Annotated in this window: 103 protein-coding genes, 2 tRNA genes, 3 rRNA genes and 1 pseudogene (2 of these 109 only partly in view); 45 read left to right on the forward strand and 64 right to left on the reverse strand. The window is 57.5% G+C overall.

What is annotated here, in order from left to right:
* The 7 genes from AC5SEM_RS16090 to AC5SEM_RS16120 form a co-directional block, all read right to left on the reverse strand.
* Positions 1-54 carry the start of a terminase small subunit gene (locus AC5SEM_RS16090; RefSeq protein WP_495470811.1) on the reverse strand. Its footprint begins 549 nt before the window's first position, so only the first 54 of its 603 coding nucleotides appear in the window; it begins with the start codon at positions 52-54; the stop codon falls past the left edge of the window.
* Between the two features lie 166 nt (positions 55-220).
* The gene (locus AC5SEM_RS16095; RefSeq protein WP_495470812.1) at positions 221-565 is read right to left on the reverse strand and encodes a phage holin family protein; all 345 of its coding nucleotides are present in this window, start codon (positions 563-565) and stop codon (positions 221-223) included.
* Positions 566-1,092: 527 nt separating this feature from the next.
* A complete protein-coding gene (locus AC5SEM_RS16100; RefSeq protein WP_495470813.1) occupies positions 1,093-1,452 on the reverse strand; it encodes a PA0613 family protein in 360 nt (119 codons plus the stop codon).
* Positions 1,445-3,661: a virulence-associated E family protein gene (locus AC5SEM_RS16105; RefSeq protein WP_495470814.1), complete on the reverse strand. Its 2,217-nt coding sequence runs from the start codon at positions 3,659-3,661 to the stop codon at positions 1,445-1,447. The genes AC5SEM_RS16100 and AC5SEM_RS16105 overlap by 8 nt, the downstream gene beginning before the upstream one ends.
* Positions 3,651-3,881 carry a TraR/DksA C4-type zinc finger protein gene (locus AC5SEM_RS16110; protein WP_495470815.1) on the reverse strand — a complete coding sequence of 77 codons (231 nt, stop codon included), beginning with the start codon at positions 3,879-3,881 and terminating at the stop codon, positions 3,651-3,653. Before AC5SEM_RS16110 ends, AC5SEM_RS16105 begins: the two co-directional genes overlap by 11 nt.
* A complete protein-coding gene (locus AC5SEM_RS16115) occupies positions 3,874-4,392 on the reverse strand; it encodes a phage regulatory CII family protein (RefSeq protein WP_083366735.1) in 519 nt (172 codons plus the stop codon). Before AC5SEM_RS16115 ends, AC5SEM_RS16110 begins: the two co-directional genes overlap by 8 nt.
* Before the next feature lie 331 nt (positions 4,393-4,723).
* The gene (locus AC5SEM_RS16120; protein WP_495470816.1) at positions 4,724-4,984 is read right to left on the reverse strand and encodes a hypothetical protein; all 261 of its coding nucleotides are present in this window, start codon (positions 4,982-4,984) and stop codon (positions 4,724-4,726) included.
* A 79-nt stretch (positions 4,985-5,063) separates the two neighbouring features.
* Here AC5SEM_RS16120 and AC5SEM_RS16125 point away from each other — a divergent pair, with 79 nt between their 5' ends.
* A complete protein-coding gene (locus tag AC5SEM_RS16125; protein ID WP_495470817.1) occupies positions 5,064-5,795 on the forward strand; it encodes a LexA family protein in 732 nt (243 codons plus the stop codon).
* Between the two features lie 11 nt (positions 5,796-5,806).
* Here AC5SEM_RS16125 and AC5SEM_RS16130 read toward each other — a convergent pair whose 3' ends face one another.
* Both AC5SEM_RS16130 and AC5SEM_RS16135 read right to left on the reverse strand, forming a co-directional pair.
* Complete coding sequence (locus AC5SEM_RS16130) at positions 5,807-6,559, reverse strand: HNH endonuclease family protein (protein WP_495470818.1); 753 nt, start codon at positions 6,557-6,559, stop codon at positions 5,807-5,809.
* Positions 6,556-7,803: an AAA family ATPase gene (locus AC5SEM_RS16135; protein ID WP_495470819.1), complete on the reverse strand. Its 1,248-nt coding sequence runs from the start codon at positions 7,801-7,803 to the stop codon at positions 6,556-6,558. Before AC5SEM_RS16135 ends, AC5SEM_RS16130 begins: the two co-directional genes overlap by 4 nt.
* A 380-nt stretch (positions 7,804-8,183) precedes the next feature.
* Between AC5SEM_RS16135 and AC5SEM_RS16140 the strand changes: the two genes are divergently transcribed.
* The 7 genes from AC5SEM_RS16140 (at position 8,184) to AC5SEM_RS16170 (ending at position 12,882) form a co-directional block, all read left to right on the forward strand.
* Positions 8,184-8,774 carry a hypothetical protein gene (locus AC5SEM_RS16140; RefSeq protein WP_495470820.1) on the forward strand — a complete coding sequence of 197 codons (591 nt, stop codon included), beginning with the start codon at positions 8,184-8,186 and terminating at the stop codon, positions 8,772-8,774.
* A gap of 10 nt (positions 8,775-8,784) precedes the next feature.
* Complete coding sequence (locus tag AC5SEM_RS16145) at positions 8,785-9,069, forward strand: phage antirepressor KilAC domain-containing protein (protein ID WP_495470821.1); 285 nt, start codon at positions 8,785-8,787, stop codon at positions 9,067-9,069.
* A 158-nt stretch (positions 9,070-9,227) separates the two neighbouring features.
* The gene (locus tag AC5SEM_RS16150) at positions 9,228-9,545 is read left to right on the forward strand and encodes a pyocin activator PrtN family protein (protein ID WP_495470822.1); all 318 of its coding nucleotides are present in this window, start codon (positions 9,228-9,230) and stop codon (positions 9,543-9,545) included.
* Between the two features lie 58 nt (positions 9,546-9,603).
* The gene (locus tag AC5SEM_RS16155) at positions 9,604-10,023 is read left to right on the forward strand and encodes a hypothetical protein (RefSeq protein WP_495470823.1); all 420 of its coding nucleotides are present in this window, start codon (positions 9,604-9,606) and stop codon (positions 10,021-10,023) included.
* A complete protein-coding gene (locus tag AC5SEM_RS16160; RefSeq protein WP_495470824.1) occupies positions 10,020-10,628 on the forward strand; it encodes a hypothetical protein in 609 nt (202 codons plus the stop codon). The genes AC5SEM_RS16155 and AC5SEM_RS16160 overlap by 4 nt, the downstream gene beginning before the upstream one ends.
* The gene (locus AC5SEM_RS16165; RefSeq protein ID WP_495470825.1) at positions 10,625-12,616 is read left to right on the forward strand and encodes a DNA cytosine methyltransferase; all 1,992 of its coding nucleotides are present in this window, start codon (positions 10,625-10,627) and stop codon (positions 12,614-12,616) included. The genes AC5SEM_RS16160 and AC5SEM_RS16165 overlap by 4 nt, the downstream gene beginning before the upstream one ends.
* Positions 12,613-12,882 carry a pyocin activator PrtN family protein gene (locus AC5SEM_RS16170; protein WP_471877550.1) on the forward strand — a complete coding sequence of 90 codons (270 nt, stop codon included), beginning with the start codon at positions 12,613-12,615 and terminating at the stop codon, positions 12,880-12,882. The genes AC5SEM_RS16165 and AC5SEM_RS16170 overlap by 4 nt, the downstream gene beginning before the upstream one ends.
* A gap of 27 nt (positions 12,883-12,909) precedes the next feature.
* Here AC5SEM_RS16170 and AC5SEM_RS16175 read toward each other — a convergent pair whose 3' ends face one another.
* Positions 12,910-13,491 carry a hypothetical protein gene (locus AC5SEM_RS16175; RefSeq protein ID WP_495470826.1) on the reverse strand — a complete coding sequence of 194 codons (582 nt, stop codon included), beginning with the start codon at positions 13,489-13,491 and terminating at the stop codon, positions 12,910-12,912.
* A 25-nt stretch (positions 13,492-13,516) separates the two neighbouring features.
* A complete protein-coding gene (locus AC5SEM_RS16180) occupies positions 13,517-14,626 on the reverse strand; it encodes a site-specific integrase (protein ID WP_495470827.1) in 1,110 nt (369 codons plus the stop codon).
* A 102-nt stretch (positions 14,627-14,728) separates the two neighbouring features.
* Here AC5SEM_RS16180 and dusA point away from each other — a divergent pair, with 102 nt between their 5' ends.
* Complete coding sequence (gene dusA, locus AC5SEM_RS16185) at positions 14,729-15,748, forward strand: tRNA dihydrouridine(20/20a) synthase DusA (RefSeq protein ID WP_495470828.1); 1,020 nt, start codon at positions 14,729-14,731, stop codon at positions 15,746-15,748.
* A gap of 27 nt (positions 15,749-15,775) precedes the next feature.
* Entirely contained in the window at positions 15,776-16,195 is a 420-nt protein-coding gene (locus AC5SEM_RS16190; RefSeq protein WP_495470829.1) for a DUF2388 domain-containing protein, read from the forward strand.
* Here the strand turns inward: AC5SEM_RS16190 and AC5SEM_RS16195 are convergent, their stop codons facing one another.
* A complete protein-coding gene (locus AC5SEM_RS16195) occupies positions 16,196-17,029 on the reverse strand; it encodes an undecaprenyl-diphosphate phosphatase (RefSeq protein ID WP_102902269.1) in 834 nt (277 codons plus the stop codon).
* A 505-nt stretch (positions 17,030-17,534) separates the two neighbouring features.
* Here AC5SEM_RS16195 and AC5SEM_RS16200 point away from each other — a divergent pair.
* The 3 genes from AC5SEM_RS16200 to AC5SEM_RS16210 all read left to right on the forward strand — a co-directional run bounded on the left by AC5SEM_RS16200 (position 17,535) and on the right by AC5SEM_RS16210 (position 20,972).
* Entirely contained in the window at positions 17,535-18,275 is a 741-nt protein-coding gene (locus AC5SEM_RS16200; protein WP_150731707.1) for a winged helix-turn-helix domain-containing protein, read from the forward strand.
* 279 nt (positions 18,276-18,554) lie between these two features.
* On the forward strand, positions 18,555-19,187 hold the full coding sequence (locus AC5SEM_RS16205) for a winged helix-turn-helix domain-containing protein (protein ID WP_371042653.1): 633 nt from the start codon (positions 18,555-18,557) through the stop codon (positions 19,185-19,187).
* 390 nt (positions 19,188-19,577) lie between these two features.
* Positions 19,578-20,972, forward strand: a complete 1,395-nt coding sequence (locus AC5SEM_RS16210) for an undecaprenyl-phosphate glucose phosphotransferase (RefSeq protein WP_127929126.1) — start codon at positions 19,578-19,580, stop codon at positions 20,970-20,972.
* A 615-nt stretch (positions 20,973-21,587) separates the two neighbouring features.
* Here the strand turns inward: AC5SEM_RS16210 and AC5SEM_RS16215 are convergent.
* From AC5SEM_RS16215 to galE, 6 genes are all read right to left on the reverse strand, one after another.
* Entirely contained in the window at positions 21,588-23,666 is a 2,079-nt protein-coding gene (locus AC5SEM_RS16215; protein ID WP_495470830.1) for a YjbH domain-containing protein, read from the reverse strand.
* Complete coding sequence (locus tag AC5SEM_RS16220) at positions 23,663-24,421, reverse strand: capsule biosynthesis GfcC family protein (RefSeq protein ID WP_495473474.1); 759 nt, start codon at positions 24,419-24,421, stop codon at positions 23,663-23,665. Before AC5SEM_RS16220 ends, AC5SEM_RS16215 begins: the two co-directional genes overlap by 4 nt.
* Complete coding sequence (locus AC5SEM_RS16225; protein ID WP_405123192.1) at positions 24,421-25,086, reverse strand: YjbF family lipoprotein; 666 nt, start codon at positions 25,084-25,086, stop codon at positions 24,421-24,423. The genes AC5SEM_RS16220 and AC5SEM_RS16225 overlap by 1 nt, the downstream gene beginning before the upstream one ends.
* Before the next feature lie 11 nt (positions 25,087-25,097).
* Entirely contained in the window at positions 25,098-26,213 is a 1,116-nt protein-coding gene (locus AC5SEM_RS16230) for a polysaccharide biosynthesis/export family protein (protein ID WP_016985642.1), read from the reverse strand.
* Positions 26,214-26,303: 90 nt separating this feature from the next.
* Complete coding sequence (locus AC5SEM_RS16235) at positions 26,304-26,540, reverse strand: hypothetical protein (RefSeq protein ID WP_282358727.1); 237 nt, start codon at positions 26,538-26,540, stop codon at positions 26,304-26,306.
* A 230-nt stretch (positions 26,541-26,770) separates the two neighbouring features.
* On the reverse strand, positions 26,771-27,787 hold the full coding sequence (gene galE, locus AC5SEM_RS16240) for a UDP-glucose 4-epimerase GalE (RefSeq protein WP_495470831.1): 1,017 nt from the start codon (positions 27,785-27,787) through the stop codon (positions 26,771-26,773).
* Positions 27,788-28,178: 391 nt separating this feature from the next.
* Here galE and galU point away from each other — a divergent pair, with 391 nt between their 5' ends.
* Together galU and AC5SEM_RS16250 are read left to right on the forward strand one after the other, a co-directional pair.
* Positions 28,179-29,012 carry a UTP--glucose-1-phosphate uridylyltransferase GalU gene (gene galU / locus AC5SEM_RS16245; RefSeq protein WP_007910549.1) on the forward strand — a complete coding sequence of 278 codons (834 nt, stop codon included), beginning with the start codon at positions 28,179-28,181 and terminating at the stop codon, positions 29,010-29,012.
* Positions 29,013-29,041: 29 nt separating this feature from the next.
* Positions 29,042-29,446, forward strand: coding sequence for a phosphohexomutase domain-containing protein (locus tag AC5SEM_RS16250; protein ID WP_463575269.1), 405 nt, complete (start codon positions 29,042-29,044; stop codon positions 29,444-29,446).
* Positions 29,447-29,588: 142 nt separating this feature from the next.
* Here AC5SEM_RS16250 and AC5SEM_RS16255 read toward each other — a convergent pair whose 3' ends face one another.
* The 8 genes from AC5SEM_RS16255 to AC5SEM_RS16290 form a co-directional block, all read right to left on the reverse strand.
* Positions 29,589-30,719: an SGNH/GDSL hydrolase family protein gene (locus tag AC5SEM_RS16255; protein ID WP_495470832.1), complete on the reverse strand. Its 1,131-nt coding sequence runs from the start codon at positions 30,717-30,719 to the stop codon at positions 29,589-29,591.
* A 218-nt stretch (positions 30,720-30,937) separates the two neighbouring features.
* Positions 30,938-31,984, reverse strand: a complete 1,047-nt coding sequence (locus tag AC5SEM_RS16260; protein ID WP_495470833.1) for an acyltransferase family protein — start codon at positions 31,982-31,984, stop codon at positions 30,938-30,940.
* 12 nt (positions 31,985-31,996) lie between these two features.
* Entirely contained in the window at positions 31,997-33,100 is a 1,104-nt protein-coding gene (locus AC5SEM_RS16265) for a hypothetical protein (protein ID WP_016986717.1), read from the reverse strand.
* Positions 33,091-34,323 (reverse strand): MATE family efflux transporter, encoded by a 1,233-nt coding sequence (locus tag AC5SEM_RS16270; RefSeq protein WP_495470834.1) that lies wholly within the window; start codon positions 34,321-34,323, stop codon positions 33,091-33,093. Before AC5SEM_RS16270 ends, AC5SEM_RS16265 begins: the two co-directional genes overlap by 10 nt.
* Positions 34,320-35,432: a polysaccharide pyruvyl transferase family protein gene (locus tag AC5SEM_RS16275; protein ID WP_277758600.1), complete on the reverse strand. Its 1,113-nt coding sequence runs from the start codon at positions 35,430-35,432 to the stop codon at positions 34,320-34,322. The genes AC5SEM_RS16270 and AC5SEM_RS16275 overlap by 4 nt, the downstream gene beginning before the upstream one ends.
* Positions 35,433-35,447: 15 nt before the next feature.
* The gene (locus AC5SEM_RS16280) at positions 35,448-36,530 is read right to left on the reverse strand and encodes a glycosyltransferase family 4 protein (protein WP_095124333.1); all 1,083 of its coding nucleotides are present in this window, start codon (positions 36,528-36,530) and stop codon (positions 35,448-35,450) included.
* Positions 36,531-36,570: 40 nt separating this feature from the next.
* Positions 36,571-38,799, reverse strand: coding sequence for a polysaccharide biosynthesis tyrosine autokinase (locus tag AC5SEM_RS16285; RefSeq protein WP_495470835.1), 2,229 nt, complete (start codon positions 38,797-38,799; stop codon positions 36,571-36,573).
* A 39-nt stretch (positions 38,800-38,838) separates the two neighbouring features.
* Positions 38,839-39,279, reverse strand: a complete 441-nt coding sequence (locus AC5SEM_RS16290; protein ID WP_077573818.1) for a low molecular weight protein-tyrosine-phosphatase — start codon at positions 39,277-39,279, stop codon at positions 38,839-38,841.
* 293 nt (positions 39,280-39,572) lie between these two features.
* On the opposite strand from AC5SEM_RS16290, the gene AC5SEM_RS16295 reads away from it, so the two are divergent.
* Together AC5SEM_RS16295 and tal are read left to right on the forward strand one after the other, a co-directional pair.
* Complete coding sequence (locus AC5SEM_RS16295; RefSeq protein ID WP_495470836.1) at positions 39,573-40,529, forward strand: cellulase family glycosylhydrolase; 957 nt, start codon at positions 39,573-39,575, stop codon at positions 40,527-40,529.
* Between the two features lie 202 nt (positions 40,530-40,731).
* On the forward strand, positions 40,732-41,658 hold the full coding sequence (gene tal, locus AC5SEM_RS16300; RefSeq protein ID WP_495470837.1) for a transaldolase: 927 nt from the start codon (positions 40,732-40,734) through the stop codon (positions 41,656-41,658).
* Positions 41,659-41,857: 199 nt separating this feature from the next.
* Here the strand turns inward: tal and rssC are convergent, their stop codons facing one another.
* Entirely contained in the window at positions 41,858-42,340 is a 483-nt protein-coding gene (rssC, locus tag AC5SEM_RS16305; RefSeq protein WP_003226553.1) for an anti-sigma factor antagonist RssC, read from the reverse strand.
* Complete coding sequence (rssB, locus tag AC5SEM_RS16310; protein WP_016986724.1) at positions 42,340-43,521, reverse strand: two-component system response regulator RssB; 1,182 nt, start codon at positions 43,519-43,521, stop codon at positions 42,340-42,342. The genes rssC and rssB overlap by 1 nt, the downstream gene beginning before the upstream one ends.
* Positions 43,522-43,796: 275 nt before the next feature.
* Here rssB and AC5SEM_RS16315 point away from each other — a divergent pair, with 275 nt between their 5' ends.
* Positions 43,797-44,096 (forward strand): PilZ domain-containing protein, encoded by a 300-nt coding sequence (locus AC5SEM_RS16315; RefSeq protein WP_077573820.1) that lies wholly within the window; start codon positions 43,797-43,799, stop codon positions 44,094-44,096.
* A 52-nt stretch (positions 44,097-44,148) separates the two neighbouring features.
* Here AC5SEM_RS16315 and AC5SEM_RS16320 read toward each other — a convergent pair whose 3' ends face one another.
* Positions 44,149-44,838: an MlaA family lipoprotein gene (locus AC5SEM_RS16320; RefSeq protein ID WP_116030884.1), complete on the reverse strand. Its 690-nt coding sequence runs from the start codon at positions 44,836-44,838 to the stop codon at positions 44,149-44,151.
* A gap of 198 nt (positions 44,839-45,036) precedes the next feature.
* Here AC5SEM_RS16320 and pcrP point away from each other — a divergent pair, with 198 nt between their 5' ends.
* The 3 genes and pseudogenes from pcrP to AC5SEM_RS16335 form a co-directional block, all read left to right on the forward strand.
* Positions 45,037-45,657: an HAD superfamily inactivated hydrolase PcrP gene (pcrP, locus tag AC5SEM_RS16325; RefSeq protein WP_077573822.1), complete on the forward strand. Its 621-nt coding sequence runs from the start codon at positions 45,037-45,039 to the stop codon at positions 45,655-45,657.
* A 108-nt stretch (positions 45,658-45,765) separates the two neighbouring features.
* Positions 45,766-46,029, forward strand: coding sequence for a DUF4404 family protein (locus tag AC5SEM_RS16330; RefSeq protein WP_150730815.1), 264 nt, complete (start codon positions 45,766-45,768; stop codon positions 46,027-46,029).
* A gap of 48 nt (positions 46,030-46,077) precedes the next feature.
* Positions 46,078-46,191, forward strand: a pseudogene (locus AC5SEM_RS16335) (metal ABC transporter ATP-binding protein); the annotation flags it as partial.
* 26 nt (positions 46,192-46,217) lie between these two features.
* Here AC5SEM_RS16335 and queF read toward each other — a convergent pair.
* Both queF and copI read right to left on the reverse strand, forming a co-directional pair.
* Entirely contained in the window at positions 46,218-47,048 is an 831-nt protein-coding gene (gene queF / locus AC5SEM_RS16340) for an NADPH-dependent 7-cyano-7-deazaguanine reductase QueF (protein ID WP_495470838.1), read from the reverse strand.
* A 61-nt stretch (positions 47,049-47,109) separates the two neighbouring features.
* On the reverse strand, positions 47,110-47,637 hold the full coding sequence (gene copI / locus AC5SEM_RS16345; protein ID WP_495470839.1) for a copper-resistant cuproprotein CopI: 528 nt from the start codon (positions 47,635-47,637) through the stop codon (positions 47,110-47,112).
* A gap of 164 nt (positions 47,638-47,801) precedes the next feature.
* Between copI and AC5SEM_RS16350 the strand changes: the two genes are divergently transcribed.
* Complete coding sequence (locus AC5SEM_RS16350) at positions 47,802-48,482, forward strand: heavy metal response regulator transcription factor (RefSeq protein WP_077573826.1); 681 nt, start codon at positions 47,802-47,804, stop codon at positions 48,480-48,482.
* Positions 48,482-49,828 carry a heavy metal sensor histidine kinase gene (locus tag AC5SEM_RS16355; protein WP_495470840.1) on the forward strand — a complete coding sequence of 449 codons (1,347 nt, stop codon included), beginning with the start codon at positions 48,482-48,484 and terminating at the stop codon, positions 49,826-49,828. The genes AC5SEM_RS16350 and AC5SEM_RS16355 overlap by 1 nt, the downstream gene beginning before the upstream one ends.
* Before the next feature lie 119 nt (positions 49,829-49,947).
* Here the strand turns inward: AC5SEM_RS16355 and AC5SEM_RS16360 are convergent, their stop codons facing one another.
* From AC5SEM_RS16360 to AC5SEM_RS16370, 3 genes are all read right to left on the reverse strand, one after another.
* Entirely contained in the window at positions 49,948-51,192 is a 1,245-nt protein-coding gene (locus AC5SEM_RS16360; protein WP_077573828.1) for a lipoprotein-releasing ABC transporter permease subunit, read from the reverse strand.
* 63 nt (positions 51,193-51,255) lie between these two features.
* Positions 51,256-51,954, reverse strand: a complete 699-nt coding sequence (gene lolD, locus AC5SEM_RS16365) for a lipoprotein-releasing ABC transporter ATP-binding protein LolD (protein WP_007910506.1) — start codon at positions 51,952-51,954, stop codon at positions 51,256-51,258.
* Positions 51,947-53,197 (reverse strand): lipoprotein-releasing ABC transporter permease subunit, encoded by a 1,251-nt coding sequence (locus AC5SEM_RS16370; RefSeq protein WP_077573829.1) that lies wholly within the window; start codon positions 53,195-53,197, stop codon positions 51,947-51,949. Before AC5SEM_RS16370 ends, lolD begins: the two co-directional genes overlap by 8 nt.
* Positions 53,198-53,291: 94 nt before the next feature.
* On the opposite strand from AC5SEM_RS16370, the gene AC5SEM_RS16375 reads away from it, so the two are divergent.
* Both AC5SEM_RS16375 and AC5SEM_RS16380 read left to right on the forward strand, forming a co-directional pair.
* Positions 53,292-53,873 (forward strand): PilZ domain-containing protein, encoded by a 582-nt coding sequence (locus AC5SEM_RS16375; protein ID WP_495470841.1) that lies wholly within the window; start codon positions 53,292-53,294, stop codon positions 53,871-53,873.
* A 14-nt stretch (positions 53,874-53,887) separates the two neighbouring features.
* A complete protein-coding gene (locus AC5SEM_RS16380; RefSeq protein ID WP_016986737.1) occupies positions 53,888-54,610 on the forward strand; it encodes a glycerophosphodiester phosphodiesterase in 723 nt (240 codons plus the stop codon).
* 42 nt (positions 54,611-54,652) lie between these two features.
* Here the strand turns inward: AC5SEM_RS16380 and sthA are convergent, their stop codons facing one another.
* On the reverse strand, positions 54,653-56,047 hold the full coding sequence (gene sthA / locus AC5SEM_RS16385) for a Si-specific NAD(P)(+) transhydrogenase (RefSeq protein ID WP_007984277.1): 1,395 nt from the start codon (positions 56,045-56,047) through the stop codon (positions 54,653-54,655).
* 197 nt (positions 56,048-56,244) lie between these two features.
* Positions 56,245-57,189: an FAD:protein FMN transferase gene (locus tag AC5SEM_RS16390; protein WP_495473475.1), complete on the reverse strand. Its 945-nt coding sequence runs from the start codon at positions 57,187-57,189 to the stop codon at positions 56,245-56,247.
* Positions 57,190-57,351: 162 nt separating this feature from the next.
* On the opposite strand from AC5SEM_RS16390, the gene AC5SEM_RS16395 reads away from it, so the two are divergent.
* Complete coding sequence (locus AC5SEM_RS16395; protein ID WP_016986740.1) at positions 57,352-58,653, forward strand: MFS transporter; 1,302 nt, start codon at positions 57,352-57,354, stop codon at positions 58,651-58,653.
* A 170-nt stretch (positions 58,654-58,823) separates the two neighbouring features.
* Here the strand turns inward: AC5SEM_RS16395 and AC5SEM_RS16400 are convergent, their stop codons facing one another.
* Complete coding sequence (locus AC5SEM_RS16400) at positions 58,824-60,287, reverse strand: glyceraldehyde-3-phosphate dehydrogenase (RefSeq protein WP_116030895.1); 1,464 nt, start codon at positions 60,285-60,287, stop codon at positions 58,824-58,826.
* Positions 60,288-60,641: 354 nt separating this feature from the next.
* Here AC5SEM_RS16400 and mfd point away from each other — a divergent pair, with 354 nt between their 5' ends.
* Genes mfd through AC5SEM_RS16415 form a run of 3 tightly spaced genes read left to right on the forward strand, consistent with a single transcriptional unit; the run spans position 60,642 to position 67,370 of the window.
* Positions 60,642-64,091 carry a transcription-repair coupling factor gene (gene mfd / locus AC5SEM_RS16405; RefSeq protein WP_368968777.1) on the forward strand — a complete coding sequence of 1,150 codons (3,450 nt, stop codon included), beginning with the start codon at positions 60,642-60,644 and terminating at the stop codon, positions 64,089-64,091.
* A 10-nt stretch (positions 64,092-64,101) separates the two neighbouring features.
* On the forward strand, positions 64,102-64,668 hold the full coding sequence (locus AC5SEM_RS16410) for a CsiV family protein (protein ID WP_077573833.1): 567 nt from the start codon (positions 64,102-64,104) through the stop codon (positions 64,666-64,668).
* Between the two features lie 11 nt (positions 64,669-64,679).
* Positions 64,680-67,370, forward strand: coding sequence for a DEAD/DEAH box helicase (locus tag AC5SEM_RS16415; RefSeq protein ID WP_495470842.1), 2,691 nt, complete (start codon positions 64,680-64,682; stop codon positions 67,368-67,370).
* 169 nt (positions 67,371-67,539) lie between these two features.
* Here AC5SEM_RS16415 and AC5SEM_RS16420 read toward each other — a convergent pair whose 3' ends face one another.
* The 4 genes from AC5SEM_RS16420 to AC5SEM_RS16435 all read right to left on the reverse strand — a co-directional run bounded on the left by AC5SEM_RS16420 (position 67,540) and on the right by AC5SEM_RS16435 (position 73,469).
* The gene (locus AC5SEM_RS16420; RefSeq protein WP_495470843.1) at positions 67,540-70,833 is read right to left on the reverse strand and encodes a DEAD/DEAH box helicase; all 3,294 of its coding nucleotides are present in this window, start codon (positions 70,831-70,833) and stop codon (positions 67,540-67,542) included.
* Positions 70,834-70,842: 9 nt separating this feature from the next.
* On the reverse strand, positions 70,843-71,580 hold the full coding sequence (locus tag AC5SEM_RS16425; protein WP_016986745.1) for an S-methyl-5'-thioinosine phosphorylase: 738 nt from the start codon (positions 71,578-71,580) through the stop codon (positions 70,843-70,845).
* Between the two features lie 12 nt (positions 71,581-71,592).
* A complete protein-coding gene (gene nagZ / locus AC5SEM_RS16430) occupies positions 71,593-72,603 on the reverse strand; it encodes a beta-N-acetylhexosaminidase (RefSeq protein WP_116030902.1) in 1,011 nt (336 codons plus the stop codon).
* Between the two features lie 158 nt (positions 72,604-72,761).
* Positions 72,762-73,469 (reverse strand): TetR/AcrR family transcriptional regulator, encoded by a 708-nt coding sequence (locus tag AC5SEM_RS16435; protein ID WP_007910473.1) that lies wholly within the window; start codon positions 73,467-73,469, stop codon positions 72,762-72,764.
* Between the two features lie 229 nt (positions 73,470-73,698).
* Between AC5SEM_RS16435 and lexA the strand changes: the two genes are divergently transcribed.
* The gene (lexA, locus tag AC5SEM_RS16440; protein ID WP_003226590.1) at positions 73,699-74,307 is read left to right on the forward strand and encodes a transcriptional repressor LexA; all 609 of its coding nucleotides are present in this window, start codon (positions 73,699-73,701) and stop codon (positions 74,305-74,307) included.
* Positions 74,308-74,317: 10 nt separating this feature from the next.
* Positions 74,318-74,791: an SOS-induced cell division inhibitor SulA gene (gene sulA / locus AC5SEM_RS16445; RefSeq protein ID WP_116030904.1), complete on the forward strand. Its 474-nt coding sequence runs from the start codon at positions 74,318-74,320 to the stop codon at positions 74,789-74,791.
* A 94-nt stretch (positions 74,792-74,885) separates the two neighbouring features.
* On the opposite strand, the gene AC5SEM_RS16450 is transcribed toward sulA, so the two are convergent.
* The 7 genes from AC5SEM_RS16450 to AC5SEM_RS16480 form a co-directional block, all read right to left on the reverse strand.
* On the reverse strand, positions 74,886-75,119 hold the full coding sequence (locus tag AC5SEM_RS16450; RefSeq protein WP_003226592.1) for a hypothetical protein: 234 nt from the start codon (positions 75,117-75,119) through the stop codon (positions 74,886-74,888).
* 106 nt (positions 75,120-75,225) lie between these two features.
* Positions 75,226-75,750, reverse strand: coding sequence for a DUF6586 family protein (locus AC5SEM_RS16455; RefSeq protein WP_007910470.1), 525 nt, complete (start codon positions 75,748-75,750; stop codon positions 75,226-75,228).
* Between the two features lie 143 nt (positions 75,751-75,893).
* On the reverse strand, positions 75,894-78,524 hold the full coding sequence (gene topA, locus AC5SEM_RS16460) for a type I DNA topoisomerase (RefSeq protein WP_077573837.1): 2,631 nt from the start codon (positions 78,522-78,524) through the stop codon (positions 75,894-75,896).
* A gap of 114 nt (positions 78,525-78,638) precedes the next feature.
* Positions 78,639-78,875 (reverse strand): DUF1653 domain-containing protein, encoded by a 237-nt coding sequence (locus AC5SEM_RS16465; protein ID WP_007910467.1) that lies wholly within the window; start codon positions 78,873-78,875, stop codon positions 78,639-78,641.
* A gap of 98 nt (positions 78,876-78,973) precedes the next feature.
* A complete protein-coding gene (gene fadA, locus AC5SEM_RS16470; protein WP_007910465.1) occupies positions 78,974-80,149 on the reverse strand; it encodes an acetyl-CoA C-acyltransferase FadA in 1,176 nt (391 codons plus the stop codon).
* Between the two features lie 32 nt (positions 80,150-80,181).
* Positions 80,182-82,329, reverse strand: a complete 2,148-nt coding sequence (fadB, locus tag AC5SEM_RS16475) for a fatty acid oxidation complex subunit alpha FadB (RefSeq protein ID WP_034156439.1) — start codon at positions 82,327-82,329, stop codon at positions 80,182-80,184.
* Between the two features lie 517 nt (positions 82,330-82,846).
* On the reverse strand, positions 82,847-83,284 hold the full coding sequence (locus AC5SEM_RS16480; RefSeq protein ID WP_495470844.1) for a hypothetical protein: 438 nt from the start codon (positions 83,282-83,284) through the stop codon (positions 82,847-82,849).
* Between the two features lie 103 nt (positions 83,285-83,387).
* Here AC5SEM_RS16480 and AC5SEM_RS16485 point away from each other — a divergent pair, with 103 nt between their 5' ends.
* Entirely contained in the window at positions 83,388-83,825 is a 438-nt protein-coding gene (locus tag AC5SEM_RS16485) for a universal stress protein (RefSeq protein WP_077573839.1), read from the forward strand.
* A 174-nt stretch (positions 83,826-83,999) separates the two neighbouring features.
* On the opposite strand, the gene AC5SEM_RS16490 is transcribed toward AC5SEM_RS16485, so the two are convergent.
* Positions 84,000-85,922: an ATP-binding cassette domain-containing protein gene (locus AC5SEM_RS16490; protein ID WP_495470845.1), complete on the reverse strand. Its 1,923-nt coding sequence runs from the start codon at positions 85,920-85,922 to the stop codon at positions 84,000-84,002.
* A gap of 214 nt (positions 85,923-86,136) precedes the next feature.
* Between AC5SEM_RS16490 and AC5SEM_RS16495 the strand changes: the two genes are divergently transcribed.
* Positions 86,137-88,065, forward strand: coding sequence for a transglycosylase SLT domain-containing protein (locus tag AC5SEM_RS16495; protein WP_123595020.1), 1,929 nt, complete (start codon positions 86,137-86,139; stop codon positions 88,063-88,065).
* A gap of 80 nt (positions 88,066-88,145) precedes the next feature.
* On the opposite strand, the gene AC5SEM_RS16500 is transcribed toward AC5SEM_RS16495, so the two are convergent.
* Together AC5SEM_RS16500 and AC5SEM_RS16505 are read right to left on the reverse strand one after the other, a co-directional pair.
* Positions 88,146-88,448 carry a Fic family protein gene (locus AC5SEM_RS16500; protein WP_123595019.1) on the reverse strand — a complete coding sequence of 101 codons (303 nt, stop codon included), beginning with the start codon at positions 88,446-88,448 and terminating at the stop codon, positions 88,146-88,148.
* Positions 88,448-90,232 (reverse strand): ABC transporter transmembrane domain-containing protein, encoded by a 1,785-nt coding sequence (locus AC5SEM_RS16505; protein ID WP_077573843.1) that lies wholly within the window; start codon positions 90,230-90,232, stop codon positions 88,448-88,450. Before AC5SEM_RS16505 ends, AC5SEM_RS16500 begins: the two co-directional genes overlap by 1 nt.
* Positions 90,233-90,487: 255 nt before the next feature.
* Between AC5SEM_RS16505 and AC5SEM_RS16510 the strand changes: the two genes are divergently transcribed.
* On the forward strand, positions 90,488-90,670 hold the full coding sequence (locus AC5SEM_RS16510) for a PA1571 family protein (RefSeq protein ID WP_495470846.1): 183 nt from the start codon (positions 90,488-90,490) through the stop codon (positions 90,668-90,670).
* A 167-nt stretch (positions 90,671-90,837) separates the two neighbouring features.
* On the opposite strand, the gene pdxB is transcribed toward AC5SEM_RS16510, so the two are convergent.
* Entirely contained in the window at positions 90,838-91,980 is a 1,143-nt protein-coding gene (gene pdxB, locus AC5SEM_RS16515; protein WP_495470847.1) for a 4-phosphoerythronate dehydrogenase PdxB, read from the reverse strand.
* 159 nt (positions 91,981-92,139) lie between these two features.
* Between pdxB and AC5SEM_RS16520 the strand changes: the two genes are divergently transcribed.
* Positions 92,140-93,549, forward strand: coding sequence for an MATE family efflux transporter (locus AC5SEM_RS16520; RefSeq protein ID WP_471894807.1), 1,410 nt, complete (start codon positions 92,140-92,142; stop codon positions 93,547-93,549).
* Positions 93,550-93,685: 136 nt separating this feature from the next.
* On the opposite strand, the gene tusA is transcribed toward AC5SEM_RS16520, so the two are convergent.
* Both tusA and rlmM read right to left on the reverse strand, forming a co-directional pair.
* A complete protein-coding gene (gene tusA, locus AC5SEM_RS16525; protein WP_077573847.1) occupies positions 93,686-93,937 on the reverse strand; it encodes a sulfurtransferase TusA in 252 nt (83 codons plus the stop codon).
* 181 nt (positions 93,938-94,118) lie between these two features.
* Positions 94,119-95,192, reverse strand: coding sequence for a 23S rRNA (cytidine(2498)-2'-O)-methyltransferase RlmM (gene rlmM, locus AC5SEM_RS16530; protein WP_495470848.1), 1,074 nt, complete (start codon positions 95,190-95,192; stop codon positions 94,119-94,121).
* Positions 95,193-95,413: 221 nt separating this feature from the next.
* Between rlmM and acnA the strand changes: the two genes are divergently transcribed.
* The gene (gene acnA, locus AC5SEM_RS16535; protein WP_331691614.1) at positions 95,414-98,155 is read left to right on the forward strand and encodes an aconitate hydratase AcnA; all 2,742 of its coding nucleotides are present in this window, start codon (positions 95,414-95,416) and stop codon (positions 98,153-98,155) included.
* Positions 98,156-98,480: 325 nt separating this feature from the next.
* Here the strand turns inward: acnA and AC5SEM_RS16540 are convergent, their stop codons facing one another.
* Both AC5SEM_RS16540 and AC5SEM_RS16545 read right to left on the reverse strand, forming a co-directional pair.
* Positions 98,481-99,296, reverse strand: coding sequence for an aminoglycoside phosphotransferase family protein (locus AC5SEM_RS16540; RefSeq protein WP_495470849.1), 816 nt, complete (start codon positions 99,294-99,296; stop codon positions 98,481-98,483).
* Positions 99,283-99,771, reverse strand: a complete 489-nt coding sequence (locus tag AC5SEM_RS16545; protein WP_116030927.1) for an SRPBCC family protein — start codon at positions 99,769-99,771, stop codon at positions 99,283-99,285. Before AC5SEM_RS16545 ends, AC5SEM_RS16540 begins: the two co-directional genes overlap by 14 nt.
* A gap of 195 nt (positions 99,772-99,966) precedes the next feature.
* Here AC5SEM_RS16545 and AC5SEM_RS16550 point away from each other — a divergent pair, with 195 nt between their 5' ends.
* Positions 99,967-100,887 (forward strand): ADP-ribosylglycohydrolase family protein, encoded by a 921-nt coding sequence (locus AC5SEM_RS16550; RefSeq protein ID WP_495470850.1) that lies wholly within the window; start codon positions 99,967-99,969, stop codon positions 100,885-100,887.
* 57 nt (positions 100,888-100,944) lie between these two features.
* Positions 100,945-101,349, forward strand: coding sequence for a lysozyme inhibitor LprI family protein (locus AC5SEM_RS16555; protein ID WP_495470851.1), 405 nt, complete (start codon positions 100,945-100,947; stop codon positions 101,347-101,349).
* A 73-nt stretch (positions 101,350-101,422) separates the two neighbouring features.
* Here AC5SEM_RS16555 and AC5SEM_RS16560 read toward each other — a convergent pair whose 3' ends face one another.
* Entirely contained in the window at positions 101,423-101,863 is a 441-nt protein-coding gene (locus AC5SEM_RS16560) for a MerR family transcriptional regulator (protein ID WP_371044245.1), read from the reverse strand.
* 110 nt (positions 101,864-101,973) lie between these two features.
* Between AC5SEM_RS16560 and AC5SEM_RS16565 the strand changes: the two genes are divergently transcribed.
* The 4 genes from AC5SEM_RS16565 to AC5SEM_RS16580 all read left to right on the forward strand — a co-directional run bounded on the left by AC5SEM_RS16565 (position 101,974) and on the right by AC5SEM_RS16580 (position 104,504).
* Entirely contained in the window at positions 101,974-102,615 is a 642-nt protein-coding gene (locus AC5SEM_RS16565) for an NAD(P)H-dependent oxidoreductase (RefSeq protein WP_371044244.1), read from the forward strand.
* A gap of 289 nt (positions 102,616-102,904) precedes the next feature.
* Positions 102,905-103,531, forward strand: a complete 627-nt coding sequence (locus tag AC5SEM_RS16570) for a hypothetical protein (RefSeq protein ID WP_495470852.1) — start codon at positions 102,905-102,907, stop codon at positions 103,529-103,531.
* A 9-nt stretch (positions 103,532-103,540) separates the two neighbouring features.
* Positions 103,541-103,747 carry a helix-turn-helix domain-containing protein gene (locus tag AC5SEM_RS16575; protein WP_003226632.1) on the forward strand — a complete coding sequence of 69 codons (207 nt, stop codon included), beginning with the start codon at positions 103,541-103,543 and terminating at the stop codon, positions 103,745-103,747.
* 85 nt (positions 103,748-103,832) lie between these two features.
* On the forward strand, positions 103,833-104,504 hold the full coding sequence (locus AC5SEM_RS16580) for a hypothetical protein (protein WP_495470853.1): 672 nt from the start codon (positions 103,833-103,835) through the stop codon (positions 104,502-104,504).
* Positions 104,505-104,553: 49 nt separating this feature from the next.
* Here AC5SEM_RS16580 and mrdA read toward each other — a convergent pair whose 3' ends face one another.
* The 6 genes from mrdA to AC5SEM_RS16610 all read right to left on the reverse strand — a co-directional run bounded on the left by mrdA (position 104,554) and on the right by AC5SEM_RS16610 (position 111,957).
* Entirely contained in the window at positions 104,554-106,446 is a 1,893-nt protein-coding gene (gene mrdA / locus AC5SEM_RS16585; RefSeq protein WP_116030939.1) for a penicillin-binding protein 2, read from the reverse strand.
* Positions 106,447-106,668: 222 nt separating this feature from the next.
* Positions 106,669-106,784: ribosomal RNA gene (rrf, locus tag AC5SEM_RS16590) — 5S ribosomal RNA — on the reverse strand.
* A gap of 151 nt (positions 106,785-106,935) precedes the next feature.
* Positions 106,936-109,829 (reverse strand): 23S ribosomal RNA (locus AC5SEM_RS16595).
* Between the two features lie 246 nt (positions 109,830-110,075).
* A tRNA-Ala gene (locus tag AC5SEM_RS16600) sits at positions 110,076-110,151 on the reverse strand.
* 30 nt (positions 110,152-110,181) lie between these two features.
* A tRNA-Ile gene (locus AC5SEM_RS16605) sits at positions 110,182-110,258 on the reverse strand.
* Positions 110,259-110,420: 162 nt separating this feature from the next.
* Positions 110,421-111,957: ribosomal RNA gene (locus tag AC5SEM_RS16610) — 16S ribosomal RNA — on the reverse strand.
* Together the 16S, 23S and 5S rRNA genes with 2 tRNA genes alongside form the textbook arrangement of a ribosomal RNA operon.
* A gap of 612 nt (positions 111,958-112,569) precedes the next feature.
* Here AC5SEM_RS16610 and rhtA point away from each other — a divergent pair.
* The gene (gene rhtA / locus AC5SEM_RS16615; protein WP_110720978.1) at positions 112,570-113,457 is read left to right on the forward strand and encodes a threonine/homoserine exporter RhtA; all 888 of its coding nucleotides are present in this window, start codon (positions 112,570-112,572) and stop codon (positions 113,455-113,457) included.
* A gap of 169 nt (positions 113,458-113,626) precedes the next feature.
* Positions 113,627-113,908 (forward strand): hypothetical protein, encoded by a 282-nt coding sequence (locus tag AC5SEM_RS16620; RefSeq protein ID WP_116030587.1) that lies wholly within the window; start codon positions 113,627-113,629, stop codon positions 113,906-113,908.
* A gap of 1 nt (position 113,909) precedes the next feature.
* Here AC5SEM_RS16620 and AC5SEM_RS16625 read toward each other — a convergent pair whose 3' ends face one another.
* Positions 113,910-114,473: a TetR/AcrR family transcriptional regulator gene (locus AC5SEM_RS16625; protein WP_116030586.1), complete on the reverse strand. Its 564-nt coding sequence runs from the start codon at positions 114,471-114,473 to the stop codon at positions 113,910-113,912.
* Between the two features lie 91 nt (positions 114,474-114,564).
* On the opposite strand from AC5SEM_RS16625, the gene AC5SEM_RS16630 reads away from it, so the two are divergent.
* Positions 114,565-114,983: the 5' portion of an SDR family oxidoreductase gene (locus AC5SEM_RS16630; RefSeq protein ID WP_137217715.1), read on the forward strand. The gene runs 310 nt beyond the window's last position; only the first 419 of its 729 coding nucleotides appear in the window; its start codon is at positions 114,565-114,567; its stop codon lies beyond the right edge, outside the window.

Genomic DNA, 114,983 nt, shown 5'->3' on the forward strand with positions numbered 1-114,983 from the left:
CCTGCCGATCCGCGCCGCGAAGGCGCTTTTTGACAGGTAAGTTGGTTCTGTCATAAGCCCTCCTTTCAACGGCTTTTCAATGCAGACCTTTCAATTTCAATGGATTGAATTTCAGTAAGCTGGAGGCGCTCCCGCTAACAGTTTCCCGCGGGTTTCCGACCCCGTGCCCTTCAGATACCCCTAGGGTCCCCGGCGGTTCTCGGCGCACCAGATCGGTGCATCACCCCTGTTCGCCCCCGGTTGGCGGCACTTCGCAGACGCCCAGCCGTTTCGCGGCCCATCGTTCGTACAACCCGATGGCAACATCCGCGCCCGCCATCGCTGTCAGGCATCCCAACGCGCCCGCCGTCCAAAGCGACATCCCGGCAGCAATCATCAGCATCATCGCCGACACCCCGCAGACAATGCAGGCACCCGACCGAAGCGCGAGCCTGCGCAACAATGCCCAGCCCCGTGCCCCATCCTTGTCCGCACGCCACATTTCCCCCGATACGCCACCGACCAGAGCCAGGACGATCACTAACCAGATCGGCATCTCTGCCAGCGCTTGTTGCTCGTTTGTCATCGCCAACTCCTAAACGCAAAAACCCGGCGCAATGGCCGGGTTTGGTGGTGTGGTGCCTGCCGCTCTCTGCGGTCGCACCTATCGAAGATGACTACTTTTTACAGGTCGATTCCGGTGGCAGCAACCCTGTTTTAATGCCACCCGGTGAATAAGTGGGTAACGCAGGGTGAACGCCTAGCGAATGTCGGCGAATACACCTCCCCGGCATTCTATTGTTGCGGCGGTGTCCCATTCGTCCCACTTTTCAGAATCGAAGTGGGACGCCTGAGAGCGCCTGAATTCGGGGCTTTGCCCCACTGTCCTACTTATCTTTCTACTTTCTCGTGTAAAGGAAGAAATTTAAAGAACACGCGTTCGCGCGTAAGCGCGTAGTGCTCGCCCGCTATGCTCACACGGGCGGGAGGCACTACTAGGCGGGACGGTGGGACAACCCAACAACGACAAGGCCCGCACCTGTCCCACTGCATCCAAACGCAGCGGGACAAGACGGGCCAGTGGGACAGCAACAGTCGGACGAATACCTGGGATCACGCAGCCAGCCCCAACATCACGCTGAAGATCTGCAGATGCGCATCATGCAAACGCTGGTAGTACGTGTCGCGGCCACAACCGCAGTGTGCATACCGCAAACGCATATCCACATCGAGCGTGCAGTAATGCTCACGCACCACCGCCACCAGCTCCGGCGCGAGATGCTTGTTCACGATCAGCTCAATATCTAACGAGCTTTCCATCGGCGCACGAAAGGCGCGCCTCCCCCTGATCAGTTGCCCGTTGCTCTCCATCATCATGGCAACCATATTTCCCCCAGCCAGCCCTCCTTTCGAATGTTCTGAATGCAGCTCCTGCGCCCACAACCGAAGCAGCGAATCGATCTCCTTAATCAAAACACGGCTCCTCGAACGCTTCGCGCTGCAACGCCGAAGCACCGCCCCACCCTGCCGGTTTTTTGTATGCCCAAGGCCGTTGCCCGCTCTTCGCCAGCGCTGGCAACCGCACACGTCGCCAGCCCAACCGATGCATGATCGCCCCGACGCGCATCTGCTCCGGCTTACCCCAATGCCCGAGGTCCAACTTCAGCGCACTGAGCAGCACATCACTGCCGGTTGCGGTCTCGCCGATCTGCGACTCTTCCAGCCAGGTCAGAATCGGCCCTTCCCATTCATCCACAACAAAACGCTCGTCCTGCTCTTCGCCGAACATCGCAGCCTCATCCAGCGTCACCCACCAAAGATCGCCCGCGTCGTAACAGAACACCGCCTCAGCCCACAGCTGATCACGCATCGAACGCAACAGCTCCAGATCTACCTTGGTACACGCGACCGGCCAATAACGCCGGTTGCCGGTGGCATCCTTCAGGTACTCGTCTTGGTTGGTTGTACCCACGAAAACACACTGGCGTGGCACGTCCATCGTTCTGCGGCCGTAGCTCTCGCGGTAAGTGTCGGTGGACGCCGAGAAGAACTGCTTGGCCTTCGTACTCTCAGCTTTGTTGAAGCTGTCCAACTCGCCCAGCTCAACGATCCACTTGCCCCGGATCGCCTGAAAGCCGTCCTTGTCGCCGAGAGCAAACGGCGTGTCCATGAACCACTCACCGCCAAGAATGCTCATCGCCGTCGACTTACCGGCGCCCTGCGCACCTTCCAGAATCATCACCGAGTCGGCCTTGCAGCCGGGCTTCATCACCCGCGCCACCGCCGATAACATCCAACGCTTGCCGACCTTTGCCGAATAATCTGTCGCCTTTACGCCCATGACGTCGGTAAGCCAACTTTCAAGCCGAGGCACCTGATCCCACTGCAGCTTGCGCAGGTACTGGCGCACTGGATGAAACGCATGGTCATGCGCAACCACACTCACCGCCTCGATCACATGCGAGGCCTTGACCCGCAAGTTGTACTGCTGCGCGAGCCACTTCATCACCCGCACATCATCAATGTCCGCCCAATCGCCCGTGCCGCCGCCATAGGGCGCCGCACGCAGCTTGACGATCTTCGAACTGAACGCGCTGTAACTGATGACCCCGGCCCAACGCTCATCATTGGCCAGGATCAACTCGACATTCTGCATGTGCGCAATCAGCGCGCCGCTTTCACTGCGTGCCAGCAGATCCTTCCAACCACCAGCGGCCGGGGGTTTGACCACCGCCAACACCTGACGGCGCACCGCCTCCAAGCCTTCCGCGACATGCAGATCATTGAAGTCAGTCCACTTGGCTTCCCGCTCGCTGGAAAAGATCGGCGCGACCACCTGGCCACCGACAATTAGCGCCGCGTTGTTTGCTTTCTCTTCACCAGGGTTCCACGCATCACCATTAGGCTTGGTTGTCTTCCAGTCATCGTCTCGACAGATGATCAGTGGGCAACCGGCGAAACGCTCGCGCATGGCCTTGCAAACCACCAGCAAGTTGCCCGCATCAAACGCAACGGCCACGGTCAATGACGTGGCCATATGCAGACTTGCGCCGGTCGCGTAGCCCTCACACACCAGCACCGGCTCGCCCGGATCCGGGTGCGGCCCGATCAGATGGAAAGCGCCCTCTTTCGACATGCCATAAGGCCAATAGGACTTGTCCCGCCCGATGTCCTCTTGCTTGGCCGGGAACACCACCTGCAGGCCGACAATCTCGTCGCGAACATTGCTCATCGGCACCAGAAACGCACCAGAGCGCGGCGCGTATCGAACGCCGAAGCCAACAATCTGCTTGCGATCCAGATAGTCGCTACGGCCCTTCTCTGGCATGCGTTTGAACATACCCGCTGCACGCTTCGCCGCACGACGTGCCGCGTTGGCCGAGATCTCAGCCGCGCGGCGTTTGGCCTCCTCCTGTCGAGCGCGCATAACTTCGCGTTCTTCAGGCGACATCCGTCCAGCCTTGACCTTGATCTTCTGAGACTCGCCCGAACGCCAGTCACCGAACGCGCCGAAGATCAGCGTCTCGCCTTTCTCGGTGCGCTGCTCATGAACGACATACCAGCCGTTTTTTTCCTTGCCCTTGTCTTGCGTCGTCTTGCAGCGTGTCAGCTTGCCGAACACCAAAGGCTGCGCAGGCTCAAGGCCGTAATCAGCGAATTGCCCCAACACCTCATCGAGCATGACGAGCCTCCATCATTTCCTCAATGGCAAGGCATCCCACGCACTGCGTACAGCCGGGCTGCGCCAAACGGCGAGCCTCCGGGATAGGGTCATTGCACGTTTCGCAGAAAAGAAACGAATGCGCCGCCAAGGCAGGCTTGGCGGCGAGAAGACGTGCAGCGAGCGCTTGATCAACACGCTCCAGCACCAGGTCATTAGCGAAGTCAGCAATGTCAGCCACGATCAACACCCCGCGTCGTCTGGTTGACATACGTGGCGCGGTTGAACAAACCCAACAGCCCCTGAATCCCACGGAACACCTGCAGGCGAATCGCGGCCAGTTCCTCATCGGAAACAACCCCGTCGCCAATGCTCTTGGCCCAGGTATCCGCCAAATCCGCCACCTGCCGGAAGTACTCGGCAATCCCGGTGGTCAACGTCTCGGGCATGTCGTTGGTGTATGCCTCAGCCAGCTCCTGCCAAGTCGTGTCACCCACCAATGCATGCACCGCGTCCAAAATGCGGCGATCTTTGGTCAGCTCCAGAATCTCGCCGAACTCTTGAATGTTCACCGTGTGGCTTGGGTGGGTTGGGGACAGCTTGTGCTGCAGCGTGGTCGCATTCCGGCCGGTGGTGGCGGCGATGGCTGCGGCTCCGCCGGGGTAGTCCCGGGCAGCATGGTAAAGCGCGAGATCGAGCGGCAAAACTTCCCGCTGCGCCCGCTCAACAGAACTCAGAGCGATACGGCTCATGGCATTAATCCTTGTAAGTTGCCAGTGCCGCGCGACATGCAGTGGTGATACATTTGCCGCGTGGCTTGAAAGGGCCCAAACGCCGGCTAGATCTTCGGGATCGACACCGGCACCGTGCCGGGACGAGCAATCCGTTGCTCACCCCTGGCGCAACAGCTGCCCAATCTGTGGTGGAAAAGGCAGCAACACCAAGGCTTCCGAGCCTTGGAAAAGCGCGATAAAGAGAGGTGGTTGCATGTGGTGTGCCCGCCTAGCTTTACCGCGACCCGACAGCGCTGTGGTGGTGCGTGCCGGGAGGAACTGGGCGACCTTTTGGTCGCCTTTTTTCTGACTAAGCTGCAACTTTTTGTGGAGCCGAAGCGCTCAATAGCCAAGCCGCTTGGAATGCGTTGCCTTTCTGCTTAGCAGCAGCTGCCAACAGCTCGGCGTATTTGGTTTCACCTGTGTAATCCGTTCGCGGTAGACATGCTGCCTGACGCCATTTGTTCAGCGCTTGATAGCTTCTATCGCAAACCTTTGCAGCGGCCCCGATGCCGCCGACGGCTTCAAACGCGAACGCAATCGCGCTCGGAAAAACTGCGGGGTCCAACATGACAACCTCCACTTATCAACTTGCGGTTGATGTTATAGATCAACTGACTATTGCGCAACCTTTATGAGACTCTCAACTCATGGTTGATAAAAATTCTCTCCGCGCAGCTTTCAGCGAGCGCTTACACGAAGCCCTCGACGATGCTGGCGTACGCGCCCGTGGTCGTGGGGTGGATATTCATCGTCAGTTGAAAAGCGTGGGTGTTGATAAAACAACCCAAGCCATCAGCAAGTGGCTGAATGGCGAAGCCATGGCTGAGGCGGATAGCATGTCTGCGCTCTGCTCTTGGCTTGGCGTCAGGCGGGAATGGCTTGAGTACGGGGTTCTGCCGAAGGAGCAGAGTGGCCAAAGCAACGTTCGCACTCTTGCCCCTAATGACTTGAGCAACGTGAGTGAAATCAATCAGCGCTTTGGTAAGGTGCCATTAATCTCGTGGGTTCAAGCTGGGGCTTGGTGCGAGGCGATCTCAAACATTGAGAGTTACGATAGTGACTCTTGGTTGTCGTGCCCGGTTCCGATTAGCAACCACGGCTATGCCTTGAAGGTTCTCGGTGACTCAATGACCAATCCAGGCCCTGGACGCAGTTATCCAACGGGATGCATCATTTTTGTCGATCCAGAAGCAGAAACAAAAACTGGTGACCGTGTAATTGCGAGAGTACCAAGAACAAATGAAGCGACTTTCAAAATTCTGGTTGAGGATGCAGGCCGGCAATTTCTAAGACCTATCAATCCGCAATATCCAATAATCGACATTACGGAAGAAACACATATTTGCGGGAAAGTGGTTGGTTCTTTTATACCTGAATAGACTGTGCAACTTCAGTCTTCAAATCCCCCCTCCAACATCTGTTTTGCTTCAACATACGGAATACATTGCTTTAAAAAACTTTGACAAAAGAAAGAGTATTTTTCTTTTTCGTTAGCCAGTAGCTCTATTTGATCCACAGCCTCGGATATTTTTCTAAACCTATTAACTCGCTTTCTTGTAGTGTCTGCACTTTTGAAATCAGCTAGGGCATCCTCCAAACTCCCGGCAAAGCAATACAAACTCACCAATATATCTGCCCGTGGCCGCCACAAGCGCACCGTATTCAAACCACAAACTTCAATAGTTTTTTGGCCTACAGATTTTTCTACTCCATCAAACACTTTCAACTGCAAACCATCAAAATAAAATAGCAAGCCTGGATCATTATCGTAGGGATTAACAATCGGCTCTAGGCCTGTATCGTGAGAGAGTTTAGTACCATTACACTTTCGACATGACGGCAGCAAATTCAACCATTCAAAAGTTAGGTCTGGATAAATAGACTTTGGCTTAAAATGTTCTACCTCAACGTTACCGCCTTCTGCCGGGACGCATTCACAAAATGCACATTTTCCATGCGAGCTTTCTATCAATGCGTCTTTTATATCGTGTTGCCGATAATTCGCTGTCAGCGTAGCTTTCTCCGCATCTGGTATCCCAGTGTAACCACCATATTTTTTAACCGCAGCAAGCAATGCCGCCGACCATTGGTCTTTATTATTTACTAAAACTGCAGGCTCATCTTTTCTAATAAGTTTAATCATTGCTGAACAGCCATTAAGGACGCCAAACGTGCATTCAGGACTGTAACGATTGAATCACTTGGATGACAAACCTTTGAGAGTTCTGAAATAGCAGCTTTAAGCCCCTCCACTGACTTCTTATCTACCTGCTCTAATGCGTTCGCCACTAACTCCTCATGAAGTTTATTTTCTAAACTTCGCACATCCATAACATCAACGAGAATCTGATCGGTACTCCAACCAGAATAAGTTTCCTGAGTCGGGCTTAAATCACAAGATAACGGAAACGGCCCTGACGGCATAACGATCACTTCATTGCCCCTTGCAGAAGCTAGAAGATGAGGGGAATGAGTTGTCACTATGAACTGCAAGTTTGGAAATATCGCCTTCAAGGCATCACGCACTGTCAATTGCCACTCAGGATGCAAATGAAGATCCAATTCGTCAATTAATACAGTCCCACTCGCCTCTTTAACACTTCGACTACCTGGCTCATTAACGCTCTCAACCCACTCGAATACGTTTGCAATTATTGAAAGCACTGCTTGATAGCCTGAAGAAAGCTCTTCTAAATAGCACTGCCGTCCGTAAATCGAGAACAACGGCTCATGATCCCTACCAATTTCCACAAATGAAAAGCAACTTTCAAACGGGCCTATCACCTTGAGATTATCCAACAAATGATTCCAATTCGTCCTCTCCTCCGAAGCCCACTCCTTGTCAATAATAAAATACCTATTAACCAACCACTGCTTTATATCTGGACTCCAGCTACCCTCAAGCAAATCGGATGATCTAGAAATATATTCTCGCTTGCTTTCGTCCGCACTTTTCTCCCGCGCCATCCCCGCAAGACGCTTATATTTAATATTCCGATACGCACCTATAAATAAAGGGCAATATTCGTTCATATCCCTACTAATGCTTGAGCTATCTATCGACTCCCTTCCTGTTTCCGAAGGCGGCATACTCCAAGATTGCAAACTTGAGCTTCTATAAACGCTTTTTTTGAAAGATCCTTGAGCAAGGCCTACGCGAAACTTCTTTTCTGCTAAAACTATATCCACCCAAAATTCCGACGTTTCATCAAAGCGTGAGACACTGTCGGAGCCTTTGAAACAATGAGAAATACACGTCAAAATTGATGTCTTTCCACAGCCATTCGGTCCAGCGATAAAATTGAATCCTCTATTAAATTCGATATTAAACTGGCCGAATTGACGCACACTACCCACGTGCAATTTTTCAATATAAGCTCCATCCACAATTGAACTCCTAATTTGTTCCGCAACAGCCTTGATCTCGACAGCTCTACTGATTCAAAGCCCCATATCGATTTAATATCACATGCAGGTGACGGTCAGTAAAGATAAGAGAGCCAGCCTTACAGGATGTCAACCTATGGTTGTTGACAAAAATAAACCACTGGTTGATATTGCCATCACTCTTCCACCACAGAGCGAGGCAAGACCATGCACACCACAGCAACCATTCACGTTCACCCGGCCGCTGCTAACCCCTTCCTGATCTTTGAGATCCGCCGTCTGGCCCGTGAGTACGGCTGCGCGTTCGCCATCAGCAAACCTAAGCTGACAGCTTGTACTACTCCTGCCCCAGTCAATCCTAACGGCGGAGGGCATGCAGCATGATCAAGTACAAAATCGACAACCGCACCCTGCAGCTGCTCAATGCTCAGGTCAATCTGACCGAGACCTTCAACCACGTCCTGCGAACTGCGCCTAGGCGCGAGTGCTTGGCGTTTCGCCTCAAGGTTGAACGTGGCATCTCGGAAAGCACCTTCGTCGTGGAGTTGGGCAGCGAACGCCACACTCTGACCCTGCCGAACGAAAAGAAGATGCATCTCAAGCTGGCCGACTTCATCGAAGAGATTGCTAACGGTCCGTTCGACGCGAGCAATACCAGCGACCTACTGCATCGCCCCCACGCCAGCCGCGAATACGGCCGCTTCGAGGTATCGGATAAGCAGCGGGTGTTCGAGCTTGTGCGCACCGGCGGCGTGCTGAACCTCGACATGGGTTTCGACTACCCGCTAATCGTCGCGCTTCATCGCACTCAGTCTCGATCAGGTGTCACCACCATTCTGAGCATCGGCAACAAAAGCCCGCACACCCGTTGCTTCACCGTGTACGGCAGCGATGTCGAGATCTATAGCAAGGTCAGCGAGTCCATTAACCACCTTGCTGCAGCGGCAACTCCAGCTGCACACGCGGCATGAGGGGCACACCATGGAACGCACCCTCGCCCAAGCTGCAACCCAACTCGGTCTGACTCGCCCAAAGCTCATTGCACGCATGCGTGAAAAAAATCTGCTCAACGATCGGAACCTACCGACCTACCCCAACCGTGATCGCGACTACCTGCGAATCAAGGACGGCCAGTGGTACCACGATCAGCTAGGCATGCAGTACAGCCAGTCGACCAAGGTGAAACAACCTGGCATCCGCTGGCTAGCGGAACAGTTGGGTATCGATCCGCCTGCTATCCCGGCAGACAGCCGTGACGTGGCCTAGGGAATACGCCCGCCAGATCATTGCCATGCGGACACGAGAGGAGCGCAACGCCGCGCTCCTCGAAGTGCCCGAACATCTGCGCGAGCTGACCAGAACCCACTGCCTGAACGCCTGGAACCACCCGGCCAGAAAACAACGCAAGGAGGCCCAACAAAGCCATGAGTAACACAGCACAAAACCCGCTGCGCCTGCACCCAGCACCGGAGTCAGCCACTGTCGAATTGCTTTACCGCGTCTTCGGCGACGTCCTGATCCCACTCGACAAAGTCCGCGAGCAGTACTTCCGCAATCTCAACGAGCAATCGTTTGTGGCCGAGATCAGCAGCGGCCGCATCCAGCTCCCCATCACCACGCTGGACACCAGCCGCAAGGCACCGAAGTACGCACACATCAGGCACGTCGCCTCCCTGATCGACATCCGCGCCTACAAAGCTGACGAAGACATGCAACGGCAGCAGGACGACACCAACGAGTAACAACCACAAAGAGAGCGGCTGCCACCACCAGCCAATGACATCACCAGGAGCACACCACATGACCGCAATTCAGATCTGCGCACTCATCGCCCTAATCGCCCTCGCAGCCCTCCTTGTCTGGGCGGGCTACAGAATGGGTTACAGCGACGGCAAATCTACCGGCGTGGAGGAAGGGCAAGAGATCCAGCACGCCGCAAGCGCCAAGAACATTCGCGAATTGAAGGCGTCCCTCCACTTCATCACAGCCGACCGTACTCGCTTGGCGCATTACAGCAAACGTCTGGAGGGAGCGCTGGCATTCGGTGGACCTGAACACCTGGCACTGCTGGAAATCGCCGAAAAACTCAGGATTGCCGCAGAAACATTCAGTGCCTTCCGCACAGGTAAAAAGCTGGAGCGCGACACCCGCGTACTACGTAATAAGGCACTCGAAATGGCTCAGCAATTGGCTCCTTTCAATGCAGGAGACGCAGCATGACCGAGAACCTTACTCAACCCGGCAACCCCCGCTACACGGCACACGCTTTACCAGCGACTGACGAACCAACGCGCAACCAAACCTCAGAGGAAAGCGGGATGCAAAAGGACCGGCACAACACCCAATCCACGACCGCTTTGCTCTGCAAAGAAACCAGCGTCGCCACACTAGAAACAAACAGTCTCTGCTGCGAAGCAGCAGGCATTATTGCCTCTTCCAGCAGCACCACCGAGGCGCTTATACCCCACGAAAGGCTGCGCGAGGCAGCCACACACAATGCAACGCTAATCGCTCAGGATCGCCCGCCCGCGCAGCCTGCTGTGGGGTATACGCACCCCGACAGCAACTTTGAAAGCCCATCACAAACAGCCGTCGAAAAGACGCAGATCGACGAGCGCGCTGAGTTCGAGAAAGAGTTCCCAGTCCCCGAAGGCCTGCAGTACTGCGCCCAGCGAGACACGTACATCACCGCACCAGGTGCGAAGACATCCGACTCGTTCGCCCGTGAGCATTACGCGTACCGGGCAGGCTTCGCAGCATGGAAGCGCAGAGGGTGGAAGCACGCCGCACTCGTTGGCCAGCAAGCCAAAGGAGTTCGCCTATGATCAAGCGTACTTTCAAACACTTCCACATGTGCTGCGGGCTGGGCAGCGGTGCCGCAGGCTTTAGTGATTCCAAGCCAGCCTTGGGTTCGGTGCAAGCCGAATGGCAATGCCTGGGTGGTGTTGACGTTGACCCCGCAGGACTACGTGACTTTCAAATGATGACCGGTGTACCAGGTACGCTGATGGATCTGTTCACCCGCGAGCAATTCACCGCATTCCATGGAAAGGAACCGCCTGCAGGCTGGAAAGAAGCCACCGCTGAAGATCTACGCCGCGCCGCCTGTAATGAAGATCCGGACGCCGTATTCATCAGCAGTCCGTGCAAAGGTGCGTCGGGGTTGCTCTCCGAGACGATGAGCCAAACGCCGAAGTATCAGGCCCTGAACGAACTGACGCTGCGCTGTGTCTGGCTGATGTGCGAGGCATGGAAACACAACCCCGTCTCGCTGATCATCTTCGAGAACGTGCCACGCTTGGCCACTCGCGGCCGTCACCTGCTCGACCAGATCAACAAGCTGCTCAGCTTCTATGGATACGCCGTCGCCGAGACCACCCACGACTGCGGCGAGATCGGCGGCTTGGCGCAGAGTCGCAAGCGATTTCTGTTGGTGGCCAGACACGTCGAGAAAGTGCCAGCGTTCCTCTATGAGCCTGAGAAACGTAGTCTGCGCGCCGTCGGTGACGTGCTGAGCCGCATGCCGCTGGCCGGTGACATCGAACAGGCCGGCCCCATGCACCGGGTGCCAGCGCTGCAGTGGAAAACGTGGGTTCGATTGGCCTTGGTAGAGGCCGGCAAAGACTGGCGCAGCCTCAGCCGATTCGCGATCGAGGAGGGTCATCTTCGCGACTTCCTGATCGTTCCTGAGTATCGCGCTGGATACCTTGGGGTACATGACTGGACGGAGACCACCGGCACCGTCGCCGGTAGATCCACGCCAACCAATGGCAAGTTTTCAGTGGCAGACCCAAGACCTGCAAATAAATTCGAATACACTCAATACGGTGTGCTGCCCTTCGATCGCCACTGTGGCGTTGTCACCGGGCAGCGAAGCCCAGGGCAAGGCACATTCAGCGTTGCAGATCCTCGAATGAACGGCGAACGTCACAACAACGTATTCAGGGTGGTGCACAGCGACCAAGCCGCCGGCACTGTCACCGCTGGCCACGGCCCTAGCTCAGGTGGGCAGGCAGTGGCAGATCCTCGACAACCAACCAAGGGCTTCGGCAAGTACCTGGTGACTGACTACGCCAAACCAGCTGGCACCGTTATCGCAGGCAGCACCACCGGCCAAGGCGCTTTCGCCGTCGCGGATCCTGCTTACAAAAACTGGCACAAGGGCGCCAGTACTCAAAAGCTGCGCATCACGCCGTGGAGTGAATCAGCCAATACCGTGACCGGCTCGCAACAAGTGGCCAGCGGAGCCCTTTCCATCGCAGACCCGCGCCCGGGCATGTCCCGCCGCAAAGGTGACGCTTACCTGACTGGCGGGCATTACGGAGTAGTCGATTGGAAGGACCCGGCCGGCGCCGTATCCGCCAGCGCCTGCCACGACAACGGCCGGTGGTCAGTTGCAGACCAGCGAATGCCGGCAGCCAACGACCGACTGACCTGCATGATCACCAGCCTCGACAATACCTGGCACCGTCCTTTCACCACGCTGGAGCTGGCCGCGCTGCAGTCGCTGTTTGATCCCGAGGAACACTGGTCAAAGGACCCGCAGACAGCTCGTGACATTCGAGTGATGCAGCACGCCCGCCAGATCGAGCATGCGCGATTCTTTCAGTTGGACGGAATCAATGATGGCAGCCACCGCGAGCGTATTGGCAACGCGGTGCCACGCGCGGCAGCGAAAGCCATGGCCGACGTGTTCGGTATGACGCTACTGCTCTCTGAAGCTGGCGAGACCTTCATGCTCAGCAATGTATCGATCTGGGTGCGACCGGTAGCAATTGCTCTGAGCATGTCGACACCAGAGGTGCTGCAATGAATACCTTATTTCTACTCATGGCTCAGTACGATGGACAGGCCGTCATCCCGCTTGATCGGGTTTGCGCGGATTACATGCATCTGACAGTAGAGAAGTTCAAGCGAAAACAACTCGATGGTGAAATAGATATACCAGTCGTTCGTCTAGGTGCAAACTCTCAGAAAGCCGCTCTTGGCATTCATCTCAAAGATTTAGCCGACTACATTGATCGTCAGCGAGAAAAGGCAACAAAAGAGCATAACCGGTTGATGGGTAGAGCGGCATAAGAAAAGGGGCGTCCGCCCCTTTTCCAATTATCGACAATCAATAAAATCTCGACCTCGATGCTTATTTATAAACTCGCTATACCTACCAGTCATGAAGTTTTGCCTAGCCAATGAATTTATCATTGAGAATATTGCTTTCGCGGTATTGTACTTTCTTACACCTTCGGTATTAGAGCACATAGGATTATCGTATAAATTGACCCCCAAATCAGTAAATTGGGCTATCAAACGTTCAATTTTATCTTCAGCATCCTTAGCACGCTGCTCCTTGCTAAGCATCACAGCCTGTTGTTGAAGACCATCGACCGCAATTGCTAAAGCGCTTTCTCTCGATTCGAGGAGAGCAAAACGCTTGTCTGCCTCTTGCTCACGACGCGCCACAACAGCAATGCGTTCTTTTAACTCATATTCCGTCTTAATCTGCTGCACTTTGAACTCCGACTTCTCGGCTTCAAACGCTTGGACACGCTGAGTCAGTTCCTGCCTCTTTTCTGCCAGATCGCGAAAGCCATCTGCCAAATAATAAACCCCACCCGCAAAGGCGATAACCAAAACGACCAAAGCTATTAAATTTTTCGCCAATAATTCGATCAGACCCTTCACATCCATATTACACATCTCTCAATAATGAAAACTACAACACAGCCAAATCTTTCTTAACCAGTTTTTTTAACCACGGCCACTGAGCATATTGATCCCCTCTTCCACGCAGATGCGTATACCTTCGTAAAGAATTCCAATCTCGATGACCAGACACACTCGATACCCTCGGAATATCCCAGTCCATCTCGAAAAGCCGGCTCACACCTTCATGTCGCAGGTCATGAAAATGCAGATCCTCGATACCGAGCATCGGGCACGCCCGAGTGAAAGAGGCCGACACCGACTTCGCGTTGTAAGGGAAGATCTCCCTCTCAACCTTGGGCATGCTCTGCAGAATTGCCCAAGCCTCATCAGGCAGATGACACCACACATCATTACCAATCTTCTGCCCAGGGTTTTTCATATCGCGCACGAGGACAGCCTGTCGCGAATCGTCAAGATCATCCCAGCGAATCCTTGTAATTTCTTCCTGCCGACGTGTCGAAAAGAACGCAAAGGCGATCACCTTCGGCATGTCGATCTGGGCTTTCCGACGCTCCTGCATTTCGAAGAAATGCGCCATGATCTTGTCCAGCTCCTCCAACGTAGGCCGTCGATTTCGTTCCTTGCTCTTGCTGACCATGCCCAGCTTACGCAACACCTTGCGCGCATCGGACATCGCTAGCGGATCCACGTCGTATCCCCATGCCGGTCGCGCCACAGACAAAACTGCACCCAAGTGCGACAAATCATTACCGACCGTCTGGGCCTGAACACCGCCGCCCTCTTCGCTCATTCGCCACTGTGCGAACTCCACAAGTTTCTGACTGGTCAGCGCCGAGTCGTCGAGATCACCTAACCAGGTATCCTTGATCGCATTGAGCGTTGCGTTCTTAGTCTTGCCCAACGGCCGGATCTTCTCGTACTCGTCCAGGTACTGCTCGATCATTTTCCTGATCGTCACGCCCCTGCGGTTCGCACGCTCGATCGCACCAGGCTCGGCCAGCTCCGTCTCGCGGCGCTTGATCCATGCCTGGGCGACCTGCTTGCGGTCGAAGGTTTGGCTTTCCTGATAAACTGTCTTCCCGTCCCGATTGATCCGTATCTGCGCCGTATAGGCCGTCGAGTTGTCCTTGCGCTTGCGTGATGTGATCGTGCCCATTTCCAGTTGCTACATTGCCGAATACGCTTGCTACATTGTAGCAACCGACTTCCAAAAACAAGGAAAAATGGGTAAAAACCGCTGTATAAAAGATCAGTACCAATGAATTTCGAAAAACCTGAAGCGCCTGTAAACCCTAGCGTATCCCGCTCGCAGCCCTCTCGCCGCTTTAGCGTGGCGCCGATGATGGATTGGACCGACCGCCATTGCCGTTTCTTCCTACGCCTCCTATCGAAGAACGCCCTGCTCTACACCGAAATGGTCACCACCGGTGCGCTGCTCAACGGCGATCACGAACGTTTCCTCCGTCACAACGAAGCCGAGCACCCTCTCGCGCTGCAGTTGGGCGGTAGCGTTCCGTTGGATCTGGCTGCCTGCGCGCGCATGGCTCAAGACCACGGCTACGACGAGGTAAACCTGAACGTCGGCTGCCCAAGCGATCGTGTGCAGAACAACATGATCGGCGCGTGCCTGATGGGTCACCCGCAACTGGTGGCGGATTGTGTGAAGGCGATGCAAGACGCGGTGTCGATTCCAGTGACGGTAAAGCACCGCATCGGCATCAACGGTCGGGACAGTTACGCGGAGCTGTGCGATTTCGTCGGCACCGTCCGCGATGCCGGGTGCACGAGTTTTACCGTGCATGCGCGGATTGCGATTCTGGAGGGGTTGTCGCCGAAGGAGAATCGTGACATTCCGCCGTTGCGCTATGACGTGGCGGCGCAGCTGAAGGCGGATTTTCCGGAGTTGGAGATTGTGCTGAATGGCGGGATCAAGACGATGGAGGCTTGCCATGAGCATTTGCAGACGTTTGACGGTGTGATGTTGGGGCGTGAGGCTTATCACAATCCGTATTTGCTGGCGGAGGTGGATCAGCAGTTGTTTGGCAGTTCGGCGCCGGTGATCAGTCGGGCTGAGGCGTTGGCGCAGTTGCGTCCATATATAGCCGAGCATTTGCTGGCCGGTGGGGCGATGCATCACATCACGCGGCATGTGCTGGGCCTGGGCACGGGGTTCCCGGGGGCGCGGAAATTCCGCCAGTTGTTGTCGGTGGATATTCACAAGGCCAAGGATCCGCTGGCGTTGCTGGATCAGGCGGCTGAGTTACTTGAAGGTCGTTGATTGATGGTTTGAGTGTGCGGGCGATGCATGAGCGTCGCCCGTTGTTTTGTTGTACTGACAGGATGTCTTTTGTTTATGCCCGCGTTTACTTTTTCTGCTTTCAAGCGCTTCACCCTCCTCGCCTTATTCAGCTTCACTTGCGACGTTTATGCGCACTGCGATGGCTTTTGTATGGGCCGTACCGATACGCCGTGGGAGGTCACGCAGATTTCCGGGCTCACCTTGGTGTCTTTATTTCTCGCACCTTTTTCGGCTAGCCAGGAAACGACCGACAGTCACAAGCGTGTTTACTCCGCCGAGGAGCAAGAAGACGCGCGACTCTATCTGGCCAGCGACGGCATGCTGCAGGCCGCGTATTTCACCTCGGCCTTGCAGCGCTATCGCCAGGAGTCGCCGGATTCGGCGTTAAACGATCTCGCCGTTGCGGCGTTGATCAGCGCTCAGTGATCAGGCGGCCGCTGCGGCGGTCCAGTTGACCCAGCCAAACAGCCACGTTGCCAGAATCAACAAGCCAAACGCGATCCGATACCAGGCGAACGCGGCGTAGCTGTGGTTGGCAATAAACTTGAGCAAGCCGCGCACGGCGATCATCGCGAAGATGAATGCGGTGACGAAGCCGAGGGCGAAGACTGGCAGGTCGTTGGGCTGGAACAGGTCGCGGTATTTGTAGCCGGAGTAGACGGCGGCACCAACCATGGTTGGCATGGCAAGGAAGAACGAGAACTCGGTGGCGGCTTTGCGCGACAGGCCAAAGAGCAGACCGCCGATGATGGTCGAGCCGGAGCGCGAGGTACCGGGAATCATCGCCAGGCATTGTACGAATCCGACTTTCAGTGCGTGAGACCAGCGCATGTCGTCGACGTGTTCGACGCTGATCACATGGCTGCGCTGTTCGGCCCACAACATGATGATACCGCCGACGACCAGTGCCACGGCGACGGTGATCGGGTTGAACAGGTATTCGTGGATCGCATCGGCGAACAACACGCCCAGGACCACGGCGGGCAGAAAGGCGATCAGCAAATTGAGGGTGAAACGTTGTGCATTACGTTCGGTGGGCAGGCCTTTGATGATTTCAAAGATCTTCGGTCGAAACTCCCAGACGACGGCAAGAATGGCACCCAGTTGAATAATGATGTTGAAGGCCATGGCGCGTTCACCGCCGAATTCCAGCAGGTCGGCGACGATGATCTGGTGGCCGGTACTCGAGATCGGCAAGAACTCGGTCAGGCCTTCTACCGCACCTAATATCAACACCTGGAAAAGGGTCCAGAAATCCATTAATCCTCCGTCAGAGCGCTCTTGGCGAGCGACCGGGTAATAACACTCAGGGGTTGAGTATCTGCAGTGAGACCATTGACATACATAAACGCAAAAGTTCATCAGCCATAAAGATTACGTCTTATTAAAAGACACACTCAAGCCATGTTAGTAATCGTCGGCTGACGAACTACGCAGAAAATATTTAGGCCTTTCTGCAGAAAAAAGTTGCTCGGACAATAAAGTGTGATCAATATCACATTATGCAGAGATGGCCAGACAGTGGCAGATGGACATAGACAAAGCCATCGCAATAAGCTCAAAATAGTGGCACCATTGCATATCGCCACCATCTAAGCAGTAGTTCACCCCTCCGAGAAAATCAACTAAAAGCTTGAAAAGCTTAATTATTGTTAGAAAACTCGGGAGACACGTCTAAAATCCGCGCAAATGTTACCAATTGTCAGTCACAGATGAGAACCGGTGCTTTAACATCCCGATGTCAGCACTTAATTCGAGTCAATGCATGATGCTCTCAGGGAACTTAGCGACTAGAAGTCCGCGCCCGACAAACGACGAACCTGGTGTTCTTACTCTGGGTCGTACCCGTGGCGTGGCTGAACATTTCAAAGCGCTAGTCGCCCAGCATTTACGCACTGATGTGGCGCTCGAAGCCGATGCGTACACTAGTTCATATCAGTTGAATGAACAGTCTGGTTCGTATCGAGCGATATTCCTGGTTATCGACAGCCCACAGGCCCTCGAAGACAATCTTGCGCTGGTCGAGAACCTGCGCAGCGACAACTTGAAGCCGATCATTTGCGCGGTCATCACCGGTCGCGGCGCCTTCAACAAGATCAAATATTATCTGGCTGGCGCGGATGTTTGTATCAAGCTCAATACCCTTTCCGACGATAGCGCCGAGTTGCTGGGCGAGTTCTTCAACAGCGAAGAATGGCAACGCGATATCGATCTGACGCTTGATCCGACCCGTATCTGCCTGATGGGCACCAGCAAGAAACTCGATATCTCGTTTGCCGAAATGAAGATCCTCGAAGCCTTCGCGCAAACCAGCAATCACATTCTGAGCCATGATGAAATCGCCAGCATCATGGGCCTCAACACCAATTTCTACGACCCTCGCGCACTGGAAAAATCAATCAGTCGCTTGCGTGGAAAAATCAAGGACATGTATGGTACAAACGCGATTCAGAGCATTCGCGGCTATGGCTATCGCCTGCTGCGGGGTCTGATATCGACTGCCTGACTCTCGGGCAGCCTTCCCTTTTGCATACGTACGAAGGATCGTCTAATGCAACCATATAGCTCCGTTTCTGCTTCACGCCTGTTTGAAATCAAGCAATTGAATGAGCGCGACAACACGACCCATAACAATAAAACTCCATAACATAGCAGCAGATCGAGTGGAATTTATCGAGGGCCATTCTTGGGCCCAGACCCTGCCTATCGATTACTTCCGAGGAAGTCATTGCTCGCCTGCCGATTTATCTTTTAGCCAATTTTGGTATGTATTTAGGAGAGAGACATGGAAACTAGTACAACCCTCCCAAGGAAATATTTTGTTGTCGTGACTCACAGTACAACGTCGCAACGTGAACTGGAGAGCATGCTGTCCAGTGAACGCTTCAATTCGTTTGAAGGGGTGGATTCGCCCTCTTCCGCTCCAATGGTGATGGAGTTCACATATCCAAACATCAGTCGAAAAAACGCCCCGCGCAGTATCGAACATGATACTCAGCGAATATTGGCCACGCTTGAGTCCGAATGGCGCGCCGCGCAATCGGCCAATCCTTTCCAGCATGTCCCGGCGATAAGCGCGGAAACCCGCAATATGCCACCCGCCATTGAAGGTGATATGCCTGGCAATGAAACCTGGCATCTCAACCCTGATCAGGGTGCACTGGTCAAAGAAGGTGTTGAAATCAGCCTGACTGGCCTGGAAACAGCATTGGTCAGGAAAATGCTCAGCCATGAAGAGCGTGTTGTCAGTCGTGACGAGCTGATTCTCAGCATCGGTCGAGAACCGGAACAATATCGCGGCCTGGAAATGTGCCTGAGTCGTCTGCAAGACAAATTCAAAAGCGCCAGTAATGGTGAGCGACTGTTTCGTGCCGTCAGAAACCGCGGTTATTGCCTGATTCAGGAAGTCGTCGCGTAACCCGCAAGACCTCTACGAACAGAACAAACAGAAAAAGTGCGATTACAAAAACAACAAGAGCACTCTGTTTGGCTTCATTTCCCTCCTTGAATTAAAAACTCCCTGCCTCCACCCCTCCAACAGTAACAAATACAACATCATTTATTCACCCCCTCCTCTGCGACCTTTTCTAACACTGCTCTATTTAATTATTAGAAAGTTGGCACTGTGCCATCTTGTTAGAACTCGTCAGACACCATTTCAGCCAATAACTTAGTCTATTGACTGACGACAGTTCGGCATATCGATGTTGTTACCTCAGGACACTCGTTAGAACAAAAACAATAAGTCTGCATAACAACTCGGATTTCAACTGTTGAAACCTGAATGGACGTCTTTTGGGGATACCGTATGGATCTTTCTTTAAGTATCAATCGAAGCACAGGCCTCAAGGGACTGACCTTTTGGGGCCAATGGGCGCTGGCACAAGGCTTTGTGGTGACGCTGTTGTTCATACTCGCCGAGCAGCACACCGGGACGGTCGCGTTCTACTACCGGATGTGTGCAACGCTGGCGGTACTGGCGTCGGTGCCGGCTTATACGTTTAGCGGTGTGTATCGCAAGCGTGACAATTACCTGACCGGTCTCGGTCGACTGTTCATGGGTTGGTCGATGACCATGGCGGCGTTGGCGTGTATCGCTTTTGTCTGCCAGGCCGATGAGCTGTTTTCGCGGCAGGTGATTCTGAGCTGGGCGGTGTATGGCTTCCTCGGTCAGGCGTTTCTGTACGCTCCGCTGCATGCGTTTTCCAAGTACTACCAGCGCTCGCGTAAAAGCGAGCACAAGACGCTGATCGTCGGCACCGGCGAACTGGCATTGGGTCTGGCGAAGAAGCTCAGCCAACTGGAAAATCTGCCGTTGGTAGGTTTGGTCAGCAATGGCGATGTGTCTGCGCTGGGTTCGGATGCACCGCGCGTGGTCGGCGATCAGGAACAGTTGCTGGAACTGATCGAGGCGCATGACATCCGTCGCTTGTATATCACCCTGCCGTTGTCTGAAGCAGCGAAAATCGAAGCGATTTATGGTGACTTGCTAGGGGCCAACGTTGATGTGGTGTGGGTGCCGGACTTGAACAGTCTGACCCTGCTGAATCACTCGGTGAAGGTTGTGGACGGCTTGCCGGCGATCTACTTGAACGAAAGCCCGCTGACCAGCCGCCCTACCGCTGCTTTGAGCAAGAGTCTGGTCGAGAAAACCGTGGCGTTTCTGGCAATCATCGCGCTGAGTCCGATCCTGCTGATCATTGCGCTGGCGGTGAAGATCAACTCGCCCGGCCCGGTGTTCTTCAAGCAGGATCGACATGGCTGGAACGGCAAGGTGATCAAGGTCTGGAAGTTCCGCTCGATGCGTGTTCACGATGACCGTGACGTGAAGCAGGCCAGCCGTAATGATTCGCGTATTACCGCAGTCGGTCGCTTTATCCGCCGCACTTCGCTGGATGAATTGCCGCAACTGTTCAACGTGCTGCAGGGGCACATGGCCTTGGTCGGCCCGCGCCCGCACGCCGTCGCGCACAACAATTACTACTCGGGGAAAATCCTCGCGTACATGGCGCGTCACCGGATTAAACCGGGGATCACCGGCCTGGCCCAGATCAGCGGCTGCCGCGGTGAGACAGACACCATCGACAAGATGCAGAAACGTGTGGAGATTGACCTGCAGTACATCAACAGTTGGTCGTTGTGGCTGGATCTGAAGATCCTGGTGAAGACGCCGTTTACGTTGCTGTCGAAAGATATTTACTGAGGTTCGAAGCTGGATACCGCAAGGGGACGAAAGTCCCCTTTTTTGTGCGTGGGATTTGGGAGCGGCGCTGGATTGCGGGTGAATGCAAAACTGTGGGAGCGAGCCTGCTCGCGAAAGCGGTGGGTCAGGCAACACGATGCTGACTGTGCTGACGCCTTCGCGAGCAGGCTCGCTCCCACAGGGATTTGGGATGGCATCGGGATTTGTGGTGTGACAGATAACCATTGTAGGAGTGAGCCTGCTCGCGATGGCGGTGGGTCAGGCAACGGGGATGTTGGCTGCTCGGACGCTATCGCGAGCAGGCTCACTCCTACAGGGGAGTTGTGGTTGGCTCGGGATTTGTGGTGTGACAAATAGCCAATGTGGGAGCGAGCTTGCTCGCGATGGCGGTGGGTCAGGCAACGGGGATGTCGACTGGTCTTGCGCTATCGCGAGCAGGCTCACTCCTACAGGGGATTTGTGGTTGGCTGGGGATTTTGGGCGTGACAGATAACCAATGTAGGAGTGAGCCTGCTCGCGATGGCGGTGGGTCAGGCAACGGGGATGTCGACTGGTCGAACGCTATCGCGAGCAGGCTCACTCCTACAGGTTCCAGGGTGTTCGGGAGATCTGCGCTTACTCCGTGATCTTCTCGAAATTACGATAAAACATGTCCCCTTCCCGGCTATCGGTCATCGAGTGCAGTTGGTAGCTGCGACTCAGTCGCGCGCCACCGTCACGGGTCAGCGGGGCCCAGACCAGGTTGGCGCGGCGCATGGTCGACATGCTCATCATTTCGTCGAACGGGATCGACAGGTAGATGCCTTTGTCGAAACTACCTTCGCCATACTCGGCACTGCCCGCCGTGGTGATCGTCGCCCACGCACCAAAACGCACGCCATTGAAAAACTCGCGCGAGATGTCCAGCGTGCCGCCCCAGTCTCCGGCCAGATAACGCCCGACGCTCACCGCCGCCAAGGTATCGAACGGCAAATCGGTATACGCCGTGACATGCCCGGTCACCACCGAGTAATCGCGCAGGGCAAAACCCTGATCGAAATCGCGCTGCCGCACCCAGTTGAGATCCGCGCCCACCGACCAGCGCTCACCGGTCGGGCGGAACAACACTTCACCGCCGACACCGGCAAACATCGATTCCAGATAACCGCCATAGACCATGCCGTACCAGTCTTTATCCAACTGCTCGGCATGGCTGACCTGGAACAACGGCATGGTGGTGTTAGACGTGGTCAGGTACTGACGCAAATCCGTGCGCACACGCGGCAAACCGCTCGGCGCGTCGTAGGTGAATTTGTCGAAGTTGTTGGCCAGGTTGGCGCTAAGCAAACCGCTCCACCAGGTGTTGCGGTTGAAGCGGTATTCGGCGTCGGCATCGGCGCTCAATTGATAGAGCAAGCCATCCGGACCACCAACGTTCTGTTTGAAGCCCAGCCCCACGCCATAACTGAAATGCTGCGGTGCTTCGGTGTAGAGGGTTTTCTCGTTGTGCGGCATCGCCGGGTTGATCTCGGTGGTGCGGTGCAGCGATTCAAGTGGCTCTTGGTTGTTGATCACTTCGCGGAAGGTCTGGCGCGGCAAACTGGTTTCTTCCAGCGGCAAGTCGTAGCGCTTGTTGACCACGGTGAACCAGTCGATGTCGTCGTTAACGCTGTTGTCGAGAATCCGGCTCGCCCGCCCGACAGCCTTGGACGAATGGAAGTAACGCTGCTGCTCGCCATAGACGATCAGCTCGGAATCACGCTGGGTGATGCGCTCGACCTTGTAGCCGGCATTCTGCTGCAAACGCTGCGAAACGTTGGCCCAGTTGACCTGATCCATCGCCGTGTTCGGTACCTTCGCCGGCAGCGCTTCCGGAGTCGGGTCGTAGGTCTTGGCCGGTGCCTTGCGGCTGACGAAATTGGTGTGAAAGGTCACACCGAACATCGCCGTATTACCGCGCTCCCACGCCGCGCTGACATCGACCGAATCGGTGACTTTGAACACCGCGCCGAGGTTGATTGGTGAGTCCTGTTTGATCTCGTTGTCCTTCGGCTCGTGCTTGTAGTCGTTGCCTTCGAATTCGAGTTTCAGGCTGAGGCGATCCCACGGCGTCTGATAGCTCACGCCACCGAAGAACGACGGTCGGCCGCGAAAGTACGAACCCGAGTTAACGTCACCGGTGCCTTCGAGGGCCGGCCGGGTATCGAAGCGATCGCTGACGTAGCCCAACGGGTTGTCGATATCGCCGCGATTACCGAGGTAACCCCAGGCAATCCCGGCACTGAAATCGAAGTTGTCGTAACGCTTGTTGGCGACGAAAAATTCACTGGAGAACAAACCGGTACCACCGATATCTCGGAAACCCAGCGCCACGTCGGGCAGCCAGTGACTTTCCTGCCACAGCCGGACTTTGACGTCGACCGCCTTGTCCTTATAGCTTTGACTACCGCTGAGGGCCTCCGAGCCGTACGGCCGGTTGGTGATCGCGGTGTAACGAAACGAGCCTTCGAGCCAGTCCAGCGGCTGCAACGACACGCTGTAGCGGCTGTACGGGTCGGTGCGGTTGGCGTTGACGCTCAACTCGCCGGCGGGCGCCATGCGCGCGGTCGGCGTCTGCAACAGACCGGTGCCACCGAAGTCATTCTGGGTAATGCGCGGCTCGGCATGGGCCAGACCGCAGGACAATAACAACACAGCTGCAAAACGTAACTTCAACGAACCACCTCGGCCAGCTGCGTGGCAATGAATTCGGCCAACTGCTGATTCAGTTCAGGAAGAGGCGGATCAAGATCATCATTTTTCAACGGCACCAGAATCTTGCTGCCGGCCACGGGAAAGTGCCCGCTCTCGCGATTCCAGTGGGCGATGCCGACACGTTGCGCAGCGCCATTGGGCTGGATCAGCCACAGGTAATCGGCTTCGGCATCGCTCAGAATCGAACAGCCTTGCAGGTATTCACGGGCCTCCTGCAACGGCTGATACGGCAAGTGGCACGGCTCGGCGACGGCACCGAGCACTTGCACTTCATCGACGCGTTTCGGATAAACCAGACGATCGCCGTCATCGAGGCGAATGTTGCGCGCGAAGCCAACCTCCAACGCGACCGGATCGAGATCGGCGATCTGCCGCCCAGTCACCGGCATCTGCCGCACTTCTTCGGCAATGCGCTGCGCCAGCGCCGCCCGACTCGGCAGATCGAACAGCAGCGACATGCGTTGCAGCACGTCGAGATCGAACAGCACGCCGATCTTGAGCCGTGTCTGCTCCTCAATCAGCGACTGCCGCAGCAAGCCGCCCGCCAGCCAATAACCTTCGGCATTCGGCACCGCTTCGCTGATCACATCGAGTAAACGCCCGCCGGGTGGCAACTTGACCGGCCCGGGATTGGCGACATCACCCGACACCGTGACCGCCGCCTGACTCACACTCGCGACCAGCAACAAGCTCGCCGACAACATTTTCAGGCGCATCACGGCAGGTGCCTGCGATCTGGGGTCAGTTGCACAACCTTGACGCGCAACTGCGACGTCAGTTGCTGCTCGCTCTGCAAAATGAAACCGTCACGCGGGTCGACCCAGTAACGATTGGTCGCGCTCAGGCCGATGGCCGGGGCGTCAATGTGTTCATCGACACGCAGCACGGTGTATTCCTTGTCGAGAATCTGCAGGGTCTGTTCGGAGCGGCGGGAGAAGCGGCTGTTGACGATCACGCCGACTTCCTGACCCTTGTAGAGGTCGATCCAGCGCCGCGTGGTGAAACCGTCGGCGACGTGATGCAGGCCTTGTTTGAACGGCGAGTCATCGGCCAGCCGCGTGCCATCGAGATCGCCTTCCAGGCCCAGGCCAATGGTGCGCACGGCGAGGCCATTGCGCAGCAGCAGAACCTGTTTGCCCGAGGCGACCCAGAACTGCAGGTCTTCGCGCTCGCGCACCAGCGCCAGCACCCCGGAGCCGGACGGCGTGGTCAGTTTCATTTGCGGATAATTGACCCCGGCCACTTCGGCCGCCGACACGTCGACTTCATCCGGGCCGACGACCGCCGCTTTAAGGTTATTCAACGAAGCGCTCATCAGCGGGTTACAGCCGCACAGCAATGAGGCCGCCATCAGGCACAGGCCAACTTTCAAAATGTTCAAAGTCGGCGACCTTATTTGCTGTTGTTACTGTATTCGCTCCAGTTCTTCGCAGCGGAAGCGCCGGTGCCGACAATCGATGCCGACGGCACCAATTGGCTGATCAGACGGTTCCAGCGAGTCACGTTGGCAGGTCCGACATACACCACGTCCTGCGGGCGCACTTCGAAGTGCGAAGCGAGCGCCATGGCGGTCGGCGATTCGGCTTCCAACTGGTAGATCTTGGCCGGTTCGACATCGAGGTTTTCCACGCCACGAATGACATACACCGCGTTGCCATTGGAGGTGGTCTGGGCCAGGCCGCCAACCGAACCGAGCACGTCGGTGAGGTTCATCGTCGCGGTCTTGAAACTCAGTGCACGCGGTTGGTTGACCTCGCCCATCACGTAGATGCGCTTGTTGTCGTTGTACGGCAGATACAGCTGATCGCCGCCCTTGAGGTAGACGTTCTGCAACTCGGAATCCTGCTGATTGAGCGAGTCGAGATTGAGCGGATAAGTGCGACCTTTGCGCGTCAGCAGCAGCCCGGACAAATCGGCGTTGTTGGTATCGATGCCGGCCGAACCGAGGGCTTCGACCACGCTCAGCGGATTGGTGGAAATCGCTTGCGGACCGGCCTTGGCCACCGCGCCGGTGACCACGACTTTCTGGCTGGCGAAACGCAACACCGCGACATCGACCTGCGGCTCGGCGATGAACGCCGACAGCCGTTGTTCAATGTCCGAGCGCAGTTGCTGGATAGTCCGGCCGGTGGCCTGGACTTCCTTGATGAACGGGTAATAGAGCGTGCCATCGGAGCGCACCAGACGGCCGTTGGCATCGATCTGTTGTTGCGCGCCGGACGGGGCCGTCAGCTCAGGGTGATCCCATACGGTGATGTACAGAACATCGTTGTTGCCGATGCGGTATTCGGCCGGGGTCGCCAACAGCTCCGGCGGCAGCGACTCACGCTTTTGCGTGGCGCGGTTCATGGCAATCAGCTTGGGCGTGATCGGGATCAGCTCGACCCGGCTGCTTTCGCTGGCACCCTGGCGGGTGATGTCACTGGTGCTGAGGTATTGACCGGGGGAAAACATGCAACCTTGCAAAGCGAGACTTGCCAACATTAAAAGATAAACACTACGAGTCATAATGGCACTACGCTATTCAAGGGCGAATCCAAAAACAAAGTCACCCGACTTGCGTCGGGCGACCCTGTACTGCACTAACAGAACTTCCTGTTAGTTATGCGTGCCGGTTGTACCGGTGGTACCCGTCGTACCGGTGGTACCGCCGTTGGCACTGCCACCGCTGTTAGACGCCGCTACAGCACTGGCAACCATTGCAGTACTGGCAGCGGGCGCTTGAGAAGCCGCCACGTTGCCACCTACATTGGTTACCGCTGTCAGCGGTGCTTCAGCGGCGGCAGCCCAGTTGCTCAACATCATCAACAGGGCAACTGCCATCACTTTTTTCATATCAACTCCTTTCTAACATTCGACCTGTTAAAAAACCGGCCTGAGTTAGCGGTGGTGAGTTCAAGTCCGCAAAAAGCGCGGACAAGATCCGTTGTTCTTTCACAGTCTTACCCAACTGATAAAAGTCGAACGGCAGGTTTATATCTACGGACTTGCAAAAGGCATTGCCAGTGTAATTTCCCGACGTTATCTAACAAGCTGACTGAAAATAACATTGGGTTAAATGGCCATCATCGCAAGTAGCCTTGGGGATGGTTCGATTGCCAGCGCCAAGTGTCGGTGACCATATCCTGCAAGTTGCGCGTGGCTTTCCAGCCAAGTTCCTTCGCAGCCTTGGAAGCATCGGCCCAGCTCTCGGCGATATCCCCGGAACGGCGCGGCATCATCCGATACGGCACCGGTTGCCCGCAGGCCTGTTCGAAGGCGTGGAGCACTTGCAACACGCTGTAGCCATCGCCGGTGCCGAGGTTCCAGGTATGAATGCCGGTGCGTTCGGAAATCGACTGCAGCGCCTTCAAATGGCCGTCCGCCAGATCGACGACGTGGATGTAATCGCGCACCCCGGTACCGTCGATGGTCGGGTAATCGTTGCCGAAGATCGACAACTCCTGAAGGCTGCCGACCGCGACCTGGCTGATGTAAGGCACCAGATTATTCGGGATGCCGTTGGGGTCTTCGCCCATATCGCCACTATGGTGGGCGCCGATCGGGTTGAAGTAACGCAGCAAGGCTATGCTCCAGCGCGGCTCGGCCAAGCTCAGGTCGCGCAGGACGTTCTCGACGATCAGCTTGGACTGGCCGTAGGGATTGGTCGGATTGCCGGTGGGGAAATCCTCGCGGATCGGCATCTGCTCAGGCTCGCCGTAGACCGTGGCCGACGAGCTGAACACTAGGCGAAACACCCCCGCCGCCGCCATTGCCTGGCACAGATTGATGCTGCCGCTGACGTTGGTCTCGTAGTACTCGAGCGGCTTGCGCACGCTCTCGCCGACCGCTTTCAGGCCGGCAAAATGCAGCACCGCTGCGATGTTGTGTTCGCGGAAAATCCGGTCGAGCAGTGCGCGGTCACAGACATCGCCGCGGATCATCCAGGCACTCTTGCCGCAAATGCCCTCAACCGCGTGCAACGCGGCTTCACTGCTGTTGCAAAGATTATCCAGTACAACAACTTCATAACCTGCTTCAAGCAATGCAAGTGTGGTATGCGAGCCGATATAGCCGGCACCACCCGTTACCAGAATCTTCATAGTGCTATCCGTCTTTGGATGAGTGACAAGTAGCGTGTCAAGCCTGATTTATTGAAGATGTGTCACAATCCACACAAATAAGGCGACAACAACCGAAAACAAAACTAGTTCAATGACTGGCAATAAATATTTTTGCAGGTCACACTGTATTGCTTGGTACTTATTAGCACTCCCTGTGCACTCATCACTATCAACAGATACCGACTAAAAATAACCAATAACGCACTTACCGACATCTCATAACATTGTCGTGTTTTACCGTCACTCGCATTTGCCATTAATAACCTGACTCAGGTATTAAAGTAAGCCTTCAATCCAACATTGAACTTGCACGCCCTTTATTAGTGCGCGCATCTGTCGCCTGTGTTCCATGACTGTCCAGGATACTTTTATGATTCGTAAATGTTTGTTTCCCGCTGCCGGCTATGGCACGCGCTTCCTGCCGGCCACTAAAGCCATGCCGAAAGAAATGCTGCCGATCGTCAACAAGCCGTTGATCGAATACGCCGTTGAAGAAGCGCGGGACGCCGGTCTGCAACACATGGCCATCGTTACCGGTCGTGGCAAGCGTGCGCTGGAAGACCATTTCGACATCAGCTACGAACTCGAACACCAGATCCGTGGCACCGAGAAAGAGAAATTCCTCGCCGGCACCCGCGAGCTGATCGACACCTGCACCTTCTCCTACACCCGTCAGGTGGAAATGAAAGGTCTGGGCCACGCGATTCTCAGCGGTCGCCCACTGATCGGCGATGAGCCGTTTGCCGTGGTGCTGGCCGATGACCTGTGCCTGAACCTGGAAGGTGACGGCGTACTCACGCAGATGATTGAGCTGTACAAGAAGTTCCGCTGCTCGATCGTCGCCATCCAGGAAGTCCCGGCCGACCAGACCCACAAGTACGGGGTGATTGCCGGCGAGCTGATGTCCGACGGCATTTACCGGGTCAACAACATGGTGGAAAAACCGGCCCCGCAAGACGCGCCGTCGAACCTGGCGATCATCGGCCGCTACATCCTCACCCCGGACATTTTCGACCTGATCGCCGACACCCAGCCGGGCAAGGGCGGCGAAATCCAGATCACCGACGCACTGATGAAGCAGGCGCAGAACGGTTGCGTGCTGGCCTACAAGTTCAAAGGCCTGCGCTTTGACTGCGGTGACGCCGAGGGTTACTTGCAGGCGACCAATTTCTGCTACGAAAACGTTTACCTCAAGGGCCGCTGAGACGGCTCCCTTCACCCAACGAGGCGACCATGAACATTGCACAACATTCCGTAGAGATTGAACGCGAGGTGGGTAACCTCGGGGTGATGAGCTGGCTGTCCCGCCATCAGCCGTTGCCCAGCGCCAACGAGTCCTGGCTGGGCACGATTCTGCTGGTGGAGCGAATTGGCGTGTTTCCGGCGTCCGGTGATATCCGCCGGCCGTTGCGCGATCCGTATCCGCTGCTCGCGCATTTGAAAAAGCTCTATGGCGAGCAGGCGTTGGAGATGGATGACCGTGATGGTCTGAAAGTGATCTTCAGCGACTGGCGCTTTCGCGTGCGGATTTGCTGCAACGACCCGGCGATCATCATCAACGTTGAGACGCGCTGCGATACGCGGCTGATGCCGCAGAAGATTGCGGAATTGCTCGAGCAAGTCGACGCCTTCGAATAACTCCCCTCACCTGATCGTTCCCACGCTCTGCGTGGGAATGCATCCAGCGACGCTCTGCGTCACCCAGCGAAGGGACGCGGAGCGTCCCGGGCGGCATTCCCACGCGGAGCGTGGGAACGATCACCGCTCTGGGGTTTGCGCGTTATTTAGGGGCGGTGTCGCAACGATCCTTGGCGCCCATGATCCAGCCATAGAAGTAATCAGCAATCACCTTCCCCCCCGTGGCCGGCAGCGGATGAATCTTGTCCGGGCCGATCATCGCCGCCGCGTAGCGTTTGACGTCCGGCCCGAAAGCACATTGCAGATTGGCATACCCCAAATGCTGCTCACGCGCCCAAGGTTCCAGCACCTGCGCGTACGCCGACATCGGGTAAGCGCTGGAACGCGTGGTGTCCTGGCGCATGATCAAGTTAATGCTCGCCTGCGGTTGAATCTCACGCAGCATGCCCACCAGCCCCTGAACGTTCTGCAGATACTGCGCTGGCTTCACGCCGAAACCCTGATCATTGCCACCGAGCATGATCAGGTAAACATCAGCGGGGATCTTCGACACCGCGGCTTTCCACTGCACCTGCCATTGCGGATCCTTGTGATAGAAGTCCGCAGAGGCCGCGCCGGATGCCGCCAGTTTCGAGACCCGCACGCCGTTCTGATCATTGCTCATCCACAGGCCGAACAACGTCGGCGCGCCCTTCACCACTTCCAGTTTGAAGGACCAGTCTTTCGCTGCAGACAGGCCTGCCAATGGCACTTCCTGAACCCCGGCGCCTGTCAGCGTCATCGGCTGCCAATCTTCTGAAGGTGACCAGCGGTAACGGATCTCAGAGGATTCTCCAGTGCCGAGGTAAAGCAATTTCGCTTGAGTGACAGCGGTATCGATGCGCGGCGTCGGACTCGCATCGACTTGCAACCATGCACCGGGCCGGCCTGTCACCGTGCGACTGTCCGGACTCGCCTGGCCCAGGTCTGAAACCTTCCAGTCGCCGCCAAAGTACTTGTCACTGCTGCGGGTGTATTTGAAATGCGTGCCGCCCAGCGCCGCGCCGTGGTTGAAACCGACGTAACCTGGGCCGGCAAAACCCACCTCCCCGGCCACGCGCTGCACCAGTTTGTTCAGGTAGAAATCCTGCCCGGCGCTGTAGCTGTCGCCGATCACCGAGACCGACAACACCGCGCCGGCCTTGCCTTCACGCCACTGCGCAAAACGCTCGCGGGCATCGCCTACCTGAACCACCGACGCTGCGACGGGTTGCGCGTCATCTACTGCCAACATGCAAAATTTCCTTCAGTCTGAAATGGCCCACTGAATACCGGGATGTACACAGATCAACTGTAGGAGTGAGCCTGCTCGCGATAGCGGTCTATCCAATACAAATGCATTGACTGACACAACGCTATCGCGAGCAGGCTCACTCCTACATTTGTCGCGGTCATCCGCTAAATCTGTGTACACCAAAAAAACCTGTGGGAGCGAGCCTGCTCGCGAAGCTCTTAGCTGCTGTGGGTTTGCACCACCGGAGTGATGGGCACCAACGGTTTCTTCTTCGCCGCCCGCTCACCAAGGAACAACACCGAAGTGAAATTAAACCGACTGAAAACCATCGACAACAGCACCGGCCCAAGCAAGCCACAACTCAAGCCACCCAGCACCAGCAAGCTCTCATCCTTCACCCCCAACCGCCCCAGCACAAACCGCGACGTCGCCGCGAACAGCACATGAAACAGGAAAATCGCATACGAATAACCACCGAGCCACGTCAGCGCCTTCGAGCGCATATCACTCGACAGCAAGGCGATGCAGGACACACAACCCACGGTCAAACCAATCAGGCTACGACGATCAACAATCAGCTCGCGATCAATCGCCGCGACATACAACAACGTCAGCGAGATCAACACAAACACCAGCGGCCCGATCACTTTGAACGTCTGCTTCAACCGGTCGACATTCTCCTGGCCAATCATCCCTGCCACGAAAAACGGCAACAGGTAAATCGCGCCGTTAATCCCGAACGCATCGAACTTGAACGGTGGCAGCAAAAACAACAGCGCCGCAAACGCAAACAACCCATACAGCCGCGTCGCCGAACGCAGCATCCCGCGCCACTCCAGCAGCCCGACGAACATGAAAATAATGAACACCGCCTGCAGGAACCAGAAGTGGTTGATCGGCACCCAGAACGACAGCAACGCGTCGATCACCCCGACCTCCTTGTTCACCCCCGGCCCCACCGCTTGCAACACCGAGAACGGCACGCCGACGCAAAACAACGGCACGATCAAGCGCCGCACCTTGCCGCTGAAGAACGCGGAAAAGTCATTGCCACGAATCTTGTAGATCGAATAGATGTACCCGGAAATGAAGGTGAACAGCGGCATACGCACGTACACCATCGAGTCGGCGATTACCCGGAACGGCGAGCCGATGTCGATCTTCAACCCGCCACCCAACGGCCCGATGACGTGATACAGCACCAGCAACAGGCACGCCAGGCCACGCAGGGTTTCAATCTCCAGGGACTTTTTCTTGCTCGACATAAAGCACCTGCCTCAATTCAGAATTCTTGATTCAACCTGCACCGGTTTGTTCGCCCGCAGCATCAAGCCCAGGCCAACGAACAACACCGGCACCACCATCGAGAAGTGCCGGGCGAAGGAGCCGAAGTCCGGCTCGAACAGCCCTTGCACCAGCAGAAACGCCAGCGGGATCGCGATCAGTTCCTTGGGTTTGGTCTGGATCGGCGCGCCTTTGTAATCGGTCGAGGTGATGACTTTGAACAGCAGCAACGCGGTCATGATCATCAACGCCACGAAGATCACTTGCCCAGGCCCGGACAGCAGAATCAGCTCCACAGGGAACGACAGGCGGAAGAAGATGATCATCGAGTCCAGCGCCTGCGAAACGAAGTCGCTGCCGCTGAGCCACGACACGATCAAGGATTTCGAGCCCTCCTCGCCCGCCGTGCGCAGTTCGTTGTTACTGGCGCGAATCGATGACACCGGAAAGCCCAGTGCGAGCTGGATCGACATCGCCACCGCGAGATAAAACAAGAACAGCATCAGGAAGAACGTCGTGCGCGACACGTACTTTTTCATCACACAGACGCCAACCCACGACAGCGAAAACAGAATCCAGTAAGGCCGGATCAACACGCCGTAGATCACTGCCGACAGGAAAAACCCTCCGCGATATTTACGCGTCAGCGAGCTGAGCAAAATGCTCAAAACCGCCACCGACACAATGATTTCCTTGGTCAGGTTCTCCAGGAAAAACGAGCGCACAATCCCCCACAGACACAGCGTGCCGAAGATCGCCAACGGCATGCGCCGAAACACCACCACCGGAATCGCCGTGAGGAAAAAATTACAGAACATGCCGTAGGCCCAGGCATTGGTCAGGTTGATCCCGGTGGGCCGTAGCAGGAACGCCGAACACTCGTAGGACGAGCGATCGGGCGAGAACGGGTTCCAGAAATTGCAGTTGTCGGCACGCGCGTAGGACGACCACAAGGTCATCGCATCCGGCCCCGGATCACGCGGGATCAACAGCGGCATCGCCACCGAGAGAAACAGCCCGGTGAACAGGATCAGGAACGAGACATACGAATCGAGTCGCTTGCCACGAAACTCGATGCACGGCAGCTTCAGGCCCATGACACGGCAGCCTTCTTCGCACCGGTCACGCGGGTCAGTACGGCGATTACACCGAGCTGCACGATGATCGCGAAGACATTGCCCCACGCCGCGCCGTAGATCGAATAATGCTTGATCAGCACCCAGCTCACCGGCACTGAAACCAACAGGCAGATCGCCGCACTGGCGAGCGATACGCGACTGTTTCTCGAGGCAATCAACCCGCCCCAGACGATGTCGCCAATCGCGCGCAAGGCGAAGGAGAAAATCAGTACGCCGAGGATCGCGTTGTCCGGACGCGGAACGCTGGTGGCGACGTAATCGAGCACCACGTTGAAAAACACATAGATCGCCACCGCCACCGCCGCCGACACCACAAGCGAGCGCATCACCCACTTGTTGATGAACAGTTGCTTGACCGTGAATGCCTGCTGATCAGCCTGAAAACGCTTGGCCAGTACCGGAATCCCGACCACCGCCACCACCGCGTACGACAACGCCTGCAAGGTGTTCGCCGCCGACCACGCGTAGACGTATTTACCGAGGCTGGCGTAGGGCTCCAGATCGATGATCAGAAAGCGCTCGGCGTACTGACTCAGCGCGATCAAACCGGTGCCGAGGTAAAACGGCAACCCGGCCTTCCACACGGTGGCCGTGGCCAACGTACCGGCGACCCGTCCCTTGTGCACGTTCACCACGATCAGGTAACCGGCGACGATCACCAGCACGTTGGCGGCGATCCACAGCCACAACACGCTGGCGATTCCCGACACCCAGTCGAGCATCATCCCGCCCACCGCCAACACCGCCCACAGGCCGGTCTTGATGAAGAACAGCAATGCGCCCGCCGTGGCTTTCTGCGCAGAAAACACGAAGGAATTGATCTCGAACGACAGGTGTTCGGTGAGCAACACCAGCGTCACGCAAAGGATCAGCGCGGCGGTCGCTTCAACTGTCTGGAACAGTGAATAAATCAGCACCGTCACCACCGACAGCACCAGCCCCACCGCCAGATACAGCAGCAAAACCTTGTCGACCACGCGGCGCGAACTGCCGCCGACGCTGATCAAGCGATTGATCTCGGAACTGAAACCGACGCTGTAGAACTTCGACGCAATCAGCGACGCTGCGACCACCACGCCGTAAAAACCCAGCGCCTCATACCCGAGGTAATGGGTGATCGCCAACACCAGCAAAAACTTCGCGCCTAACGCGCCGCCGCGAAGCAGCAGCCGAAATATCATCGAATGACACCCTTGATGATGTCGTCCATGGCCACGGTTTTCGCTTCGATTTCACGGCAGGTGTCGGTCAGGCGTTTGCCGAAATTCGACAGCGCATTCGGTGCGTAAACCGTGTCGATGATGGTGTCGACATTGATGTCGCCGCCGTTGATCACCCAGTCTTCGACACCCATGTCCTGATAGGCGCCAAAGCCTTTGCGTTCATAGCTGATGTGGTACGCCGGCACGCCCGAGAGCAGCGATTCGATGGCGCCGTGCAAACGCACGGAAATCACCAGGTCCGGTTGGTATTTGGCAATCGTCGCCTTCAACGACAGCAGATCTTCAGTGATGCCCAGCTCGCGATAGAACGCGCCGTCATCGTTGCCGCGTACCGCGCTCTGTACCGCGCAAACCACTTTGCTTTTGTTCTTCAAACGCTGCAGCAGCAACTTCAGATTGGCCACGTAAGCGACTTTCTTTTCCTTGCTCCACTCCGGCGGCTTGCGCAGTACCACGCACACGGTGGCTGGCGAAGACGCGCAGCGAGTGAATTTCGCTTGCTGGAGGATTTTGCTCGCCAGCGATTGCACGGCCAGATCCGGCGCGCGGTAGACGTTGGCGCAGGCATCGAAAATCGCCGAAGAGCGATTGTCGCGCACGAACACCGCATCGGCGCTGGCGTAGTGCTCGACGATCTTGCTGCTCTCGCCATGGAACGGGCCGATGCTTTGCGGCAGGTACACCGACGGCACTTTGCTGAGAATCGCGGTTTCCAGTTGTTTGGCGTGGCCGAGTTTCAACTTGATGTGTTCGAAGGCACTTTTCGAGCGCATGTAACCGCCGCCGACGCCAACGATCAGGTCGGTTTTCTTCAGCAGATCCGCCAGCCCGGCGTAGGACTGATTGAGAAACACCGCTTGCTTGACCCGGCCCAAACCCTTGGCCGCCATCACCGGTGCGTCAAAACGCGGGTGCGGCAAGTAGCTGAAAGAGTCCGGATCGGAAGCCACCACGCTGATCGCGGTGTCTTCACCAAAGTTGCGCTGCACCAGCGCGATGGCCAGATCGACGAGCAGGCCGTCACCGGAGTTGGACGCACTGTAGCCATGCAAAATCGTTACGTTCATATGCTTGAGTTCTACTTAAAAAGTGGGAGCGCGATACAGGTCGTAGGTCTGGCGAATCATCAACGCGGCGCTGAAACGCTCACGGACAATGCTCCGTCCTTCGTTACCGAGGTCGAGCAGGCGCGGCTTCTGGATGATCGTCAGCACATCGGCCAGCGCCTGGTGATCACCGGACGGGAAGACATAACCGGAGACTTCATTGGTGACCAGTTCAGGCAGCGACGTGCAGTTGCTGGCAATCACCGGCAAGCCCATGGCCATGCCTTCCAGCGGCACCATGGCGAAACCTTCCCAGCGGCTCGGCACAATCAACGCATCGGCTTTCTGGTACAACGCCTGCACCTCGCTCGGCGTGACCCATGGCAGGTATTCAACAGAGTCCATCGGTGGGCACTCCACCGCGTCCTCGTTCACCGCGCTGCCGACCACAGTCAGCTTCAAGTCTTTGCGCTGCACGTTGGCGAAGGCCTTGAGCAGCACGTCGAAGCCTTTCTGATAATCGAGGCGACCGACGAAGAGCAGATGAATCGGCTCGGGACTCGCCGCTTTCGGCGCGTCATCCTTGCGGTGAATGCCGTTATAGATCAGCTTCATGCGCTTGCGCTCGATGCCGAAGCGCGCGGCTTTGTCGAGTTCGTACTGGCTGACGCAAATGATCACGTCGGTGACTTTCTGCAGGACTCGCTCGATCCACGCATAGACTTTCTGCTTGGTCGGCGAGCTTTCCATCAGGAACGAAAACGCGTGTGGGCAGTAGACGATTTTCGGCTTGCGCCACGGTCGCAACAGCACACACACGCATCGGCCGATGACTCCGGAAAAGGTGCTGTGCAAATGCACCACATCGGGTTTTTCCTTGAGCATCACTTGGGTCAGACGCCAAGCAAAACGCAGCAACGACGGCACATTGCGCCCGGTGCGCGGGAAGGTGCGGATCTGTTGCGCGCCGATGCCGTGCAACTCTTTGGCCTGATCATCCGGGACCAGATAGACCAGCTCGTAGTTCGCCGCATCGCCTTCAGGCGAAGCCGAAATCGTCCGGATCACCGTCGCGACGCCACCTTTGATCGTCTCTGCCACGTGCAGTATTTTCTTCACAAATCACCCACTTCAAACAGGAAAAAACAGTCGCTGACAGTCAGGATTTGTCGGACGCGTATTCGTAGTTGTAATAGCCGTAACCACCATTGCCGTAGTAGCTGGCGGCACGCTTCTCGACGCCGTTGAACACCGCGCCTTTGAGCTCGATGCCGTTCTGCGCGAAGCGGCGAATGGTCAGTTCGATCTCCTTGGCCGGGTTCACCCCGAAGCGCGTGACGATCAGGCTGATCCCGGCTTCACGGCCAACAATCGCGGCATCGGTCACCGCCAGCAGCGGCGGCGTATCGATGATCACCAGGTCGTAGCGCTCGCTCAGTTCCGCCAGCAATTCGCGGAAGTTGGCGTGCATCAACAGCTCGGACGGATTCGGTGGCACCTGACCGCGACTGATGAAGTGCAGGTTGTCGACTTCGATTTTGTTGATCGCCTGATCGATGCTGCAACGCTTGACCAGCAGGTCGGACAAACCATTAGTGATCGGTGTGTTGAGGGTTTTGTGCAGATGACCTTTGCGCATGTCGGCATCGATCAGCACCACGCGCTGGCCGCTCAAAGCCATGACCGCGGCGAGGTTGGACGAGACGAAGGTCTTGCCGACTTGCGGGCTCGGCCCGGAAATCATGATGCGGTTGTTGGTCGAATCGAGCCCGGCGAAATGCAGGCAGGTGCGCAGGCTGCGGATCGATTCGATCGACAGATCCGTCGGATTGCGCAGGGCCAACAGATACGCCGGCTTGTCGACACCGTCGCGGGCGCGGCCTTTTTTGTTGTCTTCTTCATCCTGCAAGGCGCTGTACGGAATCGACGCGTACACCGGCAAGCCAAGTTGCTCGATGGCTTCCGGGCCTTCGAGACCCCGGCTCAGGGATTTGCGCAGCAGCACCAGAGCGACGCCGACGAAGGCGCCGAGGAAGGTCGCAATCAGCACAATCAGGGCTTTTTTCGGTTTGACCGGGCTGGTCAGGTCGACATCCGCCGCGTCGACCAGACGCACGTTACCCACGGCACCGGCGCGGACGATGTCCAGCTCCTGGGATTTGTTCAGCAACTGCGTGTAGATCTGCGAAGCCACTTCGACATCGCGGGTCAGGTTGAGCAATTCCTGCTGGGTCGCGGGCAGATCGCCGACCTTGCCTTCCAGCGACTTCTGTTGCTGGGTCAACTCGCCGATCTGGCTCATCAACGCGCGATAGGCCGGGTGCTGTTTAGTGAACTTGCGGTCCATCTCCGCCTGCTGCATTTTCAGCTCGGAGATTCGCGTTTCCAGCGCCACCGACTGACCGAGCACCGACTGGGTTTCCAGCGAGATGTTCACGGTCTTGCCGTGAGTCTGGTAGGCGTTCAGCGCATCGCTGGCCTTGGCCAGATCACGTTTGACCTGCGGCAACTGGCTCTGCAGGAAGGCCAGACTTTGCGCCGCTTCCGCCGAGGTGCGGCGCACGTTCTGATCGACATAAAGCGCGGCGATCTTGTTGAGAATTTTCACCGCTTCAGCGGCGTCGCTGCTGGCCAGCGCCAGTTTGATAATCCCTGATTCCTTGCCCTGCTCGGAGATATCCAGTGCGTCCTGATAACCCTGAATGGTCACGATCCGTGGGTTGCGCACCACTTCGAAACGCGTGCCGGGGTTGGCCAGCAACTGGCTGATCTGCCCTTCTACACCGTCCTGCGCGAACGCTTCGCCGGCGGCGCCTTCGACCAGCAGGTTGTCGTTGTCATCGAGCAACTGGAAGTGCTTCTGTTCGCCGGCGATCAGGGTGAGTTTCTTGCCCAACAGTTCTTTCGGCAGATTGAGCCGGGCGAACTCCAGACGCTCACCGCCCCAGGCGTAACTGTTCAGGCCGAAACGCGGTGCGGCGACGCTGGTTTCGGTCTCGCCGCGATAACGCCGGGCGAGAAAGCCGCCAATCATCGGGAAGGTATTGGGGGTGACATCGATGTCCAGGCGCAAGTCGTCGACAGTTTTGCCGATCACCGCGCGGGATTTGATGATGCCGATTTCGGTCACCGACGGCGATTGCCCACCGAGCATGCTGTTGAGGTCGGAGAACCCGAGCATGTCGTTCTTTTTCGGCTCGACCTGCACCAGCGCATTCGCCAGGTACACGGGCGTGGCCAACACTGCGTAGGCCACACCGGTAACCATAAAGGCGCCGGTGAGCGCGCCGATCAACCATTTCTGGTCGATCAAACTGCCGAATATGCCGAGAAGATCAATACTGTCTTGATCATTGTCGCGGGTGCCGATGACGGACGGTAACTGCATAAGTCTGTTCTTACCATTCATTGATCTGAAGAATATTCATCAACGCGCGAGGCGTTGTGCCCATGAGCTGACAGCATCTTCAATCAATGCATGGGCATGAATAAAAGCGGCCTTGCCTTGACGATACGGATCTTGTATTTCGCGCTCGCTCTGCCACTTGCCGAGCAGAAATACTTTGCCTCTGGCATGAGAGGCAATCTTCAATACTTGATTAACATGCTGTTTTTCCATGACCAGAATCAGGTCTGATTCATTGACGATGTCTGCGGTCAGTTGCCGTGCGATGAAGCCTTCGGCGTTATGGCCATGGTCTTCGAGCACTTGCCGGGCGGACGCTTCGACGCCCTCGCCCACCCGTGCCGACAGGCCTGCGGAGGAGACGGTGATCGCTGAGGGGGCCAGCGCGTTACGCAGCATCAGTTCTGCCGTCGGACTACGGCATATATTGCCCACGCAAACGACAAGGATCTTTCTGAACAAGGTTTTACTTTCCTGTGTAATGTCAAACGGCCAACATCCCGAGAGCAATTTAATGAACCCTCAGATCTTTCTTCACTCGGAAATAGATTCGCCCTGTTAGTACCGAAGCATTAAGTACCACAGCGTTTAAAAGCCCCCCAACCACAATTAGCGGACTAAAAATAACTGTGATTTTCGCGTGATTGTTTTCCGACAAAAAATAACATTCGCGCACTTAGTGCCATCACCTCACTCGAAAATTGAGCAACGAGATCATTTATTCGCAGTTGTCACTTCTCTTCGGGAGAGCAGACATGAAAACAACACATCTCAAAAAACTCGGCGCGTTGGCACTGATGATGGCCGGGGCTGCAACTCAGGTTCACGCCAGCGAACTGTTTCCAAACCTTCCGGCGAAGAACATCGGCGTGCAGGTGAAGATCCAGAACTTCACGGCCGCCGACGCCGCGCAGATCAAATCGGCCGGTTTCGGTTTTGTCCGCTTCGGTGTGTGGAGCGACAGCCTGACGGCCAAGGCTTATCAGAAACAGGTCAGCGATGCCTTTGCGGCGGCGCAATCTGCAGGCCTGCCGGTGTTGCTGACGGTCCGCGCGATCAAGGCGTTGCCCGCCACATCGAGCGCCGAGCTGACCACCGCCGGTGAAGGCTTCGCCAAAGCCGTGACGGGGCTGCAACAGTCGTACAGCGCGCAACTGGTGGCGATCGAGTTATGGAATGAACCGGACCTGGAAACCTACTGGCCGACGCGCAATTTCGACACCACGTTTGTGCCGTTCATGAGCGGCGTGTGCAAGGCGCTGCAAGAACAGCCGCCATCGACGCCGGTGATCGGTTACGGTTTCGCCCGCCCACCTAGCGCAGGTTCTGCTTCAACGGTGGCACTGAGTCGCATCGTCAGCGAATACCCCAAATGCCTGAACGCTGTGTCCTATCACCCCTACGGCATGACGGCTACGCAGATCAGCAACGCGCAGAACTTCATTCAGCAGAACTTTCATGTGCCCGGGATCATCAGTGAGTGGGGTATCTCGGCACTGGCCTCCAACGGCGGGCCTGAAGGCCAGGCGAGCAAGATCAACGCGTTTATCGGCGATGTTAAAAAACTCAACATCCCGCTGACGTCCATCTACGAATGGAAGAACAGTGATTCCGGCAGTAACGATCGCGAGAAGAACTTCGGCCTGCTGACGTCCGACGGGCAACCGAAACCGGCGCGCATGTCGGTCGAAGCCCTGTTGAACGCTCAATAGTGCGTGTACAACCGACCTGTACGCAGGTCGGTTGCTTTGAACCTGTTGGCCGTTTTGGCATCGTATTCATCGATAACCCGCCCCACCTTTCAAACAATCGTTTTCAGGTTGTTGCCGCAGGGGCCATCGATACACGTACCCGCCCTTGAGTGGCTGTCAGCGCTCGGGTAATGTCATCAGACCCATAGGACAGAGCACGCCCATGACTTCCAAGCTGGAACAACTCAAACAATTCACCACCGTTGTTGCCGACACCGGCGACTTCGAAGCGATCTCCCGGGTCAAACCGGTCGACGCCACCACCAACCCTTCCCTGCTGCTCAAAGCGGCGGCCATTCCGGCCTACGCCGAGCTGCTGAACGCCTGCGTCAGCGACTGCAAGGGCGATGTCGGCCTGGCCAGCGACCGTTTCGGCGTTGCGGTGGGTCAGGAAATTCTCAAAGTCATCCCGGGCCGTATCTCCACTGAAGTGGATGCGCGCCTGTCGTTCGACAAGGACGCCGTGCTGAAACGCGCGCATCGCTTGATCGATCTGTACGACAAGGCCGGCATTGGCCGTGATCGCGTACTGATCAAGATCGCTTCGACCTGGGAAGGCATCCGCGCCGCCGAAGTGCTGGAGAAGGAAGGCATCCAGACCAACCTGACCCTGCTGTTCTCCTTCGCCCAGGCAGCGGCTTGCGCTGACGCTGGCGTATTCCTGATTTCGCCATTCGTGGGCCGCATCTACGACTGGTACAAGAAAGCCAACGGCAACGACTACACCGGTGCTGACGATCCGGGCGTACAGTCGGTTACCCGCATCTACAACTACTACAAGGCCAATGACTACAAAACCGTGGTCATGGGCGCGAGCTTCCGCAACCTCAATCAGATCGAGCAACTGGCCGGCTGCGACCGCCTGACCATCAGCCCGGACCTGATCGACAAGCTGGCGGCCGATACCGGCAAGCTGGAGCGCAAACTGGCACCGGGCAACGCCGGTGAAGCCCGTCTGAGCCTCAACGAAGCGCAATTCCGCTGGTTGTCCAACGAAGACGCGATGGCCACCGAGAAACTGGCTGAGGGCATCCGTCAGTTTGCTCGCGACCAGGAGAAGCTTGAGGCGCTGTTGCAGGCCAAGCTGTGATGTGATTTTCTGAAATGCAAAAAGGGCGAACCTGTGAGGGTTCGCCCTTTTTTGTGGCTGCTGGGAAATTCCTGGTGATCTTGCGGCCGCTTTCGCGAGCAGGCTCGCTCCCACAGGGGGATTTGTGATCGACGCCGGGTCAGTGTGGGAGCGAGCTTGCTCGCGAAGGGGCCAGCCCAGACAACATCACGTCATGAGATCAATGCCGCTCGAGGGCATTCACCAGGTCATGAAACGCTTCACGATTGGAATCGTTCAGGCCCATGAGGATCTTGTGCGCTTCAAGCACCTTGATCCGCACCACTTCTTCCGACTGGTCCTGATCCGGCAGGTCGTCCAGGCACTCCGGGCATGGCACCGGGTGGTTGACGATGTTGAACACCTGCTCGAAACCCATCGATTGCAACAGACGGGTGATGTCTTCGTGGGTGGTGACGACAGTCGGCAGCAGGCCGACCTTCTGCCGCGACAGGATCGACAGTTTGGCCAACAGGCCCAACGTCGTGCTGTCGATGCTGCGGGTTTCGGTCAAATCGATCACGATCGCGTTGAAATTCAGCGCGGTGAAGATTTTCTCAATAGTCGCATCCAACGCCGAACACAGGGTCAGGCGAACTTCACCGACGAACTTCAGGACGAAGGTGCCGTCCTGCTCGGCGAACTGGATTCTACCGGTACTCATTAAAGATTCCTGCTCAACACCAACAGGGCGATATCATCCGGCATCTCCCCTAGCGTGGCCAATCCAAACACTTGCCGCAGACCATCCAGGCTGCCGCCCGCCGACTTCACCCGTTGAGGCAAAGCGGCTTCTTTTTCTTTGAGCGTAGGTTCTGGCAAAAGATCCAGAATGCCATCGGACATCAGCGTCAGGCTGAACGTCGGCGGCAGCTCAAGCACGTGGTCTTCGTAGGTGGCTTCATTGAAGAGCCCCACCGGCAGACCACGCCCTTCGAGATAACGAACACTGTCAGGCGTGTACAACACAGGCAACGGCAGATGGCCGCCGATGCTATAGGTCAACAAACCGGTCTCCTCGTCGATGACTCCACCGACCATTGTGACGTGTTTACCCAGCTTACAACTGATCAGCCCCCGGTTGATATGACCAAGGACTTCCGAAGGCTTGAATTCCGGCAAGGTGCCGTTGCGCTTGGATTCGAACAGCAAGCGCGTGGTCATGAACTTCAGCAGCACAGTGACGAAGGCTGAAGAGGCGCCATGACCGGAGACATCAGCCAGGTAAAACGCGACCCGGCGCTCGTCGACACGGAAATAGTCGACAAAATCACCCGACAGATATAACGACGGTATGATCTGGTGCGCGAACTTGAACTCGTCGATGCTCCACGGGCTTTCCGGCAGCATGTTCATCTGCACCTGGCGACCGGCGTTCTGGTCTTCCTGGAGCAGGTTCAGGCTGGCCTCAAGTTCGCGGTTGGCCTTTTCCAGCTTCTCGCGGTAGCGCTGGTTTTCCAGCAGCAGGCGCGCACGATCCAGGGCTCGGCGCACAGAGTGCTCGAGCACAGCCAGATCTTCGAGAGGCTTGATCAGGTAGTCCGCTGCGCCCAGGCGCAGGGCTTCGACCGCGTCGTTCATCACGCCGGCACCCGAGACCACGATCACCGGCGTCTGCGGTGACCGCTCGGTGACCTGACGGATCAGTTCGAGACCGCCCATCTGCGGCATGCGCAGATCGCAGATGACCAGGTCGGGCGTGTCTTGCTCGAATACCTGAAGACCCTGTTGGCCGTTGCTGGCCTGCAGGACGCTGAAACCACTGTCTTCCAAATAGGCCGCGAGGCTCGCGCGCACTACTTCGTCATCATCGATTATCAGCAGCGTGGCACTGGTTTTTGGCATGTGGGCAAACGGCGCCAGAATTAGGTTGGCGTAGTTGGCGGGGCATCGGGCCCTGCGCAGACTACTGGATTCGCTTTCTAGCCTCTCTACTGCACCGCTTTCGAGCATTGGCTGCAAACGCGGTTACACCAGAGGTGCCCTTCTAAGGCGCAGACGGTACTCCCATCCGCAGAGCGTTTCAAGCATGCGCCGATGGTCGCTTGACGACTTTACTTGTCAAATCACCGAGAGTTATAAGAACAGCTCAAACCGTAACCCAATGGAAGGACGAACCTATGAGTCAAACCAGTCGGGACTACAGCGAAAAGCGCGATTTCATCCGCATGCGGGTCGATGCCGATGTCGTGTTGATTCATGAAGGCGATGAGGTTTCAGGTGTATGCATCGACCTCTCCAGCAGTGGCATGCAGGTCGAAGCGCCGCGCCAGTTCGCGGTTGGCGACCGTTTGAGCGTACGCATCGACTCCGATCACGCCGCACTCAGCGGCCTTGAGGCCGAGACCGAAGTGGTCTGGGTCAGGGCACAGGATGGCGGCGGCCAGAAACTCGGTCTGACCATTCTGAAGATGAAATAGCTACACACAAAAAAGGCGACCCTGAGGTCGCCTTTGCTTTTACCGGTCGAGATTAAAAATCGTCTTCGACCTGGCCATCCTTCACTTTGAACTCGCGGTTCTGCAAGTAAGCGTTGCGGATGAAGGTGTACTTGTCGCCGCTGATCAGCTTTTCGCTCGACAGCAGGCTGGCGCGGGTGTCGACGATGTTCAGGCCGAAGATCGAGTTACGGGTAGGCACGTGGTCGATGTAGCGGTACATACCGGTGTAGCTGTCGACGTACTTGGAAGGCGCATCACGCAAAGTGCTCGGCCCCATCAGCGGCAGCATCACGTATGGACCGCTACCTACGCCCCAGTAACCGAGGGTCTGACCGAAGTCTTCGTCGCTGCGGTTCAGGCCCATTTTGGTGCCGACATCAAAGAAGCCGAGCAGACCAAACGTGGTGTTGAAGATCAGACGCGCAGTGTCAACGCCAGCAGCGGCCGGTTTGGCCTGCAGGATGTTGTTGGCAAGGTTGGTGACATCACCGACGTTGCGGAACATGTTGTGAATGCCGTCTTCGAGGAACTGCGGAGTCACGAACTCGTAACCCTGCGCCAGTGGCTTCAGCGCGTAGGTGTCAACAAAGTCGTTGAACTCGAAGATAGGACGGTTGACGCTTTCCCAAGGGTCTTCTTCCGTTGCCGCCTGAGTGGCGAACGGAGCCAGCAACAGGCCGGCACATACACAAAGCTGAGCGAGCGGATTGCTCCAGCGCATAGAAAAACTCCTTGGATTTGTACTGTCGCGGACATCTGGGTCCGGGTGTTCAGGCCGCTAGTATAAGCGTAAAAGCCCGTTTGGACAGTCTGCGCAATGCAGCAGTCTGTAGGACGCTTCTCGCGTCGCCGTTCACACAGCTGTCATCCAACTGTCACCGGCACAGCCTAGCGTTATCGCTATTTCAGGGACGCTGCCATGACACACGCCGAAACATTGCCCGTCGCCGCGCCGAGCCTGACCGCTGTACTGTTTGGACTCAGCGGTTGTCTGGTGGATTTCGGTGCTCGCGCTCGTCTAAATACCGTCGCCCGGCCCGAATATGCCGAGGCCACGCCGGGCGCGCTCGACAGTCTGCACATTTTGCAGCGCCAGCAGATTCCCTGCGCCTGGCTGGATGAACTGCCCCCTGCCCTCGCCCAATCGTTATCAAACTCTCTACCGGCCTGGATCAAACCCGCGCAATATTCGGCAACAATCAATCCATGGCCTGCGCCGAACGCTTGCTGGCAGGCCCTGATGGATCTGAACGTCAGCAGTCTGGACGGTTGCGTATTGGTCAGCGGTGAGCCGCGCCTGTTGCAGGCCGGCCTGAACGCCGGGCTGTGGACCATCGGCCTCGCCTCCTGCGGCTCGCTGTGCGGCCTGGCACCGGGTGAATGGCAAGCGCTGAGCCAGAAAGAACGCGAACAACTGCGTGGCAAGGCGACGATGCAGCTATTCGGCCTCGGCGTGCATTCGGTGATCGATCATCTGGGCGAGCTCGACACCTGTCTCGCCGACATCAGCCTGCGCCGGCTCAAAGGCGAAAAGCCCTGATCGGGATCATGCAGGTTTGCCGGGAGTGGATTAATCTAAAGGTCAGCCATAGACCTTTGGCGCGCGGCTGCGGTCAATGCCAGTGCCTATTGATAAAAGGAAAACACCATGCCCGCCCAAGAACTGCAAAAACAGCTCGATACCCTGCGCGAGCAGCTGGAGCAGAATCCGCCGCTGTCGGAAGTTGAGCGTGAGGATTTGCATGCGCTGATGGCGCAGATTGAACTGGAACTTGAACTCGAAACCAAGACCAACGATTCGAACATTGCCGACGGCGTGAACCTCGCCGTTGAACGCTTTGAAGTTGACCATCCAACCATAGCTGGCACCCTGCGCAATATCGTCAACGCGCTGGGCAGCATGGGGATCTGATTCCCCCCGAAACGCAAAAAGCCCTGCCATCACTGGCAGGGCTTTTTCATTTCCGGGCTTGAAACACAGTCCCCTGTGGGAGCGAGCCTGCTCGCGAAGGCTTCGTGTCAATCGACATCATCCTTGAATGACACACCACATTCGCGAGCAGGCTCGCTCCCACATTGGATATCGCACATTCCGGATCTTTATTGACGCACGAGGCGGTGGTTCGGCAGCTGTACGCTTTCGGTGCTGCGATACGGGTTGATATCCAGACCGCCACGACGCACGTAACGTGCAAACACCGTCAGTTTCTCAGGCTTCAGCAAGCGCTGCAGATCGAGGAAAATCCGCTCCACACACTGTTCATGGAAGTCCGAGTGCTGACGGAAGCTGACGATATATTCGAGCAGACTGGCATGATCCAGCGCCGAGCCACGATATTCCACCACCACCGTGCCCCAGTCTGGCTGACTGGTCACCGGGCAATTGGATTTGAGCAGGTGGCTATACACCGTCTCTTCGACAACCCGCGATTCATCGCAACGCAGCAGTTCCGGGCGCGGATGCTCATAGTTGCTGACGCTGATATCCAGATCGTCGATGCACACGCCCGGCAACGCCACAACGCCTTCCGCCTCAACGTCCTTCAGACTGCGAACCCGCACGCCCACCGGTTTGCCGGCAGCGGCCGACAAATCCTTGACCAGCGTTGCTTCCAAAGAAGTGACGTCGGCAAACGCCGTCTGGTTCAGCGAGTTCAAATACAACTTGAACGACTTCGACTCAATGATATTCGGCGAGTCTGCCGGAATGCTGAACTCGCCAATCGCCACTACCGGCTTACCCGACGGCAGCAGCCACGACAGCTCGAAGCAGTTCCAGAAATCCACACCTTTATACGGCAGGGTGTCGGCGGTCAGGCCCAGCTCGGCCCATTTCGCGGTGCGCGGAATCGGGAACAGCAGGGACGGCGTGTACGTGGCGATGTATTCGCTGGATTTGCCCAGCGGCGAATGTTCGGCTGCGGGATGCATGGCGGAAACCTGACTGAAGAATCAGCGGATTCTACCAGCCTTTGCCCGCGCCTTTGAGTGCTTACTGACTGACAGTCAGTTTGCCGACCATGCCTGCCTGATAATGACCGGGAATATTGCAGGCAAACTCCAGACTGGTGGCCTTGCTGAAGGTCCAGGTCAACTCGGCAGTTTTACCCGGCTCGACCAGCACGCTGTTCGGATCATCGTGCTTCATGCCATGGCCCATCGCCGCGTGATCCATCCCCGCCATATCGTGGGACATTTCTTTCATGCCGGTAGGCGTAAGCATGCCGCTCTGCTGCATCTGTAACATTTCCTGCTGGTGTCGGGCATGCATCGCAACGTCGCCGAGGTTGAATTCGTGCAGCAGTTGGCCTTTATTCACCAGCACAAAGCGAACGGTCTCACCGGCCTTGACCTGAATCGCCTTCGGGTCGAACGACATGTCGTTCAACACCACTTCAATACTGCGCGTGGCTTTGGCGGCAGGCGCTGGCTGGCCGAAGTCATAGGTGTGCGCGGGAGCTGCAAACGCCGACGAACTCATTGCCAACAAACAGAAGGCCAAGGATTGGCGTAAAAACATGGTCGTTCTCCAACAAGATAAGGTTCAGCCTGTGGGAAACTTTAGCCGGCCTGCGCTGGCATCTACCTGACAGGCAGATTACAACTTTGTCAGGTTGGCGCCTGTCGCCTGCTCTCAAGGTATAAAGCTTTCGTTTCTACACCCCGAACAAAACCGAGTCGCCCATGAAACTGTTGATCGTCGAAGACCAAGCGAAAACCGGCCAATACCTGCGCCAGGGCCTGACCGAGGCCGGGTTCAATACCGAACTGGTGGCCGACGGCAACAGCGGTCAGCAACTGGCATTGAGCGGTGATTACGCGCTGTTGATTCTCGACGTGATGCTGCCGGGGCGCAGCGGCTGGCAGATTTTGCACGCAGTGCGCAGCGCCGGGCTGGATACGCCGGTACTTTTTCTGACGGCCAAAGACGCCGTAGAGGACAGAGTGCATGGTCTCGAACTGGGCGCCGACGACTATCTGGTCAAACCCTTCGCCTTCTCCGAACTGCTGGCGCGGGTGCGCAGCCTGTTGCGTCGCGGCAGTGCCACACCGCAGGAAACCAGTCTGCAACTGGCCGATCTGCGCCTGGATCTGATCCGCCGCCGGGTCGAGCGCAGCGGCCAGCGCATCGATCTGACCGCCAAGGAATTCGCGTTGCTGGAAATGCTTCTGCGTCGCCAGGGCGAAGTGCTGCCAAAATCGCTGATCGCCTCACAGGTCTGGGACATGAATTTCGACAGCGACACCAATGTCATCGAAGTGGCGATCCGCCGATTGCGTCTGAAAATCGATGACGAATTCCCCAACAAACTGATCCACACCGTGCGCGGCATGGGTTATGTGCTCGAAGAGCGTGGCGCCTGATGCGTCGATTGTCCCTCAGTTCGCGCCTGGCCTTGTTGTTTGCTGCGTGCACCGCCGTGGTTTCACTGTTCGCCGGCGTGCTGTTCAATCGCGCCAGCGAGGCGCACTTCATTGAACTCGACCAGCAGCAACTGGACGCCAAGCTGATCGGCCTGCGCCGCGCTTTGCAGGATCTTCAACCCGGCCAACGTGAAGCACGGCTGGCGGATGAGCTGAGTCGCCAGGCCGATCTGTCGTTGCGCATTACCGGCGCCGACGGCCAGCGCTGGTATGACAGTTCGACGCAAATTCCCAAGGATTTACCGCAGCAAACCGGTCTGTCGACGATCAGCAACGACGGTACCGATTACCGCGTACTCAACGCCCCGCTCTACCCGGAAAAACCCGACTCGCCGCAATTGTCCTTGTTGCTGGACATCACCCATCACCAGCACTTCCTGCAGCGCATGCAACATCTGATCTGGCTGACCGTCGGCCTCTCGGCGCTTGCCACTGCTTTGCTCGGTGCCTGGGCCGCACGCAGCGGCTTGCGGCCATTGCGGCGCATGAGTGCAGTCGCCCGTGGGATTTCCGCACAATCGCTGAATGCCCGACTACCAGAAGAACAAATCCCGCCAGAGCTTGCGGAAATGGCCCACAGCTTCAACGCCATGCTCGCACGCCTCGACGACTCGTTTCAGCGGCTCTCGGCGTTTTCCGCCGACATCGCCCATGAACTGCGCACCCCACTGTCGAACCTGCTGACCCACACTCAGGTCACCCTCACCCGCCCACGGCCGATCGAGGATTACCGCGAAGCGCTGCACAGCAACCTCGAAGAGCTGCAATGGATGGCGCAACTGGTCAACGACATGTTGTACCTGGCCAAGGCTGACCACGGTTTGCTGATGCCCAAGCGTGAACCGCTGGAGCTGGCGGATGAGACCGATGTGCTGCTGGAGTTTTTTGCACCGTTGGCGGAGGACGCCGGGGTCAAGCTGACGCGCGAGGGCCATGCGCGGATCGAGGGTGATCGCAGCATGTTGCGCCGGGCCTTATCGAATTTGCTCGATAACGCGCTGCGCTTTACCCCCGCTGAGGGCTACGTGAGTTTGCGGATCGTTGATCAACCGAGCGCTGTGCGCATTTCAGTCGAAAACAGTGGCGAAGGAATTTCTGCAGAGTTGTTGCCACGGCTGTTTGACCGGTTTTATCGGGCCGATCCGGCGCGCCAGGAAGGCAGCAGTGAGCATGCGGGGTTGGGGTTGGCGATTACGCAGTCGATCGTCCGTGCCCATGGCGGGCAGATTCATTGCGAATCCGAAGCGGGATGGACGCGGTTTGTGATTGAGTTGCCTCGAACCTGATCGTTCCCACGCTCTGCGTGGGAATGCAGCCCGGGACGCTCCGCGTCCCTTCCAGAGCCGAACGCGGAGCGTCCGTTGAGGCATTCCCACGCAGAGCGTGGGAACGAGCATGGAATCGCTTACGAATATCTCAGGGCGTGAGCCGGCTCGATCTTCGCCGCCCGCCAGGCCGGATACACCGTCGCCAGGAAGCTGAGAATAAAGCCCGCCGAGCAGATCAACAGCACATCCCCAGCCTGCAATTCCGACGGCAAATTGCTGACGAAATACACATCCGAACTGAAGATGTGCTGCCCGCTGACTCGCTCGATCCAGCCCACGATCTGACTGACATTCAGTGCCGCAATCACGCCGAGCACACCGCCAATGATCGTACCGACAATCCCGATCACCGTGCCCTGCACCATGAAGATCGCCATGATCTGCCGTGGCGTGGCGCCGATGGTACGCAGGATCGCGATGTCCGCGCCCTTGTCATTTACCACCATGATCAGGGTCGCGATGATGTTGAACGCCGCCACCGCGACGATCATCAGCAACAACAGGCCGATCATGGTTTTTTCCATTTTCATCGCGCTGAACAGGCTGCCCTGGGTGTGGGTCCAGTCATCAGCCTTGAACTCGGCGCCCAACCCGGCAGCGATGTCCGAGGAGACTTTCGGCGCGGCGTACAGGTCTTTCACCGCCAGACGCACGCTCTGCACCTGATTCGGTTCCCAATGCTGCATGGTCGCGGCATCAGCCACATGGATCAGGCCCATCGAGCCGTCCAGTTCGGCGCCAACCTTGAACACGCCGACCACGTTCAGTCGCTGCATACGCGGGGTGATGCCACCCGGCGCGGTGCTGACTTCCGGGACGATCAGGGTGATCTTATCGCCGACATTGAGGCGGAAACGCCGCGCGGTGATTTCACCAATCACTACGCCAAACTCGCCCGGTTTCAAGGCATCGAGTCGGCCCTGCACGATGTGCTGGGCAACGATCGACACCTTGCCTTCCTGCGCCGGATCGACGCCACTGATCTGGATCGGCTGCATCAAGCCCTTGTAGGAGAGCATCCCTTCCATCTCGGTGAACGGCACGGCGGCAGTCACTTCAGGATTCTTCATCGCGGCGGCAGCGACCGGCTGCCAATCATCGATCGGCTTGACGCCAACGATGGTCGCGTGCGGCACCATGCCGAGGATGCGCGAGCTCATTTCGCGCTGGAAGCCGTTCATTACCGACAACACCACGATCATCGCCAGCACGCCGAGGGCGAGGCCGATCATCGAAGTCATCGAAATGAATGAAACAAAGCGATTGCGGCGCTTGGCGCGGGTATAGCGCGTGCCGATAAAGATCGATAACGGTCTGAACATTCGCTGGGGCACCGTATAAAAATAAAAGACCCGACGCCTTTGCAGGCGCCGGGTTTCAGCCAATCAGATAGGCGTGAGGCAACCTTCTTGCAGGTGCAGCACACGGTCCATCTGGCGAGCCAGGTTCATGTCGTGGGTCACCACCAGGAACGCCGTGCGCATGGAGGTGCTGAGTTCCAGCATCAAATCCTGAATGCCTTGCGCGGTGTGGGAGTCGAGGTTGCCAGTCGGCTCATCGAGCATCACCAGACCCGGCTTGTTCACCAAGGCGCGGGCGATGGCCACACGTTGACGCTCACCACCGGACAATTCCGCCGGTTTGTGCTCCAGACGATGGCCGAGGCCGACGCGCTCGAGCAACGCGGTGGCGCGCTGACGGGCTTCCGGGATCGGCGTCTTGCCGATCAGCAACGGCATGCAGACGTTTTCCAGCGCGGTGAATTCCGGCAGCAAGTGGTGGAACTGGTAAACGAAACCGAGCGCACGGTTACGCAGCAGGCCACGCTTCTTCTCGCTCAGTGCCGACAGTTCTTCACCGTCGAGCCAGACGCTGCCCTTGGTCGGCGTATCGAGACCGCCCAACAGGTTGAGCAAGGTACTTTTGCCCGAACCCGAGGTGCCGACGATCGCCACTCGCTCGCCCGGGTGCAACTCCAGTTGCAGGCCGGCCAGCACTTCTACCGATTCCGGGCCTTCCTCGTAGGATTTGCCCAGGTTGCGGCAGCTCAAGATTGCTTGTTCACTCATGCCCGACTCACTCATAACGTAGCGCCTCCGCCGGCTGGGTGCGCGCGGCACGCCAGGCGGGATACAGGGTGGCGAGGAAACTCAGAACCAACGCCGCCGCACAGACCATGACCACGTCCTGGCTCTGCACCTGCGACGGAAGATAATCAATGAAATACACGTCAGCATTAAGGAATTTGTGGCCGATCAGGCCTTCCAGTGCCGAGATCGCGGCGCTGACGTTGAGCGCGGCGAGAATCCCGAGCACCGCGCCAATCGCCGTGCCGACCACACCGATCACCGTGCCTTGCACCATGAACGTGCGCATGATCGTGCCCGGCGTCGCGCCCAACGTACGCAGAATGGCGATGTCGCCCTTTTTGTCGTTGACCACCATCACCAGCGTGGAGATGATGTTGAACGCAGCAACGGCGACGATCAGCAGCAACAGCAGACCGATCATGGCTTTTTCCATGCGGATCGCCTGATACAGATTGCCGTGGGTGCGGGTCCAGTCGCGGGCGTAGTAATGGTCTTCGCCAAGCTGCTGGGCGATGTTCCATGCCACCCGTGGCGCCTGGAACAAATCGTCGAACTTCAGGCGGATGCCCTGCACCTGATCCGGTTTCCAGCGGTGCATCTTCGCCAGATCCTGCAGGTTGGTGACGCCCAGATAGCCGTCGAGCTCGCCGGCGCCGACATGGAAGATGCCGACCACGGTGAAGCGCTTCATGCGCGGAAACATCCCGGCCGGGGTCACGCTGACCTCCGGCGCGACGAAGGTGACCTTGTCACCGATGCCCACGCCGAGCTTGGTCGCGGCCTTGTCGCCGATGACGATGCCGAAGCTGCCCGGCGTCAAATCGTCGAGTTTGCCCTGCTTCATGAAGTTGTCGATGATCGACACGTTGCGCTCGAGCGCAGGGTCGATGGCGTTGAGCAACACCTTGGACACCTGACCGTTATTGGTCAGCAGGCCCTGCATCTGGGTGAACGGCGCAACCGCCGTCACCTGCGGGTTCTGCTTGACCTGGGTCGCGAGGCTTTGCCAATCGTTGATCGGCTCAGTGGATTCAATGGTCGCGTGGGGCACCATGCCCAGCACGCGGGTGCGCATCTCATGATCGAAGCCGTTCATCACCGAGAGCACGACGATCATCACGACCACGCCAAGGGCGAGCCCGATCATCGAAGTCAGGGAAATGAATGACACAAAATGATTGCGACGCTTTGCACGGGTATAACGCGTGCCGATAAATACGAAGAGAGGTCTGAACATGTCGGGGCTTGTTCGGAGGGAAAAGGAACGTCCTTGTGGCGGGGGTCGATAACCAGCTTTACACTCAGACCACCGCCGCTACCATGGGTTCGCCATGTCGACATTAGATGAAGAAGATCGCCGCGAATACTACCGTATCGAGGACACGATCGCACTGGAAATTCGGCCCCTGTCCGCTCCCGAAGCCGCAGGCCAGGAAGTGTTGCAGGATGCTTCCCCACTCTTCAACCTGCTCAGCGAACTGCACCTGAGCGAATTCGAGTCGCAGCACCTGTTGCGCCAGATCAGCGAGCGCGACCGGGCCATCTCCGCGTTCCTGAAATCCCAGAACAAGCGCATCGACCTGCTCAGTCAGGTGGTCGCCCTGACCGTGCTCGGCCATATCGGCGAGCCGCAACCGGTGATCATCTCCGAAGGCGGGATCGACTTTCAGTATCCGACGCCGATTGCCACCGGGGCACACCTGTCGGTGAAACTGGTGCTGATGCCGCAAGCTCTCGGCCTGCTCCTGCGCGCCCGAGTGACCCATTGCGACCGCAAGGGCGAAGGTTATGACATCGGCACCGAGTTCGAACACTTGACCGATGCCCAGCGCCAGTTGTTGGCCCGCTATATCTTGCAGAAGCAGGCCCAGGAACGACGTCTGGCCCGCGAACAGAACGAATCTGGCATTTAACTTAAGGAAGCACCGTGACCCTCATCTACGGCCACCGCGGCGCCAAGGGCGAAGCACCGGAAAACACCCTGAGCAGTTTTCAGGAATGTCTCAAGCACGGCGTGCGCCGTTGCGAACTCGATCTGCACCTGTCCAAGGACGGCGAGTTGATGGTCATCCACGACCCGACCCTCAAACGCACCACGGAACGCCGCGGCAAGGTTGTCGAGCACAGCGCAGCCGAACTGGTGACTTACGACGCGCGCAAGGGCGGCCCGGGCTGGATCAAACCCTGCCCGATTCCGACGCTGGAAGAGTTGTTCGAGAAGTGCGATTTCGAGCACTGGCAGCTGGAAGTCAAAAGCGCTTCACGCACTCGCGCGGCAACCACGGTGCTGGCGATTCGTGAAATGGCCCAACGGCATGGCCTGCTCGACAAGGTGACCATCACCTCGAGTTCACGGGAAGTGCTGAAAGCAGCGCTGGATCTGGTGCCGGATGTGTCGCGCGGACTGGTCGCCGAATATGCCTGGCTCGATCCGTTGAAGGTCGCCGCCAGCTATGGCTGTGAGATTCTCGCGTTGAACTGGACGCTGTGTACGCCGGAACGCCTGCAGAAGGCGCAGCGTCAGGGGCTGCATGTGTCGGTGTGGACCGTCAACGAGCCTGCGCTGATGCGCAGACTCGCCGACTTCGGCGTTGACAGCCTGATTACAGACTTTCCCGGTTTGGCCACTGCCACCCTCGAGAATTGCTGAAATCGGTCTCCCCGGCCGGCTCAGGCCACCGGCCGGAGCCCGTCAAAAAAGCCGGTTGAGGCCGTCGTATGCCGCTACCCGATAGGCTTCGGCCATGGTCGGGTAGTTGAACGTCGTATTGACGAAATACTTCAGGGTGTTCAGCTCGCCCGGCTGGTTCATGATCGCCTGACCGATGTGGACGATCTCCGACGCCTGATAACCGAAGCAGTGAACGCCGAGCACTTCCAGGGTTTCACGGTGGAACAGGATCTTCAGCATGCCTTGCGGCTCGCCGGCGATCTGCGCACGCGCCATGCTCTTGAAGAACGCCTTGCCGACTTCGTACGGCACTTTGGCTTGGGTCAGCTCCTGCTCGTTCTTGCCGATCGAGCTGATCTCGGGAATGGTGTAGATACCGGTCGGCACGTCATTCACGAAACGCCAGCTACCGTTATCAACGATGCTGCCAGCAGCCGAACGACCCTGGTCGTGGGCGGCACTGGCCAGGCTCGGCCAGCCGATCACGTCACCGGCGCCGTAGATGTTCGGCACGCAGGTGCGGTAAGCCTCGTCGACTTCGATCTGGCCACGGCTGTTGACCTTGACGCCGATGTTTTCCAGACCCAATTGATCGGTGTTACCGGTACGGCCGTTGCACCAGAGCAAGGCGTCGGCCTTGATCTTCTTGCCGGACTTGAGGTGCAGGATCACGCCGTTGTCGACGCCTTCAACGCGATCGTAATCTTCGTTGTGGCGCACGGTGATGTTGTTGTTGCTGAAGTGATAGCTCAACGCCTGGGAGATTTCCGAGTCGAGGAAGCTCAGCAACTGACCACGGTTATCGACCAGTTCAACCAGTACACCCAGACCGCTGAAAATCGACGCGTATTCGCAACCGATCACGCCAGCGCCGTAAACGATCAGTTTGCGCGGTGTGTGGCCGAGGCTGAGGATGGTGTCGCTATCGTAGATACGCGGGTGGTGGAAATCGATGTCCGCCGGGCGATACGGGCGCGAGCCGGTGGCGATGATGATGTGCTTGGCCACCAGTTTTTCGACCACACCGTTGGCGCAGACCACTTCGATGGTTTGTTCGTCCGCGAAGCTGCCGGTGCCGAAGAACACGTCGACGCGGTTACGGGCGTAGTAGCCGGTACGCGAAGCGACTTGTTTGGAAATGACCTTCTCGGCGCTTTTCAACACGTCCGGGAAGGAGAACCAGCGCGGCTCGCCGATCGCCCGGAACATGGGATTGGTGTTGAACTGCATGATCTGCCGCACCGAGTGACGCAGTGCCTTGGACGGGATGGTGCCGAGGTGGGTGCAGTTGCCGCCGACCTGGCGACGGCTGTCGACCATCGCGACCTTGCGCCCTGCTTTGGCGGCGTTCATTGCCGCGCCTTCTCCCGCCGGGCCGGAACCCAGCACCACCACGTCGTAGTTGTAGACAGCCATGCGTACTCCTCAGAACAGGCCGCGGTGCCAGCAGCACCGGCGGCTAAATCACGCCGAACGGCGGCGCGAAGGAACAATTGGGGGTCAATCAAGAACCCGGACACAGTCTATAGAAGCGTCAACGCCGCGCACATTAACCCTTGGTCGCGTCGTAGGCTACTTTTGCCTGCACTACAACGCCAGCTTTCGTATTGTTCTCAGTCAGTTTTCTTGCCACTGAGGCGTTCGAAAGCCGCGTTGGTGCGGACGACAAAACCTGTATCGGCACGAATCACAAAGAATGCACCAATGTCATGTTTTTCGGCATAGTCCCAAGCCCTTTCGGGGCCGAGAATCAGCAACAGCGTCGATAGTCCATCGGCCATCAACGCTGAAGGATGAATCACCGTGACTGACGCCAGGTCGTGTAGGACCGGTGCCCCCGTGCGGGCATCAAAGGTGTGGGAATAGCGCCGACCGTCCTGCAGGAAATAGTTGCGGTAGTCGCCGGAGGTGGAAACGCCGTAGCCGTCGACATCGATGATGCGCTCGGCGATTTGTTGATCGTCGCGGGGTTCTTCCAGGGCGATGCGCCACGATGAGCCGTCAAGCTTGCGACCCTTTGCCTTTAACTCACCCGTCGCTTCAGCGAGGTAATCGTGAATGCCCAATGCGTCGAGCCTGGCGGCGATGGTGTCGACGGCATAACCGGCGGCGATGCTGTTGAAGTCGACTTCGACGGCGGCATCCTTGCACAACTGATCGCCACTGATATGCAGATGCTGGTGACCGACTCGCTGCATCACTTCGGCCAGCGCAGCGGCGTCAGGGACTTTCTCTTCGCGGCCTTGTGGGCCAAAGCCCCAGAGGTTCATCAGCGGTTCAACGGTCAGGTCGTAGGAGCCTTCGCTTTGCGCTGACAGTTGTTCGCCTGTGCGGACCAATTCGAGTACCGACCCAGGCATTTTCTGACAGCTGTTGGCGGGCAAAGCGTTGAAGCGCTCGATGTCCGAATCATTGCGATAAGTGGACAACTGCCGATCGACTTCGCCGAGGATGCCCTCCACTTCACTGCGAACCCGCGTCGCTTCAGGCATGCCAGCGTGACGCAGGTACTTGATCGAATACGTGCTGCCCATGGTAGGCCCGCCGAAGCTTTCCATGGACTCGCCATTACCGCAGCCAGCCAATAGACCGCCAAGAATCACAAGTCCAAGCAAGCGTCCAGTGAACAATTATTCATCTCTCCGTAAAACCGCGGCGGCCATTATGAATTAAAGGATCTGCAACATCTTTATACAAAATCCAATAGCGAGTACCTGAACATGTCCTCCACCACGGGCAAAGGCAAAGCGATCTTTCGCGTTGTCAGCGGCAACTTTCTCGAAATGTTCGACTTCATGGTCTATGGCTTTTACGCCACGGCCATCGCCAAAACCTTCTTCCCCACCGACAGTGCCTTCGCCTCGCTGATGCTTTCGCTGGCGACCTTCGGCGCGGGCTTCCTGATGCGTCCGCTGGGGGCGATTTTCCTCGGCGCCTACATCGACCGTCATGGCCGCCGCCAAGGCTTGATCATCACCCTGGCATTGATGGCTGCCGGCACGGTACTGATTGCCTGCGTTCCGGGCTATGCGACCCTCGGCGTCGCCGCGCCGCTGATCGTACTGTTCGGTCGTTTGCTGCAAGGCTTCTCGGCCGGCGTGGAGCTGGGTGGCGTGTCGGTGTATCTGGCTGAGATTGCCACACCGGGCCGCAAGGGCTTCTTCGTCAGTTGGCAGTCTGCGAGTCAGCAAGCGGCGGTGGTCTTTGCCGGCCTGCTTGGGGTCGGCCTCAATCATTGGCTGAGTCCGGAACAAATGGGTGATTGGGGCTGGCGCGTGCCGTTCCTGATCGGCTGCATGATTGTGCCGGTGATCTTCGTCATTCGCCGCTCGCTGGAGGAAACCCCAGAGTTCCAGGCCAGAAAACATCGCCCTACCCTGCGGGAAATCGTCCGCTCGATCGGTCAGAACTTTGGCATCGTCATCGCTGGCATGGCGCTGGTGGTGATGACCACGGTGTCTTTCTACCTGATCACCGCGTACACCCCGACCTTCGGCAAAGCCGAGCTGCACCTGTCGGATTTCGACGCATTGCTGGTGACGGTGTGCATCGGGCTGTCGAACTTCTTCTGGTTGCCGGTGATGGGCTCGGTGTCTGACAAGATCGGCCGAAAACCCTTACTGCTGGCAGCGACGATTCTGGCGATCCTGACCGCTTACCCTGCCCTGTCGTGGCTGGTGGCGAACCCGAGCTTCAGCCATTTGCTGATCGTCGAGTTGTGGTTGTCGTTCCTGTACGGCTCGTACAACGGCGCGATGGTGGTGGCACTGACCGAGATCATGCCGGTGGAAGTGCGTACGACCGGGTTTTCGCTCGCCTACAGCCTGGCAACCGCGACATTCGGCGGGTTTACCCCGGCGGCGTGCACGTATCTGATTCATGTGCTGGATAACAAGGCTGCGCCGGGGATCTGGCTCAGTGGTGCGGCGGTGTTGGGGCTGATTGCGACGCTGGTGCTGTTTCGTGGCAATAAGCATGAACTGCGCACTGCGCAGGCGGCTATACCCGGCGGCGCCCGATAAATAGCTTTCGCGAGCAGGCTCGCTCCCACAGGGGATTTTCTGAGCGACACAGATCCAGTGTGGGAGCGAGCCTGCTCGCGAAGGGGCCGGTACTGACAACACAGCTCTAAAAGGCACACAAACAAAAACGCCCCGACCAAAGTCGGGGCGTTTTCATGTGCAGCTATCGCTTAGCGCGGGAACGCTGGCGGATTTACACCTGCCATGTCTTCCATCACGCGGATAACCTGGCAGCTGTAACCGAACTCGTTGTCGTACCAGACGTACAGAACAACGCGGTTGTCCTGAACGATGGTCGCTTCAGCGTCGACTACACCGGCGTGGCGCGAGCCAACGAAGTCAGTCGAAACCACTTCCTGCGAATTGACGAAGTCGATTTGCTTGTGCAGATCGGAGTGCAGCGCCATGTAGCGCAGGTACTCGTTCATCTCTTCACGGGTGGCGGCTTTCTCAAGGTTGAGGTTGAGAATGGCCATCGACACGTTTGGCGTCGGAACACGGATCGCGTTACCGGTCAGCTTGCCGGCCAGCTCAGGCAGGGCCTTGGCAGCAGCGGTGGCAGCACCGGTCTCGGTGATGACCATGTTCAGCGCGGCGCTACGACCACGGCGATCGCCTTTGTGGAAGTTGTCGATCAGGTTCTGGTCGTTGGTGTACGAGTGAACGGTTTCGACGTGACCGTTGATGATGCCGAACTTGTCGTTGACAGCTTTCAGCACCGGCACGATGGCGTTGGTGGTGCAGGAAGCGGCGGACACGATCTTGTCTTCAGCGGTGATTTCACCGTGGTTGATGCCGTGAACGATGTTCTTCAGCTTGCCCTTGCCAGGCGCGGTCAGAACAACGCGGTCAATGCCCGGGCACTGCAAGTGCTGACCCAGGCCATCGGCGTCACGCCATACACCGGTGTTGTCCACCAGCAGCGCGTCTTTGATGCCGTACTGGGTGTAATCCACTTCAGTCGGGTTCTTCGCGTAGATGACCTGGATCAGGTTACCGTTGGCGGTGATGGTGTTGTTTTCTTCGTCGATGGTGATGGTGCCATTGAACGAACCGTGTACCGAATCGCGACGCAGCAGGCTGGCGCGTTTGGTCAGGTCGTTTTCGGCGCCTTTGCGCACGACGATGGCACGCAGACGCAGGCCGTCGCCACCACCGGTTTTTTCGATCAGGATGCGCGCCAGCAGACGGCCGATACGACCGAAGCCGTACAGCACAACGTCGGTGCCTTTACGTGCGGAAGCGTTTTGCTGGCCAACCACGTCAGCCATCTCTTCACGAACGAACTGCTCGGCGCTGCGGCCATTGCCTTCGTTACGGAATTTGAACGCCAACTTGCCCAGATCTACCGAAGCCGCGCCGAGCTTGAGCTCGCTCATGGCTTTGAGCAGTGGGAATGTTTCGTGGACGGAGAGTTCGCTGTCGTCGGAAGAACGGTGGCGCGCAAAGCGGTGAGCTTTGAGAATCGCGATGACAGACTGGTTGATCAGGCTGCGGCCATAGATCGAGCTCACCACGTTGTTATTGCGGTAGAGCTGACCGATAAGCGGAATCATCGCTTCTGCGAGTGCTTCACGGTCGATCCATTCACCAAGACACTGGTCGGGCTTCTGAGTCACGGTAACCTTCCACATGTAGGGGCAGAAAAAAGGGGCTACATTATGCCGCCGACAACCTCCTGTAGCAATGCGCGCTTGTCGCGAAATCGGTAACAAAATTCCGTTCAAAAAAATTACGCCTCTCTCAAGCCCAGTAAAACCGGGGCTCTCAGCGCAGTCAATTTTTCGACGACTGTTAGACGATGTCTGTAACCCTCCGTAACACTAGCCACTTTCGGCACTACATAACCACAAAAAAACTGCTCGTTTTTATGGTTACCACTACATTTCGTCCAAACAGCGAAGATAGACGTAGTCTGCAACTGACAGGCGGCACCGGACGCCGCTACAATTACCGACTTTGTCGCAAAGCCTGGAGCTCAACCTTCCGTGCCCGTTCTGCGTCTACCGCTACTCCCTGCCGAGGCAGGTAAACAGCATTGGGGCAATCTGCCCGGTGCTGCCCTCAGCCTGGCGATTGCCGAGGCTGCCAGCGCTGCCAAGCGCTTCACCCTGCTACTGACCGCCGACAGCCAAAGTGCTGAACGACTGGAACAGGAGCTGAGTTTCTTCGCCCCGGATTTGCCCGTGCTGCATTTCCCCGACTGGGAAACCCTGCCCTACGACCTGTTCTCGCCGCACCAGGACATCATTTCCCAGCGCATCGCTAGCCTATATAGGCTGCCGGAGCTGGAACATGGCGTGCTGGTGGTGCCGATTACCACGGCATTGCATCGCTTGGCACCGACCAAGTTCCTGCTCGGCAGCAGTCTGGTACTGGATGTCGGCCAGAAGCTCGACGTTGAACAGATGCGCTCGCGACTCGAAGCCAGCGGCTATCGCTACGTCGACACGGTTTATGAGCACGGCGAGTTCACCGTACGCGGCGCGCTGATCGACCTGTTCCCGATGGGCAGCAAGTTGCCGTATCGCATCGATCTGTTCGATGACGAAATCGAGACCCTGCGCACCTTCGATCCGGAAAACCAGCGTTCCATCGACAAGGTCGATTCGGTCAAGCTGCTGCCGGCTCGTGAGTTTCCGCTGCAGAAAGACGCGGTCACCCGTTTCAAGGCACGCTTCCGCGAGCGTTTCGACGTCGACTTCCGGCGCTGCCCGATCTTTCAGGATCTGAGCAGCGGCATCACCCCAGCCGGTATCGAGTACTACCTGCCGCTGTTCTTCGACGAAACCTCGACGCTGTTCGATTACCTGCCGCAAGACACGCAAGTGTTCTCGCTGCCGGGCATCGAGCAAGCGGCGGAGAATTTCTGGAACGATGTGCGCAATCGCTATGAAGAGCGCCGCGTCGATCCATCGCGTCCTTTATTGCCACCCGCTGAATTGTTCCTGCCGGTAGAAGACTGCTTTGCTCGCTTGAAGAGCTGGCCACGCGTGGTCGCCAGCCAGCAAGACGTGGAAACCGGCGTCGGCCGCGAGCGCTTCCCCGCGCAGGCTCTGCCGAATCTGGCGATTGAAGCCAAAGCCACGCAACCGCTGGCAGCGCTGTCGGCATTTCTCGATGAATTCCCCGGTCGCGTGTTGTTCACCGCCGAATCCGCGGGCCGTCGCGAAGTGCTGCTGGAGTTGCTTGAACGCCTGAAGCTGCGGCCGAAAACCGTTGACAGCTGGCCGGACTTCGTCGCGAGCAAGGATCGTCTGGCGATCACCATTGCCCCGCTCGACGAAGGCCTGATGCTCGATGACCCGGCGCTGGCGCTGGTCGCGGAAAGTCCGCTGTTCGGCCAACGCGTGATGCAGCGTCGTCGCCGCGAGAAGCGCAGCGACGTCAGCAATGACGCGGTGATCAAAAACCTCACCGAGCTGCGTGAAGGCGCGCCGGTGGTGCACATCGATCATGGTGTCGGCCGTTATCTGGGCCTGACCATTCTGGAAATCGACAATCAGGCTGCCGAATTCCTCACCCTCGAATACGCCGAGAACGCCAAGCTTTACGTGCCGGTGGCCAACCTGCATTTGATTGCGCGCTACACCGGCAGCGACGATGCCCTGGCCCCGCTGCACCGCCTCGGCTCCGAGGTTTGGCAGAAAGCCAAACGCAAAGCCGCCGAACAGGTGCGCGACGTTGCCGCTGAATTGCTCGACATCTATGCCCGCCGCGCTGCTCGCGAAGGCTACGCATTTGCCGACCCGAAAGCCGATTACGCGACGTTCAGCGCCGGTTTCCCGTTCGAAGAAACCCCGGATCAGCAGTCGACCATCGAAGCCGTGCGCGAAGACATGCTCGCGCCGAAACCGATGGATCGACTGGTCTGCGGCGACGTCGGTTTCGGCAAGACCGAAGTGGCCATGCGCGCGGCGTTCATCGCCGTGCACGGCGGTCGTCAGGTGGCGATCCTGGTGCCGACCACCCTCCTCGCCCAGCAGCACTACAACAGCTTCCGCGATCGCTTCGCCGACTGGCCGGTGACCGTAGAAGTAATGAGCCGCTTCAAATCGGCCAAGGAAGTGAACGCAGCGATCGCCGATCTGGCGGAAGGCAAGATCGACATCGTCATCGGCACGCACAAACTGCTGTCCGACGACGTCAAAATCAAGAATCTCGGGCTGGTGATCATCGACGAAGAACACCGTTTCGGTGTCCGTCAGAAAGAACAGCTCAAGGCCCTGCGCAGCGAAGTCGACATTCTCACGCTGACCGCGACGCCGATTCCGCGCACGCTGAACATGGCGGTGTCGGGCATGCGCGACCTGTCGATCATCGCCACGCCGCCGGCACGACGCCTGTCGGTGCGCACCTTCGTCATGGAGCAGAACAAGAGCACGGTCAAAGAGGCCTTGCTCCGCGAACTGCTGCGTGGCGGTCAGGTTTACTACCTGCACAACGACGTGAAAACCATCGAGAAATGCGCCGCCGATCTCGCCGAACTGGTACCGGAAGCACGTATCGGCATCGGTCACGGGCAGATGCGCGAACGCGAACTCGAACAGGTGATGAGCGACTTCTATCACAAGCGCTTCAACGTGCTGATAGCCTCGACCATCATCGAGACCGGCATTGACGTGCCGAGCGCCAACACCATCATCATCGAGCGCGCCGACAAATTCGGTCTGGCGCAACTGCACCAGTTGCGTGGTCGCGTCGGCCGTAGTCACCACCAGGCTTACGCCTACCTGCTGACGCCGCCGCGCCAGCAAATCACCTCGGACGCGGAAAAGCGTCTGGAGGCGATCGCTAACACTCAGGATCTCGGTGCCGGTTTCGTCCTGGCGACCAACGACCTGGAAATCCGTGGCGCCGGCGAACTGCTCGGCGATGGCCAGAGCGGGCAGATTCAGGCTGTGGGTTTCACGCTGTATATGGAAATGCTTGAGCGCGCGGTGAAGTCGATCCGCAAGGGCGAGCAACCTAACCTCGATCAACCGCTGGGCGGTGGCCCGGAAGTCAACCTGCGGGTGCCGGCGCTGATTCCGGAAGACTATCTGCCGGACGTTCACGCGCGCCTGATTCTGTACAAGCGCATCGCTTCGGCTACCGACGAGGAAGGGCTGAAGGATCTGCAAGTCGAGATGATCGACCGCTTCGGTCTGCTGCCGGAACCGACGAAGAATCTGGTGCGCATCACGGCATTGAAGCTGCAGGCTGAGCAGTTGGGCATCAAGAAAGTCGATGGCGGCCCGCAAGGTGGACGCATCGAATTCGAAGCGCAAACGCCGGTCGATCCGATGACGCTGATCAAGCTGATCCAGAGCCAGCCGAAACGCTACAAATTCGAAGGTGCGACGATGTTCAAGTTCCAGGTGCCGATGGAACGCCCGGAAGAGCGCTTTAATACTGTAGAGGCGCTGTTTGAGCGCCTCCTCCCGAAATCTGTTTGAAGGACGCCCAATGCGCCTGTTTCGTTCGCTGACTTTGCTGCTGACTTTGGCAGTCCCTTCGGTTTATGCCGACGACCTGTATCAGGTCGAAATGATTCTGGTCCGGCAGAACGCCGTGCCGGCGATCGTCAGCCGTGCCGCGCCGGAAGACTGGGCCGCTGGCGCCCAGCGCCTGGCCGATGACAGCCAGCGCACACCTGCGCTGAATGATGTGGTCACCAAGCTCACCGCCAGCGGCGACTACAGCGTGCTGATGCACAAGGCCTGGCAGCAAACCCTCGGCGAAGCACCGGCGAAAGTCGCGGTCAGCGACGGTCAGGAGCAGTTCGGCCAGTTCCCGATCGAGGGCACGCTGGAAATGAAACTGGGGCGTTTCACCGATGTGAACGCCGACTTCTGGGTCAATCAGATCGACGCCAATGGCCTGGTCACCGCCAGCGAGCGCCTGAAACAGGACAGTCACACCAAGAACGGCCAACTCAACTATCTCGACAATGGCCATCTGGCCCTGCTGATCAAGATCACTTCCCTGACCGCGCCTGCGCCACGGGAAGCACCTGAAGCGATTCCGGACTGATCGAAGTCCTTATGAACCCGCCGCTGAGTAAACCGTTGGCGCCCTCCTGGGTCAGCCGATTCAAGGAACAGAGCCTAGAGCGTGGCCGCCGCTACGCCGTGGAAAACCGGGTACGTATCGCCCAGGTCGGCGATGCGACCATCACCGCCAGTTGCGAAGGCTCTGGCGGTAACGTGTACCGTCAGACCATTCACCTGCGCGAGTCAGCCAAAGGCACCTTGCTGCTGGTCGATGCCGGCTGCACCTGCCCGGTGCGTACCAATTGCAAACACTGCGCCGCCGTCTTGCTGAAAGTGCAGGAAACCCTCGATTACCCCGCCGCCGCCAAAGACGCCGAACTGCTGGAAAAGCTGCAAGCCGTGCTGGAAAACCGCAGCCCGAAAGCGCCACCGCAAGTGTTGGTCGATAACGTGCAGCCGTTGCCACGTCTGTGGCTGGCCAGTGTCGAGTTCAGCGCTTTCGAACCGCGCAACGGCAAGATGCAGCGCTACATTCAGCATCGCGCGGCGCTATCGTTCAGTTATCTCGACGAATACGTCAGCGGACAGAAGAACAGCGACATCCTGATTCGCCAGGAAACCCAGACGCTGCGGATAAAACGTCATCCGGAAGTCGAACAGTCCTACCGTGAACAGTTAAGAATCCTCGGTTTTCGCATCGCCACACGCCAGAGCAAAGCGCTGCCGGAAAGCGCGGGCGAACTGTATGAGATGGTCAATGACAGCGCCTGGCTGACCTTCACTCTTAACGATCTGCCGAAACTGCGCAGCCAAGGTTGGGAGCTGCAGATCGACGAGGAATTCGGTTTTGACCTGACCGCTGTTGATGACTGGTACGCCACGGTCGAACAGGTGCCGGAGCGCGACTGGTTTGATCTGGAACTGGGAATCATCGTTAACGGTGAGCGTCTTAGCCTGTTGCCGATTCTGCTCAACCTGATGCGCTCGCACGCGGAGATCCTCAACCCGGAACGCCTCGCGCGCCGTCGCGATGACGAGTTGATTCTGGTCAATATTCCGCAGCGCAACACCGAGCACGGGCCACTGCAGGTGGCGTTGCCGCTAGGCCGGTTGAAACCAGTGCTGATGACGCTCGGCGAGTTCTATCTGCAGGAACCGGGCGAAACCACCCTGCGCCTGAGCAAGGCCGATGCCACCCGCCTCAATTCGCTGGAAGGCCTGCCGCTGCTGTGGGAGGGTGGCGAGCAGATCCGCACGTTGGCTCAGCGCCTGCGCGATATTCGTGATTTCAGCGTTGAAGCGCCGCAAGGCCTGAACGCGACGCTGCGCCCGTATCAACTTGAAGGCTTGAGCTGGATGCAGTCGCTGCGGCAACTGGAGGTCGGCGGGATTCTTGCGGATGACATGGGTCTGGGTAAAACCCTGCAGACTCTGGCGCATATTCTCAGTGAGAAAAACGCCGGTCGCCTCGATCGCCCGTGCATGGTGGTGATGCCGACCAGTCTGATTCCGAACTGGCTCGATGAGGCGGCGCACTTCACGCCGCAACTGAAAGTGGTTGCGCTGTACGGCGCCACGCGCAAAAAGCACTTCGACAATCTCGCGGATTACGACCTGATCCTCACCACCTACGCGCTGCTGCCCAAAGACGTCGAACGTCTCGCCAGGCAGCCGCTGCATGTGTTGGTGCTGGATGAAGCGCAGTACATCAAGAACCCCAACAGCAAAGCCGCTCAAGCCGCCCGTGAGCTGAATGCGCGCCAGCGTCTGTGCCTGAGCGGTACGCCGCTGGAAAACCACCTGGGCGAGCTGTGGTCGCTGTTCCACTTCCTGCTGCCGGGCTGGCTAGGCGACGTGAAAAGCTTCAACGCCGATTACCGCGTGCCGATTGAAAAGCGCGGCAGTGAAGTCAGACTTCAGCACCTTAACGGTAGGATAAAACCGTTCCTGCTGCGCCGCACCAAAGAGCAGGTCGCCACCGAGTTGCCGCCGAAAACCGAGATCATCCACTGGGTCGATCTCAACGAAGCGCAGCGCGATGTGTACGAAACCATGCGCTTGGCGATGGACAAGAAAGTCCGCGACGAGATCACCCGCAAAGGCGTGGCGCGCAGTCAGATCATCATTCTTGAGGCGCTGCTCAAGCTGCGTCAGGTTTGCTGCGATCTGCGTCTGGTCAACGACGCCACCCTGCCCGCTCGCGGCAGCACCTCGGGCAAGCTCGACAGCCTGATGGAAATGCTCGAGGAGCTGTTCGAGGAAGGCCGGCGGATCCTGCTGTTTTCGCAGTTCACCTCGATGCTGTCCTTGATCGAAGAAGAGCTGAAAAAACGTAACGTTTCCTACGCACTGTTGACCGGCCAGACCCGCGATCGACGTACTCCGGTGAAGGAATTCCAGAGCGGCAAGCGTCAGATCTTTCTGATCAGTCTGAAGGCTGGTGGCGTGGGCTTGAACCTGACGGAAGCGGATACGGTGATTCACTATGACCCGTGGTGGAACCCGGCAACCGAGAATCAGGCGACGGATCGGGCGTATCGGATTGGTCAGGAGAAACCGGTGTTCGTTTACAAGATGATTGCCCGGGGCACGGTGGAAGAAAAGATTCAGCACCTGCAGAAGGAAAAATCCGACTTGGCGGCCGGCGTGCTGGATGGGCGCAAGGCCGGGGACTGGAAGTTGCAGAGTGATGATATCGAAGCGCTGTTTGCGCCGTTGCCGGACAAGCTCGATAAGCGTTGATATCTGCAGTGCTAGTTAAATAGTTTTCGCGAGCAGGCTCGCTCCCACACTGGATCTGTGGCATTCACCAATCCAGTGTTCACAGGGATCCTGTGAATCACACAAATCTAATGTGGGAGCGAGCCTGCTCGCGAATGGCTCACCTCGGTCTAACGGTTAAAACCCAGGCTCAAACCTTGGATACAGGCAACGGCGCAAATAGCGCCTCGATGTCACTCTGCTCCAGCTTCCAGCCACCTGTTGTCCCGCCCTCAAGCACCGCCCCGGCCAACGCTGCTTTTTCCTGCTGCAACGCCTGGATTTTTTCCTCTACTGTGCCGCGAGCGATCAGCTTGTAAACGAACACCGGGTTGTTTTGCCCGATTCGATACGCACGATCGGTGGCCTGATTTTCCACCGCCGGGTTCCACCAAGGGTCGAAGTGGATCACCGTGTCCGCAGCGGTCAGGTTCAAACCGGTCCCCCCGGCCTTCAGACTGATCAGAAACAACGGCACCTTGCCGCCCTGAAAATCCTTCACCGGTGTGCGCCGATCCGTGGTGTCACCGGTCAGCAGCGAATAGGCAATATCACGTTGCTGCAATTCTTCCTCGATCAAGGCGAGCATCGAAGTGAACTGGGAAAACAGCAGGATCCGGCGACCTTCGCCCAGCAACTCCTCGAGCATCTCCATCAAGCTGACCAGCTTGCCACTGCCGGAACGCAGTGCCTTCGCCGTTATCGGCATGTTGATCAGGCGCAAGTCGCAACAGACCTGACGCAGCTTGAGCAAGGCATCAAGAATGATGATCTGACTGCGCGCCACGCCACTGCGGGCAATTTCGTCGCGGACTTTTTTGTCCATCGCCACGCGAACCGTTTCATAGACATCACGCTGGCCGTCGCTGAGATCCACCCAATGGACAATTTCGGTTTTCGGTGGCAACTCGGTGGCGACCTGGTCCTTTTTGCGGCGCAGCAAAAACGGCTTGATGCGCGCTGTCAGGTGCTGCATGCGCTGAACATTGCCGTGCTTCTCGATTGGCGTGCGGTAATCGCGATTGAAAGACTTGCTGTCGCCGAGCCAACCGGGCATGAGGAAATGAAACTGCGACCAAAGCTCGCCCAAGTGGTTTTCCAAAGGCGTGCCGCTCAGGCACAAGCGCTGGCGGGCCTGCAGGTCACGGGCCGCTTGCGCCGCTTTGCTGATCGGGTTTTTGATGTTCTGCGCTTCGTCGAGAATCAGTACGCTCCACAGCTGCGGCTGCAAGGTCTCCAAATCCCTTGGCAGCAACGCGTAAGTGGTCAGCACCAGATCGTACTCAGCCAGTTCAGCGAAATCCTTTTGCCGCCCCGAGCCGTGCAGCGCCAATACTTTCAACTGGGGGGTGAAACGCTCGGCCTCGTCGAGCCAGTTGGGAATCAGGCTGGTCGGCATCACCGCCAGTGCCGGGCAATCAAGGCGACCGGCGTGTTTTTCCGTGAGCAGATGCGCCAAGGTCTGCAGCGTTTTGCCCAGCCCCATGTCATCGCCCAGAATGCCGCCGACCTCAAGCTCGCGCAGGGTCTGCATCCAGTTCAGGCCTTCGAGCTGATAGGGGCGCAGTTGCGCGTTAAGGCCGGCCGGCGCAACGACCTGGGTGTGAATGGAATTCTGCAAGCGCTTGGCGAAGGTGCGTAGCCGCTCGCCGCCCTGCCAATCCAGCGGCACGCCATCGAGCATACTCAAGCGCGCGGCATCCGGGACACTCAAGCGCAGTACATCGCCCTGATGACCGCCCAAGTACAACTCGCCCAGCGTGGCCATCAGCGGTTTGACCCGACTCAGCGGCAGCGCGACCTTGGCGCCTGAAGGGTCGCCAAAACCGCTGGGTTTCAGTTCGATCAGGAGTTTTTCGTCATCGCTGCGTTGTGCCAGATTGACCGGGTCAAGCAAGCGCGGCTGGGTGCGCAACAAGTGCAGAAGGATTGGTAGCAAGCTGTAGCGCTGGCCATTGACGACGATACCCAACTGCAAATCAAACCACTGATGCCCAGCCTCTTCTTCGACCTCGGCGTACCAATGCTCAACCGGTTGCACATTGAAATGAAAGCCGGGACTCATCTCCACTTCCCAGTTCGAGGCGCGCAATGTGGCAAGCCCTTCGTGCATAAACCCGAGCCAGGCGGAATCATCCGGCAACGTAAACATCTCGCCGGGACGATCCAGCGAGCTCTTGCGCGTGGCTTTCTTGAAGCCGAGCTTTTGCAGGATCTGGCGCAGTTTCTTTTCCACCGCAGGCTGGCGTTGAATGCGCTGGGTTTCGGTACCGTTGAGGATCATCACTTCCGGGTTGCGATCCACCGTCGGTTGGCCGTTGTAGGTAAACATCAGGGCGGCGCGGTGCTCAAGAATGTATTCCCAGCGCGAGCGCTCCCGACCGCTGACGAGGGTGAGTTGCGGCTGCGGAAGTACGTCGTCGATGACTCGTTCGGTCAATTGGTGGGGCGGCGGGATTCTCGTCGCGGCGCTCATGCGGTGGCTGAACTGCATCGCCTGACGCGCCGGAATATCCGGTGCCAGCGTCAAATGGCTGGCCAGTTTTTTTTCCAGTTCATTGAACAGAGGGCCAATCTGCCGCTGTTCACGATCCAGGTAATAAAGCGGCTCCAGCGCCAGCACGGTTTCCTGCGCAGCCTCGGCACTGCTCCACTGCGCACGGAAACCGCCGTCTGCCTGCTCGGCCCAAGCGAACTGGCCGATGCGCTTCGCTCCCGGCACCAACGGTCGCAGATCCTCGAAATCGAGGAACAGCCGCGAGGTGCGCAGGAGCATTTCCAGCAGTTCGGCGCCGCTGCTGCCTTCCAGCGGATAGCCGCTGTAATAGGCGTGATGGGAGTGCATGGCAACCAGCAGCCTGGCGACGCGCAGATCCAGCTCGGACAGGTAGCCGGGCTGACGCATGAGCATTTCCGCTAGCGAATACATCGGTTTGACTTCGCGTAACTCGCCGCTCTTGAGCTGGGAGACCTTGAAAATATCGAGCAGCCACTTGCCGCTCACTGACGTTGGCTTGAGCTTGTAAAACAGGCGCGTGCCTGCGGCTTGTGCGCCTTCTTCGGCGGGCTTGGCCGGCACGGGAATCGTCGAAAGCCAATGTTCCAGCGCCCGCCCCAAAGGGATCTGTGCGTCACTTTCAGACACTTCATGATCACTGCCCTGCAGGTGATAGAGCACCGCAGCGCAGTGTTTGCAGTCGATTGAGACAGGACAGGTACACAGGCAACGCAAGTTGACCGAACCCAACCGATCTTCGGACAGGTAAATGGTTTGTTCATACGCCTGATTTTCCGAACCGACGCAGAACGCCTCGATCTTCCTGTCATCGATCTCGATGATCTCTACCCGATCATCGGCGGCATAAGCCCGGGCCTTGGCCAGCGCGCTGCTAGTGAATACCCGGGGCCAGGCCAATGACTTAAGCCGTTCGATGAGAATGCTCATGGGCAGTCCTTAGCCGGCCAACACCCGCGCCAACGCCGACTTCACCTTGCCCATGCCATCGTGCAAGGCCTGCTCGATCTCGGCCATGGTGATTACTTCGGTGGTTTTGCCCGCCGCCGGGTTCACCACCAGCGCCAGACAGGCGTAATCCAGATCCAGCTCGCGGGCCAGTGCCGCTTCCGGCATGCCGGTCATGCCGACGATGTCGCAGCCATCACGTTCCAGACGCACGATCTCGGCGACCGTTTCCAGACGCGGGCCCTGAGTGCAGGCATACACGCCTTGATCGCTGTACTCGCAACCTTCAGCAGCCACAGCGGCGATCAATTGCTGACGCAACGGCTCGCTGTAGGGAAAGCTGAAGTCGATGTGGGTGACGTGTTCCAGGTCATCGGCGAAAAAGGTGTGCTCGCGCCCGCTGGTGTAGTCGACGATCTGGTGCGGCACGCAGAAATGCCCGGTGCCCATCGCCGGATGAATCCCGCCCACGGCGTTTACAGCGATGATCGCTTCGGCACCAGCCTGCTTCAACGCCCACAGGTTGGCGCGGTAGTTGACCTTGTGCGGCGGGAAGCGATGCGGGTGGCCGTGACGGGCGAGAAACAACACTTCCTTGCCGGCGTACTCGCCGATCTGCACGTCGGCCGATGGCGCGCCGTAGGGCGTGTCCACTGCCAGCGATTGGCGAATGGTCAGGCCTTCGAGTTGGGTCAGGCCGGTGCCACCGATGATTGCGTAAACCGTCATAGCGAAAAATCCTTAATCGATCAGTTGAGCGTCTTTGAGCGCGCCGATGGCGGTGAGCCAGCGCGGATCCTGACGGTAATCGGTGCTGGCGAATGCCTGACCGCGCATACGGGCAATTCGGGCCGATGGCTTGACCTTCATGCGTTGCGCGGCGCTCAAGGCGAGCTCTGCGGCAGCGCGGTCGTTGCAGACCAGGCCCATGTCGCAACCGGCAGTCAGTGCGGCTTCAATGCGACTGGCGGCGTCGCCGACCACGTGAGCACCGGCCATCGACAGGTCGTCGCTGAAAATCACGCCGTCGAACTGCAACTCGCCGCGCAGGATGTCCTGCAACCAGCGGCGAGAGAAGCCGGCGGGCTGCGAATCGACCTGCGGATAGATGACGTGCGCTGGCATGATCGCGGCCAGTTGCTTGCTGAGTCTGGCGAACGGCACGAGGTCGTTGGCGCGGATTTCGTCGAGACTGCGCTCGTCGTTGGGGATCGCGACATGGGAATCCGCTTCTGCCCAGCCGTGGCCAGGGAAGTGTTTGCCGGTGGCCGCCATGCCGGCGCTGTTCATGCCGCGAATGAACGCTCCGGCGAGCAGTGCCGCGCGCTCGGGATCACCTTCGAACGAACGGGTGCCAACGACGGCGCTGCGCTGGTAATCCAGATCGAGCACCGGGGCGAAGCTCAGGTCGAGCCCGACCGCGAGTACTTCGGTGGCCATGATCCAGCCGCATTGCTCGGCGAGGTATTCGGCATTCGGGTTATCGGCGATGGCACGCATGGCCGGCAGACGCACAAAGCCCTGACGCAGACGCTGCACGCGACCGCCCTCTTGATCAACTGCCAACAGCAGATCCGGGCGAATCGCGCGAATCGATGCGCTGAGTTCACGCACCTGACGTGGATGCTCGATGTTACGCGCGAAAATGATCAGGCCGCCCACTTCGGGCTGACGCAACAATTGGCGATCTTCGGCCGTCAGCCAAGTACCGGCGACGTCCACCATCAACGAGCCTTGCAGGCCAGCAGTCATAGAGATTCCTTGAAAACGAAAAACCCGACCCGCAGGAAATCGCTACCGTGAGCCATGCTCGGCAGGTTGGCAATTTCTATGGATTTCGGGTTCAGAACGAGAGTCGGCATGGGCGGCTAGCTTAGCGGATACAAGCTGCCGCGCCCACCCGTGTGCGGTTAAACCTTGGCGGCGACCGGCGTTGATTTGCTGCGCGGACGCAGTTGTGCGGTGGCCATGGCGGCATCGGTGACGCCGGTTTCGGCGCGCATCCCTGCAGCGAGGAACGGCACCATCAGACGCATCACTTGTTCGATGGAAGTGTTGACGCCGAAGTCGGTCTCGGCGATCGCGCGCAAAGCCTTGATGCCGGACATGCTGAACGCGGCAGCACCGAGCATGAAGTGCACGCGCCAGAACAGCTCGATCGGCGGAATGCGTGGTGCGGCTTCGTTGACCAGCAACATGTAGCGACGGAAAACCTTGCCGTACATGTCTTCCAGATAACGACGCAAGTGGCCCTGGCTCTGGCTGAACGCGAGGCCGAGCAAACGCATGAAGATCGACAAGTCGTTGCCGCTGCGTGGCTGAACCACGAGGGCTTGCTCGACGAGGATTTCCAGAAGCTCTTCAAGAGTTGGCTTGTTTTCAGGCTTGGCCTGGCGGCGCTCCAGCTCTTTGTCGAGGCTGATGCAGAACGGCCCGAGGAAGCGCGAAAAAACCGCCTGGATCAGGGCTTTTTTCGAACCGAAGTGATAGTTCACCGCTGCCAGATTGACGCCAGCCTTGCTGGTGATCAAACGCAATGAGGTTTCAGCGAAACCTTTCTCCGCGAACAACTGCTCGGCAGCATCAAGAATGCGTTCAACGGTTTCCGACTGGGCCATGGCTACTCCGCCTGACAAACACTTGTTTGAAACATACGTTTCAGCCTGTGCCTTGTCAAGCCTGCCGGTTCGTTTTGGGAATGGTCGGTCAGCTATTTAACCACACAAGACCGATGCATTAATAAGCAAGGCTGCCGACCGTCTGGCGGCCGGCAAAAAAACGGGCATTGCCAAGGACGCTTCACTGTATATAATCCCAGTCACTGTATAAAAAGACAGAGCGATCAATATGCTAAAGCTGACGCCACGCCAAGCCGAGATTCTGGCCTTCATCAAACGTTGCCTCGAAGACAACGGCTACCCGCCAACCCGCGCGGAAATCGCTCAGGAACTGGGCTTCAAGTCGCCGAACGCGGCAGAAGAACATCTCAAGGCACTGGCCCGCAAAGGCGCCATCGAGATGACCCCAGGGGCTTCGCGCGGTATTCGCATTCCCGGCTTCGAAGCCAAGGCCGACGACTCTACCCTGCCGATCATTGGCCGGGTCGCTGCCGGCGCGCCGATCCTCGCCCAGCAGCACATCGAAGAGTCCTGCAATATCAATCCGGCCTTCTTTCATCCACGTGCCGACTATCTGTTGCGCGTACACGGGATGAGCATGAAGGACATCGGCATTTTCGACGGTGACCTCCTCGCCGTGCACACCACCCGCGAAGCCCGTAATGGCCAGGTCGTCGTCGCTCGCATCGGCGATGAAGTGACCGTCAAACGCTTCAAGCGTGAAGGCAGCAAGGTCTGGCTGATTGCCGAAAACCCTGAGTTCGCCCCTATCGAAGTCGACCTGAAAGATCAGGAACTGGTGATCGAAGGCTTGAGTGTCGGCGTCATTCGCCGCTAAAGGAGGCTTTATGCAGTTCCCACACACCCCTCAGCAAACACAACTGCCTTTATTCGAAGCGTTTCTGGCACAACCGATGGCGCCGATCCTCAAAGAGGTCGTCGAGCGCCCGTGGATTGCTGAACCTGAAGTATTCAGCGAGCTGTCACTGCGCGGTGCTACCGGGAACTGCCTGAACCTGCTTGCCCCGATCCTTCGCGAACTCAGTGAAGATCAGGACGCACGCTGGCTGACGCTGATAGCGCCTCCTGCGAGCCTGACCCAAACATGGCTGCGGGATGCCGGTTTGAATCGCGAGCGTATTCTGCTGCTGCAACCAAGAGGCGCTCAAAGCGCTCAGCAACTGGCATGCGAAGCCCTGAAGCTGGGTCGCAGTCATACCGTAGTCACTTGGCTCAACCCGCTGAACGCAAATTCACGGCAACAACTGATCAACGCCGCACGCACGGGCGATGCTCAGAGCCTGAATATTCGTTTGGGTTGATTGGTGCTTACACGCGCTGTGTGAAGCGCAGGGCTTCTCCAGGGACAGAGAAGCCGATCTGAAGCGGTAACGTCAAAAAGTAAAAAGACGGGGATCAATGAAGAACCCGCGGCCCTTCTTCCTTATCAAACTCGCCTTCGACCATGCGACCGGCCATTTGCACGCCGACGCTTAACATCGCCTTGGCGATCTCCACATGCTGACCTTGCAGGAACGCCTTGGCATCCTCGGAGAAATCCAGCGTCACCAGAGAACCCTCGTCCTCGGCCCTGCGCAGCTCGATTCGGCCGTCGGGTAACTCGACAATTTCTAGAAAGGACGTTGGCATATAGGTCTGTTCTCCACGAAAGGCAGGGATTATATAGACATCATTCAGGCTTCGCTCGGGATCTTGACCAGCAGCATGTTTCAGATTGCCACCGTGTCAATCGCCCTCAGCACTCGTTCAAGCCTTCGCGGAAACGTATCGCCAGACCTTTCAAGTTCTGCCGCCAGCTCTCCAGCTCCTCTCGACTCAACTCTTCTGGCGCTTCTTCTTCGTCCAGATTAATCGCCTGAATCAACGGTTGCGTCACATCACCCTTCGGCTTGTGCGGCACTCGTGGCGGTTGAAACAGCGCCGAATGCGCTGCCAGCAGTTTCGCCAACCAGGTTTCAGAATTGCCCGCCAACTCAACCATTTCGGCCAGTTCGGGAATTGCGATCGACTCCAGCACTTCACGCGTCAGCAGCATCTCGGCCCGCGGCGCATTGGCCTGCGGCAGACGATAGAAACCCGCGATCTCATGACAAAGCCCCAGCAAGGCCCCGTACAGGTGAAACAGCGCCGATTCACGCCCAGCCTGAATCAACGCCAGAGAATTCATCGCACGCCCTTCTTCAGCACGAGCCAAGGCTTCGAGCGACAGGCCGGCGAAATAGATCTTCTGATTGGTACGGGTATAGAGTTCGTGAGCCATGACGGCGCTCTCCACAACGAAATAATTGCTTCACACAGGCCGGACAGTGTCGTGGATCAGCCAATCCCACCGCAAGCACAAAACAAAAAGGCCGCCTGAAAACCCAAGGGTTCTCATGCGGCCTTTCAGTATCAGGCTAAGGCTTACTCAGCTTTTGGCTTCGTACGCTTGTCTTCAACCGTCCACTTGCCGCCGTCGAAGTACGCCTTCCAACCGGTAGGCTTGCCATCGACTTCGGTCTGCACGTATTGCTCCTTGGTCTTGCGGCTGTAGCGGATGACCGCTGGCAGACCATCAGGATCCTTCTTCGGCGCGTCGCAGAGGAAGTGGTACTTCGGATCGATTTCGTCCTTGTGCGGCACAATCTCGATCACCAGCGGAGCACGGGTCTCACGGTTTTTCGGGAACTGGCTGGCGGCCAGGAACAGACCAGAGGCACCGTCACGCAGGATGTAAGTGTCGTTGACCTTTTCGCATTTCAACTCAGGCATCTTCACCGGATCCATCTTCGGCGGCGCTGCATCACCGCTTTTCAACAGCTTGCGGGTGTTCTTGCACTCAGGGTTGGTGCAACCGAAGAACTTGCCAAAACGGCCGGTCTTGAGCTGCATCTCGCTGCCGCACTTGTCGCATTCCAGGCTCGGACCTTCGTAGCCCTTGATGCGATAGCTGCCCTCTTCGATTTCGTAGCCCGCGCAATCCGGGTTGTTACCGCAGATGTGCAGCTTGCGCTTCTCATCGAGCAGATAAGCGTCCATCGCCGTGCTGCAGATCGGGCAGCGATGCTTGCCGCGCAGAACCAGCGATTCCGACTCACCTTCGTCGTCCGCAGCGATTTCGTCGCCCGGCACCAGGTTGACGGTGGCCTTGCAGCGCTCTTTCGGCGGCAGGCTGTAGCCCGAGCAACCGAGGAATACGCCAGTCGACGCAGTACGAATCTGCATCGGACGACCGCAGGTCGTGCACGGAATGTCGGTCATGACCGGCTGGTTGGCGCGCATGCCGCTTTCCGGGTTTTCGGCTACTTCGAGTTTCTTTTTGAAATCGCCGTAGAACTCGTCCAGCACGCTTTTCCAGTCGCGTTCGCCCTGCGCCACGTCATCGAGGTTCTCTTCCATGCCGGCGGTGAAGCCGTAGTCCATGAGGTTCGAGAAACTTTCCGACAGACGCTCGGTGACGATGTCGCCCATCTTTTCCGAGTAGAAACGACGGTTGTGCAAGGTCACGTAACCGCGATCCTGAATGGTCGAAATGATCGCAGCGTAAGTCGAAGGACGACCGATGCCACGTTTTTCCATTTCTTTAACCAGGCTGGCTTCCGAGTAGCGCGCCGGTGGCTTGGTGAAGTGCTGCGATGGATCAAGCTTGATCAGCTTCATCACATCGCCCTGCGCCATATCAGGCAGAACGTCGTCGTCGCCAGGTTTGGCAATCTGCGGCATGACGCGGGTGTAACCGTCGAATTTGAGGATACGGCCCTTGGCGCGCAGCTCGAAATCGCCAGCGCCGACGCTGACGGTGGTCGACAGATATTGCGCCGGCAGCATCTGGCAAGCGAGGAACTGGCGCCAGATCAGCTCGTAGAGGCGCTCAGCGTCACGCTCCATGCCTGCGAGCTTGCTCGGCGTGGTGTTGGCGTCGGAAGGACGGATCGCTTCGTGAGCCTCTTGCGCGCCTTCTTTGCTGCTGTAGACGTTTGGCGTTTCCGGCAGGTACTTCTTGCCGAACTCGTCTTCGATGTAAGTGCGCGCCATTGCCACGGCATCGGCCGAGAGGTTGGTCGAGTCGGTACGCATATAAGTGATGTAGCCGGCTTCGTACAGACGCTGAGCCATCATCATGGTTTTCTTCACGCCGAAGCCCAGGCGGTTACTCGCAGCCTGTTGCAGGGTCGACGTGATGAATGGCGCCGAAGGCTTGCTGCTGGTCGGTTTGTCTTCGCGTTTGACGATGCTGTAGCTGGAAGACTTGAGCTTCTCCAGCGCGGCCATGGCCTGAGCTTCGTTGAGCGGCTTGAAGGCTTCGCCTTTCTCGCGAGCTACTTCGAAACGCACGGTCGAGCCTTTGGTGGTGCCGAGATCGGCATGCACTTCCCAGTACTCTTCCGGGTTGAACGCACGAATTTCGCGTTCACGCTCGACCACCAGCTTCACAGCAACCGATTGCACACGGCCAGCGGACAGGCCACGGGCAATCTTTGCCCACAGCAGCGGCGAAACCATGTAGCCCACAACGCGGTCGAGGAAACGACGCGCCTGTTGAGCGTTGACTCGATCGATGTCCAGCTCGCCCGGTTCCGAGAAGGCTTCCTGAATCGCCTTCTTGGTGATTTCGTTGAACACCACGCGCTTGTAGCGGCTGTCGTCACCACCGATGGCTTCGCGCAGGTGCCAGGCAATGGCTTCCCCCTCGCGATCCAAGTCGGTTGCGAGATAGATGGTGTCAGCATCTTTGGCGAGCCGGCGCAGCTCTTCGATCACCTTCTCTTTACCCGGGAGGATCTCGTACTTGGCTTTCCAGCCATGATCGGGATCGACACCCATACGCGAGACCAGCTGCTTGCGCGCTTTCTCTTTCGGCGAGAGCACCGGACCTTCGCCCGCAGCAGCCTTGCCGCGCTTGGCGGCTGGCTCTTTGCTGGCGCTAGCCGAACCGCTGGTGGGCAGGTCTCGGATATGGCCGATACTCGACTTCACCACGTATTGGTTACCCAGATACTTGTTGATGGTCTTGGCCTTAGCCGGGGATTCCACAATGACCAGCGATTTGCCCATGGATCAGAAAATTCCTGAATTCTAGAAGTGAAAGGCGGTTGGCGCCTGACGCGGCACCGCTATATATAGTTGATACAAGGTGAGGTCAAGCACAGGGTTCTGCGCGCACTCGCCTTATGCCTTGGAAAAAAGGCTCGGTTCGGCTTGCACCAAAGCAAAGCGTGGCACCTGCTCGCCGTCAACCTCGACTGACTCGAGAAACATGCTCAGAGGGCGTACCCAAAAGCCGTAATCGCCATACAGGGCTTGGTAAAAGACCACTTCTTCTTCGGTCTCGGAATGCCGCGCAACACTGAATACGCGGTACTGCGGACCTTTGTAATGTTGGTAGAGCCCAGGTTGTATCGGCATGGTTTGGCCCTCACTCAAATTTTTTCAAAATAAAAACAAAATAAATCCACAAAAACAAAAACCGGGGCACTTGGCCCCGGCTTCCATCAACGAGACGCTTAGACGCGTTCGAAGACGGTGGAGATGCCTTGGCCGAGACCAATGCACATAGTAGCCACCCCGAAGGTGCCGCTATTCTGCTTCATCACGTTCAGCAAGGTGCCGGAAATACGGGCACCGGAGCAACCGAACGGGTGACCCAGGGCGATCGCGCCGCCGTGCAGGTTAACCTTCTCGTTCATCTTGTCGAGCACTTTCAGATCTTTCAGCACTGGCAGGGCCTGTGCGGCGAAAGCTTCGTTGAGTTCGAAGAAGTCGATATCGTTGATGCCAAGGCCCGCACGCTTCAGGGCTTTTTGTGTTGCCGGAACTGGACCATAGCCCATGATTGCCGGATCCACACCCGCCACTGCCATCGAACGGATCACCGCCATTGGCTGGATACCCAGGTCCTGTGCACGTTGCGCCGACATCACGATCATGCACGAAGCACCATCGGTGATCTGCGACGAAGTACCGGCAGTCACGGTGCCGCCCTTTGGATTGAAGGCAGGCTTGAGAGCCGCCAGACTTTCCAGGGTGGTTTCCGGACGAATGGTTTCGTCGTAGTCGAACAGTTTCAGGAAACCGTTCTCGTCATAGCCCTGCATCGGGATGATTTCGTCTTTGAACTTGCCTTCCACGGTGGCCTTGTGGGCCAACTGGTGGGAACGCACGCCAAAAGCGTCCTGCTGTTCGCGAGTGATGCCGTGCATTTTGCCGAGCATTTCCGCGGTCAGGCCCATCATGCCCGAGGCTTTCGCCGCGTACAGCGACATGTGCGGGTTCGGATCGACACCGTGCATCATGCTCACGTGGCCCATATGCTCGACGCCGCCAACCACGAACACGTCACCGTTGCCGGTCATGATCGCTTGCGCAGCAGTGTGCAGTGCACTCATCGACGAGCCACACAGACGGCTGACGGTCTGGCCAGCCGAGGTGTGCGGGATCTGGGTCATCAGCGACGCCATGCGCGCGATGTTCCAGCCCTGCTCCAGGGTCTGGTTGACGCAGCCCCAGATCACGTCCTCGACTTCAGCAGGATCGACCTTGGCGTTGCGTTCCAGCAGTTTGCTGATCAGGTGCGCCGACATGTCTTCGGCGCGGGTGTTGCGGTGCATGCCGCCCTTGGAGCGGCCCATCGGAGTACGACCGAAGTCGACAATCACGACGTCTCTTGGATTCAAGCTCATAAAATTTCACTCTCGCTCAAAAGTTGGGACGCTTAACCGAAGAACCGTTGGCCGGTTTTGGCCATTTCACGCAGTTTCGCGGTCGGGTGGTACAGCGCGCCCAAATCAGCGTACTGGTCAGCCAGGGCAACGAACTCGGCAACACCGATCGAATCGATGTAGCGCAGCGCACCGCCACGGAATGGAGGGAAACCGATACCGTAGACCAGACCCATGTCGGCTTCGGCGGCAGTTTCAACGATGCCGTCTTCCAGGCAACGCACGGTTTCCAGGCACAGCGGGATCATCATCCAGTTGATGATGTCTTCGTCAGTGACTTCGCGCTGCTCGTAAACGATCGGCTTGAGCACTTCGAGTACCGATGGATCGGCGACTTTCTTCTGCTTGCCTTTCTTGTCGGCCTCGTAGGCGTAGAAGCCCTTGCCGTTCTTCTGGCCCAGGCGCTTGGCTTCGTACAGCACGTCGATGGCCGAGCGACGGTCATCCTTCATGCGATCCGGGAAACCTTCAGCCATCACGTCACGACCGTGGTGACCGGTGTCGATGCCGACCACGTCCATCAGGTATGCCGGGCCCATCGGCCAGCCGAATTTTTCCATGACCTTGTCGATACGGACGAAGTCCACACCGGCGCTGACCAGCTTGGCGAAACCGCCGAAGTACGGGAACAGCACGCGGTTGACCAGGAAGCCCGGGCAGTCGTTGACGACGATCGGGTTCTTGCCCATTTTCTTGGCGTAGGCAACGGTGGTGGCAACCGCCAGCTCACTCGACTTCTCGCCACGGATCACTTCCACCAGCGGCATCATGTGCACCGGGTTGAAGAAGTGCATGCCGACGAAGTTTTCCGGACGCTTGAGGGCCTTGGCCAGCAGGCTGATGGAAATGGTCGAGGTGTTGGACGCGAGGATGGTGTCCTCTTTGACCTGACCTTCAACTTCAGCCAATACGGCTTGCTTGACCTTCGGGTTCTCGACAACAGCTTCGACCACCAGATCGACGTGACCGAAGTCGCCGTAGGACAGGGTCGGACGAATGGCGTTGAGCACTTCAGCCATTTTCGCAGCGGTCATGCGACCTTTATCGACGCGGCCAACCAGCAGCTTGGCGGCTTCGGCCAGACCTTGCTCAATGCCGTGCTCGTTGATGTCCTTCATCAGGATCGGCGTACCTTTGGAGGCCGACTGATAAGCGATACCGCCACCCATGATACCGGCGCCGAGTACAGCAGCCTGCTTCACGTCTTTGGCGATTTCGTCGTAGGCCTTGGCCTTTTTCTTCAGTTCCTGATCGTTCAGGAACAGACCGATCAAGCTCTGCGCGGCAGAGGTCTTGGCCAGTTTGACGAAACCTGCAGCTTCGACTTCCAGCGCCTTGTCACGACCGAAGTTCGCGGCTTTCTGGATGGTCTTGATCGCTTCAACCGGCGCCGGGTAGTTCGGGCCAGCTTGACCGGCGACGAAACCTTTGGCGGTTTCGAAAGCCATCATTTGTTCAATGGCGTTCAGCTTGAGTTTTTCAAGTTTCGGCTGACGCTTGGCCTTGAAGTCGAACTCGCCGGAGATGGCGCGTTTGATCAGTTCAAGGGCAGCTTCCTGCAGCTTCTCCGGAGCAACCACGGCATCGACAGCGCTGACTTTCAGCGCGTCTTCAGGGCGGTTTTCCTTACCCGAGGCAATCCATTCGATGGCGTTGTCGACACCGATCAGACGCGGCAGACGCACGGTGCCGCCGAAGCCTGGGTAGATGCCCAGTTTGACTTCCGGCAGACCGATCTTGGCCTTGGTCGACATGACGCGATAGTCAGCTGCCAGGCACATTTCCAGACCGCCGCCCAGTGCGATGCCATTGATGGCCACTACGGTTGGGACGTTGAGGTCTTCGAAATCGCTGAAGATCTTGTTGGCTTCGAGATTGCCAGCAACCAGCTCGGCATCCGGCAGCTTGAAGTTGTCGACAAATTCGGTGATGTCGGCGCCGACGATGAACACGTCCTTGCCACTGCTGACGATCACGCCCTTGATCGAAGCATCTGCCTTGATGGTGTCTACGGCCTGACGCAGTTCGTTCAGGGTTAGACGGTTGAACTTGTTGACGGACTCACCCTTGAGGTCGAATTTCAATTCGACGATGCCACTTTCAAGAGCTTTAACCGTGATGGCTTTACCTTCGTAAATCATCAACTGATCTCCACGATATGGAAGCTGAACAGTACACGTCGGACGCAGGCGAATGGCTCGGCAGGACGCTTTTTCGTCGATGCTAACGCCAATCCACCCGGCACACCCGCCAACGCGATAGTCGGGATTCTGTAGGAGCAGTCTGTAAGACAAACGCTCAATTCATACGCCCGTTTGATTTGGGTACGTCACCTTCACGGAATTTCCGACAATTGTCAATCGCCCAAAATACGGGTTGAAATGCGACTTTGCGGTCATTTCTGTAAGACGAAGACCCGCAACACGCGTCTGCATGTGAAGCCATTCATAGAATCAATAGTTAGAAAAGTCGCCCTAATTCGCGGCAGCCCTTGTTTAAAGGGCTACGCTGGGTGGACGACAGAGAAATGCGCTGACTGACTCAGCATCAAAAAGATTTCCGGCCTGCCTGGCCACCCCAGCCCGATGAATCATGTCGGGCTTTTTATTGCGCGTCTGCCGGACGTTCCCCACCGTTGCAGTGGGAAAAGTCCGCGCGTCATGCCAGCGCTTTCAGAGTGGCATCGATATCCAGCAAAACCGTGGCGTCGCCCTTCTCGCCCCAATACAAGGCGATCATCTGCTTGTCTGCCTCGACCTTGAAAACGTTGCCCGGCAACTTTTCGAAATGATTGAGCAGCGTCTGGTCTTCGCAGACCTCCTGCCACTGGTTAACCCAGATACCCGGCGACTTTTGCCAGTAGATCCAGCAGGCAGGCGACTTGCCACGGCGCGGCCGATGATATTGCGCGCACGGGTTTGGTGGCTCTTGCGCCAGCCAGTGTGGCCATTCCTGAGGTGCCAACTGCATGGCCAGACCGATGCGTCGTGCCTCCATACGCAGGGCGATGCGACCGCTTTGCGCGCGCGATGGGCGCAACCACGCCAGCGGACTTAAAACCACCAGCAGGATTGACACCACCAACCAGACCGTCATATCTCTATTCCCAATTCTCGGTGAGCGCATTGTGTCACTTTGGAACCAATGCGCTTGAAACCAGCCATACTTAACAATATTGAAACCTCACGAGGAGCACCTCATGCCCTACCACCACATCCTGGTCGCCGTAGATCTGACCGAAGAGTGCGACCCTGTGATTCACCGCGCCCGCGAGCTGTCGGTAAGCAATGGCGCCAAGCTTTCGCTGGTGCATATCGTCGAGCCGATGGCCATGGCATTCGGCGGCGATGTGCCGATGGATCTGTCACAACTGCAACAACAGCAGTTCGATCAGGCCAAGGAACGCCTGGAGCGTCTGAAAGCCAAATACTCAGAGCTTGAGGGCGCCAACTGCCACCTGACCTATGGCCAGCCACGCCAGGAAATCCATCATTTCGCCAAAGAACAAACGTGCGATCTGATCGTGGTCGGCAGTCATGGCCGACATGGTCTGGCGCTATTGCTCGGCTCGACCGCGAATGACGTACTGCACGGCGCGCCATGCGACGTATTAGCGGTACACCTGGTCAAACGTTGAAACACTGATCATTGTGGGAGCGAGCCTGCTCGCGAAGGCGTCGGCACATTCAGCATTAATGCCGCCTGACACACCGCATTCGCGAGCAGGCTCGCTCCCACATTGGGTCTCCACCCGCATATGAAAAGCCCGGCGTTCATCACTGAACGCCGGGCTTTTTCACATCCGGATCAATCAGGCATCCAGCTCGGCCCAACGCTCCATCAACGCGTCCAGCTCAGCCTGCAACTGCTCCAGCGAAGCAATCACCTTGGCTGTTTCAGCCGGTGGACGCTGATAGAAACCGCCTTCAGCCATCTCGGCCTCCACTGCGGCGATCTGCTGTTCCTTGGCGTCGATATCGCCCGGCAACGCTTCCAGCTCACGCTGCAGTTTGTAGCTCAGCTTTTTCTTCGCCGCCGGAGCAGCTGCCGCAGGCGCTGCGACCACTGCCGGCTCTGCAGTAACCACCGCCGAATTCAGATCAGCCTTGCCCGACTTGCTTTCAGTCACGCCCAACAGACGCGGCGAGCCACCCTGACGGATCCAGTCCTGATAGCCGCCGACGTATTCACGCACCATGCCTTCACCTTCGAAGACCAGCGTGCTGGTGACCACGTTGTCGAGGAATGCCCGGTCGTGGCTGACCATCAGCACCGTGCCGTTGAAGGTCAGCAGCACTTCTTCGAGCAGCTCGAGGGTTTCCACGTCGAGGTCGTTGGTCGGTTCGTCGAGTACCAGCAGGTTCGCCGGTTTGCTGAACAGTTTGGCCAGCAACAGACGCGCACGCTCGCCACCCGACAGCGCCTTGACCGGCGTGCGGGCACGCTGCGGGCTGAACAGGAAATCGCCGAGGTAGCTCAGCACGTGACGGCTCTGGCCGTCGATATCGATGAAGTCGCGACCTTCGGCGACGTTATCGATCACGGTTTTTTCCAGATCCAGCTGATGACGCAGTTGGTCGAAGTACGCCACGTCGATCCGCGTGCCCTCTTCCACTTTGCCGCTGGTCGGTTGCAGACCGCTGAGCATCAGTTTGAGCAACGTGGTCTTGCCGGTACCGTTGGCGCCGAGCAGACCGATACGGTCGCCGCGCGTCAGCACCATCGAGAAGTCCTTGATCAGGAACGGGCCGCCCGGGTGCGCGAAACTCACGTTCTCGAGGACCATCACCTGCTTGCCGGACTTGTCGGCAGTGTCCAACTGAATGTTGGCCTTGCCAGTGCGCTCGCGGCGCTCGCTGCGCTCAACGCGCAGGGCTTTCAGGGCGCGGACGCGGCCTTCGTTACGGGTGCGGCGCGCCTTGATGCCCTGGCGGATCCAGACTTCTTCCTGGGCCAGTTTCTTGTCGAACAGCGCGTTGGCGGTCTCTTCAGCGGCCAGTGCAGCTTCTTTGTGCACGAGGAAACTGGCGTAGTCGCCGTTCCAGTCGATCAGGCCGCCGCGATCCAGTTCGAGAATGCGCGTGGCGAGGTTTTGCAGGAAAGAACGGTCGTGCGTGATGAACAGCACGGCGCCCTGGAAATCTTTCAGTGCCTCTTCGAGCCAGGCAATCGCACCGATGTCCAGGTGGTTGGTCGGTTCGTCGAGCAGCAGCAGATCCGGCTCGGACACCAGCGCCTGCGCCAGCAGCACGCGACGACGCCAGCCGCCGGACAACTGGGCGAGGGTCTTGTCGGCCGGCAGTTGCAGACGGCTCAAGGTGCTTTCGACCAGCGTCTGCAAACGCCAGCCATCACGGGCTTCGAGGTCTTGCTGAACATGCATCAGCTTGTTGAGGTCATCTTCAGTAACGCAGTTCTGCGCAAGGTGATGGTACTCGGCGAGCAACGCACCCACGCCATCAAGGCCTTCAGCGACCACGTCGAACACCGTCCGATCGTCGGCCACCGGCAGTTCTTGCGGCAATTCGCCGATTTTCAGACCGGGGGCACGCCACACCGAGCCTTCATCGGGCTTCTGGTCGCCCTTGACCAGTTTCATCATGCTGGACTTGCCAGTGCCGTTGCGGCCGATGATGCACACCCGCTCACCACGGGCGATCTGCCAGGACACCTTGTCCAACAACGGCATAGCGCCGAACGCAAGGGACACATCGCTGAATTTGAGCAGGGTCATGAGCTTCTCCAAAAACCGGGCGCGCATTCTACCTGAGTTAGGGCTTCAGCAGGCCGGCAATTTGTCTGTCGAAGCACTCTGCACAACATTTGTTGCGAACTTGTGCTGCGAGGCCCGCAAAGCTTTCGCCGCTTGCTGGCAAAAGGCTAAGCTACAGACAATTCAGTGCTGATTCGTGTCGGCACTTGTCATGATTTCTCTGCCCGGATGTCTCATGCGCAGTCGCCTTTTCAGTGTCTTGTCCTGTTTGCTACTTACCGCCGCTGCCGCTCAATCCGCCCAGGCGGTGGACCTGTCCACCCAACGCCAGTATTACGATGAAGCCAAGCGCGCCTTGGCCAAGGGTGATACCGGCCCGTACTTCCGCTACAGCCAGGCGCTGGCCGATTACCCGCTGGAACCGTATCTGGCCTACGACGAACTGACCGCGCGTCTGAAGACCGCGAGCAATGCGGAAATCGAAAAATTCCTCGCCGAACACGGTGACCTGCCCCAGGCCAACTGGATGAAACTGCGCTGGTTGCGCTGGCTCGCCGACCGAGGCGACTGGGCGACCTTCGTCAAGTACTACGACCCGAAACTCAACTTCACTGAACTGGACTGCCTCAACGCGCAGTACCAGATCAGCAGCAACCACAAGGCCGAGGGTTACGCCAACGCCGACAAGCTCTGGCTGACCGGCAAATCGCAACCCGCTGCGTGCGACGCGCTGTTCGGCATCTGGGCTGCCGACGGCCAGCTCACCGAGCAGAAACGCTGGGAGCGCACCAAACTCGCCGCTCAGACGCGCAACTATCCACTGGCCAACAGTCTGGTCAACGGCTTGACTACCCTCGCCCCGCGCGGTCGTTTGCTGGTCGATGTCGCGCAGAAACCGGAGCTGCTCAATCAGCCTTCACGTTTCACCCCGGCCGATGAGCCGATGTCCGACGTGGTCAGCCTCGGCCTGCGCCGTTTGGCGCGCCAGGATCCGGACAAGGCAATGGCCTTGCTCGACGGTTACGCCAGCAGCATGCATTTCTCTCGCGATGAAAAAGTCGCGATCGCCCGGGAAATCGGCCTGACTCTCGCTCGTCGTTTCGACAGCCGCGCGCTGGATGTGATGACCAAGTACGACCCGGAACTGCGTGACAACACTGTCTCGGAATGGCGTCTGCGCCTGTTGCTGCGTCTGGCCCGTTGGGACGACGCGTATCAGTTGACTCGCCGTCTGCCGCAGGATCTGGCTACCACCAACCGCTGGCGCTACTGGCAGGCACGCAGTCTGGAACTGGCCCAGCCGCAGAACCCGGAAGCACAGACGCTGTACAAAGGCCTCGCGCGGGAACGTGATTTCTACGGGTTCCTCGCCGCCGACCGCTCGCAATCGCCGTACTCGCTGAACAACAAGCCGCTAGTCCTCAGTCAGGCGCTGATCAACAAGGTGCGCAACACCCCGGGCGTGCGCCGCGCGCTGGAGTTCCATGCTCGCGGGCAGATCGTCGACGGTCGTCGCGAGTGGTATCACGTCAGCCGCCATTTCAATCGCGATGAAATGGTTGCCCAGGCGAAACTGGCTTACGACCTGAAATGGTACTTCCCGGCGATCCGCACCATCAGCCAGGCGCAGTACTGGGACGATCTGGATATCCGCTTCCCGATGGCCCACCGCGAAACTCTCGTGCGTGAAGCCAAGGTGCGTGGTCTGCATTCGAGCTGGGTGTTCGCCATCACCCGCCAGGAAAGCGCCTTCATGGACGACGCCCGCTCCGGCGTCGGCGCCAGCGGCCTGATGCAGTTGATGCCCGGCACCGCCAAGGAAACCGCGCGCAAGTTCAGCATCCCGCTGGCCTCGCCGCAGCAAGTGCTCGATCCAGACAAGAACATTCAACTTGGCGCCGCTTACCTGAGTCAGGTGCACAGCCAGTTCAACGGCAACCGCGTCCTCGCCTCCGCCGCCTACAACGCCGGCCCCGGCCGTGTGCGCCAATGGCTGCGCGGTGCCGATCATCTGAGCTTCGACGTCTGGGTGGAAAGCATCCCGTTCGATGAAACCCGTCAGTACGTGCAGAACGTGTTGTCTTATTCGGTGATCTACGGCCAGAAGCTCAACTCGCCGCAGCCGCTGGTGGATTGGCATGAGCGGTATTTTGATGATCAGTAATCCAGCGCTTAAGGCCGGATAACGAAAAATGCCCATATCGCGAGATACGGGCATTTTTTATTGAGCTGTCGGCTGCCAAATTAACACTTCAACTTTTTAACCATCATTTTGCCAAGTTGAGTAAGCCGATATTTCTGGGTTGGATTCTTGGGTGATTGAGGATCGGTCATTTCGATCATTCCAGCGGTTAAGGCCGGCTTGAGATAGTTGGATCTGAACGTAGCCTTGTGGACCAGGCTCATCTCTGCCATCAGATCACTGATCCTCAGAGAACGGGGCCCCAGCGTTAACAATAATCTCGCTACTAGGTCGGTTACTGAGTCGGTTACTAGGTCGCTTGCTGACTCATTAGCGCCATAATGCCCGATACGAGCAGTGTCCATCAGACTTGATCAACCGTCACTTTTCCATCATTGAACTGCAACGCCGCCAACCGCGCATACAGCGGATTGCTGGCAATCAGTTCCTGATGAGTACCAATGGCCACAAGTTTGCCCTGATCCATCACTGCAATCCGGTCAGCGTTTTTCACTGTGGCCAGTCGATGCGCGATCACCAGCGTGGTGCGGTTCTGCATCAGGCTCGGCAGGGCTTCCTGAATCAGGTGTTCGCTCTGCGCATCGAGGGCACTGGTGGCTTCGTCCAGCAGCAGGATCGGTGCGTCGACCAGCAATGCCCGGGCGATCGCCAGACGCTGACGCTGACCACCGGACAGGCCGAGGCCACCATCGCCGAGATGGGTCTGATAACCGTTGGGCATTTTCTCGATGAAGTCGTGGGCGTGAGCAATTTTTGCCGCGTCCTTGACTTGCTCCAGCGTCGCCCCCGGATTGCCGTAACGAATATTTTCTTCAACGCTGCCGAAAAACAGCGCCGGCGACTGCGAGACCAAGGCGAAGTGACGGCGCAGGTCCAGCGGATCAAGGCTGGTCAGCGGCACGCCATCAATCAGGATCCGCCCTTCCACGGGGTCATAAAAGCGCAATAGCAAATCGTACACCGTGGACTTGCCGGCGCCGGATGGACCCACCAGCGCCAGCGTCTCACCGGCCCGGATGGTCAGGTTCAAGCCGTTGACGGCATAGCTTTCAGGACGCGACGGATAGGAAAAACGTACTTCCTGCAATTGCAATTCACCCCGCACGCGCTGCGGCAGGGTCACCAGCCCGGTGGTGGGCGGTTGAATGATATTTTCCGAACCCAACAGCTCAGCGATTCGTTCGGCGGCACCCGCCGCGCGTTGCAGCTCACCGATCACCTCACTCAACGTGCCAATGGCACTGCCGACAATCAGACTGTAAAAGACAAACGCCGCCAGTTCACCTCCAGTGATGCGCCCGGCGATCACGTCCATGCCACCGACCCACAACATCACCGCCACCGCGCCGAGCACCAGCACGATCACCATGGTGATCATCCATGAACGCTGAAAGATGCGTTTGCGCGCCGTATCGAACGCGTCCTCGACGGTTGTCGCAAAACGGCGCTCATCCTGCACCTGATGGTTGTAGGCCTGCACGGTTTTGATCTGGCCGAGAGTCTCGGAAACATAGCTGCCGATATCGGCGACCCGGTCCTGGCTCAACCGCGACAGATTGCGTACGCGTCTGCCGAAAATCAGAATCGGTGCCACCACGAACGGCAAGGCAATTACCACGATGCTGGTGAGTTTCGCATTGGTCACGAACAACAGAATGACACCACCAATGACCATCAGCAGATTGCGCAGGAACATCGACAGCGACGAGCCGATCACCGATTGCAGGAGTGTCGTGTCGGCCGTCAGCCGCGACTGAATCTCCGAACTGCGGTTGTTCTCGTAAAAGCCCGGATGCAGATAGACCAGATGGTTGAACACTTCACGACGAATATCGGCCACGCAGCGCTCGCCGATCCACGATACCCAGTAGAACCGCGCGAACGTGCCGACCGCCAGGCCCAGCACCATCAACATGAAGATGCCAATGCTCTGATTGAGCTGATGCGGCGACTGAGTCATGAAGCCGCGGTCGACCAACAGTTTGATGCCCTGCCCCATCGACAACGTAACGGCGGCGGTGACGATCAATGCCAGCAGCGCAGCGATGACTTGCCAGCGGTAAGGGGCCAGAAATCGAGTGGTCAGACGCAGGGCCCGACGGTGTCGTGAAGAAAGCTTCGGGGTCATTCAGGTACACATCCGTGTTGGTGAAAGGGCTAGCCTAAACCTTCTTGGAGCGGAACTCTGTAAATCACAATGAGTCAGGTTAAATATGCCCCCAAAGACTAGGCCATAGTTACTATTGGTCTAAAGTCCCGGTTGAGACGAGCGGTCGTTTCTGTTTGAGTGGAGATGCCTCCACTGACAGACCGCAGGGAGTTGTCACAGCCCGGTCACGTGGCGGTTTTACCCTAGGCGCACAACCTGATGAGGAGACAGGCCATGTCCTTGCAACACAGCAGCGATGACAAAGTAATTGAAGTGATCCGCACCAGGCCCGACCAATCTCTGGGTTGCTCGATACTGGATAAGGATGGGCATGAAGTACCGATCACTGAAGAAATGATCCAGCAAGCGTGCAGCGAACTGGAGAAGCGATTGGTCAAGCCTGCCGAACAAGAGTGATATAGCCACCGTCTTCATGACCCGGTCCTTTTGACCGGGTTTTTTCTGTCTGCAGATCAGGTATTTGTGGCGCGGCCTTCGCGAGCAGGCTCGCTCCCACATGGACCTTTATTCGCTGAAGATCTCCTGTGGGAGCGAGCCTGCTCGCGAAAGGGCCGACCCGGTATCTAGACAGCCACCGCCCCCAGCGCCGCCACAATTTTTGACAACGCCGGCGACTCCCCTTCAATCCGCACCTTCAGCCCTTCAATCTCGCGTCGCACCGGATATTGCTTGCGCAACACGTCGAACGCCGCCCGCTGCTCGCCGACATTGCCTACAAGGCTGCGGCGAAAATCCGCGTCATCGCGGCGCGGGTCGTACACCCCACGGCATAACATCGCCAGCGCCCAGGCCGGATCGCTGTCAGCATGCAGGGTCACTTCAGACAACCACGGTGCCGGCAACAGATCACTGAGTTGGATAATTGCCGGTTGGCCGCTGAATGCGCAATACGCCTGATAAATCTGCGCCGTTCCGCGCTGTTTGCCGTCGAGGCTGTAACCGGCGATGTGCGGCGTGGCCAATACGCAGAGTTCGGCCAGCGCCGTGTCAACCTCAGGCTCGGCTTCCCAGACGTCGAGAACGGCTTGCAGGTCTTCACGTTCCAACAGCACTTTGCGCAGCGCGGCGTTATCCACAACCGGACCACGCGCTGCGTTGATCAACCAAGCGCCGGGTTTGAGTTGCTGCAAACGCTGCTGATCGAACAGATGCCAAGTGGCGCCGTCACCGCTACGGGTCAACGGCGTGTGCAGACTGATCACATCGCACTGCTCAATGATTTGCTCGAGGCTGACGTACTCACCGCCCTCGGCAGCCTGACGCGGCGGATCGCAGACTTTGACGTTCCAGCCCAGGCCCTTCAGGACCTTGATCAGGCGCCCGCCTACCTCGCCGGCACCAACGACACCGTAGGTCCGTTGACTGAGATCGAGACCTTCTATTTCGGCAAGCGTCATCAGACTACCCAGCACGTAATCGACCACGCCCCGGGCATTACAGCCAGGCGCACTCGACCAGGTAATGCCGGCCTCATTGAAGTACTCGAGATCCAGATGATCCGTACCGATGGTGCAGGTGCCGACAAAACGGATTTTGCTCCCTTCAAGCAACGCGCGGTTGACGTTGGTCACCGAGCGCACGAGCAACACGTCGGCCTGCTCGACCGTCGCGCGGTCGATGGAACGGCCCGGTACCCGGCGGATCTCGCCGAAACCGGCAAAAAAGGCATCGAGCAGCGGGATATTTTCGTCGGCAACAATCAGCATGGCGGGCTCCTTTGGCGGATCGGCAGTTTAGGTGCAGATCGGTCGCCGGGCCAGCAGGCTTTGCGCTTACAAATCCGCAACAGAGGATTTTTCCTGACCAAGGCGTCAGCGGCGTAGAATGCGGCGCCTTGCGCATCAACACCTGTGGACGCTTTGCCCGTGAATTCTGTAACTGATCAACCTGTCGCTGTTTCCCTCACCCGCCCCGCGCGTATTCGCCTGGAGTTCAAGAACCTGCTGGCCCTGGCGTTGCCGATCATCATCGCGCAACTGGCGACCACGGCCATGGGCTTCGTCGATGCGGTGATGGCTGGCCGCGTCGGGCCCAAGGATCTGGCGGCGGTGGCGCTGGGCAACTCGATCTGGGTGCCGGTGTTTCTGCTGATGACCGGCACCCTGCTGGCGACCACACCGAAAGTCGCTCAGCGCTTCGGCGCCGGCACGCACAACGAGATCGGCCCGCTCGTGCGTCAGGCATTGTGGCTGGCGCTGGTGGTCGGGCTGATTGCGACGGCGATGCTGGTCGCCGCCGAGCCGGTGCTGCACCTGATGAAGGTCGATCCCGAGCTGATCGGCCCGTGCATGCAATACCTGCATGGCATCGCCAGCGGCCTGCCTGCGGTGGCGTTCTATCACGTGCTGCGCTGCACCAGTGACGGCATCGGTCGTACGCGTCCGGCGATGGTGCTGGGCCTGTGTGGTCTGGCGCTGAATATTCCGCTGAACTACGTCTTCATCTATGGCCACTTCGGTGTGCCGGCGATGGGCGGCGTCGGCTGCGGTTGGGCCACGGCGATCGTTATGTGGGTGATGGCGCTGGGTCTGGCCGGTTATGAGCGCTGGGCTCCGGCCTATCGTTCGAGCGAGATTTTCAGCCGTTTCGACTGGCCGCAATGGGCGGTGATCAAACGCCTGCTGGCGATTGGTCTGCCGATCGGCATCGCGGTGTTTGCCGAGTCGAGCATTTTTGCCGTGATCGCGCTGTTGATCGGCAGCCTCGGCGCCACGGTGGTGGCCGGGCATCAGATTGCGCTGAACGTCAGCTCGTTGGTGTTCATGATTCCCTACTCGTTGGGCATGGCGGTGACCGTACGCGTCGGTCAGGCACTCGGTCGTGAAGAACCGCGAGAGGCGCGTTTTGCCGCTGGTGTCGGTATGGGTACCGCGCTGGCTTACGCCTGCCTGTCGGCGAGCATGATGCTGTTGCTGCGCGAGCCGATTGCGGCGATCTACACCGCTGACCCGACGGTGATTCACATCGCGGCGATGCTGATTGTGTATTCGGCGCTGTTCCAGTTTTCCGACGCGATCCAGGTGACCGCCGCCGGCGCGCTGCGTGGTTATCAGGACACTCGGGTGACGATGATCCTGACCCTGTTCGCCTATTGGGGGATTGGTTTGCCGGTGGGTTACGCCCTCGGCCTGACCGACTGGCTCGGCGAGCCACGCGGTCCGAGCGGTTTGTGGCAGGGTTTGATCGTTGGCCTGAGCTGCGCAGCGTTGATGCTGTCGATTCGCCTGACGCGCAGTGCGCGCAAGCGGATTCGGATCAGTCGTAGCGCAGGCTAAGCAATTAACACAGGACAAAAAAAGTGGGAGCGAGCTTGCTCGCGAATGCGGTGATTCAGTCGACATTTACAGTGACTGACACTCCGCTTTCGCGAGCAGGCTCGCTCCCACATTTGGTTTTGCGTTCGCCTGGGATTCAGGCGTTCTTTTTGCGGATCCAGTACAGGTAAGTACCGGCCTCTTCGTGCTGGCTCACCAGTTCATGGTCGAGAAACACGCAGAATTTGGGGATATCGCGTTTGGTCGATGGATCGGTGGCAATCACCTTGAGCAGGCCGCCGGGTACCAGGTCACGGATGTGCTGGTGCAGCATCATCACCGGTTCCGGGCAATTGAGGCCGGTGGCGTCGAGGGTGCCGTCGACCGGGGTATCGATCATTTCACTCATGATTCACTCCTGAAACTGGCCGGCATTGTCGCGCATTGCCGGGTGTTCGGTCATCTGTGGCGTTACACCACACCCCTGTAGGAGTGAGCCTGCTCGCGAAGGCGTCGTATCAGCCAACATCATTGCTGGATCGGATTGCGCTTTCGCGAGCAGGCTCGCTCCCACAGGGTTTTGCTGTGTGTCAGCGGGACTTGGCTTTCTTGATGTCATGCCGGCGCAAATGGCAGGTCACTTCCTCGCGGTCGTGATACAGCTGCTTGCAGCCGATATCGACCTTGATCCCGCGCGCTTTGAAGCCATCGGCAATGCGTTCGAGCAAGCGCTTCACTTCGGCGTAACGCTGCTTCATCGGCAACTTCAGGTTGACCACCGCCTCGCGGCAATGCCCCTCGCCGATCCACTCTTCGAGCATCGCGGCGTTACGTGCCGGTTTCTCGACGATGTCGCAGACCATCCAGTCCACCGGTTGCTTGGGTTTGAAGGTAAAACCGTCGGCCATCAAATGCTGGACCAGACCGGTGTCCATCAGGCTTTCGGCCATCGGGCCGTTGTCGATGGCGGTCACCAGCATGCCGCGGTTGACCAGTTGCCAGGTCCAGCCGCCCGGTGCGGCGCCAAGATCAACGCCAGTCATGTCGCTGTGCAGACGATCTTCCCACTGATCACGCGGGATGAAGTGGTGCCACGCCTCTTCCAGCTTCAGCGTCGAACGGCTCGGCGCCTCACGCGGGAACTTCAGGCGCGGAATACCCATCGGCCACATCGCCGAGTTACCGGCATCGGCCATCCCCAGAAACACTTCACGACCGCTCTTGAAGGTCAGCAGCAGACGCGGCTTGTTCGCGTCATCCACCAGTTTGTCGGCGCCGGTCAGCGCCTTGCGCAGCGGGCCTTCGAATTTCTTGCAGAAGTTCGACAGTTCCTTGCCGTCGTTGGTGTCGACGACTTCCAGCCACAGGCTGCCGCACACCGGGAAATCGGCCATGTGCGCGAGGATCACGCTGATGCGATCGGTTTCCGGCAGATCAATGAAAACCCCGCGCGCCCATTGGCGCGGGAAGATCAGTTCGGCGAAACGCTGACCGCGCATCAGGCGCTCGGCGCCATCTTCTTCGGTGCAGACAAACTCGGCGCAGGCGGTGGCCGCTTTGGCCTTGGCGTAGCCGGCCACATTGAGTTGCGCGGCGAGGTCGGAAATCTCCGAACAGACTTCGCCTTCGAAGCCTGGCCGGCAATGCATGAATAGGGTGTTCATTCTTACTCCTGGGCAGAGGGCGGTGATTCGGCCCCTGCGCGATGCTCAGGCCTTGCGTTGCAGCAAAGCCTGTCACGAAAACCGGCGCATGATAGCCGATGTCGGAACCTTGGTTCCGCTCATAGAGTCCAGTTATTAGCCAGCTACCTAAAACAGGGCTAGGTTTAAAGCTCTATTCGTCCCCCGATCCGTAGCCGTGCGGATTCAAAGGAGTGATCGTAATGCCGTCCCTCGATAGTCTGAAGACCCTTAAAACACTGCAAATCGACGACAAGACCTACCACTATTTCAGCCTGCCGGATGCCGCCAAAAGCCTGGGCGACCTCGACAAGTTACCGATGTCACTGAAAGTCCTGCTGGAAAACCTGCTGCGCTGGGAAGATGAGAAAACTGTCACCGGCGCCGACCTCAAGGCGATCGCCGCGTGGCTCAAGGAGCGTCGCTCCGACCGCGAAATCCAGTACCGCCCTGCCCGCGTCCTGATGCAGGATTTTACCGGCGTGCCCGCCGTGGTCGACCTTGCCGCCATGCGTGCGGCGATGGCCAAGGCCGGCGGCGATCCGCAGCGAATCAATCCGTTATCGCCGGTGGACCTGGTGATCGACCACTCGGTGATGGTCGACAAATTCGCCACGCCCAGCGCTTTCGAGCAGAACGTCGACATCGAAATGCAGCGCAACGGCGAACGTTATGCCTTCCTGCGTTGGGGCCAAAGCGCCTTCGACAACTTCAGCGTGGTGCCGCCGGGCACCGGCATCTGCCATCAGGTCAACCTCGAATACCTCGGCCGCACCGTGTGGACCAAGGATGAAGACGGCCGCACCTATGCGTTCCCCGACACGCTGGTCGGTACCGACTCGCACACCACCATGATCAACGGCCTCGGCGTACTCGGCTGGGGCGTCGGCGGGATCGAAGCGGAAGCGGCGATGCTCGGGCAACCGGTGTCGATGCTGATTCCCGAAGTGATCGGTTTCAAACTGACCGGCAAGCTCAAGGAAGGCATCACGGCCACCGACCTGGTCCTGACGGTGACGCAAATGCTGCGCAAGAAAGGCGTAGTGGGCAAGTTCGTCGAATTCTACGGTGACGGCCTCGCTGATCTGCCGCTCGCCGACCGCGCGACCATCGCCAACATGGCCCCGGAATACGGCGCGACATGCGGCTTCTTCCCGGTTGATGACGTGACTTTGGAATATCTCCGCCTGTCCGGGCGGCCGCCGCAAGTGGTGAAACTGGTCGAGGCCTACACCAAGGCTCAGGGCTTGTGGCGTCTGCCCGGTCAGGAACCGGTATTCACCGATAGCCTGGCGCTGGACATGGGTAGCGTCGAAGCGAGTCTGGCGGGACCGAAACGTCCACAGGATCGTGTGTCGCTGCCAAACGTGCCGCAAGCATTCAGCGACTTCATCGACCTGCAATTCAAACCCACCAGCAAAGAAGAAGGACGTCTGGAGAGTGAGGGCGGTGGTGGTGTCGCGGTGGGCAACGCCGATCTGGTCGGGGAAACCGATTACGAATACGAAGGCCACACCTATCGTCTGAAAAACGGTGCGGTCGTCATCGCCGCGATTACCTCCTGCACCAACACCTCCAACCCGAGCGTGATGATGGCCGCCGGGTTGTTGGCGAAGAAAGCCGTGGAGAAAGGACTGACCCGCAAACCGTGGGTGAAGAGTTCGCTGGCACCGGGTTCAAAAGTGGTTACCGACTACTACAAGGCAGCGGGGCTGACGCAATATCTCGACCAGCTCGGCTTTTCCCTGGTCGGTTATGGCTGCACCACCTGCATCGGCAATTCCGGGCCGCTGCCGGAACCGATCGAGAAAGCCATCCAGAAAGCCGATCTCACCGTGGCATCCGTGCTCTCCGGTAACCGCAACTTTGAAGGCCGCGTGCACCCGCTGGTGAAAACCAACTGGCTGGCCTCACCGCCGCTGGTGGTCGCCTATGCCTTGGCCGGTAGCGTGCGCAGCGACATCAGCAGCGAACCGCTGGGCGAAGATCAGCAAGGTAACCCGGTGTATCTGCGCGATATCTGGCCAAGCAGCAAAGAGATCGCCGATGCAGTGAATCAGGTCAGCACGGCAATGTTCCACAAGGAATACGCCGAAGTGTTTGCCGGTGATGAACAATGGCAGGCCATCGAGGTGCCGCAAGCGGCGACTTACGTGTGGCAGGACGATTCGACCTACATCCAGCATCCACCGTTTTTTGATGATATTTCCGGGCCGCTGCCGGAAATCAAAGACGTCAAAGCTGCACGGGTGCTGGCCTTGCTCGGCGACTCGGTAACCACCGACCACATCTCCCCCGCCGGCAACATCAAGGCCGACAGCCCGGCCGGACGTTATCTGCGCGAAAAAGGCGTGGAACCACGGGACTTCAACTCTTACGGCTCACGTCGCGGCAATCATGAAGTGATGATGCGCGGCACCTTCGCCAATATCCGTATTCGCAATGAAATGCTCGGTGGTGAAGAAGGTGGCAACACGATCTACATTCCAACCGGCGAGAAACTGGCGATCTACGACGCGGCGATGAAGTACCAGGCTTCGGGCACGCCGCTGGTGGTGATTGCCGGGCAAGAATACGGCACCGGTTCCAGCCGTGACTGGGCGGCCAAGGGCACCAATCTGCTGGGCGTGAAAGCGGTGATCGCGGAAAGCTTCGAGCGGATCCACCGTTCCAATCTGGTGGGCATGGGCGTGTTGCCGCTGCAGTTCAAGCTTGATCAGAACCGCAAGAGCCTCAACCTGACCGGCAAGGAGACCTTTGAAATCCAGGGTCTCACCGGCGTCGAGCTGACACCGCGAATGAACTTGCCGTTGGTGATTACCCGAGAGGATGGCAAGCAGGAGAAAATCGAAGTGTTGTGCCGGATCGATACTTTGAATGAAGTGGAATACTTCAAATCGGGCGGGATTCTGCATTACGTCCTGCGCCAGTTGATCGCTTCGTAACCTACAAACCAAAGTAGGAGCTGCCGCAGGCTGCGATCTTTTGATCTTGCTTTTAAAAGCCAAAGTCAAAAGATCGCAGCCTGCGGCAGCTCCTACATACAGGCGAAAAAAAACCCGCCGAAGCGGGTTTTTCCCAAGACCATTATCGACTCCCTGTCGGCAGCGATCCTTGCAAATGGTCGATCATCCGTGATCCTGAAACACTCCCTGTGTCTCAGTTGATGTGTGTAGATTACGCAGTGGATCCAATCAGCAATAGTCGTAAAAGCTACCAGCGCGTGTAAGACATTCGCCATAGCAACCCTTCCGAAAACCCTTAGTCCTGTCAGGCATCGAGCATGGAAGCCGCGATCTGCGCGACTTTCAACTGCCCTGAGGCCTGTTCCAGCGCGTCATCCTCGAGAAACCACGCAGCCGACAAACCGGCGAACGCCAGCACCCATAGCAGCAGTCTTCGGTGATCAAGCCCGGCAGCTTCGACAATCACATCCAGCTGCCGGCGAAAACGCGCGGGATCCGTGGCCGTCGGCAAGTCCGGATTACACATCAGGTTGGCGTAGTCAAAACCGCGCTCGCCCCTGACCCGCTTCGGATCGATTGCCAGCCAGCCACGCTCGCCGAAATCCAGAACATTGTCGTGATGCATGTCGCCGTGCAGCACCACGACATCCTGTGGGTTGGCGAGCAAGTTTTCGGCGGTTTGCAGGCTCAGGGCGTAGAGGCCGTTATGTTGCGCAGTCGCGATGCGCAGCGAAGCAAACCATGGACCCAACTCCACCAGCGGCGGAGGCGGCGTTTCACGCGGTGCATGCAATCGCGCCAGCGCCGAGCACAGAATCCGGCTCGCCTCGTCGTCTTCGCCATTCATTGCCATGTGCATCAGCGAGCGGCTGCCCATGGCGCGCTCCAGCAGCAGGCCATCCTCGTGATGCGCCAACACCTGCGCGGCACCGTCACCGTCCCACCAGGTCATCAGCCGATTGCCGTACTTTTCATTGACATCCAGCGCCACCTTGAGCATGGCCGGCCTATCGTTCAGGCGTACCGGTAACAAACGGCTGCCGGGCGTGATGATCGGCGCGCCGTCCGGCACCAGTGCCCAGCGCTTCAGCCAAGGTTCGAAAATGTCAGCCACCGTCACGCTCGCGGGCCTTGGCGCTTTCGAAAAGAAACAGTTCGAGACGGCTCAACTGTTCTTCCCAGCCACGGCTGTCCATGAAGTAGGCCTCTTTCTGGCGAACATCGGGGATATGCGCAAAGCCGGACTCGGAAACCTTGAGCAGCGTGCCGTCCTCGTAATCCTGCAGCTCGAACTTGACCAGCGTGGTCGGCTCCTGGGAATAGTCGATATTCGGATTGACCGCATACGGATGCCAGCGAAACGAAAACAACTGCTGCGGCTCGACCCGCTCGATCAGCACATTCCACAACACATGTTCATAACCCGGATACGTGACCTGCCCTTGCGTCCATTCGCCGGCAATAAACCGCCTGCCCTCAAGCGCCACACCAAACCACTGGCCAAACGCCTCGGCATCGACCAATGCACGCCAGACATGCGAACGCGGCGCCTTGAGCGTGATCTTGCGTTCGAAACTATTGGGTACTGGTTTCATACGTCACCTCCTGTTCTGAACACTAGGCCTGTATGACCACATGTCCAATGTGAAGTTGTATCAGAGCGGTGCAGTCATTCATCAGCAAGGACACATCAAGCTGCACTTTTTGACCGGTGCGTGATGGACCATGGCACCTTCAGCCCAACGAAACTGTTACCTTTTCCAGCGAATCTGAATCCACAAGGACGAATCATGCCGCCATCCCTCGCTGAACGTTACCGCGGTGCCCTGCTCGGTCTTGCATGCGGCGACGCTGTCGGTACTACGGTTGAGTTCAAACCACGGGGATCATTCCAACCGTTGACCGATATGGTCGGCGGTGGCCCGTTCCACCTCAAGCCAGGGCAGTGGACCGATGACACCTCAATGGCCCTGTGTCTGGCAGAAAGCCTGCTGAACAAGGATGGATTCAATGCTGCCGATCAGATGGGCCGCTATCTCAACTGGTGGCAATGGGGTTACCTCAGTTCGACCGGTGAATGTTTCGATATCGGCATGACCGTCAGTCAGGCGCTGGCGCAATATCAGCAAACCGCAGAACCCTTCGCTGGCTCTGCAGACCCTTATAGCGCCGGCAACGGTTCACTGATGCGTTTGGCTCCGGTGGTGCTGTTCTACTTTCCCGACGCCTGGCAAATCCAGAGCTTTGCCGCCGACAGTTCGCGAACCACCCACGCCGCACCAGAAGCCATCGAATGCTGCCAATTGTTGGCCGGGTTGATTGCCAGCGCGCTTGAAGGCGCGAGCAAAGCAGAACTGCGTCAACTGCCACTTGCCAGCTTCTCGCAACCCAAGGTCGCTTCAATTGGGCGTGGCGATTTCCTCGGTCTGTCCGAGGCAGACATCAAAGGCAGTGGCTACAGCGTGCAGTCGCTGGAAGCAGCGTTGTGGTGCTTTCACCACACGGACAGCTTCGAAGCGGCCATTTTGCGAGCGGCCAACCTGGGCGATGACGCCGATACCACTGCCGCGATCACCGGCCAGTTGGCCGGCGCCTATTACGGCGTGCGGGGGATTCCTGAACACTGGCTGGAAAAGCTGCACGACGGTGAAGAGATTGCGGCGACAGCCGACCGTTTGCTCGACGCCTCCCGACTGCGCCTGCCTGAATAAGCGCGAAGCAGACGCTACACTGCTCGGCACTTATCTTCGATACAGCGAGACTTGACCATGTCCCCACGCCTGCTTCTGACTCTGATGCCCTTGCTGTTTACACCCCTCGCCGATGCCGCCATCGACTGTGCCAACGCCAGCGACCAGGCGACGATGAATCAGTGCGCCGGGCAGGACTTCAAAGCGGCGGACAAAGAGTTGAACACGGTGTACCAGCAGATCAGCGGGCGTTTGAAGGACAACCCGGATGGCAAGAAGCTGTTGGTCAGTGCGCAACGGGCGTGGATCGGATTTCGGGATGCGGAGTGCAAGTTTTCATCGTCCGGGGTAACTGGCGGGAGCGTTTATCCGTGGGTTTACAGCAGTTGTCTGACGGGGGTGACCAAGGTGCGGGTTGAGGCGTTGAAACAGTATTTGAAGTGTGAAGAAGGTGACATGAGCTGCCCGGTGCCTGGGGCCTGATTTTTTGCGGCGGTATTGAGGGATCTTTCGCGAGCAGACTCGCTCCCACATTGGAATGTATTTCAAATGTGAGTCAACGCCCGTTCAACGCGTTGCGCGTGATCATGTACTGCTCAGGTCGATACGACTCGGCCCTGTGCACACTCGCGCACACGACAGGAGCACCACTGCGCAGACTTTCCTCCAGCACATGCCTTAGCCGTAACAATCCCTCACGTTGCATCGCCAGGTTGGCCTCGATCTGGCGTATCTCATCCATACGGATATCGATTTGCTCAATGGTCAGCGATTTCGAACAACTGCCATCCTGCAGGAACAGACCGCGAATGGTGTCGAGAGAAAAACCGAGCCGCTGCGCGTCGCGTACCAGTATCAATCGGGCAACAGCCGCCTCTGCGTAATGGCGATATCCATTGGCGTCACGGGTAGAAGGCTCCAGTAACCCTTGTTCCTCGTAATAGCGAATGGCCGAAGCGGCAACACCGGTGCGCTTGGAAACTTCTCCAATCTTCATAAAAACTGCTTGACCTTCAAGTTGGCTTTAATCGTTAGCATAAGCCCAGGTTCAGCACGACAGCCAGTCGTTATTGACCCACCTGAACAACTTCACCTTTATGGAATTTGATGATGAGCACACTGACAGACCTGCTGAAATGGCGCTACGCGACGAAAAAGTTCGATCCATCCCGGACAGTGTCCGATGAAAAAATCGAGCGAATTCTGGAGGCGGTGCGGTTAACGCCGACATCAAGTGGACTGCAGCCCTTTGAATTGCTCGTAGTGACCAATGCAGAGATTCGCGAAAAGATCAAAGCCGTCAGCTGGAACCAGGAGCAGGTCACCGACTGCTCTCACTTGCTTGTATTTGCCGCGTGGGACGACATCACTGCCGAGCGGGTCAACATGATGTTTGACCTGACTAACGAAGTTCGCGGAACCATCAACGAAGGATGGGAAAATTACCGTCAGATGCTCTTGGGCATTGTCGCTGGACGTGGCAAAGAGGCCAATTATCAGGCGGCTGCGCGGCAGGCTTACATCGGTTTGGGCTCGGCGTTGATCGCCGCGGCGTTTGAAGAAGTCGATGCCACACCGATGGAAGGTTTTGACCCTGCGGCGATCGACGAAATCCTCGGACTCGCGGCCCGCAACCTGCGTAGCGTGGTGATTCTGCCGCTGGGGCATCGAGCCACTGAGGGAGACTGGTTGGTCAACTTGAAAAAGGTTCGCCGCTCGCGGGAAAACTTCGTTACCGAAATCAAATAAACCCGGTAAGAGCGGGCGACTCAAACATGCCTCTGGCGTGTGCCCCCCCGCTCTAATCAATTCCAGCCCCCATCATCGATACCAGCGGCCACCGAGTGGGTCGCGTCCCTCCCCTGCGCTCGACTTGTTTCGAATTTCGAGAGCCTATCGACATTGAAATCCCCCCAAAGCGATTGAACTGACCTCTACTCTGTGGAGCTCACCTCCGATGCGAGCGTTGCCCTTCACAAAACAAGAACAATTTATTATTGCCATTCGATAATTTAACATCGAGAATTAGTCATTCCCAATGACACCGCAAGGATTTTTCATGAGTACTCGTAACAACGGATTGGCACTGCAGCGCATGCATTGGGTCGGACTACTGGCAGCGATTCTTGTCTGGGTTTTGGGGGTGACCGAGGTCGGTGGCAACGCTTCGATCTGGTTCTTCAAAACCGATGAAATGCTCGCAGCTCTGCTCTACGCCTTCGCCGAAAATTCGCCGCAATTACTTGACCCGTTTGTCGAAGGTGCGCTGCTTGCCCCTGAAACATGGCTCTCGCCAATCGTCACTGGGTTGCTCGTCGTTCTGGATTTCCTGCCCGTTCTGCTTTCGACCTACGTGCTCTGGCTGACAGGGTTGTTTTTCCTGCGCTTGTCGCGCGGTGAAACCTGGACCGAGCGCAACATCAAGGTGCTATGGCGAGTGGGGATTCTGTGCATCATTTCCCCGGCCGCCTACCCGCTGGTAGAGACCCTGCAAGGTTTGGCCCTGTCTATCGATCTGCCGCCAGGGGATCGTATTTTTCAGTTCTCGGTCGGCCTGTCTTCCACTTCTGCCTACGAAATTGTCAAAGGCGTATTGCTCTGTTTGTTTTCAATTATCATGCGCGATGCAAAAGTACTCAGCGATGAGCAAAGCCAATACATATAGAACAATACAATGACCATTATCGTCCGCCTTGACGTTGTCATGGCCACGCAAAAAATTCGCTCGAAAGAGTTAGCTGCGCTGCTGGGCATTACCGAGGCCAACCTGTCGTTACTGAAAAATGGCAAGGTCAAGGGCGTGAAGATGGCCACCCTGGACAAACTCTGCGCCGCACTCGATTGCCAGCCTGGCGATCTGCTGGAATACCAGAAAGACTGAGCCTTGCGCATAAACGCGAGTTAATTGTCGTCAGTCCACACCGTTTAACTCTTATTCAATCCTTAGTTTGTAAGGCGGCTTTGTCATGACCCGGTTTTTATTCTGCGCGCTGTTTTTACTGACAGCGTTGATCAGCGGCTGCGCCACACAAATGGACGTAGCGCTAAATGCCACACCTGATCCGGATTATCATTTTGATCGAAAGGCAACTGTGCTGGTGACGTCTGTAGGCGGCAGTGACGAAAATGCGCTTAATGCCCGCTACTATCTTCGCGACATGGTTAATGCGTTGAAAGACAGGGGCTACCAGGAGGTTTATACCGACGCCAGTCTGCCGAAGAACCACGCGCCGATAAAAATGACCGTCAGCCTCGATGTCGGCAGCCGACAGGTGACTTACCGATATACCGCGACCGAGTATGGGCAAGTGCCGACCAGCACCTCTACCGTGTGCAAGACCAGCAAGAAAAAGGACGATCGGCTGACGTGCACGAGTAAACCGAACACGACCTATGGTCCGATAGGTACCTCGGAGCGAACCGGTTACACCACGCTCAGTACATTCAATGCCACGGCCCGGGATGAAGCCAGCAAACGCACGGTCTACCTGCTTCGCGCCTCGTCGTATAACGAGGACTGCCAGCCCGCCAAGGTCGAAGCCTTTCTAGTGGAGCAAGGCTTGCAGAACCTGAACTTCGAGGATCGTGTGCAGCGCAACTACACCGTCACGATGCCCGAGGGGTACCGCTGCAAATAGGGCAACTCACAACCTCGGCTCATCCAGCATGAGCCGGGGCTGCGAACCGTTAGACGTGCGGGTCTCCAGGCGCCTTGGTCGGCGCCGCGTATTGCGGCTTGAGATGGCCGTCCTGATCAAGTAGCCAGGCATCCATGATCTGCCGCACCACAGGGCCGGCAACACGACCTCCGGCCTCGCCGTTTTCGATCATCACCGAAATCGCAATCTTCGGATGCTCGGCCGGCGCGAAGCCAACGAACAAGGCGTTATCGCGGTGGCGCTCGAGGGTTTTTTCGCGGTTGTAGCGCTCGCCTTGCTTGATCGCCACCACTTGCGCCGTACCACTTTTGCCAGCGATACGGTATTGCGCACCGGCCGCGGCCGCACGAGCGATGCCTCGGGCATCGTGCATCACCATCTGCATGCCGTGATTGACCTGCTCCCAATCTCGCGGATCCTTGAGCAGAATGTTCGGCATCGGATGCTCATCGACCGGGGCGACGCCATCGACGGTCTTGGCCAGGTGCGGCCGGTTCCATACACCTTTGTTGGCAATCAATGCCGTGGCCTGAGCCAGTTGCAGTGGCGTCACCTGCATGTAGCCCTGACCAATGCCGAGGATGACCGTTTCGCCCGGGAACCACGCTTGCCGGCGAGTCGCGCGTTTCCACGCTTGCGATGGCATCAGACCGGGCGACTCTTCAAACATGTCCAGCGAGACTTTCTCGCCGAGCCCGAACATGGCCATGTAATCGTGCAGGCGATCGATGCCGAGTTTATGCGCGAGGTCGTAAAAATAGGTGTCATTGGAACGCATGATCGCCGCGTCCATGTCCACCCATCCATCGCCGCTGTGGTTCCAGTTGCGATACTTGTGATCGAAGTCCGGGAGCTGGTAGTAACCGGGGTCGAAGACTCGGGTCTGCGGCGTCACAACACCAGCGTCGAGGCCGGCGATGGCCACCTCTGGTTTGATCGTCGAGCCAGGCGCGTAGAGCCCGCGCAGTACGCGGTTGAACAGCGGACGGTCGATCGAATCGCGCAGTGCCGAGTATTCCTTGGAGCTGATCCCGGTGACAAACAGATTCGGATCGAAGCTGGGATTGCTGACCATGGCCAACACTTCACCGGTCGACGGATCGAGCGCTACCACTGAGCCGCGACGATCACCCAGTGCGGCTTCGGCAGCTTCCTGCAGTTTGATGTCGAGGCTCAGGACGATATTCTGGCCAGGAACCGGATCGGTATGTTTGAGCACACGCAGTACGCGTCCCTGGGCGTTGGTTTCCACCTCTTCATAACCGACATGGCCGTGCAGCTGCGCTTCGTAGAAACGCTCGATGCCGGTTTTACCGATGGATTGAGTACCCCGGTATTCCACCGAGTCGAGGCTCTTGGATTCTTTTTCGTTGATACGGCCAACGTAACCGATCGAGTGGGCGAAGTGCGCGCCGAGCGGGTAATGGCGAACGAACTGCGGCTCGACATCCAGACCCGGGAGGCGGAACTCGTTGACGGCCAGTACGGCAATTTGCTCTTCCGTCAGCTCATAGAACAGCGTCACCGGTGTAAACGGGTGGCGAGACTGCTTCATGGCTTTATCGAAGACTGTGCGATCTTCTGCAGGCAGGTGCAGGAGATTGATGACTTCGTCCAGTTCCTGATTGACGTCAGTGGCGCGTTCGCGGGTGATGGTCAGGTTGAAACTGGGACGGTTATCCGCGAGCAGCACGCCATTACGGTCGTAGATCAAACCGCGTGTCGGCGGGATCGGCAAGACATGGACGCGATTGTTCTCAGAGATGGTCGAGTGGTAGTCGAATTCCACCACTTGCAGGATGTACAGGCGCACAACCAGAGCGCAGCTGACAGCGAAGACAAACATGGCGCAGGCGATCAACCGTTTGTTGACCAGACGCGTCTCTTTCTCGTGATCCTTGATCGGAATGGGTTCAGGCATTTCTACAGCAACTCTTTGACATAAATGATTGCCGATCCGTGGGCATGACATCAGTCCTTGAAAAACGAGCTGCACCATACCAAAAAGTGCCCGGTCACTTCAGAAGGAATTTCCCCAATGGCCACTCTTGCGACGGTTGGGGCGGATCAATGCGTTGGAAGTACTTTCCTGCGGGCAAAACAAAACCCCAACTGCTTTCGCAATTGGGGTTTCGAAATTTAATCTTGACGATGACCTACTCTCACATGGGGAAACCCCACACTACCATCGGCGATGCATCGTTTCACTGCTGAGTTCGGGATGGGATCAGGTGGTTCCAACGCTCTATGGTCGTCAAGAAATTCGGGTACTGAGTCGTGACCAGATGGCCTCGCTTCAGCAAATTGGGTATGTGACAGCTTTCGGTGTTTGTGAACATCGAACTTTCGGTTCGTTTCGTCTTCACACACCGCAATCTGGTCTCTTCGACGCAAATTGCTTGGGTGTTATATGGTCAAGCCTCACGGGCAATTAGTATTGGTTAGCTCAACGCCTCACAGCGCTTACACACCCAACCTATCAACGTCGTAGTCTTCGACGGCCCTTCAGGGAACTCAAGGTTCCAGTGAGATCTCATCTTGAGGCAAGTTTCCCGCTTAGATGCTTTCAGCGGTTATCTTTCCCGAACATAGCTACCCGGCAATGCCACTGGCGTGACAACCGGAACACCAGAGGTTCGTCCACTCCGGTCCTCTCGTACTAGGAGCAGCCCCTCTCAAATCTCAAACGTCCACGGCAGATAGGGACCGAACTGTCTCACGACGTTCTAAACCCAGCTCGCGTACCACTTTAAATGGCGAACAGCCATACCCTTGGGACCGGCTTCAGCCCCAGGATGTGATGAGCCGACATCGAGGTGCCAAACACCGCCGTCGATATGAACTCTTGGGCGGTATCAGCCTGTTATCCCCGGAGTACCTTTTATCCGTTGAGCGATGGCCCTTCCATACAGAACCACCGGATCACTAAGACCTACTTTCGTACCTGCTCGACGTGTCTGTCTCGCAGTCAAGCGCGCTTTTGCCTTTATACTCTACGACCGATTTCCGACCGGTCTGAGCGCACCTTCGTACTCCTCCGTTACTCTTTAGGAGGAGACCGCCCCAGTCAAACTACCCACCATACACTGTCCTCGATCCGGATAACGGACCTGAGTTAGAACCTCAAAGTTGCCAGGGTGGTATTTCAAGGATGGCTCCACGCGAACTGGCGTCCACGCTTCAAAGCCTCCCACCTATCCTACACAAGCAAATTCAAAGTCCAGTGCAAAGCTATAGTAAAGGTTCACGGGGTCTTTCCGTCTAGCCGCGGATACACTGCATCTTCACAGCGATTTCAATTTCACTGAGTCTCGGGTGGAGACAGCGCCGCCATCGTTACGCCATTCGTGCAGGTCGGAACTTACCCGACAAGGAATTTCGCTACCTTAGGACCGTTATAGTTACGGCCGCCGTTTACCGGGGCTTCGATCAAGAGCTTCGCGTTAGCTAACCCCATCAATTAACCTTCCGGCACCGGGCAGGCGTCACACCCTATACGTCCACTTTCGTGTTTGCAGAGTGCTGTGTTTTTAATAAACAGTCGCAGCGGCCTGGTATCTTCGACCGGCATGAGCTTACGGAGCAAGTCCTTCACCCTCACCGGCGCACCTTCTCCCGAAGTTACGGTGCCATTTTGCCTAGTTCCTTCACCCGAGTTCTCTCAAGCGCCTTGGTATTCTCTACCCAACCACCTGTGTCGGTTTGGGGTACGGTTCCTGGTTACCTGAAGCTTAGAAGCTTTTCTTGGAAGCATGGCATCAACCACTTCGTGTTCTAAAAGAACACTCGTCATCAGCTCTCGGCCTTAAGATCCCGGATTTACCTAAGATCTCAGCCTACCACCTTAAACTTGGACAACCAACGCCAAGCTGGCCTAGCCTTCTCCGTCCCTCCATCGCAATAACCAGAAGTACAGGAATATTAACCTGTTTTCCATCGACTACGCTTTTCAGCCTCGCCTTAGGGACCGACTAACCCTGCGTCGATTAACGTTGCGCAGGAAACCTTGGTCTTTCGGCGTGGGTGTTTTTCACACCCATTGTCGTTACTCATGTCAGCATTCGCACTTCTGATACCTCCAGCAAGCTTCTCAACTCACCTTCACAGGCTTACAGAACGCTCCTCTACCGCATCATCCGAAGATGATACCCGTAGCTTCGGTGTATGGTTTGAGCCCCGTTACATCTTCCGCGCAGGCCGACTCGACTAGTGAGCTATTACGCTTTCTTTAAAGGGTGGCTGCTTCTAAGCCAACCTCCTAGCTGTCTAAGCCTTCCCACATCGTTTCCCACTTAACCATAACTTTGGGACCTTAGCTGACGGTCTGGGTTGTTTCCCTTTTCACGACGGACGTTAGCACCCGCCGTGTGTCTCCCATGCTCGGCACTTGTAGGTATTCGGAGTTTGCATCGGTTTGGTAAGTCGGGATGACCCCCTAGCCGAAACAGTGCTCTACCCCCTACAGTGATACATGAGGCGCTACCTAAATAGCTTTCGAGGAGAACCAGCTATCTCCGAGCTTGATTAGCCTTTCACTCCGATCCACAGGTCATCCGCTAACTTTTCAACGGTAGTCGGTTCGGTCCTCCAGTTAGTGTTACCCAACCTTCAACCTGCCCATGGATAGATCGCCCGGTTTCGGGTCTATTCCCAGCGACTAGACGCCCTATTAAGACTCGCTTTCGCTACGCCTCCCCTATTCGGTTAAGCTCGCCACTGAAAATAAGTCGCTGACCCATTATACAAAAGGTACGCAGTCACAGAACAAAGTCTGCTCCCACTGCTTGTACGCATACGGTTTCAGGATCTATTTCACTCCCCTCTCCGGGGTTCTTTTCGCCTTTCCCTCACGGTACTAGTTCACTATCGGTCAGTCAGTAGTATTTAGCCTTGGAGGATGGTCCCCCCATATTCAGACAAAGTTTCTCGTGCTCCGTCCTACTCGATTTCATGACCAAGAGATTTTCGCGTACAGGGCTATCACCCACTATGGCCGCACTTTCCAGAGCGTTCCGCTAATCTCAAAGCCACTTAAGGGCTAGTCCCCGTTCGCTCGCCACTACTAAGGGAATCTCGGTTGATTTCTTTTCCTCAGGGTACTTAGATGTTTCAGTTCCCCTGGTTCGCCTCTTGCACCTATGTATTCAGTACAAGATAACCATCTTATGATGGCTGGGTTCCCCCATTCAGACATCTCCGGATCAAAGTCTGTTTGCCGACTCCCCGAAGCTTTTCGCAGGCTACCACGTCTTTCATCGCCTCTGACTGCCAAGGCATCCACCGTATGCGCTTCTTCACTTGACCATATAACCCCAAGCAATCTGGTTATACTGTGAAGACGACATTCGCCGAAAATTCGAATTTCTCAATTAAGAGAACTCACAAATTTTACCTTAGCCTGATCCGTTACCAGTGAAAGTAACGTTCAGTCTATCTTTCTATCACATACCCAAATTTTTAAAGAACGAACTAGTCAAAGACTAGAAATCAACATTCACCATCACAACGATGGAATGCTCATTTCTAAGCTTTATACAAGAGAAGCAGTAGTGGTGGAGCCAAGCGGGATCGAACCGCTGACCTCCTGCGTGCAAGGCAGGCGCTCTCCCAGCTGAGCTATGGCCCCGTATTTCTACAGGCGTTTCCCACACAAAATTGGTGGGTCTGGGCAGATTCGAACTGCCGACCTCACCCTTATCAGGGGTGCGCTCTAACCAACTGAGCTACAGACCCAATTTCGAGCTACTAAGGCCGACCTCACCCTGCTCTTAACCACAAAGCATGGGGTACGCTCTAACCAACTCAGCTACAAACCGATACAGGCTGCTTCTTTCGTCTTCTTCAATGAATCAAGCAATTCGTGTGGGAACTTATGGAGCAGCTGATGTCGTCGATTAAGGAGGTGATCCAGCCGCAGGTTCCCCTACGGCTACCTTGTTACGACTTCACCCCAGTCATGAATCACACCGTGGTAACCGTCCTCCCGAAGGTTAGACTAGCTACTTCTGGTGCAACCCACTCCCATGGTGTGACGGGCGGTGTGTACAAGGCCCGGGAACGTATTCACCGTGACATTCTGATTCACGATTACTAGCGATTCCGACTTCACGCAGTCGAGTTGCAGACTGCGATCCGGACTACGATCGGTTTTATGGGATTAGCTCCACCTCGCGGCTTGGCAACCCTTTGTACCGACCATTGTAGCACGTGTGTAGCCCAGGCCGTAAGGGCCATGATGACTTGACGTCATCCCCACCTTCCTCCGGTTTGTCACCGGCAGTCTCCTTAGAGTGCCCACCATGACGTGCTGGTAACTAAGGACAAGGGTTGCGCTCGTTACGGGACTTAACCCAACATCTCACGACACGAGCTGACGACAGCCATGCAGCACCTGTCTCAATGTTCCCGAAGGCACCAATCCATCTCTGGAAAGTTCATTGGATGTCAAGGCCTGGTAAGGTTCTTCGCGTTGCTTCGAATTAAACCACATGCTCCACCGCTTGTGCGGGCCCCCGTCAATTCATTTGAGTTTTAACCTTGCGGCCGTACTCCCCAGGCGGTCAACTTAATGCGTTAGCTGCGCCACTAAGAGCTCAAGGCTCCCAACGGCTAGTTGACATCGTTTACGGCGTGGACTACCAGGGTATCTAATCCTGTTTGCTCCCCACGCTTTCGCACCTCAGTGTCAGTATCAGTCCAGGTGGTCGCCTTCGCCACTGGTGTTCCTTCCTATATCTACGCATTTCACCGCTACACAGGAAATTCCACCACCCTCTACCATACTCTAGCTCGACAGTTTTGAATGCAGTTCCCAGGTTGAGCCCGGGGATTTCACATCCAACTTAACGAACCACCTACGCGCGCTTTACGCCCAGTAATTCCGATTAACGCTTGCACCCTCTGTATTACCGCGGCTGCTGGCACAGAGTTAGCCGGTGCTTATTCTGTCGGTAACGTCAAAATTGCAGAGTATTAATCTACAACCCTTCCTCCCAACTTAAAGTGCTTTACAATCCGAAGACCTTCTTCACACACGCGGCATGGCTGGATCAGGCTTTCGCCCATTGTCCAATATTCCCCACTGCTGCCTCCCGTAGGAGTCTGGACCGTGTCTCAGTTCCAGTGTGACTGATCATCCTCTCAGACCAGTTACGGATCGTCGCCTTGGTGAGCCATTACCTCACCAACTAGCTAATCCGACCTAGGCTCATCTGATAGCGCAAGGCCCGAAGGTCCCCTGCTTTCTCCCGTAGGACGTATGCGGTATTAGCGTTCCTTTCGAAACGTTGTCCCCCACTACCAGGCAGATTCCTAGGCATTACTCACCCGTCCGCCGCTGAATTCAGGAGCAAGCTCCTGTCATCCGCTCGACTTGCATGTGTTAGGCCTGCCGCCAGCGTTCAATCTGAGCCATGATCAAACTCTTCAGTTCAAACATCTTTGGGTTTTTAAGAAACCCTAAACTTGGCTCAGCAATCGTTGGTTACATCTTTGATTTCTCGCGGAGTAACTTGTGATGCTGATAATCTTGTTGACTATCAGTCTGACTCCACAAGCACCCACACGAATTGCTTGATTCAGTTGTTAAAGAGCGGTTGGTTAAGATCTTTCGTCTCAACCGAGGCGCGCATTCTACAGCAGCCTCATTTGCTGTCAAGTGATTATTTTCAGAAGTTTTCGAAGAATTCTTCAACAACTTCAACCACTTGCGCTTCCGATCTCTCGTCAGCGGGAGGCGAATTCTACAGCGTTACACGCTGCTGTCAACACCTCTTTTTCAACTTCCTTTCGACTTCGATGAACTGAAGCAACCTGCTGCCGAAACCTACATAACTCATTGAATCTCAAGGAGTTTTCCGTTTCGACTGCGCCGGAAGTGGGGCGAATTATAGACATCTGAAATCTGCCGTCAACCGTTAATTTAGCTTTTCTATCGATCAGTGGAAAAAGGCCTCTTCTATATAGACGTAACTCGATCGAGTGCGCAGTATATTGCCCAACATCAACAATAAAGCTTTGCTCTCACCTTGGACGACGCCACGTAATGAATGACCAGCCACGATCTCTTGCCTCAATGCTGTTCCCGGTTGGCCTGCTATTAATAGCCATGGCGTCGATCCAGTCCGGCGCTTCTCTGGCCAAAAGCATGTTCCCCATCATTGGCGCTCAGGGAACCACCACGCTGCGCCTGATCTTCGCCAGCGTGATCATGCTGTTGATACTGCGTCCATGGCGCGCCAGGTTAACCGCCAAATCATTGCGCACGGTCATTGTCTATGGCATGGCATTGGGCGGCATGAACTTCCTCTTCTATATGTCATTGCGCACGGTGCCGTTGGGAATTGCCGTCGCCCTCGAATTCACCGGGCCACTGGCCGTGGCCATCTATGCCTCCCGCCGCGCCATCGACTTTCTCTGGATCGCCTTGGCCGCCGCAGGCTTGATGCTGCTCATTCCTACAGGCGCAACCAGCGCTGGTATCGATCTGGTAGGCGCCGGGTATGCGCTGGGAGCCGGTGTCTGCTGGGCGCTGTACATTCTGTTCGGTCAGAAGGCCGGCGCCGATAACGGAGTGACGACCGCTGCTTTAGGGGTAATGATCGCAGCATTGTTCGTGGCCCCTATCGGCATTGTGCATGCAGGTGCAGCCCTTTTGACCCCATCGCTGATCCCGATTGCCATTGGCGTCGCCATCCTGTCCACCGCCCTGCCCTACACACTGGAGATGGTCGCCCTCACCCGCCTCCCGGCACGCACTTTCGGAACATTGATGAGTATCGAACCGGCCTTCGGAGCGTTATCGGGCCTTCTGTTTCTGCATGAATTCCTCACGCTGTCACAATGGATGGCGATCCTGTGCATTATTCTGGCATCCGTCGGCGCCACCATGACCATGGGTAGCGCTGCGAAACCCGCCATCGCGGCTGATTGAAAGAGGTTTTTACGAAGGTCTGGCAATTGGCGCGCATTTAGGCCATGTTTAGACCCGTAACCCAATGCCAGACATGGATTTTTTTCGGACAGGGATTTCAAAACGCTTAAAGCGCAAGCGAACACAGGCAAACCCGAGCGTCAGACTCGTGGCCGCTATAAGGACGGTAATGAAACGAATTTTGATACTGATCGCCATACTGGCTGTTGCGGGTTGTGCGGCGACTTCGGAAACTCAGGTAAAACGCGGTAAAAAAGGGCTGCACATCAACTGTTCGGGGCTATCGTCCTCCTGGGACAAGTGCTACACCAGTGCCGCCAACGCCTGCTTGCCGAAAGGCTACAAGGTTATCGCCAAATCCGGTGACGCCGTGGAAGAGCCCGGCGATTACCCGTTCGGTCTCAATCCTGCGGGTTACACCAGTCGCAGCATGATCGTCATCTGTAAATAGATCAGCGCTGCCCGGCAATCTGCCGGCCAATCTCTTCATGGCTGGACTTCAGCACCGCTTGCTGAATGTCCGGCGTCGCCAGCATGCGCGCCACCACCAATGCTCCGACGCATTGCGACAGCACCGACCACGCCAGGGTCTCGCTCTCAAGTATCTGTGCCCAGCGCTGTTGAAGCCGACAAATCCACAGCTCGGCCTGTTCGCGCACCTGCACATCCGATCGGGCAATTTCTGCCCCCAGCGCCGGCAACGCGCAACCGGCTTCAGGTTGTTCTACGTGGGCCATGCTCAGATAGTGTTTGAGACAGCGTTCCAGTCGCTCACGATCCTGCGTACCCTCGCCTCCCAGTCGCTCAAGGCTTTGCCCCAACTCTCGCTCGACGATGGCGGTGAACAACGCATCCTTTGACGAAAAGTGACTGTAGAACGCCGCACCACTCAATCCGATAGCCTTCATCAAACCATCGACGCCCACTGTGGAGAAACCGGAGCGCTTTGCTGACAGCGCGCTGCTCTGCAGTAGCTTTTCCCGTGTTTCCAGCTTGTGACTGGCGGAGTAACGCATGTGTTTGCCCTCGATTCGACTGCCTTGACGTTGCCTGGATCCTAGCATAACGTTCGTTCACTTAACGATCGTTTAATAAAGGGATTCACCCATGAATAACAAGAAGGTCGTATTGGTTGTCGGCGCCGGCGATGCCACGGGCGGAGCGATTGCCAAGCGTTTTGCCAGAGAAGGATTCGTCGCCTGCGTCACCCGACGCAGCGCCGACAAACTGCAACCGCTGGTGGACGCGATCAAGGCTGAAGGCGGCGATGCCCACGGCTTTGCCTGCGATGCGCGCAAGGAAGAAGATGTCATCGCGCTGATTGAAGACATCGAAACCCGCCTCGGGCCGATCGAAGCCTTTGTCTTTAATATCGGCGCCAACGTGCCGTGCAGCATCCTTGAGGAAACCGCGCGCAAGTATTTCAAGATCTGGGAGATGGCCTGTTTCTCAGGATTTCTCAATGCCCGTGAAGTGGCCAAACGCATGGTCACGCGCAATCGCGGCACGATTCTCTTCACCGGCGC

The sequence above is a fragment of the Pseudomonas sp. CH61 genome (genome assembly GCF_059429415.1).

Coding starts and splice junctions, on each gene's coding strand:
- queF (WP_495470838.1), bottom strand. CDS start 47,048: ATGCATCCCGCAGCCGAACATTCGCCGCTGGGCAAATCCAGCGAATAC.
- tusA (WP_077573847.1), bottom strand. CDS start 93,937: ATGAGTGAAATGATCGATACCCCGGTCGACGGCACCCTCGACGCCACC.
- AC5SEM_RS16120 (WP_495470816.1), bottom strand. CDS start 4,984: ATGTTGGACCCCGCAGTTTTTCCGAGCGCGATTGCGTTCGCGTTTGAA.
- AC5SEM_RS16510 (WP_495470846.1), top strand. CDS start 90,488: ATGTCCTTGCAACACAGCAGCGATGACAAAGTAATTGAAGTGATCCGC.
- AC5SEM_RS16150 (WP_495470822.1), top strand. CDS start 9,228: ATGAGTAACACAGCACAAAACCCGCTGCGCCTGCACCCAGCACCGGAG.
- AC5SEM_RS16220 (WP_495473474.1), bottom strand. CDS start 24,421: ATGCGCCTGAAAATGTTGTCGGCGAGCTTGTTGCTGGTCGCGAGTGTG.
- AC5SEM_RS16145 (WP_495470821.1), top strand. CDS start 8,785: ATGGAACGCACCCTCGCCCAAGCTGCAACCCAACTCGGTCTGACTCGC.
- AC5SEM_RS16435 (WP_007910473.1), bottom strand. CDS start 73,469: ATGGCCCAGTCGGAAACCGTTGAACGCATTCTTGATGCTGCCGAGCAG.
- AC5SEM_RS16180 (WP_495470827.1), bottom strand. CDS start 14,626: ATGGGCACGATCACATCACGCAAGCGCAAGGACAACTCGACGGCCTAT.
- rlmM (WP_495470848.1), bottom strand. CDS start 95,192: ATGAACACCCTATTCATGCATTGCCGGCCAGGCTTCGAAGGCGAAGTC.
- AC5SEM_RS16210 (WP_127929126.1), top strand. CDS start 19,578: ATGGATCTTTCTTTAAGTATCAATCGAAGCACAGGCCTCAAGGGACTG.
- AC5SEM_RS16195 (WP_102902269.1), bottom strand. CDS start 17,029: ATGGATTTCTGGACCCTTTTCCAGGTGTTGATATTAGGTGCGGTAGAA.
- AC5SEM_RS16465 (WP_007910467.1), bottom strand. CDS start 78,875: ATGCCGATACAACCTGGGCTCTACCAACATTACAAAGGTCCGCAGTAC.
- AC5SEM_RS16425 (WP_016986745.1), bottom strand. CDS start 71,580: ATGACGGTTTACGCAATCATCGGTGGCACCGGCCTGACCCAACTCGAA.
- rssC (WP_003226553.1), bottom strand. CDS start 42,340: ATGAGTACCGGTAGAATCCAGTTCGCCGAGCAGGACGGCACCTTCGTC.
- AC5SEM_RS16565 (WP_371044244.1), top strand. CDS start 101,974: ATGATGAGCACACTGACAGACCTGCTGAAATGGCGCTACGCGACGAAA.
- mrdA (WP_116030939.1), bottom strand. CDS start 106,446: ATGCCTGAACCCATTCCGATCAAGGATCACGAGAAAGAGACGCGTCTG.
- fadB (WP_034156439.1), bottom strand. CDS start 82,329: ATGATTTACGAAGGTAAAGCCATCACGGTTAAAGCTCTTGAAAGTGGC.
- AC5SEM_RS16320 (WP_116030884.1), bottom strand. CDS start 44,838: ATGCGCTGGAGCAATCCGCTCGCTCAGCTTTGTGTATGTGCCGGCCTG.
- AC5SEM_RS16260 (WP_495470833.1), bottom strand. CDS start 31,984: ATGTCGAGCAAGAAAAAGTCCCTGGAGATTGAAACCCTGCGTGGCCTG.
- AC5SEM_RS16095 (WP_495470812.1), bottom strand. CDS start 565: ATGACAAACGAGCAACAAGCGCTGGCAGAGATGCCGATCTGGTTAGTG.
- pcrP (WP_077573822.1), top strand. CDS start 45,037: ATGACACACGCCGAAACATTGCCCGTCGCCGCGCCGAGCCTGACCGCT.
- AC5SEM_RS16230 (WP_016985642.1), bottom strand. CDS start 26,213: ATGACTCGTAGTGTTTATCTTTTAATGTTGGCAAGTCTCGCTTTGCAA.
- dusA (WP_495470828.1), top strand. CDS start 14,729: ATGAATTTCGAAAAACCTGAAGCGCCTGTAAACCCTAGCGTATCCCGC.
- lexA (WP_003226590.1), top strand. CDS start 73,699: ATGCTAAAGCTGACGCCACGCCAAGCCGAGATTCTGGCCTTCATCAAA.
- rssB (WP_016986724.1), bottom strand. CDS start 43,521: ATGCCAAAAACCAGTGCCACGCTGCTGATAATCGATGATGACGAAGTA.
- AC5SEM_RS16355 (WP_495470840.1), top strand. CDS start 48,482: ATGCGTCGATTGTCCCTCAGTTCGCGCCTGGCCTTGTTGTTTGCTGCG.
- AC5SEM_RS16545 (WP_116030927.1), bottom strand. CDS start 99,771: ATGAAACCAGTACCCAATAGTTTCGAACGCAAGATCACGCTCAAGGCG.
- AC5SEM_RS16415 (WP_495470842.1), top strand. CDS start 64,680: ATGAACCCGCCGCTGAGTAAACCGTTGGCGCCCTCCTGGGTCAGCCGA.
- AC5SEM_RS16155 (WP_495470823.1), top strand. CDS start 9,604: ATGACCGCAATTCAGATCTGCGCACTCATCGCCCTAATCGCCCTCGCA.
- AC5SEM_RS16400 (WP_116030895.1), bottom strand. CDS start 60,287: ATGTGGAAGGTTACCGTGACTCAGAAGCCCGACCAGTGTCTTGGTGAA.
- AC5SEM_RS16480 (WP_495470844.1), bottom strand. CDS start 83,284: ATGACGGTCTGGTTGGTGGTGTCAATCCTGCTGGTGGTTTTAAGTCCG.
- copI (WP_495470839.1), bottom strand. CDS start 47,637: ATGTTTTTACGCCAATCCTTGGCCTTCTGTTTGTTGGCAATGAGTTCG.
- AC5SEM_RS16175 (WP_495470826.1), bottom strand. CDS start 13,491: ATGGATGTGAAGGGTCTGATCGAATTATTGGCGAAAAATTTAATAGCT.
- AC5SEM_RS16390 (WP_495473475.1), bottom strand. CDS start 57,189: ATGGAAAGCTTCGGCGGGCCTACCATGGGCAGCACGTATTCGATCAAG.
- AC5SEM_RS16485 (WP_077573839.1), top strand. CDS start 83,388: ATGCCCTACCACCACATCCTGGTCGCCGTAGATCTGACCGAAGAGTGC.
- sulA (WP_116030904.1), top strand. CDS start 74,318: ATGCAGTTCCCACACACCCCTCAGCAAACACAACTGCCTTTATTCGAA.
- AC5SEM_RS16190 (WP_495470829.1), top strand. CDS start 15,776: ATGAGCGTCGCCCGTTGTTTTGTTGTACTGACAGGATGTCTTTTGTTT.
- AC5SEM_RS16505 (WP_077573843.1), bottom strand. CDS start 90,232: ATGACCCCGAAGCTTTCTTCACGACACCGTCGGGCCCTGCGTCTGACC.
- AC5SEM_RS16575 (WP_003226632.1), top strand. CDS start 103,541: ATGACCATTATCGTCCGCCTTGACGTTGTCATGGCCACGCAAAAAATT.
- AC5SEM_RS16295 (WP_495470836.1), top strand. CDS start 39,573: ATGAAAACAACACATCTCAAAAAACTCGGCGCGTTGGCACTGATGATG.
- AC5SEM_RS16620 (WP_116030587.1), top strand. CDS start 113,627: ATGAAACGAATTTTGATACTGATCGCCATACTGGCTGTTGCGGGTTGT.
- AC5SEM_RS16350 (WP_077573826.1), top strand. CDS start 47,802: ATGAAACTGTTGATCGTCGAAGACCAAGCGAAAACCGGCCAATACCTG.
- rhtA (WP_110720978.1), top strand. CDS start 112,570: ATGAATGACCAGCCACGATCTCTTGCCTCAATGCTGTTCCCGGTTGGC.
- pdxB (WP_495470847.1), bottom strand. CDS start 91,980: ATGCTGATTGTTGCCGACGAAAATATCCCGCTGCTCGATGCCTTTTTT.
- nagZ (WP_116030902.1), bottom strand. CDS start 72,603: ATGACTGCTGGCCTGCAAGGCTCGTTGATGGTGGACGTCGCCGGTACT.
- AC5SEM_RS16130 (WP_495470818.1), bottom strand. CDS start 6,559: ATGATTAAACTTATTAGAAAAGATGAGCCTGCAGTTTTAGTAAATAAT.
- AC5SEM_RS16200 (WP_150731707.1), top strand. CDS start 17,535: ATGATGCTCTCAGGGAACTTAGCGACTAGAAGTCCGCGCCCGACAAAC.
- tal (WP_495470837.1), top strand. CDS start 40,732: ATGACTTCCAAGCTGGAACAACTCAAACAATTCACCACCGTTGTTGCC.
- fadA (WP_007910465.1), bottom strand. CDS start 80,149: ATGAGCTTGAATCCAAGAGACGTCGTGATTGTCGACTTCGGTCGTACT.
- acnA (WP_331691614.1), top strand. CDS start 95,414: ATGCCGTCCCTCGATAGTCTGAAGACCCTTAAAACACTGCAAATCGAC.
- AC5SEM_RS16140 (WP_495470820.1), top strand. CDS start 8,184: ATGATCAAGTACAAAATCGACAACCGCACCCTGCAGCTGCTCAATGCT.
- AC5SEM_RS16255 (WP_495470832.1), bottom strand. CDS start 30,719: ATGTTGGCAGTAGATGACGCGCAACCCGTCGCAGCGTCGGTGGTTCAG.
- AC5SEM_RS16490 (WP_495470845.1), bottom strand. CDS start 85,922: ATGACCCTGCTCAAATTCAGCGATGTGTCCCTTGCGTTCGGCGCTATG.
- AC5SEM_RS16285 (WP_495470835.1), bottom strand. CDS start 38,799: ATGCAGTTACCGTCCGTCATCGGCACCCGCGACAATGATCAAGACAGT.
- AC5SEM_RS16265 (WP_016986717.1), bottom strand. CDS start 33,100: ATGGGCCTGAAGCTGCCGTGCATCGAGTTTCGTGGCAAGCGACTCGAT.
- AC5SEM_RS16275 (WP_277758600.1), bottom strand. CDS start 35,432: ATGAACGTAACGATTTTGCATGGCTACAGTGCGTCCAACTCCGGTGAC.
- AC5SEM_RS16420 (WP_495470843.1), bottom strand. CDS start 70,833: ATGAGCATTCTCATCGAACGGCTTAAGTCATTGGCCTGGCCCCGGGTA.
- AC5SEM_RS16105 (WP_495470814.1), bottom strand. CDS start 3,661: ATGCTCGATGAGGTGTTGGGGCAATTCGCTGATTACGGCCTTGAGCCT.
- AC5SEM_RS16160 (WP_495470824.1), top strand. CDS start 10,020: ATGACCGAGAACCTTACTCAACCCGGCAACCCCCGCTACACGGCACAC.
- AC5SEM_RS16235 (WP_282358727.1), bottom strand. CDS start 26,540: ATGAAAAAAGTGATGGCAGTTGCCCTGTTGATGATGTTGAGCAACTGG.
- AC5SEM_RS16450 (WP_003226592.1), bottom strand. CDS start 75,119: ATGCCAACGTCCTTTCTAGAAATTGTCGAGTTACCCGACGGCCGAATC.
- topA (WP_077573837.1), bottom strand. CDS start 78,524: ATGGGCAAATCGCTGGTCATTGTGGAATCCCCGGCTAAGGCCAAGACC.
- AC5SEM_RS16115 (WP_083366735.1), bottom strand. CDS start 4,392: ATGAGCCGTATCGCTCTGAGTTCTGTTGAGCGGGCGCAGCGGGAAGTT.
- AC5SEM_RS16370 (WP_077573829.1), bottom strand. CDS start 53,197: ATGTTCAGACCTCTCTTCGTATTTATCGGCACGCGTTATACCCGTGCA.
- AC5SEM_RS16315 (WP_077573820.1), top strand. CDS start 43,797: ATGAGTCAAACCAGTCGGGACTACAGCGAAAAGCGCGATTTCATCCGC.
- AC5SEM_RS16330 (WP_150730815.1), top strand. CDS start 45,766: ATGCCCGCCCAAGAACTGCAAAAACAGCTCGATACCCTGCGCGAGCAG.
- AC5SEM_RS16555 (WP_495470851.1), top strand. CDS start 100,945: ATGTCCCCACGCCTGCTTCTGACTCTGATGCCCTTGCTGTTTACACCC.
- AC5SEM_RS16550 (WP_495470850.1), top strand. CDS start 99,967: ATGCCGCCATCCCTCGCTGAACGTTACCGCGGTGCCCTGCTCGGTCTT.
- AC5SEM_RS16125 (WP_495470817.1), top strand. CDS start 5,064: ATGGTTGATAAAAATTCTCTCCGCGCAGCTTTCAGCGAGCGCTTACAC.
- AC5SEM_RS16270 (WP_495470834.1), bottom strand. CDS start 34,323: ATGATATTTCGGCTGCTGCTTCGCGGCGGCGCGTTAGGCGCGAAGTTT.
- AC5SEM_RS16170 (WP_471877550.1), top strand. CDS start 12,613: ATGAATACCTTATTTCTACTCATGGCTCAGTACGATGGACAGGCCGTC.
- AC5SEM_RS16165 (WP_495470825.1), top strand. CDS start 10,625: ATGATCAAGCGTACTTTCAAACACTTCCACATGTGCTGCGGGCTGGGC.
- AC5SEM_RS16375 (WP_495470841.1), top strand. CDS start 53,292: ATGTCGACATTAGATGAAGAAGATCGCCGCGAATACTACCGTATCGAG.
- AC5SEM_RS16395 (WP_016986740.1), top strand. CDS start 57,352: ATGTCCTCCACCACGGGCAAAGGCAAAGCGATCTTTCGCGTTGTCAGC.
- AC5SEM_RS16455 (WP_007910470.1), bottom strand. CDS start 75,750: ATGGCTCACGAACTCTATACCCGTACCAATCAGAAGATCTATTTCGCC.
- AC5SEM_RS16250 (WP_463575269.1), top strand. CDS start 29,042: ATGAACATTGCACAACATTCCGTAGAGATTGAACGCGAGGTGGGTAAC.
- sthA (WP_007984277.1), bottom strand. CDS start 56,047: ATGGCTGTCTACAACTACGACGTGGTGGTGCTGGGTTCCGGCCCGGCG.
- AC5SEM_RS16560 (WP_371044245.1), bottom strand. CDS start 101,863: ATGAAGATTGGAGAAGTTTCCAAGCGCACCGGTGTTGCCGCTTCGGCC.
- AC5SEM_RS16625 (WP_116030586.1), bottom strand. CDS start 114,473: ATGCGTTACTCCGCCAGTCACAAGCTGGAAACACGGGAAAAGCTACTG.
- AC5SEM_RS16410 (WP_077573833.1), top strand. CDS start 64,102: ATGCGCCTGTTTCGTTCGCTGACTTTGCTGCTGACTTTGGCAGTCCCT.
- lolD (WP_007910506.1), bottom strand. CDS start 51,954: ATGAGTGAGTCGGGCATGAGTGAACAAGCAATCTTGAGCTGCCGCAAC.
- AC5SEM_RS16570 (WP_495470852.1), top strand. CDS start 102,905: ATGACACCGCAAGGATTTTTCATGAGTACTCGTAACAACGGATTGGCA.
- AC5SEM_RS16500 (WP_123595019.1), bottom strand. CDS start 88,448: ATGGACACTGCTCGTATCGGGCATTATGGCGCTAATGAGTCAGCAAGC.
- AC5SEM_RS16580 (WP_495470853.1), top strand. CDS start 103,833: ATGACCCGGTTTTTATTCTGCGCGCTGTTTTTACTGACAGCGTTGATC.
- galU (WP_007910549.1), top strand. CDS start 28,179: ATGATTCGTAAATGTTTGTTTCCCGCTGCCGGCTATGGCACGCGCTTC.
- AC5SEM_RS16205 (WP_371042653.1), top strand. CDS start 18,555: ATGGAAACTAGTACAACCCTCCCAAGGAAATATTTTGTTGTCGTGACT.
- AC5SEM_RS16360 (WP_077573828.1), bottom strand. CDS start 51,192: ATGTTCAGACCGTTATCGATCTTTATCGGCACGCGCTATACCCGCGCC.
- AC5SEM_RS16495 (WP_123595020.1), top strand. CDS start 86,137: ATGCGCAGTCGCCTTTTCAGTGTCTTGTCCTGTTTGCTACTTACCGCC.
- galE (WP_495470831.1), bottom strand. CDS start 27,787: ATGAAGATTCTGGTAACGGGTGGTGCCGGCTATATCGGCTCGCATACC.